The sequence below is a fragment of the Paracoccus aurantiacus genome, from assembly GCF_007993065.1.
GTDB classification, from domain to species: Bacteria; Pseudomonadota; Alphaproteobacteria; order Rhodobacterales; family Rhodobacteraceae; genus Paracoccus; species Paracoccus aurantiacus.
Genome location: NZ_VOPL01000004.1, coordinates 221,359 through 330,048, shown reverse-complemented (window position 1 = coordinate 330,048; position 108,690 = coordinate 221,359). Strand labels below are relative to the sequence as shown.

The 108,690-nt window shown below is 63.2% G+C and carries 118 protein-coding genes and 3 tRNA genes (2 of these 121 cut by a window edge); 58 read left to right on the top strand and 63 right to left on the bottom strand.

The genetic code is table 11. The features are described 5' to 3' along the window. Positions 1 to 930, top strand: partial view of a M23 family metallopeptidase gene (locus tag FQV27_RS12220; RefSeq protein ID WP_147098847.1) — the 3' portion only. Its footprint begins 42 nt before the window's first position; only the last 930 of its 972 coding nucleotides appear in the window; its start codon lies beyond the left edge, outside the window; it ends in the stop codon at positions 928 to 930. Between the two features lie 85 nt (positions 931 to 1,015). Here FQV27_RS12220 and FQV27_RS12215 read toward each other — a convergent pair whose 3' ends face one another. Genes FQV27_RS12215 through FQV27_RS12205 form a run of 3 tightly spaced genes read right to left on the bottom strand, consistent with a single transcriptional unit; the run spans position 1,016 to position 3,746 of the window. Continuing rightward, positions 1,016 to 1,675 (bottom strand): hypothetical protein, encoded by a 660-nt coding sequence (locus FQV27_RS12215; protein ID WP_147098845.1) that lies wholly within the window; start codon positions 1,673 to 1,675, stop codon positions 1,016 to 1,018. Positions 1,676 to 1,698: 23 nt separating this feature from the next. Continuing rightward, positions 1,699 to 3,075 (bottom strand): TolC family outer membrane protein, encoded by a 1,377-nt coding sequence (locus FQV27_RS12210; protein WP_147098843.1) that lies wholly within the window; start codon positions 3,073 to 3,075, stop codon positions 1,699 to 1,701. Between the two features lie 17 nt (positions 3,076 to 3,092). Further along, positions 3,093 to 3,746: a protein-L-isoaspartate O-methyltransferase family protein gene (locus FQV27_RS12205; protein WP_147099006.1), complete on the bottom strand. Its 654-nt coding sequence runs from the start codon at positions 3,744 to 3,746 to the stop codon at positions 3,093 to 3,095. 139 nt (positions 3,747 to 3,885) lie between these two features. Between FQV27_RS12205 and FQV27_RS12200 the strand changes: the two genes are divergently transcribed. The 3 genes from FQV27_RS12200 (at position 3,886) to FQV27_RS12190 (ending at position 5,623) form a co-directional block, all read left to right on the top strand. Then, positions 3,886 to 3,959, top strand: a tRNA-Cys gene (locus tag FQV27_RS12200). A 33-nt stretch (positions 3,960 to 3,992) separates the two neighbouring features. Further along, positions 3,993 to 5,225 (top strand): 3-deoxy-D-manno-octulosonic acid transferase, encoded by a 1,233-nt coding sequence (locus tag FQV27_RS12195; RefSeq protein ID WP_147098841.1) that lies wholly within the window; start codon positions 3,993 to 3,995, stop codon positions 5,223 to 5,225. Beyond that, a complete protein-coding gene (locus FQV27_RS12190; RefSeq protein ID WP_147098838.1) occupies positions 5,222 to 5,623 on the top strand; it encodes a DUF1178 family protein in 402 nt (133 codons plus the stop codon). The genes FQV27_RS12195 and FQV27_RS12190 overlap by 4 nt, the downstream gene beginning before the upstream one ends. Positions 5,624 to 5,641: 18 nt before the next feature. Here the strand turns inward: FQV27_RS12190 and FQV27_RS12185 are convergent, their stop codons facing one another. Genes FQV27_RS12185 through FQV27_RS12175 form a run of 3 tightly spaced genes read right to left on the bottom strand, consistent with a single transcriptional unit; the run spans position 5,642 to position 9,914 of the window. Further along, positions 5,642 to 6,340, bottom strand: a complete 699-nt coding sequence (locus tag FQV27_RS12185; RefSeq protein ID WP_147098836.1) for a fumarylacetoacetate hydrolase family protein — start codon at positions 6,338 to 6,340, stop codon at positions 5,642 to 5,644. Between the two features lie 40 nt (positions 6,341 to 6,380). Then, entirely contained in the window at positions 6,381 to 8,624 is a 2,244-nt protein-coding gene (gene ptsP, locus FQV27_RS12180; protein WP_147098834.1) for a phosphoenolpyruvate--protein phosphotransferase, read from the bottom strand. Between the two features lie 30 nt (positions 8,625 to 8,654). Further along, the gene (locus FQV27_RS12175; RefSeq protein ID WP_147098832.1) at positions 8,655 to 9,914 is read right to left on the bottom strand and encodes an aspartate kinase; all 1,260 of its coding nucleotides are present in this window, start codon (positions 9,912 to 9,914) and stop codon (positions 8,655 to 8,657) included. A gap of 194 nt (positions 9,915 to 10,108) precedes the next feature. Here FQV27_RS12175 and FQV27_RS12170 point away from each other — a divergent pair, with 194 nt between their 5' ends. After that, positions 10,109 to 10,567 (top strand): methyltransferase family protein, encoded by a 459-nt coding sequence (locus FQV27_RS12170; RefSeq protein WP_147098830.1) that lies wholly within the window; start codon positions 10,109 to 10,111, stop codon positions 10,565 to 10,567. 25 nt (positions 10,568 to 10,592) lie between these two features. Here the strand turns inward: FQV27_RS12170 and FQV27_RS12165 are convergent, their stop codons facing one another. The 4 genes from FQV27_RS12165 to FQV27_RS12150 form a co-directional block, all read right to left on the bottom strand. After that, on the bottom strand, positions 10,593 to 11,522 hold the full coding sequence (locus FQV27_RS12165) for a class I fructose-bisphosphate aldolase (RefSeq protein ID WP_147098828.1): 930 nt from the start codon (positions 11,520 to 11,522) through the stop codon (positions 10,593 to 10,595). 192 nt (positions 11,523 to 11,714) lie between these two features. Beyond that, positions 11,715 to 11,791, bottom strand: a tRNA-Asp gene (locus FQV27_RS12160). A 23-nt stretch (positions 11,792 to 11,814) separates the two neighbouring features. Next, positions 11,815 to 11,891, bottom strand: a tRNA-Asp gene (locus tag FQV27_RS12155). Positions 11,892 to 11,988: 97 nt separating this feature from the next. Next, positions 11,989 to 13,113 (bottom strand): anhydro-N-acetylmuramic acid kinase, encoded by a 1,125-nt coding sequence (locus tag FQV27_RS12150; RefSeq protein ID WP_246133087.1) that lies wholly within the window; start codon positions 13,111 to 13,113, stop codon positions 11,989 to 11,991. A gap of 38 nt (positions 13,114 to 13,151) precedes the next feature. Between FQV27_RS12150 and tyrS the strand changes: the two genes are divergently transcribed. Both tyrS and FQV27_RS12140 read left to right on the top strand, forming a co-directional pair. Further along, positions 13,152 to 14,390, top strand: a complete 1,239-nt coding sequence (gene tyrS, locus FQV27_RS12145) for a tyrosine--tRNA ligase (RefSeq protein WP_147098826.1) — start codon at positions 13,152 to 13,154, stop codon at positions 14,388 to 14,390. Between the two features lie 151 nt (positions 14,391 to 14,541). Then, entirely contained in the window at positions 14,542 to 15,090 is a 549-nt protein-coding gene (locus FQV27_RS12140) for a GNAT family N-acetyltransferase (protein WP_147098824.1), read from the top strand. 126 nt (positions 15,091 to 15,216) lie between these two features. On the opposite strand, the gene FQV27_RS12135 is transcribed toward FQV27_RS12140, so the two are convergent. From FQV27_RS12135 to FQV27_RS12125, 3 genes are all read right to left on the bottom strand, one after another. Further along, a complete protein-coding gene (locus FQV27_RS12135) occupies positions 15,217 to 15,678 on the bottom strand; it encodes a YaiI/YqxD family protein (protein WP_147098822.1) in 462 nt (153 codons plus the stop codon). 82 nt (positions 15,679 to 15,760) lie between these two features. Continuing rightward, positions 15,761 to 16,354, bottom strand: coding sequence for a peptidylprolyl isomerase (locus FQV27_RS12130; RefSeq protein ID WP_147098820.1), 594 nt, complete (start codon positions 16,352 to 16,354; stop codon positions 15,761 to 15,763). Then, positions 16,347 to 16,853 carry a peptidylprolyl isomerase gene (locus FQV27_RS12125; RefSeq protein WP_147098818.1) on the bottom strand — a complete coding sequence of 169 codons (507 nt, stop codon included), beginning with the start codon at positions 16,851 to 16,853 and terminating at the stop codon, positions 16,347 to 16,349. The genes FQV27_RS12130 and FQV27_RS12125 overlap by 8 nt, the downstream gene beginning before the upstream one ends. 152 nt (positions 16,854 to 17,005) lie before the next feature. Between FQV27_RS12125 and FQV27_RS12120 the strand changes: the two genes are divergently transcribed. Beyond that, a complete protein-coding gene (locus FQV27_RS12120) occupies positions 17,006 to 18,205 on the top strand; it encodes a phosphoglycerate kinase (RefSeq protein ID WP_147098816.1) in 1,200 nt (399 codons plus the stop codon). A 37-nt stretch (positions 18,206 to 18,242) separates the two neighbouring features. Beyond that, on the top strand, positions 18,243 to 19,511 hold the full coding sequence (locus FQV27_RS12115; protein ID WP_147098814.1) for a glutamate-5-semialdehyde dehydrogenase: 1,269 nt from the start codon (positions 18,243 to 18,245) through the stop codon (positions 19,509 to 19,511). Between the two features lie 23 nt (positions 19,512 to 19,534). On the opposite strand, the gene FQV27_RS12110 is transcribed toward FQV27_RS12115, so the two are convergent. Continuing rightward, positions 19,535 to 20,191 (bottom strand): histidine phosphotransferase family protein, encoded by a 657-nt coding sequence (locus tag FQV27_RS12110; RefSeq protein ID WP_147098812.1) that lies wholly within the window; start codon positions 20,189 to 20,191, stop codon positions 19,535 to 19,537. Between the two features lie 18 nt (positions 20,192 to 20,209). Between FQV27_RS12110 and FQV27_RS12105 the strand changes: the two genes are divergently transcribed. The 5 genes from FQV27_RS12105 (at position 20,210) to FQV27_RS12085 (ending at position 23,416) form a co-directional block, all read left to right on the top strand. Next, complete coding sequence (locus tag FQV27_RS12105; protein WP_147098810.1) at positions 20,210 to 20,389, top strand: DUF3553 domain-containing protein; 180 nt, start codon at positions 20,210 to 20,212, stop codon at positions 20,387 to 20,389. Between the two features lie 138 nt (positions 20,390 to 20,527). Continuing rightward, a complete protein-coding gene (gene olsB / locus FQV27_RS12100) occupies positions 20,528 to 21,313 on the top strand; it encodes an L-ornithine N(alpha)-acyltransferase (RefSeq protein WP_147098808.1) in 786 nt (261 codons plus the stop codon). Then, the gene (gene olsA / locus FQV27_RS12095; RefSeq protein WP_147098806.1) at positions 21,295 to 22,173 is read left to right on the top strand and encodes a lyso-ornithine lipid O-acyltransferase; all 879 of its coding nucleotides are present in this window, start codon (positions 21,295 to 21,297) and stop codon (positions 22,171 to 22,173) included. The genes olsB and olsA overlap by 19 nt, the downstream gene beginning before the upstream one ends. A 40-nt stretch (positions 22,174 to 22,213) precedes the next feature. Then, complete coding sequence (gene fdxA, locus FQV27_RS12090) at positions 22,214 to 22,552, top strand: ferredoxin FdxA (protein WP_147098804.1); 339 nt, start codon at positions 22,214 to 22,216, stop codon at positions 22,550 to 22,552. Between the two features lie 354 nt (positions 22,553 to 22,906). Next, a complete protein-coding gene (locus tag FQV27_RS12085) occupies positions 22,907 to 23,416 on the top strand; it encodes a CarD family transcriptional regulator (RefSeq protein ID WP_147098802.1) in 510 nt (169 codons plus the stop codon). 68 nt (positions 23,417 to 23,484) lie between these two features. Here FQV27_RS12085 and FQV27_RS12080 read toward each other — a convergent pair whose 3' ends face one another. Both FQV27_RS12080 and FQV27_RS12075 read right to left on the bottom strand, forming a co-directional pair. Then, entirely contained in the window at positions 23,485 to 25,383 is a 1,899-nt protein-coding gene (locus FQV27_RS12080; RefSeq protein ID WP_147098800.1) for a monovalent cation:proton antiporter-2 (CPA2) family protein, read from the bottom strand. A 6-nt stretch (positions 25,384 to 25,389) separates the two neighbouring features. Beyond that, positions 25,390 to 28,521, bottom strand: coding sequence for a hypothetical protein (locus FQV27_RS12075; RefSeq protein ID WP_147098798.1), 3,132 nt, complete (start codon positions 28,519 to 28,521; stop codon positions 25,390 to 25,392). 260 nt (positions 28,522 to 28,781) lie between these two features. On the opposite strand from FQV27_RS12075, the gene FQV27_RS12070 reads away from it, so the two are divergent. Further along, positions 28,782 to 29,603: an SIMPL domain-containing protein gene (locus tag FQV27_RS12070; RefSeq protein ID WP_186827295.1), complete on the top strand. Its 822-nt coding sequence runs from the start codon at positions 28,782 to 28,784 to the stop codon at positions 29,601 to 29,603. A gap of 57 nt (positions 29,604 to 29,660) precedes the next feature. On the opposite strand, the gene FQV27_RS12065 is transcribed toward FQV27_RS12070, so the two are convergent. Then, positions 29,661 to 30,947: an O-acetylhomoserine aminocarboxypropyltransferase/cysteine synthase family protein gene (locus FQV27_RS12065; protein ID WP_147098795.1), complete on the bottom strand. Its 1,287-nt coding sequence runs from the start codon at positions 30,945 to 30,947 to the stop codon at positions 29,661 to 29,663. A 117-nt stretch (positions 30,948 to 31,064) separates the two neighbouring features. Here FQV27_RS12065 and FQV27_RS12060 point away from each other — a divergent pair, with 117 nt between their 5' ends. From FQV27_RS12060 to FQV27_RS12050, 3 genes are all read left to right on the top strand, one after another. After that, complete coding sequence (locus FQV27_RS12060; protein WP_186827294.1) at positions 31,065 to 31,619, top strand: nucleotidyltransferase family protein; 555 nt, start codon at positions 31,065 to 31,067, stop codon at positions 31,617 to 31,619. Between the two features lie 104 nt (positions 31,620 to 31,723). Further along, positions 31,724 to 32,827 (top strand): histidinol-phosphate transaminase, encoded by a 1,104-nt coding sequence (gene hisC / locus FQV27_RS12055; RefSeq protein WP_147098791.1) that lies wholly within the window; start codon positions 31,724 to 31,726, stop codon positions 32,825 to 32,827. Continuing rightward, entirely contained in the window at positions 32,824 to 33,768 is a 945-nt protein-coding gene (locus tag FQV27_RS12050; RefSeq protein ID WP_147098789.1) for a prephenate/arogenate dehydrogenase family protein, read from the top strand. Before hisC ends, FQV27_RS12050 begins: the two co-directional genes overlap by 4 nt. Here FQV27_RS12050 and FQV27_RS12045 read toward each other — a convergent pair. Both FQV27_RS12045 and nth read right to left on the bottom strand, forming a co-directional pair. Next, a complete protein-coding gene (locus tag FQV27_RS12045; RefSeq protein ID WP_147098786.1) occupies positions 33,765 to 34,760 on the bottom strand; it encodes an adenosine kinase in 996 nt (331 codons plus the stop codon). The genes FQV27_RS12050 and FQV27_RS12045 overlap by 4 nt on opposite strands. Next, positions 34,757 to 35,410 carry an endonuclease III gene (gene nth, locus FQV27_RS12040; protein ID WP_147098784.1) on the bottom strand — a complete coding sequence of 218 codons (654 nt, stop codon included), beginning with the start codon at positions 35,408 to 35,410 and terminating at the stop codon, positions 34,757 to 34,759. Before nth ends, FQV27_RS12045 begins: the two co-directional genes overlap by 4 nt. Positions 35,411 to 35,624: 214 nt before the next feature. Between nth and FQV27_RS12035 the strand changes: the two genes are divergently transcribed. Continuing rightward, positions 35,625 to 36,290 (top strand): YiaD family glycine zipper/OmpA-like lipoprotein, encoded by a 666-nt coding sequence (locus tag FQV27_RS12035; protein ID WP_147098782.1) that lies wholly within the window; start codon positions 35,625 to 35,627, stop codon positions 36,288 to 36,290. 162 nt (positions 36,291 to 36,452) lie between these two features. Here FQV27_RS12035 and FQV27_RS12030 read toward each other — a convergent pair whose 3' ends face one another. The 5 genes from FQV27_RS12030 to FQV27_RS12010 form a co-directional block, all read right to left on the bottom strand. After that, positions 36,453 to 37,007 carry a F0F1 ATP synthase subunit B gene (locus tag FQV27_RS12030; RefSeq protein ID WP_147098780.1) on the bottom strand — a complete coding sequence of 185 codons (555 nt, stop codon included), beginning with the start codon at positions 37,005 to 37,007 and terminating at the stop codon, positions 36,453 to 36,455. Further along, complete coding sequence (locus tag FQV27_RS12025; RefSeq protein WP_147098778.1) at positions 37,007 to 37,684, bottom strand: F0F1 ATP synthase subunit B'; 678 nt, start codon at positions 37,682 to 37,684, stop codon at positions 37,007 to 37,009. Before FQV27_RS12025 ends, FQV27_RS12030 begins: the two co-directional genes overlap by 1 nt. 73 nt (positions 37,685 to 37,757) lie before the next feature. Then, positions 37,758 to 37,982 carry a F0F1 ATP synthase subunit C gene (locus tag FQV27_RS12020; protein ID WP_147098776.1) on the bottom strand — a complete coding sequence of 75 codons (225 nt, stop codon included), beginning with the start codon at positions 37,980 to 37,982 and terminating at the stop codon, positions 37,758 to 37,760. A gap of 62 nt (positions 37,983 to 38,044) precedes the next feature. Next, on the bottom strand, positions 38,045 to 38,866 hold the full coding sequence (locus FQV27_RS12015) for a F0F1 ATP synthase subunit A (protein ID WP_147098773.1): 822 nt from the start codon (positions 38,864 to 38,866) through the stop codon (positions 38,045 to 38,047). Beyond that, on the bottom strand, positions 38,841 to 39,206 hold the full coding sequence (locus FQV27_RS12010; RefSeq protein WP_147098771.1) for an AtpZ/AtpI family protein: 366 nt from the start codon (positions 39,204 to 39,206) through the stop codon (positions 38,841 to 38,843). The genes FQV27_RS12015 and FQV27_RS12010 overlap by 26 nt, the downstream gene beginning before the upstream one ends. Positions 39,207 to 39,401: 195 nt before the next feature. Between FQV27_RS12010 and FQV27_RS12005 the strand changes: the two genes are divergently transcribed. Both FQV27_RS12005 and FQV27_RS12000 read left to right on the top strand, forming a co-directional pair. Further along, entirely contained in the window at positions 39,402 to 39,758 is a 357-nt protein-coding gene (locus FQV27_RS12005) for an ArsR/SmtB family transcription factor (RefSeq protein WP_147098769.1), read from the top strand. A 10-nt stretch (positions 39,759 to 39,768) separates the two neighbouring features. Then, positions 39,769 to 40,899, top strand: coding sequence for a DMP19 family protein (locus tag FQV27_RS12000; protein WP_186827293.1), 1,131 nt, complete (start codon positions 39,769 to 39,771; stop codon positions 40,897 to 40,899). Between the two features lie 104 nt (positions 40,900 to 41,003). On the opposite strand, the gene FQV27_RS11995 is transcribed toward FQV27_RS12000, so the two are convergent. The 9 genes from FQV27_RS11995 to FQV27_RS11955 all read right to left on the bottom strand — a co-directional run bounded on the left by FQV27_RS11995 (position 41,004) and on the right by FQV27_RS11955 (position 47,080). Then, on the bottom strand, positions 41,004 to 41,783 hold the full coding sequence (locus FQV27_RS11995; protein WP_147098765.1) for a succinate dehydrogenase iron-sulfur subunit: 780 nt from the start codon (positions 41,781 to 41,783) through the stop codon (positions 41,004 to 41,006). 123 nt (positions 41,784 to 41,906) lie between these two features. Next, positions 41,907 to 42,224: a hypothetical protein gene (locus tag FQV27_RS11990; protein ID WP_147098763.1), complete on the bottom strand. Its 318-nt coding sequence runs from the start codon at positions 42,222 to 42,224 to the stop codon at positions 41,907 to 41,909. Next, complete coding sequence (locus tag FQV27_RS11985) at positions 42,224 to 42,592, bottom strand: hypothetical protein (RefSeq protein WP_147098760.1); 369 nt, start codon at positions 42,590 to 42,592, stop codon at positions 42,224 to 42,226. Before FQV27_RS11985 ends, FQV27_RS11990 begins: the two co-directional genes overlap by 1 nt. Further along, positions 42,592 to 44,409: a succinate dehydrogenase flavoprotein subunit gene (gene sdhA, locus FQV27_RS11980; protein WP_147099003.1), complete on the bottom strand. Its 1,818-nt coding sequence runs from the start codon at positions 44,407 to 44,409 to the stop codon at positions 42,592 to 42,594. The genes FQV27_RS11985 and sdhA overlap by 1 nt, the downstream gene beginning before the upstream one ends. A gap of 34 nt (positions 44,410 to 44,443) precedes the next feature. Continuing rightward, positions 44,444 to 44,836: a succinate dehydrogenase, hydrophobic membrane anchor protein gene (locus FQV27_RS11975; protein ID WP_147098758.1), complete on the bottom strand. Its 393-nt coding sequence runs from the start codon at positions 44,834 to 44,836 to the stop codon at positions 44,444 to 44,446. A 9-nt stretch (positions 44,837 to 44,845) separates the two neighbouring features. Continuing rightward, on the bottom strand, positions 44,846 to 45,235 hold the full coding sequence (gene sdhC, locus FQV27_RS11970) for a succinate dehydrogenase, cytochrome b556 subunit (RefSeq protein ID WP_147098756.1): 390 nt from the start codon (positions 45,233 to 45,235) through the stop codon (positions 44,846 to 44,848). Positions 45,236 to 45,455: 220 nt separating this feature from the next. Beyond that, complete coding sequence (locus FQV27_RS11965) at positions 45,456 to 45,662, bottom strand: DUF1737 domain-containing protein (RefSeq protein ID WP_147098754.1); 207 nt, start codon at positions 45,660 to 45,662, stop codon at positions 45,456 to 45,458. A gap of 18 nt (positions 45,663 to 45,680) precedes the next feature. After that, positions 45,681 to 46,235, bottom strand: a complete 555-nt coding sequence (locus tag FQV27_RS11960; protein WP_147098752.1) for an NnrU family protein — start codon at positions 46,233 to 46,235, stop codon at positions 45,681 to 45,683. A 92-nt stretch (positions 46,236 to 46,327) separates the two neighbouring features. Next, positions 46,328 to 47,080: a sulfite exporter TauE/SafE family protein gene (locus tag FQV27_RS11955; RefSeq protein WP_147098750.1), complete on the bottom strand. Its 753-nt coding sequence runs from the start codon at positions 47,078 to 47,080 to the stop codon at positions 46,328 to 46,330. A 96-nt stretch (positions 47,081 to 47,176) separates the two neighbouring features. Between FQV27_RS11955 and mdh the strand changes: the two genes are divergently transcribed. The 11 genes from mdh (at position 47,177) to FQV27_RS11900 (ending at position 58,103) form a co-directional block, all read left to right on the top strand. Next, entirely contained in the window at positions 47,177 to 48,139 is a 963-nt protein-coding gene (gene mdh, locus FQV27_RS11950) for a malate dehydrogenase (RefSeq protein ID WP_147098748.1), read from the top strand. Between the two features lie 258 nt (positions 48,140 to 48,397). After that, entirely contained in the window at positions 48,398 to 49,591 is a 1,194-nt protein-coding gene (gene sucC / locus FQV27_RS11945; protein WP_147098746.1) for an ADP-forming succinate--CoA ligase subunit beta, read from the top strand. Between the two features lie 3 nt (positions 49,592 to 49,594). Next, positions 49,595 to 50,071, top strand: a complete 477-nt coding sequence (locus FQV27_RS11940; RefSeq protein WP_147098744.1) for a hypothetical protein — start codon at positions 49,595 to 49,597, stop codon at positions 50,069 to 50,071. 9 nt (positions 50,072 to 50,080) lie between these two features. Next, entirely contained in the window at positions 50,081 to 50,965 is an 885-nt protein-coding gene (gene sucD, locus FQV27_RS11935; protein ID WP_147098742.1) for a succinate--CoA ligase subunit alpha, read from the top strand. A 65-nt stretch (positions 50,966 to 51,030) separates the two neighbouring features. After that, on the top strand, positions 51,031 to 51,417 hold the full coding sequence (locus FQV27_RS11930; protein ID WP_147098740.1) for a hypothetical protein: 387 nt from the start codon (positions 51,031 to 51,033) through the stop codon (positions 51,415 to 51,417). 8 nt (positions 51,418 to 51,425) lie between these two features. Continuing rightward, complete coding sequence (locus FQV27_RS11925; RefSeq protein ID WP_186827292.1) at positions 51,426 to 52,001, top strand: DUF805 domain-containing protein; 576 nt, start codon at positions 51,426 to 51,428, stop codon at positions 51,999 to 52,001. After that, positions 51,998 to 52,501 carry a DUF805 domain-containing protein gene (locus FQV27_RS11920; protein WP_186827291.1) on the top strand — a complete coding sequence of 168 codons (504 nt, stop codon included), beginning with the start codon at positions 51,998 to 52,000 and terminating at the stop codon, positions 52,499 to 52,501. Before FQV27_RS11925 ends, FQV27_RS11920 begins: the two co-directional genes overlap by 4 nt. 115 nt (positions 52,502 to 52,616) lie before the next feature. Next, entirely contained in the window at positions 52,617 to 55,583 is a 2,967-nt protein-coding gene (locus tag FQV27_RS11915; protein WP_147098734.1) for a 2-oxoglutarate dehydrogenase E1 component, read from the top strand. Positions 55,584 to 55,587: 4 nt separating this feature from the next. After that, positions 55,588 to 57,255: a 2-oxoglutarate dehydrogenase complex dihydrolipoyllysine-residue succinyltransferase gene (odhB, locus tag FQV27_RS11910; protein WP_147098732.1), complete on the top strand. Its 1,668-nt coding sequence runs from the start codon at positions 55,588 to 55,590 to the stop codon at positions 57,253 to 57,255. A 1-nt stretch (position 57,256) separates the two neighbouring features. Further along, on the top strand, positions 57,257 to 57,538 hold the full coding sequence (locus tag FQV27_RS11905; protein ID WP_147098730.1) for a hypothetical protein: 282 nt from the start codon (positions 57,257 to 57,259) through the stop codon (positions 57,536 to 57,538). Positions 57,539 to 57,722: 184 nt separating this feature from the next. Beyond that, entirely contained in the window at positions 57,723 to 58,103 is a 381-nt protein-coding gene (locus FQV27_RS11900; RefSeq protein WP_147098728.1) for a nuclear transport factor 2 family protein, read from the top strand. A gap of 138 nt (positions 58,104 to 58,241) precedes the next feature. Here FQV27_RS11900 and FQV27_RS11895 read toward each other — a convergent pair whose 3' ends face one another. After that, on the bottom strand, positions 58,242 to 58,529 hold the full coding sequence (locus FQV27_RS11895; protein WP_147098726.1) for a YrhK family protein: 288 nt from the start codon (positions 58,527 to 58,529) through the stop codon (positions 58,242 to 58,244). 222 nt (positions 58,530 to 58,751) lie between these two features. Here FQV27_RS11895 and FQV27_RS11890 point away from each other — a divergent pair, with 222 nt between their 5' ends. The 10 genes from FQV27_RS11890 to FQV27_RS11845 all read left to right on the top strand — a co-directional run bounded on the left by FQV27_RS11890 (position 58,752) and on the right by FQV27_RS11845 (position 65,747). Then, positions 58,752 to 59,051 (top strand): hypothetical protein, encoded by a 300-nt coding sequence (locus FQV27_RS11890; RefSeq protein WP_147098724.1) that lies wholly within the window; start codon positions 58,752 to 58,754, stop codon positions 59,049 to 59,051. A 129-nt stretch (positions 59,052 to 59,180) separates the two neighbouring features. Beyond that, positions 59,181 to 59,600: an EVE domain-containing protein gene (locus tag FQV27_RS11885; protein WP_147098723.1), complete on the top strand. Its 420-nt coding sequence runs from the start codon at positions 59,181 to 59,183 to the stop codon at positions 59,598 to 59,600. Between the two features lie 4 nt (positions 59,601 to 59,604). Further along, entirely contained in the window at positions 59,605 to 59,859 is a 255-nt protein-coding gene (locus FQV27_RS11880) for a hypothetical protein (protein ID WP_147098720.1), read from the top strand. 96 nt (positions 59,860 to 59,955) lie between these two features. Next, positions 59,956 to 60,345 (top strand): MAPEG family protein, encoded by a 390-nt coding sequence (locus tag FQV27_RS11875; protein ID WP_147098718.1) that lies wholly within the window; start codon positions 59,956 to 59,958, stop codon positions 60,343 to 60,345. A gap of 25 nt (positions 60,346 to 60,370) precedes the next feature. Continuing rightward, complete coding sequence (locus FQV27_RS11870) at positions 60,371 to 60,760, top strand: MAPEG family protein (RefSeq protein ID WP_147098716.1); 390 nt, start codon at positions 60,371 to 60,373, stop codon at positions 60,758 to 60,760. Positions 60,761 to 60,877: 117 nt separating this feature from the next. Further along, positions 60,878 to 62,272 (top strand): dihydrolipoyl dehydrogenase, encoded by a 1,395-nt coding sequence (gene lpdA / locus FQV27_RS11865; RefSeq protein ID WP_147098715.1) that lies wholly within the window; start codon positions 60,878 to 60,880, stop codon positions 62,270 to 62,272. Between the two features lie 64 nt (positions 62,273 to 62,336). After that, positions 62,337 to 62,786: a lytic transglycosylase domain-containing protein gene (locus FQV27_RS11860; protein ID WP_147099000.1), complete on the top strand. Its 450-nt coding sequence runs from the start codon at positions 62,337 to 62,339 to the stop codon at positions 62,784 to 62,786. After that, complete coding sequence (locus FQV27_RS11855; protein ID WP_147098713.1) at positions 62,786 to 63,799, top strand: TAXI family TRAP transporter solute-binding subunit; 1,014 nt, start codon at positions 62,786 to 62,788, stop codon at positions 63,797 to 63,799. The genes FQV27_RS11860 and FQV27_RS11855 overlap by 1 nt, the downstream gene beginning before the upstream one ends. A gap of 72 nt (positions 63,800 to 63,871) precedes the next feature. Next, positions 63,872 to 64,516 carry a bifunctional 4-hydroxy-2-oxoglutarate aldolase/2-dehydro-3-deoxy-phosphogluconate aldolase gene (gene eda / locus FQV27_RS11850; protein WP_147098711.1) on the top strand — a complete coding sequence of 215 codons (645 nt, stop codon included), beginning with the start codon at positions 63,872 to 63,874 and terminating at the stop codon, positions 64,514 to 64,516. 34 nt (positions 64,517 to 64,550) lie between these two features. Then, positions 64,551 to 65,747 carry an MFS transporter gene (locus FQV27_RS11845; protein ID WP_147098707.1) on the top strand — a complete coding sequence of 399 codons (1,197 nt, stop codon included), beginning with the start codon at positions 64,551 to 64,553 and terminating at the stop codon, positions 65,745 to 65,747. Positions 65,748 to 65,787: 40 nt separating this feature from the next. Here the strand turns inward: FQV27_RS11845 and pgi are convergent, their stop codons facing one another. The 5 genes from pgi to FQV27_RS11820 form a co-directional block, all read right to left on the bottom strand. Beyond that, the gene (gene pgi, locus FQV27_RS11840) at positions 65,788 to 67,410 is read right to left on the bottom strand and encodes a glucose-6-phosphate isomerase (protein WP_147098704.1); all 1,623 of its coding nucleotides are present in this window, start codon (positions 67,408 to 67,410) and stop codon (positions 65,788 to 65,790) included. Then, on the bottom strand, positions 67,400 to 68,071 hold the full coding sequence (gene pgl, locus FQV27_RS11835) for a 6-phosphogluconolactonase (protein WP_147098702.1): 672 nt from the start codon (positions 68,069 to 68,071) through the stop codon (positions 67,400 to 67,402). The genes pgi and pgl overlap by 11 nt, the downstream gene beginning before the upstream one ends. After that, a complete protein-coding gene (gene zwf / locus FQV27_RS11830) occupies positions 68,068 to 69,513 on the bottom strand; it encodes a glucose-6-phosphate dehydrogenase (protein ID WP_147098699.1) in 1,446 nt (481 codons plus the stop codon). The genes pgl and zwf overlap by 4 nt, the downstream gene beginning before the upstream one ends. Before the next feature lie 63 nt (positions 69,514 to 69,576). After that, positions 69,577 to 70,113 (bottom strand): RSP_2648 family PIN domain-containing protein, encoded by a 537-nt coding sequence (locus FQV27_RS11825; RefSeq protein ID WP_147098696.1) that lies wholly within the window; start codon positions 70,111 to 70,113, stop codon positions 69,577 to 69,579. Then, entirely contained in the window at positions 70,110 to 71,303 is a 1,194-nt protein-coding gene (locus FQV27_RS11820; RefSeq protein WP_147098693.1) for an RSP_2647 family RNA methyltransferase, read from the bottom strand. Before FQV27_RS11820 ends, FQV27_RS11825 begins: the two co-directional genes overlap by 4 nt. A gap of 124 nt (positions 71,304 to 71,427) precedes the next feature. Here FQV27_RS11820 and edd point away from each other — a divergent pair, with 124 nt between their 5' ends. Then, the gene (edd, locus tag FQV27_RS11815; RefSeq protein ID WP_147098690.1) at positions 71,428 to 73,230 is read left to right on the top strand and encodes a phosphogluconate dehydratase; all 1,803 of its coding nucleotides are present in this window, start codon (positions 71,428 to 71,430) and stop codon (positions 73,228 to 73,230) included. A 24-nt stretch (positions 73,231 to 73,254) separates the two neighbouring features. Here edd and FQV27_RS11810 read toward each other — a convergent pair whose 3' ends face one another. Genes FQV27_RS11810 through FQV27_RS11775 form a run of 9 tightly spaced genes read right to left on the bottom strand, consistent with a single transcriptional unit; the run spans position 73,255 to position 80,052 of the window. Beyond that, positions 73,255 to 74,445: an acetyl-CoA C-acyltransferase gene (locus FQV27_RS11810; protein WP_147098687.1), complete on the bottom strand. Its 1,191-nt coding sequence runs from the start codon at positions 74,443 to 74,445 to the stop codon at positions 73,255 to 73,257. 29 nt (positions 74,446 to 74,474) lie between these two features. Further along, a complete protein-coding gene (locus FQV27_RS11805) occupies positions 74,475 to 74,933 on the bottom strand; it encodes an arsenate-mycothiol transferase ArsC (protein ID WP_147098683.1) in 459 nt (152 codons plus the stop codon). 1 nt (position 74,934) lies between these two features. Beyond that, the gene (locus tag FQV27_RS11800; protein ID WP_147098680.1) at positions 74,935 to 75,414 is read right to left on the bottom strand and encodes a UPF0262 family protein; all 480 of its coding nucleotides are present in this window, start codon (positions 75,412 to 75,414) and stop codon (positions 74,935 to 74,937) included. Beyond that, positions 75,411 to 76,724, bottom strand: coding sequence for a histidinol dehydrogenase (gene hisD, locus FQV27_RS11795; protein ID WP_147098678.1), 1,314 nt, complete (start codon positions 76,722 to 76,724; stop codon positions 75,411 to 75,413). Before hisD ends, FQV27_RS11800 begins: the two co-directional genes overlap by 4 nt. Before the next feature lie 47 nt (positions 76,725 to 76,771). Beyond that, complete coding sequence (locus FQV27_RS11790; protein WP_147098676.1) at positions 76,772 to 77,341, bottom strand: GNAT family N-acetyltransferase; 570 nt, start codon at positions 77,339 to 77,341, stop codon at positions 76,772 to 76,774. Further along, on the bottom strand, positions 77,342 to 77,821 hold the full coding sequence (locus tag FQV27_RS11785) for a DUF2948 family protein (protein WP_147098674.1): 480 nt from the start codon (positions 77,819 to 77,821) through the stop codon (positions 77,342 to 77,344). Continuing rightward, positions 77,814 to 79,097, bottom strand: coding sequence for a UDP-N-acetylglucosamine 1-carboxyvinyltransferase (gene murA / locus FQV27_RS11780; protein ID WP_147098672.1), 1,284 nt, complete (start codon positions 79,095 to 79,097; stop codon positions 77,814 to 77,816). Before murA ends, FQV27_RS11785 begins: the two co-directional genes overlap by 8 nt. After that, a complete protein-coding gene (locus FQV27_RS18890) occupies positions 79,097 to 79,267 on the bottom strand; it encodes a hypothetical protein (protein ID WP_186827290.1) in 171 nt (56 codons plus the stop codon). The genes murA and FQV27_RS18890 overlap by 1 nt, the downstream gene beginning before the upstream one ends. A gap of 32 nt (positions 79,268 to 79,299) precedes the next feature. Continuing rightward, positions 79,300 to 80,052, bottom strand: a complete 753-nt coding sequence (locus FQV27_RS11775) for an RNA methyltransferase (RefSeq protein WP_147098670.1) — start codon at positions 80,050 to 80,052, stop codon at positions 79,300 to 79,302. A gap of 94 nt (positions 80,053 to 80,146) precedes the next feature. Here FQV27_RS11775 and FQV27_RS11770 point away from each other — a divergent pair, with 94 nt between their 5' ends. Then, positions 80,147 to 80,767 (top strand): thiamine phosphate synthase, encoded by a 621-nt coding sequence (locus tag FQV27_RS11770; protein WP_147098669.1) that lies wholly within the window; start codon positions 80,147 to 80,149, stop codon positions 80,765 to 80,767. 60 nt (positions 80,768 to 80,827) lie between these two features. On the opposite strand, the gene FQV27_RS11765 is transcribed toward FQV27_RS11770, so the two are convergent. Then, a complete protein-coding gene (locus tag FQV27_RS11765; RefSeq protein ID WP_147098667.1) occupies positions 80,828 to 82,234 on the bottom strand; it encodes a class II 3-deoxy-7-phosphoheptulonate synthase in 1,407 nt (468 codons plus the stop codon). A 190-nt stretch (positions 82,235 to 82,424) separates the two neighbouring features. Between FQV27_RS11765 and FQV27_RS11760 the strand changes: the two genes are divergently transcribed. The 6 genes from FQV27_RS11760 (at position 82,425) to FQV27_RS11735 (ending at position 88,200) form a co-directional block, all read left to right on the top strand. Then, positions 82,425 to 83,606 carry an ABC transporter substrate-binding protein gene (locus tag FQV27_RS11760; RefSeq protein WP_147098665.1) on the top strand — a complete coding sequence of 394 codons (1,182 nt, stop codon included), beginning with the start codon at positions 82,425 to 82,427 and terminating at the stop codon, positions 83,604 to 83,606. Between the two features lie 127 nt (positions 83,607 to 83,733). Next, positions 83,734 to 84,516, top strand: a complete 783-nt coding sequence (locus tag FQV27_RS11755; protein WP_147098663.1) for an ABC transporter ATP-binding protein — start codon at positions 83,734 to 83,736, stop codon at positions 84,514 to 84,516. After that, the gene (locus tag FQV27_RS11750) at positions 84,513 to 85,337 is read left to right on the top strand and encodes an ABC transporter ATP-binding protein (protein ID WP_186827289.1); all 825 of its coding nucleotides are present in this window, start codon (positions 84,513 to 84,515) and stop codon (positions 85,335 to 85,337) included. The genes FQV27_RS11755 and FQV27_RS11750 overlap by 4 nt, the downstream gene beginning before the upstream one ends. A gap of 4 nt (positions 85,338 to 85,341) precedes the next feature. Further along, positions 85,342 to 85,845: a hypothetical protein gene (locus tag FQV27_RS11745; protein WP_147098661.1), complete on the top strand. Its 504-nt coding sequence runs from the start codon at positions 85,342 to 85,344 to the stop codon at positions 85,843 to 85,845. After that, complete coding sequence (locus FQV27_RS11740; RefSeq protein ID WP_147098659.1) at positions 85,845 to 86,846, top strand: branched-chain amino acid ABC transporter permease; 1,002 nt, start codon at positions 85,845 to 85,847, stop codon at positions 86,844 to 86,846. The genes FQV27_RS11745 and FQV27_RS11740 overlap by 1 nt, the downstream gene beginning before the upstream one ends. A 13-nt stretch (positions 86,847 to 86,859) precedes the next feature. Next, a complete protein-coding gene (locus FQV27_RS11735) occupies positions 86,860 to 88,200 on the top strand; it encodes a branched-chain amino acid ABC transporter permease (RefSeq protein WP_147098657.1) in 1,341 nt (446 codons plus the stop codon). Between the two features lie 67 nt (positions 88,201 to 88,267). On the opposite strand, the gene FQV27_RS11730 is transcribed toward FQV27_RS11735, so the two are convergent. After that, complete coding sequence (locus FQV27_RS11730; RefSeq protein ID WP_147098655.1) at positions 88,268 to 88,837, bottom strand: CAP domain-containing protein; 570 nt, start codon at positions 88,835 to 88,837, stop codon at positions 88,268 to 88,270. A 133-nt stretch (positions 88,838 to 88,970) separates the two neighbouring features. On the opposite strand from FQV27_RS11730, the gene guaA reads away from it, so the two are divergent. After that, entirely contained in the window at positions 88,971 to 90,524 is a 1,554-nt protein-coding gene (guaA, locus tag FQV27_RS11725; RefSeq protein WP_147098653.1) for a glutamine-hydrolyzing GMP synthase, read from the top strand. Here guaA and FQV27_RS11720 read toward each other — a convergent pair. Further along, a complete protein-coding gene (locus FQV27_RS11720) occupies positions 90,479 to 91,312 on the bottom strand; it encodes a helix-turn-helix domain-containing protein (protein WP_147098651.1) in 834 nt (277 codons plus the stop codon). The genes guaA and FQV27_RS11720 overlap by 46 nt on opposite strands. Positions 91,313 to 91,425: 113 nt before the next feature. Between FQV27_RS11720 and FQV27_RS11715 the strand changes: the two genes are divergently transcribed. From FQV27_RS11715 to FQV27_RS11705, 3 genes are all read left to right on the top strand, one after another. Further along, positions 91,426 to 91,821 carry a hypothetical protein gene (locus FQV27_RS11715; protein ID WP_147098649.1) on the top strand — a complete coding sequence of 132 codons (396 nt, stop codon included), beginning with the start codon at positions 91,426 to 91,428 and terminating at the stop codon, positions 91,819 to 91,821. Between the two features lie 101 nt (positions 91,822 to 91,922). Further along, a complete protein-coding gene (locus FQV27_RS11710; RefSeq protein WP_147098647.1) occupies positions 91,923 to 92,660 on the top strand; it encodes a DUF72 domain-containing protein in 738 nt (245 codons plus the stop codon). Continuing rightward, on the top strand, positions 92,657 to 92,998 hold the full coding sequence (locus FQV27_RS11705) for a putative quinol monooxygenase (protein WP_147098645.1): 342 nt from the start codon (positions 92,657 to 92,659) through the stop codon (positions 92,996 to 92,998). Before FQV27_RS11710 ends, FQV27_RS11705 begins: the two co-directional genes overlap by 4 nt. On the opposite strand, the gene FQV27_RS11700 is transcribed toward FQV27_RS11705, so the two are convergent. The 3 genes from FQV27_RS11700 to FQV27_RS11690 are packed head-to-tail and all read right to left on the bottom strand — an operon-like array spanning position 92,995 to position 94,731. After that, positions 92,995 to 93,426: a type II 3-dehydroquinate dehydratase gene (locus tag FQV27_RS11700; protein ID WP_147098643.1), complete on the bottom strand. Its 432-nt coding sequence runs from the start codon at positions 93,424 to 93,426 to the stop codon at positions 92,995 to 92,997. The two genes, FQV27_RS11705 and FQV27_RS11700, sit on opposite strands and share 4 nt — an antisense overlap. 16 nt (positions 93,427 to 93,442) lie before the next feature. Continuing rightward, complete coding sequence (locus FQV27_RS11695) at positions 93,443 to 93,886, bottom strand: GNAT family N-acetyltransferase (RefSeq protein WP_147098641.1); 444 nt, start codon at positions 93,884 to 93,886, stop codon at positions 93,443 to 93,445. A gap of 2 nt (positions 93,887 to 93,888) precedes the next feature. Beyond that, the gene (locus tag FQV27_RS11690; RefSeq protein WP_147098638.1) at positions 93,889 to 94,731 is read right to left on the bottom strand and encodes an AAA family ATPase; all 843 of its coding nucleotides are present in this window, start codon (positions 94,729 to 94,731) and stop codon (positions 93,889 to 93,891) included. A gap of 165 nt (positions 94,732 to 94,896) precedes the next feature. Between FQV27_RS11690 and dksA the strand changes: the two genes are divergently transcribed. The 3 genes from dksA to FQV27_RS11675 all read left to right on the top strand — a co-directional run bounded on the left by dksA (position 94,897) and on the right by FQV27_RS11675 (position 97,110). Continuing rightward, on the top strand, positions 94,897 to 95,319 hold the full coding sequence (gene dksA / locus FQV27_RS11685) for an RNA polymerase-binding protein DksA (protein ID WP_147098636.1): 423 nt from the start codon (positions 94,897 to 94,899) through the stop codon (positions 95,317 to 95,319). Positions 95,320 to 95,392: 73 nt separating this feature from the next. Next, positions 95,393 to 95,983, top strand: a complete 591-nt coding sequence (locus tag FQV27_RS11680) for a DJ-1/PfpI family protein (protein ID WP_147098634.1) — start codon at positions 95,393 to 95,395, stop codon at positions 95,981 to 95,983. Next, a complete protein-coding gene (locus FQV27_RS11675) occupies positions 95,980 to 97,110 on the top strand; it encodes an FAD-dependent monooxygenase (protein WP_377768805.1) in 1,131 nt (376 codons plus the stop codon). The genes FQV27_RS11680 and FQV27_RS11675 overlap by 4 nt, the downstream gene beginning before the upstream one ends. Here the strand turns inward: FQV27_RS11675 and glmM are convergent. The 5 genes from glmM to FQV27_RS11650 form a co-directional block, all read right to left on the bottom strand. Then, the gene (glmM, locus tag FQV27_RS11670) at positions 97,107 to 98,450 is read right to left on the bottom strand and encodes a phosphoglucosamine mutase (RefSeq protein ID WP_147098631.1); all 1,344 of its coding nucleotides are present in this window, start codon (positions 98,448 to 98,450) and stop codon (positions 97,107 to 97,109) included. The genes FQV27_RS11675 and glmM overlap by 4 nt on opposite strands. After that, the gene (gene folP, locus FQV27_RS11665) at positions 98,447 to 99,430 is read right to left on the bottom strand and encodes a dihydropteroate synthase (protein ID WP_147098629.1); all 984 of its coding nucleotides are present in this window, start codon (positions 99,428 to 99,430) and stop codon (positions 98,447 to 98,449) included. Before folP ends, glmM begins: the two co-directional genes overlap by 4 nt. Further along, entirely contained in the window at positions 99,427 to 100,209 is a 783-nt protein-coding gene (locus FQV27_RS11660; protein ID WP_147098627.1) for a dihydroneopterin aldolase, read from the bottom strand. The genes folP and FQV27_RS11660 overlap by 4 nt, the downstream gene beginning before the upstream one ends. A 107-nt stretch (positions 100,210 to 100,316) precedes the next feature. Further along, the gene (locus FQV27_RS11655; protein WP_246133085.1) at positions 100,317 to 100,820 is read right to left on the bottom strand and encodes a cell wall hydrolase; all 504 of its coding nucleotides are present in this window, start codon (positions 100,818 to 100,820) and stop codon (positions 100,317 to 100,319) included. Positions 100,821 to 101,055: 235 nt separating this feature from the next. Next, on the bottom strand, positions 101,056 to 103,599 hold the full coding sequence (locus FQV27_RS11650) for a putative PEP-binding protein (protein ID WP_147098623.1): 2,544 nt from the start codon (positions 103,597 to 103,599) through the stop codon (positions 101,056 to 101,058). 96 nt (positions 103,600 to 103,695) lie between these two features. Between FQV27_RS11650 and selD the strand changes: the two genes are divergently transcribed. Then, positions 103,696 to 104,733, top strand: coding sequence for a selenide, water dikinase SelD (selD, locus tag FQV27_RS11645; RefSeq protein WP_222611697.1), 1,038 nt, complete (start codon positions 103,696 to 103,698; stop codon positions 104,731 to 104,733). Between the two features lie 77 nt (positions 104,734 to 104,810). Here the strand turns inward: selD and FQV27_RS11640 are convergent, their stop codons facing one another. The 4 genes in view from FQV27_RS11640 to dut are tightly spaced (at most 33 nt apart) and all read right to left on the bottom strand, a layout consistent with a single transcriptional unit that may run on beyond the window. Continuing rightward, positions 104,811 to 105,260: a hypothetical protein gene (locus tag FQV27_RS11640; RefSeq protein ID WP_147098621.1), complete on the bottom strand. Its 450-nt coding sequence runs from the start codon at positions 105,258 to 105,260 to the stop codon at positions 104,811 to 104,813. Positions 105,261 to 105,293: 33 nt separating this feature from the next. Beyond that, the gene (locus FQV27_RS11635; protein ID WP_147098619.1) at positions 105,294 to 107,330 is read right to left on the bottom strand and encodes a M3 family metallopeptidase; all 2,037 of its coding nucleotides are present in this window, start codon (positions 107,328 to 107,330) and stop codon (positions 105,294 to 105,296) included. 24 nt (positions 107,331 to 107,354) lie between these two features. Continuing rightward, positions 107,355 to 108,479 carry a HesA/MoeB/ThiF family protein gene (locus FQV27_RS11630; RefSeq protein ID WP_186827288.1) on the bottom strand — a complete coding sequence of 375 codons (1,125 nt, stop codon included), beginning with the start codon at positions 108,477 to 108,479 and terminating at the stop codon, positions 107,355 to 107,357. Positions 108,480 to 108,482: 3 nt separating this feature from the next. Then, positions 108,483 to 108,690 carry the 3' portion of a dUTP diphosphatase gene (dut, locus tag FQV27_RS11625; protein ID WP_147098616.1) on the bottom strand. Its footprint extends 248 nt past the window's final position, so only the last 208 of its 456 coding nucleotides appear in the window; the start codon falls outside the window, past its right edge; it ends in the stop codon at positions 108,483 to 108,485.

Below are 108,690 nucleotides of genomic sequence, written 5' to 3'. Positions count from 1 at the left end.
ACCGCAGTTCTGGCCGGCTGCCAGAATTTCCCGGTCGTCCAGCAGGACATCGCATCAATCGGCGGCGGCATCGCGACGCGGATGCCACAGGCATCGACCGCGACGAGCATGCCGCGCATGCCTGGTGCCGCAACCGGCGGCACCACGGCGGCGACGGGTGGAACCGTAACCGACCCGTTCGCGGGGCAAGGTGTCGCCGCGCCTGACGTGCCCGGCTCCGGTAACGCAGCGGCAAGCCAATCCACCGCCAGCACCACGCAGAAAACCGTATCGGCGACGACTCACAAAGTCGAAAGTGGCGAGACAGGTTGGTCCATCGCGCGCAAATACGGGGTATCAGCGCAAGAGCTCGCGGCGGCAAACGGTCTTGATGCAGCAATGCCCATCCGCATCGGACAGACACTGAAGATACCAGCGCGCGTCGTCACCGCCAGCAACGATGCTTCCGCGCCGGGTCAAGGCACGCCGACACCGATGCCACCATCGGCCGCGAAGCCGCTGCCAGACGAAAAGACCGCACCAAGCAGTACCCCTGTCGCCAAGCCCGCGACGCCCGATCTTGGATCGACGCGCACCTCGGCTTCTGGCAGCGGCAAGTTCACGATGCCGGTCGCCGGGTCGATCACGCGGACATTCCGCAAGGGCAGCAATGACGGTATCGACATCGCCGCAGCGTCCGGCAGCACTGTCGCTGCGGCGGGCAGCGGGCGTGTCGCGGCAGTTACCCGCGACACCGATGGTGTCCCCATCGTCGTGATCCGCCATGACGGGGATCTGATGACGGTTTATGCGGGCATGGCAAACCTGTCGGTCCAGAAAGGCGATCAGGTGTCGGCCGGGCAGAAAATCGGCACCGCCGGCAATTCGGGCGCAATTCATTTCGAGGTGCGCAAAGGTTTCGAAGCAGTCAACCCTGAAGGCTACTTGTAGGGCCGCATCAGCACGCGAAATCTGATTGCGACCCCGGCAGTTTCCGCATTGCGGTCATGCCGGGGTGGCTGTGTCTCAATGACGCTCAGGCGCCTTTCAGCCCGGCCGAAATGGCTGCCGTAACTTCCTGGCGGATGGCACGGCGCAGGTTGCGGCTGATCCGATCACCCATCTCGCCCTGAAGCTCCTGGCGGATCACGTCGCGGACAAGGTTGCGCAGCGCGTTCCCGCCTGCCATCTGATCCTCTTCCTCTTCAGGGCCTTCGGCGGCGAACAGATCGAACCCCTCGACCCGCGCGATTGCGGCATCGAGATGTGGCGTCGTGCGGGAAACTTCTGCGAGCATCATGTCATTCTCCTGACTGTGGGGGATTGGTGTCGTGTCGGTCTGGCGACAGGCGTGACTGTCTGGCAGCGCCGCTTCGTCGGGCAGCTGCGGATCTGCATGGTTGCTGTCGCTGCTCGCCGCAACAGAATCGTCGCCGTCATGCTGCATGTCGGCACGGCGCAGGATCAGGCGGTCATCGGCAAATGCCACGCCTTCAAGTTCCCGCTCTATCACTGTTCGAAGCTTTTCGGCCTGCGGACCCAGCATCAACGCGCTGCGGTCCTTACCCGATGCGTCTGTGCGCCGGATGGGCGTCGCGAAATCAGGTACTGCGCCGTCCTGAGAAATCAGGCGTCGGATTGATTCCAGCACGTCGCCGATTTGGGGAGGAATTGCCTGGGCGGCCAGTTCAGACATGGCCGCCCCCGATGTTCAGAAGCTTAGTTGCTTTTGCCGAGCGCCCGCATGACACGGTCAAGGCTTTCGCCCTGCCGGCTGGTATAGGGCGCATCGCGCACTGCATTATAGTAGGCTGATGGATCATATGTGGGTATTCCCAGTTTCAGGTCTTTCACCGTCAACAAACCCATAGCAGCCAATAGTTGATAATGTGCTAACTGCAGAGTTGCCTCTGCAGTAATTCTGTCGACCCGCGCCTCCAGCAGCGATTGTTCGGCGTCAAGCACGTCGAGCGTGGTGCGCGCGCCAAGCGTCGCTTCCTCGCGCACACCGTCATATGCCTGCTGGGCCGCCGAGATCTGCTGATTGATCGCGCCGATCTGCGCCTGCGCAACGTCGATATTCGCCCAGGCAATGCCAACCGCCTGATTGACCTGACGCGACACATTCAGCAGGGACGAGCGCGCCTCGTCGCGCTGCGCCATCGACTTGCGATGCGTCGCAGAAAGCCGTCCGCCGGAATAGAGCGTCTGTGACAACGACAACCCGAGGCCCGCCTGCGATCCACCGTCCTTGTCTGCCTGCGCCGACACCGAACCGGTAATCGTCGGATTTCGCTCTGCCTCGGCGGCGGCGACGCCCAGTTCCGCAGCAGCAACAAGTCGGCTCGCCTGAAGGATCGAGGGATGATTCTTCTGCGCACTCGCCTGTGCTGCCGCCAGCGACGCGGGGCGCTTCGGCAGGGGCGGTGGCGCGTTCAGACCCTTTGGCTTGGCACCGGTCGCAGCGGCGTAATCCTCATACGCGACCTGCAGATCGCCTTCGGCGGAGGATAGCGAGGCACGCGAAGCGGCAAGCTGCGCATTCGCCTGCGCAACATCAGTCACGGTGATTTCGCCCACTTCAAAGCGATCCTGCGCCGCCTGCAATTCCTGGCCCAGCACCCGAACCGAGTTCTGTTGCAGTTCCACCTGCTCGGCCGCTTCGCGCACTTCCATGAAGGCCTGCACCGCCGTCAGAAGCACGTCCTGTTCGACACCGAGCAGGGCATAGCGCGTGGCGAGAACGGTTTCTTTCGCAGCGTCAATCGACGCGCGCGAACGCCCGAAATCGTAAAGCGTCATAGACGCGGTCAGGGCCGTCGTCGTCGTCGTCGATTCGAAACCTTCGCTTTCGACAAAATTGTGGTTGAGTGTCCATTCAAGAACCGGCCTCAGCGCGGCCATCGCGCTTGCCACATCCTCGTCCGCCGCGCGCAGAACCGCCCGCTCCTGCTCAAGCAGGTGAGAGTTGCGGTAGGCGGCGACCAGCGTATCGCCAAGCGTTTCGGCAGCGGCCGGAAGGGCGGCAGTGCCAAGCGCGATGGCCAGCACCGAACGACGCATCAGCGCCCGATATGATTTGGCGAATCCAGTCATCGTGGCGCCTCTCTCTCTCAAAAAACGAACTCAGCGGACCTGGTAAAGCCGGGCAACACGGGAACTGCGGCATTGAATGCGAACCGCCAATTGATCTGCCCGTCGATCTTGTAGCCGATCCGCGCGACGCCAAGACCGCCTTCCATGAAGATCGCGCCGACGCGGCCGCCTTCCTTCAGTTGATCGGCGATCGCGTTCGGCAATTGCTCGATCCCGCCGGAAATCAGTATCACGTCATAGGGTGCCTGTCCCGGATAACCTTCGGTCAGCCCGCCCGTGACGACCGCGACATTGTCGATCCCCTGCTCGGCCAGCGTCGTTTCTGCGTGCCGCGCCATTTCGGTATGCGATTCCAGCGCCACGACCGCCTCGGCGAGACAGGCGGTCACCGCGGCGTCATAGCCCAGCCCTGCCCCGATGTTCAGAACCAGTTCGTCCGGCTGAATATTCAGACCGTCCAGCATCTTGCCGAAGCTGCGCGGCTCCAGCAGCCAGCGATCCTCGCTCAGCGGCACATTCTCGCCGACATAGGCGACGGAACGGCGCGCATCCGGGACGAACGCTTCGCGCGGGACGCTCAGCATCGCCTCGATCACCGGGTATTTCGTCACATCGTTTGGGCGGACCTGGGTGTCCACCATCATGGTTCGCGCTTGCGTGAAATCGACCATGGGAAAGCCTTTGATCTGTGTCATCCTTTCTTGGCATGAAAGCGTCAAAGGAGCAACGCACCGAATGCACATGCAATCCGACGGTTCGCGCTTGCAAGGCGCCAAGGCTTAGACTATCCCATGCGGACCTCTAACCGGCGGTGGGTTGGCGGAGAGGTTACGCACCGGATTGCAAATCCGTGAAGACCGGTTCGATTCCGGTACCCACCTCCAAGCCTGCCCCTGCCCCGAAACGGACGGACGCTGTTGATCTATCGCGGCGCATCCTGGCTGGCCGACAGCATGTTGCGGCCCTTTGCTTCGGGCGATCTGGCCGAGAGGCTGGTCGTCGATGCGCCCGCGCCGTCCTGCGCGGCGCTGATCTGGCTGCACGGCGCAAGTGTCGGCGAGCTGATGTCCGCCCGACCCGTCATCGAGGCACTTTCGGAGCGCTGTTCCCTGATCCTGACGACGAACACGACAACAGGACGCGCGCTTGCGCAAAGCTGGGGAATGCAGGCGCGGCTTGCACCGCTGGACACGCCGCAGGCACTGAAGCGATTCATCGCGCGCTTTCAGCCGAAAGTCGCGGTGACGCTGGAAAACGAACTTTGGCCGAACCGTTCGGCAGCACTTGCGGCGACCGGCATCCGGCAAATGGTGATCGGGGCGCGCATGTCTGAACGGTCCGCGCGGCGGTGGGACAAGCTGCCCTGGCTGATCGGCCCGATGCTTGGGCGCATCGACGGGCTGTCGGCGCAGGATCTCGGCAGTGAGGAACGTCTGGCGCGTCTCGGACTGCCTGCCGACGCGCTGCTGCCGCGCATGCAGCTGAAGCTTCTGACGCCCGCGCAGACGACCCCCGGTCCCCAGCCCGAGACACGCGACCGGACGATCCTTGCGGCCTCGACCCATGACGGAGAGGACAGTCTGATCCTTGATGCTTTCATGGCCGCACGGCGTCAGGTTGGCGGGCTGCGCCTGATCCTCGCGCCGCGCCATCCGGTTCGCGCAGATGATGTGGCCGGGCTCATGTCCGCACGCGGGCTGGTCCCGGCGCGCCGGTCGGCAGGCGCAGACGAAACCGCACCGATCCTGCTTGCCGATACGCTGGGAGAGATGGGGCGCTGGTACGATGCGGCGTCTATTTGTATCACCGGCGGATCTCTGGTGGCGAAGGGCGGTCATACCCCGTGGGAGCCCGCCGCCCATCGATGCGCGATCCTGCATGGCCCGCATGTCGCCAATTTTGCCGAGGATTACGCCCTTCTCCATGCCGTCGGTGGGGCCGAAACGCTCGCGGTTGATTCCGGCGCGACACTTGCCCGGCTGGCCGCCTCGCCGGCGCTTGCCCGGCAGATGGGTCAGGCGGCCGAGCGGCTTCTGAAGACGCGCGCAGGCGATGCCGCGCCGCTGGTTGACGCGATCCTGATGGCCGCCGGCATTGCGATAGCTGGCAAGCATGCCGATATTGATGCGGAGAAAGGAACCGCTTCGTGATCCACTACGACCTCAGATGCAATGACGGGCACCAGTTTGATGGCTGGTTCGCCTCATCCTCGGCTTTCGAGGCACAGCGCGATGGCGGCCATCTGCAATGCGCGGTTTGCGGCACGGGTGAAGTCGATCGTGTGCTCATGGCTCCGGGCGTTCCCGCGAAGTCCAACCGGCTGACCGGAAACGAAAAAACCGATATCGAAAAGCTGCGCGCAGAGGTCGAGGCAAATTCTGACTATGTCGGCCTGCGCTTCGCCGATGAAGCGCGCGCCATGCATGAAGGACGCAGCGAAAGCCGGTCGATCTATGGCGAAGCGCGCATCGCGGACGCGCGCGCGCTTGCCGAGGATGGGGTTCCGATTGCGCCTCTGCCGTTCATTCCGAAGCAGAAGGCGAACTAGGCCGCCTCGCTGTTTTCGTCAGTCCGGCTCGGTGATGGTCAGTGAAACCGGGCTCAGCCCCTCGACATCGCCGACAAGGTGATTGCCCGGCGAAACCGGGCCGACACCTGCCGGTGTGCCGGTCATCAGGACGTCACCGGGCGCGAGATGGTAAAGGTGCGACAGCCGCGACAGCAGCTCCGGCACCGACCAGACCATATCCGACAACGGCCCGTCCTGTCGCAGATCGCCATCCAGACGCAGGCGGATGCGCTGATCGCGCAGCGCGCCGAATTGGGCCGCGGGCGTGACCGGGCCGATCACAGCCGATTCCTCGACATCCTTGGCCATATCCCAGGGAAGCCTGTTGTCCTTGGCGTAATTCTGAAGATCGCGGCGGGTCATATCCAGACCGACCGCATAGCCGAAAACTGCTGTCGCAGCTTCGGCTTCATCGGCCTTGAACAGCGGCTTTCCGACCATCACGCAGAATTCAACCTCGTAATGATAGTTCGAGGTGCCGGGCGGATAGTTGCTTTCCATCCCGCTTGGCAGAAACGCGAGCGCCGATTTCGTGAAGAAGATCGGCTGTTCGCGATTGACCTCGTCACCCATTTCGGCGGCATGGGCGGCGTAATTCTTGCCCACGCAAAAGATGCGGTGGATCGGATAGCGCCGCGCTTCGCCCACGACCGGAAGCGCCGGCCAGGCGGGGGAAGGATACAGGTTTTCGGTCATCTCGGCTCCTCTTGGATTGGCGTGCAGCCTAGCGCCCGGATCAAAGCTGCGCCAGAAATTCCGTGACCGTCCGGCGAACCGACCCGCCTTCGGCGCGCGTCCTGCCGATCGCGGCGCGCAGGTCTTCAAGGCTGATCTGGCGCAGCAGGTGCTTCACCGGACCGATAGAGGCCGGCCGCATCGACAGGCGGCGGATGCCCAACGCCGCGAAGGTCAGCGCCTCGACCGGACGGCCTGCATCCTCGCCGCAGAAGGACAGCTTCACCCCCGCTTCATCGCAGCGAGCGATGATCTGGTCGAGCAGTGACAGGAACGGCTCGCTGAGCGAATCGTAGCGGCGGCGGACCAGTTCGTTTTCGCGGTCGGCGGCAAAGAAGAACTGCTTCAGGTCGTTGCCGCCAATGGACACGAAATCGCATGACCTGAAGAAGCTGAGCGGCGCGAAAGCCAGCGCCGGGGTTTCAAGCATCGTGCCGACGCGGATATCCTCGGGCATGCCGTGGCCAAGGCGCTGTTCGCGCGCCAGTTCCTCCATCAGAACCTTGCGCGCGGCATGGAACTCGCTCGGTTCAGCAATGAACGGGAACATGACATGTAGGGGACGCCCGACCGACGCACGGATCAGCGCCTGCAACTGCATCCGGAGCACGCCCCGCTTGTCCAGCCCAACGCGGATCGCGCGCCAGCCCATCGCAGGGTTCGGCTCGTCCTGCGGCTTCATGTAAGGCAGGACCTTGTCCGAACCGATATCGAGCGTGCGGAAGATGACCGGACGGCCATGCGCGGCGTCCATGACCCGAGAATAAAGCGCGGCGAGTTCCGACCGGCGCGGCACACGGGTGCGGGTCAGAAACTGCAGCTCTGTGCGGAACAGGCCGACACCTTCCGCGCCGGAACTTTCCATGCTGGGCAGATCGGCCATCAGACCCGCGTTCATGAACAGTTCGATCCGCGTTCCGCACGAGGTCGTGGCCGGCAGCTCGCGCAGCCCGGAATAGCGTTTCTGTGCCTCGGCCTGCATGGCGATCTTGTCGCGAAAGGCGGCGGCGACGCTGTCCTCGGGGCGCAGATGGACGATGCCCGCATCGCCATCAACCAGGATCGCGTCGCCGTTCAGCGCTTCGGTCGTGATCCGGCTGGCGTGAATCACCAAAGGAATCGCCAGCGCGCGTGCGACAATGGCGGCATGGCTGCCGACGCTGCCTTCTTCCAGCACCACACCCTTCAGCTTGCGCCCGTAATCCAGCAGTTCGGCAGGGCCGATATTGCGCGCGATCAGGATCGGGTTTTCCGGCATCTCTGCGCCGGTATCGCTGCCCTGCCCGGTCAGAATTCGCAACAGCCGGTTCGACAGGTCATCCAGATCGTGCAACCGATCGCGCAGATAGGGATCGGCTGCCATCTCCAGACGCGCGCGCGCCTGCGACTGCTCTTTCTCGACTGCGGCTTCGGCGGAAAGACCCAGGTCGATGTCTTCCTCCATCCGCCGCATCCACGAACGGGAATGCGCGAACATACGATAGGCTTCCAGCACCTGCGCGTGATCGCCGTCTTCGGACATGTCCGCTTCAGCCAGCATCGAATCGACGCGCTGGCGCAGCGCTTCTACGCCATTTCGAAGCCGGGCCTTTTCCTTTTTGGGATCATCGCCGACGGGGTTCGCCACGACGACGCGCGGTTCGTGAAGCCAGACACGGCCTTCCGCGGCCCCTTCCTGTGCCCCGGTGCCGCGGAACATGCCGGGGAAGCGGTGCGCCAGCGGCAGGCGATCATCGGCATTGCCCAGAAACGCGCCCAGTTCTGCCATCTCGGCCAGCACCATTGCGACGACTTCAAGGCCGTAGACGTCATCCTCGGTGAATTGGCGGGCTTCGCGCGACTGCACGACCAGCACGCCCAGCTTCTCGCCAACGCGCTGGATCGGAACGCCAAGGAAGCTTGAATACACCTCCTCGCCCGTCTCTGGCATGAAGCGAAAGCCCGGTTCTGCGGGGGCGTCGGCCGCGTTGACATGGCGTCCGGTGCGCGCGACACGCCCGACCAGCCCCTCACCCAGACGCAGCCGGGTCTTGTGAACTGCATCGGGGTTCAACCCTTCGGTCGCACAAAGCTCCAGCGTGTCGGCATCGCGAAAAAGATAGACCGAACACACTTCCGTCCCAAGCGAATCGGCAATGTGATGAGTGATCTGATCCAGCCGATCCTGACTTGCGCCAGGGGCGGCCAGCGTATCGCGCAGCCGTCTGAGCAATTTCCGGGAATCACTGTCCTTGCGGATCGGCATCACACCCTGCCATCGTCGCCCAGGCGACGCTTACGCTGTCTTCTCCAACTCGAACGCATCATGCAGTGCCTGTACGGCCAGTTCCATGTATTTGCGGTCGATGAGCACAGAAATCTTGATCTCCGATGTCGATATCACCTTGATGTTGATATTTTCGTCGGCAAGTGCCCGGAACATGCGCGCCGCAACCCCGGCATGCGACCGCATCCCGATGCCGACGACGCTGACCTTCGCGACATCGGTGTCGACGATCAGTTCTTCGTACTGGATGGTGCCGGCGCGCCGGGCGTCTTCCATCGCCTTCTTCGCACGCTCGACCTGATTGATCGGGCAGGAAAACGTCATGTCGGTCACCGAGCCTGGGTGATCCTCATAGTCCTTTTCGGAGATGTTCTGGACGATCATGTCCACATTCACGCCACCCTCGGCCAGCGGCGCGAAGATCGCGGCGGAAATGCCGGGGCGGTCCTCAACCGTGACCAGCGTGATCTTGGCTTCATCGCGAGAGAAGGCGACGCCAGAGACGACTTTCGATTCCATGATTTCTTCCTCATCGCAGACCAGAGTGCCGGAGGTTTCGTCGGTATCCTCGAACGAGGACAGCACCCGCAGGCGGACATTATAGCGCATCGCCAGCTCGACCGAGCGGGTTTGCAGGACTTTCGCGCCAAGGCTGGCCAGTTCCAGCATCTCCTCGAAGGCGATGCGCTCCAGCTTGCGGGCCTTCGACGTGATGCGCGGATCGGTGGTATAGACCCCGTCCACGTCGGTATAGATATCGCAGCGCTCTGCCTCGAAAGCTGCGGCGAAGGCGACGGCGGTGGTATCGGACCCGCCACGCCCCAGCGTGGTGATCCGTCCGTCCGGCGCCAGACCCTGAAAGCCAGCGACGACCGCGACCTTGAAGCCTTCGGCGAATTTCTGGTCCAGATTGGCGCGCGGGATGCTTTCGAAACGCGCTGCAGAATGCTGCGCGGTCGTGTTGATCGGCACCTGCCAGCCCTGCCACGACCGCGCAGGCACTTCCATTTCCTGAAGGGTCAGCGCCATCAGCCCGGCGGTAACGTTCTCTCCCGAACTGACAACCGCGTCATATTCCCGCGCATCGAACAGGGGCGAGGTCTGCTCGACCCAGCCGACCAGTTCGTTCGTCTTGCCCGACATCGCGCTGACGATGACGATCACGTCATAGCCGCGTTCGACCTCGCGCTTGACCTTCTGGGCCGCGTTTCGGATCCGGTCGAGATCGGCGACGGATGTGCCGCCGAATTTCATCACCAGCAAGGGCATGCTGTCCCCCTTATTCGTCCCCACGATGCGGGGCCTTGAAAACGGGCATCTTCTAGGACCACGGCGGGATGCGCGCAAGGCCACGGTTGAAAGGCCTTGAAAAAACCCTGTTGGCAGGGCCGGATCGACATCGTTTCGCCGGCCCGGAAAATGTCCTAGTCTCGCAATCGACAGATACCGCGACAGAGGCCCGAGTGAGCGTGACGCGACGCAAGTTCCCCGACCTGCCCCCGATCTGGGCCCTGGCCGTCATGCTGGCGGCAATCATCATCGGCAGGCTCGTTTGGCCGGGCCCGTTTGAGCGTCGCGCATATCACGCGCTCGGCGTTCTGCTGATGCTCGGTGGGTTTGGCCTGATCCTCTGGGCCGCGATCTGGTTTCGCCGCAAGCGGACCTCCATCCTACCGGGCGAGCAGCCGAAGACGCTGATCGTGGAAGGTCCGTTCCGCATCAACCGCAATCCGGTTTACACAGGTATCGCGTTTGCGGTCATTGGCGGCACCTTCATCTGGGGCGGTCCGGCCGGCCTGATCGTCGCGGCACTTTACCCGCTGCTCGTGACCCGCCGCTTTATCCTGCGCGAAGAAGCCGCCCTTCGCGCCGCCTTCGATGAAAAGGCCGAGAGCTATATCGCCCGCACCCGACGCTGGTAGCGGCGATGCGCCCTGCGATCCGTGATCAGTCGCGGCCTTTGTAGATATCGACCAGCTTGCCCAGCATGGTGAGCGCATCCTCGCGCGAGCGCTGGAAGCTGTTGCGACCGATGATGGACCCGTTGCCGCCGCCGTCACGGATGGCACGCGCGTCGTCATAGACCGCGTCGGCACCCTTCGCCGCGCCGCCCGAAAACACCACGATCCGGCGACCGCCAAATGCCGCATCCATGCAATGCTGCACGCGCTTCGCTTGGGTCGAGACGTCGATCTTCTGCGCCTCATAGACCTTCTTGGCGTCCTTGTTTTCCAGATGGTCGGTGGACAGCTTGATCTTGATGATATGTGCGCCCAGCAGTGCCGCGATCTGCGCGGCATAGGCGGCGATGTCGATGGCGGTTTCGCCATCTTTGCTGATCGCCTCGCCGCGCGGATAGGACCAGATCACCGTCGGAATGCCGACGGCCGCGGCTTCCGCGCGCAGTTCCGAGATTTCTTCGAACATATCCAGCGCCATGTCGCTGCCCGGATAGATGGTGAACCCAATCGCCGACGCACCGATGCGCAGCGCATCCGCGACCTGCGCGGTGACGGCCTGGTTCTTGCCTGCGGTGTCCGACATCAGGCTGTTGGCCGAGTTCATCTTCAGGATGGTCGGGATCTGCCCGGCAAAGGTATCGGCCCCCGCTTCCAGCATACCCAGCGGCGCCGCATAGGCATTCAGGCCCGCGTCAATCGCCAGCTTATAGTGGTAATGCGGATCATAGCCCGCCGCGTTCGGCGCAAAGCTGCGCGCGGGCCCGTGTTCGAACCCCTGATCGACGGGCAGGATGATCATCTTGCCGGTGCCGCCCAGCTTGCCTTCCATCAGCATGCGGCACAGATTGCCCTTCACGCCCGGATTTTCGCCTTCGTAATTGGCAAGGATCTTCTTGACGTTATTCGTGGCCTTCATGGCATCCCCCGAGAACTGAATATCTGGTCGCGTCTTAGCAGAGGAATAGCGGCCAGCAATGACAGGTTGCGCTAACAAGCAGATGTTAGCGGCGGCAACCTCGATAAACTGATCGTTGGCACGGGTGCCAAGCGATGAAACGCGCGGCGCGGCGGTCTGCGCGGTATGAGGTTTGGGAACAAGGGCAAACGATGGCGCGGTTGACGGGGCTCGAACCCGCGACCCCCGGCGTGACAGGCCGGTACTCTAACCAACTGAGCTACAACCGCGCATCATTTTCGGGCGATGGTGGTGGCGCGGTTGACGGGGCTCGAACCCGCGACCCCCGGCGTGACAGGCCGGTACTCTAACCAACTGAGCTACAACCGCATGCTCACCAACCCCGGCATGATCGCCCGCCGGGGTAGCGGGGGATTTACGCGGCCCGGTCGGAGGCGTCAAGCGAGGAATCGGAAAATTCCGACTCTTATTCGCGTGGCGTGCTGATACGTCCCCCGCAGACCGGCGCGGGCGCGGCCGTTGTCGAAGGTCCGCTGGTCGGCAGACCGCGCAACACCCTGACCGCGAGCCAGCCGAAGGCCTGCGCCTCCAGCATGTCGCCATCAAGCCCCACGGTCTCGACCGGCTCGACCGGACAAGGCAGGGCGGCGCGAAGGGCGGACATGATCGCCCGATTGTGCCGTCCGCCGCCACAGACCAGCACGCTGGCGGGGGGCTGTGGCAGGTGATCGAACCCGGTCGCCACCGATGCCGCCAGCGCCCCGACAAGGGTCGCCGCCGCATCCGGCGCGGACAGGTTTCCCACCGCTTTCGAAAGCCCGTCAAAAGCATCGCGATCCAGCGATTTCGGGACCGGCCGGGCGAAATAGGGGTGGCGCAGAAACTCGGCAATTATATCGGCATCGACACGTCCTGCGTCGGCGAGTTCGCCACCCTCGTCCCGCGCGCCCAGTCCGCGCGAGCGCATCATATCGTTGATCGGGGCATTGGCCGGGCCGGTATCGAAGGCCAGACATCCGCTTTCCGGTCCCTCTGCGGCCGGATCGACCCATGTCAGGTTGCCAACCCCGCCGAGGTTCAGGAACACCACCGGCTCTGCCGTCATCCGGCCTTCGCGGACGGCCCAATCGGCGCAGGCCCAGTGGAAGAAGGGCGCAAGCGGCGCGCCCTGCCCGCCTTGGCGCACATCCTCGGTCCGGAAATCCCAGACCACGCGGCGGCCAGTCTGCTGCGCCAGTTCCGCGCCCGACCCCGCCTGATGCGTCCCGCGACCGCCCGGATCATGGGCCAGCGTCTGGCCGTGATAGCCGATCAGCGCGGCCTCGGGGAAGTCCGCCGCCAGCGCTGCATGGGCCGCGACCGACAGCGCAGCCGCATCGCTGACGCCTTCATCCCCCGGCCAAAGCCCCAGCGCCGCGTGCAGCACCGCCGATTCGTTGTCGCAATAGGCGCGATAGCCCGACCGCCCGAACCCGCCGATCCTGACGCCGTCGGTTTCGATCAGCGCGGCATCCACGCCGTCCAGCGAGGTGCCAGACATCATCCCCAGCGCCCGGATCATCCCGCCCATCATGGCTTTCCCTTCTGTCATCGCCCCGATATATCCAGCCAATCGAAAGGATGAAAGCAATGGCACTGACCCCTAAATCCGACTTCCTGCGCGTGATCATCGAGCGTGGCTTTCTGGCCGACGCCACCGATCTGACCGCGCTTGACGATGCGCTGATCGAGGGGCCGGTGACGGCGTATATCGGCTATGACGCCACGGCGGCGTCGCTGCATGTGGGCCACCTGCTGAACATCATGCTGCTGCGCTGGTTCCAGAAGACCGGCAACCGCCCGATCACGCTGATGGGCGGCGGCACCACCAAGGTCGGCGATCCGTCCTTCCGCAGCGACGAACGCCCCCTGCTTGGCCCCGAACAGATCCAGTCGAATATCGACGGGATGCAGCAGGTCTTTGCCCGCTACCTCGATTACGGGGACGGCAAGGCGATGATGCTGAACAATGCCGAATGGCTGGACGGGCTGAACTATCTCGATTTCCTGCGCGACATTGGGCGGCATTTCAGCGTCAACCGGATGCTGTCGTTTGAATCGGTGAAATCCCGGCTGGACCGCGAGCAGTCGCTGTCCTTCCTGGAATTCAACTATATGATCCTTCAGGCCTATGACTTCCTGGAGCAGTACCGCCGCTACGACTGCCGCTTGCAGATGGGTGGCAGCGACCAGTGGGGCAATATCGTCAACGGTGTCGATCTGACGCGGCGGGTGCTGGACAAGGAGGTCTGGGGCCTGACCACGCCGCTTCTGACGACCAGCGACGGGCGCAAGATGGGCAAATCGCAAGGCGGTGCGATCTGGCTGAACGGCGACATGCTGTCGCCTTACGAGTTCTGGCAGTTCTGGCGCAATACCACCGATGCCGATGTCGGCCGCTTCCTGAAGCTGTATACCGAGCTTCCTGTCGATGAATGCGACCGTCTGGGCGCGCTGCAGGGGTCCGAGATCAACGAAGGCAAGATCCGGCTGGCCAACGAGGTCACAACCCTGCTGCACGGCGCAGAGGCGGCGGCGTCCGCCGAAGCCACCGCCCGCGAGGTCTTTGAACAGGGGGGCGCCGGCGGCGATCTGGAAATCGTGACGATCGGCGCGGACGCCCTGCCCGTCTCGGTCATTCAGCTTCTGTCCCAGACCGGCATCACCGCGTCAGGCAAAGAGGCCAAGCGCCTGATCGCCGAGGGCGGGTTGCGGCTGAACAACGATCCGGTCAGCGATCCGCAGGTGCAGGTCGATGCCGGGATGATCGGTGACGGGCTGAAGGTGTCGGTCGGGAAAAAGAAGCACCGGATGGTGCGGGTTGGGTAAATGAAGGGCCGGAGAAACCCGGCTTTTCTTATTAGATCCAATAATCACCACTCGGCCGCTTCGCGGGACGAAGCGGACCTTCGATGCCGATACGAGACGGTCAGCTTTCTTCTGCATGGCCAGACAGTGGCGAGCATGCCAATATTCCGAGATGACCCGAGAAATTCCAGAACTTTTGGGCGCCCGCGTCCGCCTGCGCCCCTTCCGTAGTTCGGATATTGCCGGACGGCTGGCTCTCGGGCGGTCACCAGAGATCGTGCACAGCTTCGGAGGCGACCCGAGGGGCCTTCCCCCGTATGAGGAATGCGATGCCCGGTCATGGGTGGAGCGGAACCTTGCGCATCCGCTTTGTTGGGCCGTCGAGGTGGATCGCCGCCTATTAGGGGAGGCTCGTCTGGACGGGCTCGATCTCCACGACAGCCGCGCGCGCTTGGCGATCGGGCTCTACGACCTCGCGCAGCTCGGGAAAGGGCTGGGTCGCGAGGTGGTCAAGCTGATCTTATCGCATGCCTTCGGAACTCTACAGCTACACCGTGTCGACTTGCGGGTGCTCTCATACAATGAGCGGGCGATCCGGTGCTATCGCGCCTGCGGCTTCATCGAAGAGGGCCGCGAACGCGAGAGCGCTCGCGTTGGCGATGTTTGGCACGACGACCTCATCATGGGGGTGCTGGCGAAAGAATACGCAGGTCAGACCTGAGAGATCCGTCTTTCCGGAATGCCGACGTTTCTGCGACTCGCAGTAATCGCCAAATTAGGCTCAGAGCGGTCATTCATGCCAAGTTTGATAGAACACAAGAAGCCGCCGGCCGACAACCATGCGAAGCTACCCCCACCCCACCCGCGCCGCCGCCACCATCACCCGATCCAGCGACTGCAGAAACCGCGCCCGGTCGGCCTTCGCGAAACCCTTGCCGCTGCCCTGCTGGAACGGGTTGGCGGAACGAATATCCTGCATCAGGTCGCGGGTCGCCAGACGGGGGCCGATATTGGCGAGGCTCAACACCTCGCCATTCGGTTCAACCACCTGCGCGCTGGCCTTCAGGCAGCGGTCGGCCAGCGGGATGTCAGCGGTTACGACCACATCGCCCGGCCCGCACTGATCGGCGATCCATTTATCGGCCTCATCCGGGCCTTCGCTGACGATCACCAACGACACGAGCGGGTTCTGCGGCGGCCGCAACCCGCCATTGCAGACCAGCACCATCGGGATACGCAGACGGGTCGCCACCCGTTCGGCCTCGGCCTTCACGGGGCAGGCATCGGCGTCGATGTAAAGCGTGGTCATTCGCGATCTTCCTGCTGTAAGCCCGTGAAAAGGCCCCGCATGTTTCCATGCAGGGCCGTTATCTCCGAAGGCGGTGAAAGGATCACTCTGCCACGGTCACTTTCAGCATATAGTCCGGCGCCTCGACCGAGCCATTGGCGGCGGCATCGCCCTTCTTTACGGCGTTCAGCACGTCCCAGCCATCGACCAACTGGCCGACGACCGTATACTGACCGTCAAGGAAGGTCGCTGGTGCGAGGTCGATGAAGAACTGGCTGTTGGCGCTGTTAGGGTCCTGCGAACGGGCCATGCCGACGGTGCCCTGCTGGAAGGACACCTCGCTGAATTCGGCAGCGAGGTCGGGCAGTTCCGACCCGCCCATGCCGGCCATGGCGGTGTCACCGCCCTGCTTGCCGTGCTGGACATCGCCGGTCTGCGCCATGAAGCCGTCGATCACGCGGTGAAACACGACACCGTCATAGGCGCCGGATTTTGCCAGTTCGACCAGCCGGGCGACATGGTTCGGGGCCTTGTCGGCATAAAGGTCCAGCGTGATCGTGCCCTTCGGCGCACCCGAGGCATCCGCGACTTCGATCAGCAGGTTCGGGCCGGGGCCGTCTGTCACACCCGGCAGGCCTTCTGCCGCCGCAGCACCTGCGGCCAGGATCAAGGCGGGGAACAGGAACGCCTTAAGCATCGGCGGCCACCTTTACCGAGATCATTCGGTCGGGGTTCACCGGCGGCTCGCCCTTTGCGATCTTGTCCACATGCTCCATCCCTTCGATGACGCGACCGTAAACGGTGTACTGGCCATTCAGGAAATGGTTGTCCTTGAAGTTGATGAAAAACTGGCTGTTGGCGCTGTTCGGGTTCTGCGAACGTGCCGCACCCAGCGTGCCACGATCATGGGGCAGCTTGGAAAATTCTGCCGGCAGGTCCGGCAGCTCGGAACCACCCGTGCCGCAACGGCGCGCGTTATAGTCCTTTTCCATATTGCCGTTTTCGACATCGCCGGTCTGGGCCATGAAGCCGTCGATCACGCGATGGAAGGCGACGTTGTCATAGGCACCTGCGCGGGCCAGTTCCTTCATGCGCTCGACATGCTTGGGGGCCACGTCGGGCAGAAGCTCGATGGTGACGGGGCCGTCCTTCAGTTCGATGATGATGGTGTTTTCAGGGTCCTTGATGTCGGCCATGGGGGCCTCCTCTCTTATTCGGTCGCAGATACAGCTAAACTGTCCATCCACGCGCTGCAACGCACGAAGCCGTCACGAGGTCGCCGTCACACGGATTGACGATCCTGTGAGGATGGCCCACAACCCCGTCAAACATAGCTGCGGAGGCTGACATGAAATTCAACCGCATCGAAGATCTGGATCTCGACGGCAAGGCCGTGCTGACCCGCGTCGACCTGAACGTGCCGACCGAAAACGGCAAGGTCACCGATACCACCCGGATCGAAAAGATCGTCCCGACGATCAAGGCCATTCAGGAGGCCGGCGGCAAGCCAGTCCTGCTGGCGCATTTCGACCGCCCAAAGGGCAAGCGCGTTGACAGCATGTCGCTGAAGCAGGTTGTGCCTGCGCTTGAAGCGGCATTGGGCCAGAAGGTCGAATTCGCCGACGAAGCCATTGGCGGCCCGGCCAAGCGGGCCGTGGCCGCAATGCAGCCCGGCGATGTCCTGCTGCTGGAAAACACCCGCTTCTATCCGGGCGAGGAAGGCAATGACCCGACCTTCGCCGCGTCGCTCGCAGCCTTGGGCGAAGCCTATATCAACGACGCCTTTTCTGCCGCGCACCGCGCCCATGCCTCGACCGAGGGGTTGGCGCGGCTGCTGCCCTCTGCAGCCGGCAAGCTGATGGAGGCGGAGCTCGACGCGCTGAATGCTGCCTTGGGAGAGCCGGAGCGCCCGGTGGTCGCAGTGGTCGGCGGGGCAAAAGTCTCGACCAAGCTCGATCTGCTGTCGAACCTGATCGAGAAGGTCGATCATCTGGTCATCGGCGGCGGCATGGCCAACACCTTCCTTGTCGCCAAGGGGATCGAGGTGGGCAAGTCGCTGGCCGAACGCGACATGGCCGACACGGCGCGCGAGATCATGGCCAAGGCCGAAGAGACTGGCTGCAAGATCCATCTGCCCGTCGATGTCGTGGTCGCGCGCGAATTCAAGGAAGGGGCCGCATCTGAAGTGGTGGCCGCCGATGCCTGCCCTGCCGATGCGATGATCCTTGATGCCGGGCCGGACACGGTCGAGGCGATCCGTGGCGTCTTCGATGCCAGCAAGACGCTGATCTGGAACGGCCCGCTCGGTGCCTTCGAGATCCCGCCATTCGACGCTGCCACCAATGCCGCAGCGCAAGAGGCAGCGAAGCTGACCCGCGAGGGGACGCTCGTTTCTGTCGCTGGTGGCGGCGATACGGTCGCGGCACTGAACAAGGCCGGTGTGGCCGATGATTTCACCTTTATCTCGACAGCCGGGGGTGCCTTCCTTGAATGGATGGAAGGCAAGGACCTGCCCGGCGTCGCGGCACTTGCCGACGGACGGCAGTGACCCCATTTCACCCGGCAAGACCGGGGAAGGAGACAGGATGGACGGCGCAATGGAAACTGCGGACGCGCTGATTGCCCGGATGGGCCGCGATGCGCGAAGCGCTGCGGCGGAACTGGCCTTTGCCAGCGCAGAACGCAAGCATGCAGCCCTGATCGCGTCAGCAGACGCGGTCAGGCAGCGCGAAGCGGAAATTCTCGCGGCGAATGCGAAAGATCTCGATTATGCCCGCGACAAGGGGTTGTCGGATGCCATGATTGACCGGCTGACGCTGACGCCGGACCGGTTGCGCGGGATCGTCGACAGCCTGCGCGCCATCGCCGAACAGCCTGATCCTGTGGGCCGCGTCCTGACCGAGTGGGATCGCCCGACCGGGTTGCATATCCAGCGCGTTTCGACCCCGCTTGGCGTGTTGGGCGTGATCTATGAAAGCCGGCCGAATGTCACGGCGGACGCAGGTGCGCTGGCGCTGAAATCGGGCAATGCGGTGATCCTGCGGGGCGGCAGCGATTCGATCCACTCATCGGCCGCGCTGCATGACTGTATGGTCGAGGGGCTGCGGGCCGCAAAACTGCCCGAGGCGGCAATCCAGATCGTCCCCACCCGCGACCGCGAAGCCGTGGCCGCAATGCTGCGCGCGCAGGGGCTGATCGACGTCATCATACCGCGCGGCGGCAAGGGGCTGGTGGGGCTGGTGCAGCGCGAGGCACGGGTGCCGGTCTTCGCGCATCTGGAAGGCATCTGCCATGTCTATGCCGATGCCGATGCCGATCTGGAAAAGGCGCGCCGCGTCGTGCTGAACGCCAAGACCCGGCGCACAGGCGTCTGTGGTTCCGCCGAATGCCTGCTGATCGACCGCGCGTTCCTTGCAAAGCATGGCGATGTGCTGATCCGCGATCTGCTGGATGCAGGTGTCGAGGTCCGGGCCGAGGGCGAACTGGCCGATATCGCCGGCACCACCCCTGCCCGCCCCGAGGATTTTGGCCACGAATTTCTGGACATGATCATCGCCGCGCGACTGGTCGATGGCGTCGACGGGGCGATTGCCCATATCCGCGAACACGGCTCTGGCCATACAGAGGCCATCCTGACCGAGAACGATGCCACCGCTGCGCGCTTCTTCCAGCGGTTGGACAGCGCGATCCTGATGCGCAACGCCTCAACCCAGTTCGCCGATGGCGGTGAATTCGGCATGGGCGCGGAAATCGGCATCGCCACCGGCAAGATGCATGCGCGCGGACCCGTCGGGGCAGAGCAGCTGACCAGCTTTAAATATATCGTCACGGGCGACGGTACCACCCGCGACTGAACTGGCTTCAGGCGGGGCCGCGATCAGAAAGCGATCTCGGCCCCGGCTTCGGTCAGTGACCAACGGATAGGGCGCGACATTTCCGCCGCGGCGAGACCGAGGAGCGGGAAATGGACCTCTGACGCCGACGGTTGCGCACTGCCCGACCGGGGCGTGCCAAGCCATGCCCATAGTGTGGGGTTGTGGCGCGTCCGTTCTGCCTCGGCGCGGATCAGCCAGTCACGCCCGCTTTGGCTTATCGTGACCGACGCGCCCCAGGGCATCGCGGTTTCCATGCACATCAATGACAGCATCACCAGCTTGACGGCGCCGCGCCCGTGATCGCCCGGCGCATCAAGCGTGATGCGCATGCGCCCGGCTTTCGCAGCGTCCGCGACAAGCGCGGCGAACTCTGCCTGCGGCAGGCGCTGACTGCCGCCCGCCGATCCGAACGCCACGCGAAACAGCGCGATCCGCGCGCGCGCTGCCTGCAATGCATCTTCGATCAACGACATTTCCGGGCTGCTTTGCAGCGCAGGCCAGTCCCCCGACATCTGCAGAAGTTCGACCCCGTTGCCGATCGCGCCCAGCGGCGAAATCAGGTCATGACACAGCCGCGAGCCGAGAAGAGCCACGATATTGGCAATATCCTCTTGCCGGGCAGCACCGTTTGCGGAATGTGGGATGGGGGCGTATTCCATTGTCGAAGGGCTTTCCTGATGAATGAATTTCTGGAACCAGGCATGATCGTTCGCCACCCCGGCGCGCCGGAATGGGGCCTTGGCCAGGTGCAGTCGAATATCGGTGATCGTATCACCGTCAATTTCGCAGATGCCGGCAAACGCGTCATCGACGCCCGGCGCGTGGTTCTGGAACTCGTTGAGACAGATGAGGGGTGAGGCCGTCATAAGGACAGCCTAATTCAACCTTGGGTCGAGTCAACTTTCGTTCCACTCAACCAATTCGTTGTTTCGCGCTGTTGCATTGACGCCGCGCCTTGCCTAGACACTGCACGTTTGATCCTCTCAGGCGGATTCATGGCCATCGACAACAACTTCTTCGACATACGTCTGGCGACAGAGATATCCGACCTGCAGGCCGCGCAACGCCTGCGCTACCGTGTTTTCGTCGAGGAACTGGGCGGCGATGGCCCGCTGGTCGATCATCATTCGCGGCTGGAGCGTGACGAATTCGACGATGTCGTTGACCACCTGGTGCTGATCGACAAGCGGCGCGATCCGGCGGCGCTGGATCAGGTCGTCGGCGTCTATCGCCTGCTGCCCGGCGAGCGTGCCGAAAAATTCGGACGATTCTATTGCGACAGCGAATACGACCTGACGCGGCTCAAAGCCTCGGGCCGGCCGCTTCTGGAACTCGGCCGGTCCTGCGTGCTGCCGGAATATCGCGGCGGGGCGGGGATGTTCCTGATGTGGAACGCGCTTTCGGAATATGTGCTGCAACGCGGGGTCGAGATCCTGTTCGGCGTCGCCTCGTTTCACGGAACGGACGCCCAGTCACTCGCCCAACCGCTGAGCTGGCTGCATAAGAACCACCTCGCGCCCGAGGAGATGCGGCCCGTGGCACGCGCTGACGGGTTTCAGCGCATGGACCTTGTCGCCGATGATGACCTCGACCGGCGCGCGGCGATGCTGGGGATGCCCGCGCTCATCAAGGCATATCTGCGCCTTGGCGGCACTGTCGGCGAAGGCGCGTATCTGGACCGGGCCTTCAACACCACGGATGTTCTGCTGATGATGGACACCGCCGCCATGTCAGCCAAGCATCGCGATTACTACACCTCCCGATGGCAGACCAAGGGCTGAATTCCCGCACCTGGCTGGGCGAGCCGCCTGCCGCGCCGCCGCCTCCCGGTGCGGGCGGGTGGTTGCGCGTGCTGTATCGCGGGCTGCCGGCGATGACGGTGCTGGGGCTCGGCGTCCCGATCCTGATGCTTCTGCGCCTGATGGAACGTCCTTTTACGGGCCTTTGCCGCCCGGTAACGGGGCCGTTCGTGCAGGGCGTATGCCGCGCGGTGCTGTGGTGCATTGGCATCACCTGGCAGCGAACGGGCGTTCCCATGACAGGGCCGGGTGCAGTCGTCGCCAATCATTCAAGCTGGCTCGACATCCTCAGCCTAAACGCGGCGATGCCAGTCTTTTTCGTCTCGAAGGCCGAGGTGGCGGGATGGCCCGGCATCAATATCCTGACCCGCGTGACGAATACCCATTTCGTGGCCCGCGACCCGCGCCTTGCGGCCGCACAGGCAGCCGAGTTTGCCGAACGCACGGCAGCCGGGCACCGTCTGCTTTTCTTCCCGGAAGGCACGTCAAGCGACGGTCAGCGCGTCCTGCCCTTCAAGCCGACGCTGTTTCAGGGCTTTCTGGCACCTGAACTGCCGCAGGGCCTTGCGATCCAGCCTGTCACGGCGATCTATCGCGCACCAGCCGGAACCGACCCGCGCTTTTACGGGTGGTGGGGCGACATGGCGCTTGGGCCGCATATCCTGTCGGTTCTGTCTGCACGACGGCAAGGCAGCGTCGAAGTCGTGCTGCATAGGCCGATCCCCGTGGCCGGTGAGACCCGGAAAAGCCTGTCGCGCGCGGCGGAAACCGCAATTCGCGATGCGCTGCCCTTCGAAGGACAGGCCCCTCCCCCCAGAACGGGCCTTGAAAGGCAGGACTGAGCGGTCTAGGTGAAGGCCGAATGCCGCAAAGGATGCCCAGATGACCTATATCGTTACCGATAATTGCATCATGTGCAAATATACCGATTGCGTCGAAGTCTGCCCGGTGGACTGCTTCTACGAGGGCGAGAACACGCTCGTCATTCACCCTGACGAGTGTATCGATTGCGGCGTGTGCGAGCCGGAATGCCCCGCTGACGCGATTCGTCCCGATACGGAACCGGATATGGAACCCTGGGTCGAGATGAACCGCAAATATGCCGAACAATGGCCGGTCATCACCCGCAAGAAAGAGCCGATGCCCGGATACGAATCTATGGACGGCGTGACCGGCAAGCTGGAGAAATATTTCAGCCCCAATCCCGGCGAGGGCGACTGAACGTTCGTCGACGGCGATTCTCTGTGTGCTCGTGGACGACTGATTCGGCTGGCGGATATTTTGCTGCTGGCGACTGCTCAGCGGCTTGAAAACCCGTGATTTCCTGCCCATCTTTGCCCCTGACAGGCGGCGAGGACAGCTATCTTTTTTCGCCGCGTTTTTTGTGATATAGTTCTGTTACAAAACATCCGGGCGAACGCCCTCTCCCGGCATGGAAAGGTAGGAAATCCATCGTCTGCCCGATGGATATATGAATCAGAAAACCCGGCCTGCGGAAGGGGTAATGCCCCACCGTCGGGCCGTTTGCGCCGCCGAATACAGCGCAGCGGCTGCGCCCGATGGAAGGAACCACGAATGTCCAAAGCCAAGAAATCCGAATTCCGCCCCGATGACTTCGTTGTCTATCCCGCACATGGCGTGGGCAAGATCGTTTCGATCGAAGAACAGGAAGTCGCCGGCATGAAGCTGGAAATGTTCGTGATTTCGTTCGAAAAGGACAAGATGACCCTGCGCGTGCCGACTGCCCGCGCGACCGAGATCGGGATGCGCAGCCTTGCCAGCCCCGACCTTGTCGATCAGGCGCTGGCAACGCTGAAGGGCAAAGCCCGCGTAAAGCGCGCCATGTGGTCGCGCCGCGCGCAGGAATACGAACAGAAGATCAATTCCGGCGATCTGCTCGCCATTGCAGAGGTCGTGCGCGACCTGCACCGCAATGACGATCAGCGCGAGCAGTCCTATTCCGAGCGTCAGCTTTACGAAGCAGCGCTTGACCGGCTGACCAGAGAGGTTGCGGCCGTGGGCGGCATGGACGCCGCCGGCGCGCAGAAGAAGGTCGATGACGTTCTGCTGGCGCGCGCTGCCTGATCTTGTCGAAAACCAGCTGAAAGGCCGTCCTTCGGGGCGGCCTTTTTCATTGATGCATCATCAAAGCGCTAGGGGTTCAGGATATCTTCCGGTTCGGGCGGACGGTCAGGAACGATCGGACCGGCTGCCGGTCCGTGGGCAAAACGCTCGGTCAGGGCCGCTTCAAGCTGCTGGTTGATCATGCGGACACGCGCGATATAGGCCTCATTTTCCTCGGTCGGAAGTTCCGGGTTCCAAAGCTCGGCAAGCTCTCGAAGGCTGGCACGGTCGATCTTGTAGAAGATCGATTCCGCCTCATGTGCCTCATATTCCGAAAATCCTGCATTCTCCAGCACATAGCGCCCGACCCTCAGGCTGGAATCGAACATCTCGCGGACGATGTGATCGGCACCTGCAGCATAAAGCTGATAGACCGTGATGCGGTCCCGCGCACGCGCGATGATCTTCAGATCGGGCCGCTTCTCGCGCGCATAGCGCACCAGCGTCACATTGCTTTCCGGGTTGTCGAGCGCTGCGACAAGGATCTGCGCGCGATCAAGCCCCGCAGCGGCCAGGATCTCTGGCCGGGTCGGATCGCCGAAATAGCCCTTGAAGCCGAAGCGGCGCATCAGCTGGATCAGTTTCAGATCGTGGTCTAGCACCGTCGTCTTCAGGCCGACATTCGTGACCAGACGATTCACCACCTGACCGAAACGCCCGATCCCCGCGATGATAATCGGCTGTTGATCCTCGATCTGATCCGCGCGATGCGGTTGTTCTGCAGCGGCCTCGGCCAAACGGCGGCTGATAAGGTCGTTCGCGATAAACAGAAGGGGCGTGACCAGCATCGACAGGGCAATCACCAGCAGGAAGCCCTGCGCGACGCGGTCCGGCAGCACGTTCAGCGCCACCGCATAAGAGATCAGCACGAAGCCGAATTCGCCCGCCTGCGCCAGCGACAGCGTGAACAGCGCCCGATCACGCGGTGCCATGCGCACCGAACGCGCAATGGCATGCAGCACCCCCGCCTTGATCGCGATCAGCGCGGCCGTTACGCCGATCACGATCAGCGGCATCTCTGCCAGCAGCGCGAAATCCATCCCGGCGCCAACCGTGATGAAGAACAGTCCAAGCAGCAGACCCTTGAACGGCTCGATCTGGCTTTCAAGCTCATGCTTGAACTCCGAACCTGCCAGCATCACGCCAGCCAGAAACGTGCCAAGCGCAGGCGAAAGGCCCACGAAGCTCATCATCGAGGCGATGCCGACCACGATGAACAGCGCCATGACGGTATCCATCTCGCGCAGGCGCGCGGAATGGACGAAGCGGAACAAGGGTCGGATCGCGTAATTGCCAATAATGACCACGAAGGCAATGGCAGCCAGCGTCACCAAAGCAGCCGCCCAACCGGGAAGCTGCGCCATGAACGCCCCGCCGACCGAACCGTGATCGCCCCCCGACGCGCCGTGCCCTCCGGCCTGTCCCAGAAGCGGCATCAGCGCCAGCATCGGGATCACCGCGATATCCTGCGTCAGCAGCACCGCGAAGGCATCGCGCCCGCCGCGCGTCTGCATCAGGTTCTTCTCGGACAGCGTCTGCAACACGATCGCGGTCGAACTGAGCGACAGTATCATGCCAAGCGCCAGCGACACCTGCCAGCTTTGATTCAGCATCATGGACGCCGCGAAGATCAGCACGACGGTGCCAAGGATCTGGCTGCCGCCGACGCCGATCAGCCGCTTGCGCATGCCCCAAAGGACGCGGGGCTCCAGTTCTAGGCCGATGATGAACAGCATCATCACGACGCCAAATTCCGCGAAATGCTGAAGGTCGGTCACTTCGCTTCCGCTCAACCCAAGGATCGGGCCGATGACGATACCGGCGATCAGATAGCCCAGAACAGAGCCGAGCCCGAGCCGCGTCGATAGCGGAACGGCCACGATCATCGTGAACAGATAGACCGTTGCGAGCAGCAGGAAGTCGGCCATTGGCGATCAGCGTCCGTTCAGGATCGGAAGCGAATATTGACGCCCGCCTTTGACATATTGCAGGCCGCCCGTGCCGATCTGCGTGATCTGCCCGCCATTGATCTTGTCGCCCAGCCGGACCGTGACAATGCGGCCATTGCGCAGCCGCACCAGCCCACGGCTGGCCTTTCCCGCGCCGACCGTGCCGATCAGCTGCGTGGCGTTCAGATCTATGCCTTTTGCGGTCGCGGCACCCGACGCCTGCGCACTTGACGGCGCCGATCGTGCCGAGGCGACCTCCGGTTCGTTATCGACCTCTGGCGGGCGATAGCGCTGGTTCTTGCGGGCAGCTGCGGCGGCTTCTGCCTCTGCCTGCGCACGGGCGCGGGCCTCTGCCGCCGCTTTCGCCTGCGCTGCGGCGCGCGCATCCGCCGAGGCGCGGTTGCGGGCGCGCTGTTCGGCCTGACGCTGCAATTCATCATCAAGCCGGCGCCGTTCTGCCAGCGCCGCCGCCTCTGCCTCTGCGTTCGAGGGCGCATTGCTGGACGGCTCCGGCGCGAGCGTGCCTTCCTGTGAAGGCGCCGCAGACGCAGTCGAGGCCGCGCCGGCGCCGCCGCCGGCTGGCGGCGTGCCCCGGCGCATCGGACGCGAGGAACTGGACAGCGCCGTCAGCGCGACCTGTCCCGGCACCGCTGCAGAGGAGTCGACCGCCGATTTGATCGCTTCTTCCACCGCAGCCTCGGTGGCACCCGAAAGCCCCGCAGTGCTGGCCGATGCGCTGCCGGAAAGCCCAGCGGGCCTGCGCTGCGGCCGCCCGGACCGGCCAAGCCCCGTATCTGCCGATGCAACCGCCTGCGGCGATGCTGCGGCCGGCGCGGTCGAGGCGCGTGCCGCCGGTCGATCCGTTGCCATCGCCTCGGCCACGGCATCGTCAACCGCATCGGTGCGCGTCGGTTTGCGCGTGGGCCGCGCCTGCGCGTATCGCACCGGAGAAACCTCGGCCACCTGCGCGATCCGGCTTGGGTCAAGTGGGTTGTTGAGGACGCGCAGCGCATCGGCACGGCCGGTCTGGGAAAAGAAACTGGCCATATGACGAGGCGCCGGCTGCAATTGCAGCGCGGCGCCCTGATTGGATGAGCTGCTGCCCGGCTTCGGCGGTGGCCGGGTTCCCGTCGGCTCTGGCTGCGCGCGCTGATCGTAGGGCTGCGGGCTGCGCGGAACGGTCGGCCTCGGGTCGGACGATGCGGCCGCAGGTGCCGAACGCGAGGGCGCGTTCTGCGGCCGCGCAGAGCTTCGCAGCGTCGAGCTTGCCGGCGCGCCGGGACTGCGCGTGGCAGAGGCAGCGGCTGGCGCGGATTGCGTCTCGGGGCGAGAGGCAGGTCGCACAGCGCGCGTTGGCTGCGACGCGGCACTGTCGTCACGCTGGACAGACGCCTGCGCAGGGGCCGCAGGGGCGCTGCTTTGGGACGCCGATTGGCTGCTGCCGCGCGTCAGGTTCGCCGGTCGCGACTTTGGCCTTGCGGCAGAAGTTGTTGCACGGGCCGGTTCGCGCGTTGTCGTCGCCGCAGACGGCGCAGGCACAGCCGCTTGGGCGGGCGGTTCCGCCGGTGCCGGGGCGGCTGGCGCTGCTGGCTCCGACGCCGCCGTTTCCTGGCGAGAGAACTCGGCCGCGCTTCCGGGACGCATCAGGCTGGCGGCAGAGGTGACGGCCGCGAGTGGCGGCATCTGCGGCGCTTCAGCGGCAGGTGCCGGCGGTGTCGCGCTTTCCTCGGCCGACCGAACAGGCTCAGGCGCCTGCACGGAAGACGCCGCTGTGTCGGTCTGCGCAGGCGCGGTGGCCACGGTCGCATCGGGCGCTGCTTCAGTTGCCGCAGGTGGGGCAGCGGCGACAGCCGGCGAAGGTTCTTGTGAAACGGTTGCCGATGCCGGTTCCTGCGCTGCGGGTGCGCTTTGCAGCGCCGGTTCTGCCGGTGCTGTCGCGGTAACCTGTGGTTCGGCGGCAGGATCGGGGTCGCGGATCATGACCGCCGCGATGCCGAGCGCCAGAACCAGAAGGCCGACCATCGGCAACGCACCCGACCAGCCCGCCCGTCCGCCAGAGCCCTGCTGCTGTCGGATCGGAGCGGTCGGCGCAGGGCGAAGCTTGCGCGCCGCCTCGGCACGTTCGTGGAAGGTGCGCGCGCGATCCGGCAGAGCCTTCGCAGCCGGCGCGTCATGGGCATCGTCCGCCCCCGGCGCGCGGGCTGGGTCGCCCGCCAGCGCGGTTTCCGCCGACGCGGCTGCGACGTCGTCAGCCAACACGATCGAGGCAGAATTGACCGAGATGCCGGCTTGCGCCGCCGGTGCCGGTTTGGCGGGTGCATCATCGGAAGCCGGAACAATATGCGGCGTGATTCGTGACATTGGCGGGTTCGCGACTACCCGCGTTGCAGCCGTGACCTCGGCGGGCGCAGCCGTCACCGGCTCGGCCACAGCAGGCGCAGCCTCTACCGCAGCAGATACAGCCGCCGCTGGATCGACCCGATCAGCCGGCTTTTCTGCCGGCGCGGCTTCCCCGGTCGTCTCGCTTTGCGGTGCGTCGTCACCCGCCTGCACCGTCGCGGCGGGCGACAGATCAGGCGTCAGCGCGGCAGCGCGGCTCCATTCAGCGGCGAGTTCCGTGGTGCCGAAGTCGGGTGCATGCGGAAATTGCGTTCCGTCTGGTGCGGCGACAAAGCGGTCGGGCGCAAAGCCATGACGTACGGCAAAATCCTCTGCCTCCTGCAGGGTCTGCCGAGAGACGGCGGCGATCTTGACCACAGCACCCGGCGCGGCATCGGCAGGCGCGTAATCAAACGCAAGCTGATCCACCTTGTAAGGGGTCAGACCGTCAAGCCCCGCACGCAACGCAGTCAGCGTGTCGGCAGCCGCCGGAAGGACCAGGTCCGTATAAAGTATCTGGTCCTCGGGGATCACCAGCGCCAGCCCCGGCGCGTTCGCCGCCCTGAGCCGTTGCAGGAAGCCGGCCAGACCGCCGCGCAGGTCGTGGTCGAAAGGCGCTTTGCCAAGTTCTGCCCAGCCGTCCTGACTGCGTCGCAAAAGCTGGACGCCATCCGGCTGAAAGCCGAGTGCAAAATTCATGTCGGGGACCATCGTCCCTCGTTTCGTCTGCTCGTTCATATGCTCTGCCTTGTCCGGCCGGCGTTGTTTTTTCCTGAATAACCCGAACCGCGTCGCATGGGAAGAACGCGCGCGGTTGTGAATGAACAAAACCTGCCCCGATGCGTTCTGCGGATGCAGACAACAGTGGAGATAACGGAATGTCGGACCGCAAATTTCAACCTATGCGTGCAACTTTGGCCGCAACGGTTTTCAGCACCCTTCTCGCAGGCACGGCGCTTGCCGCACCGGGCCCGCATGGCGGTTGCGGACATCCCGGCATGTTGACCATCACGGGCCACGGTGAATCGCGGGTCGAACCCGATCAGGTCATGATCTCGCTTGGCGTCACGACCGAGGCAAAGACCGCGGCAGAAGCGATGTCGTCTAACTCCACCCGTCAGGAAGCGGTGCTGGAGACACTGGAGGGTGCCGGGGTCGATGCGTCTGACATCCAGACCTCAGGCCTGACCCTGAACCCGATGATGAACTATCCCGAAGACGGGACTGCACCCACGATCAACGGCTATATGGCGCAGAATCTGCTGACGGTTCGCGTGACCGAGATCGACCGCACCGGCGAAGTTCTTGACAGCATCGTCAATGCTGGTGCCAATGAAATGCAGGGCATACGCTTCATCCGCGAAGATTCGCAGGCGACAGAGGATGATGCGCTGAACCAGGCTGTATCCGACGCAGCCCATCGCGCGACCGTCATGGCCCAGGCAGCGGGCCTGGAGCTCGGTCCGATCATCCGCATGGGAGAGCCTAAGAGCGATATGGTCGGGCCTGAGCCAGTCATGTTGCGGGCGATGGACGCCGCGGGCGGACAGGCGAAAAGCATTCCCGTCGAGGGCGGCGAGGTTGCGTTTACCGCCGATGTCGAAGTGACCTATGCGCTGCAAGGCGGCGAAGCCTGCGCGATGCCTGAACATGAAACGCAGGGCGGTGGCGCCCAGGGAACCGCGCCAGAATCGACCGATTCAACGATGCCTTCGGCCGACCCCTCCGCGCCAGAGGCAGATGCGGCGGGTGCGGCGGATGAGGCGATGCCCGGTGAACCCACAACAGAAATTGGCGACGACGCTGCCCCCGCCAACTAAGCCAGAGCCGAACCGTGTAAGACCCGGCCGGGACCGCTCCCGGCCGGGCTTCGTGTCTCAGCCGCTTGCGGCGGACAGCGCCTGATCCAGATCTGCGATCAGGTCACCCGCATCCTCGATCCCGATGGACAGGCGCACCACGTCCGGCCCTGCCCCCGCCGCGATCTTCTGTTCATCCGTCAACTGGCTGTGCGTCGTCGATGCCGAATGGATCACCAGCGAGCGCGCATCGCCAAGGTTCGCGACATGGCTGAACAGCTTCAGACTATCGACAAGCTTCACCGCCGCGTCATAGCCACCCTTGATCGCGAAGGTGAACAGCGCCCCTGCCCCTTTCGGATAGACCTTTTCCTGCACCGCCTTCCAGGGCGACGACGCAAGCCCGCCATAGCTGACCGAGGCCACGCGCGGATCATTTTCCAGCCATTCCGCGACCTTCTGGGCGTTTTCGACATGCTTCGGCATCCGCAGGCCAAGGGTTTCAATGCCCATCAGGGTGTAATGCGCGCCCTGCGGGTTCATCGTCATGCCCAGATCGCGCAACCCGATGGCGATGCCGTGGAAGGTGAAGGCCATGGGGCCAAGCGCCTCGTGGAATTTCAGGCCGTGATAGGCGGGTTCGGGTTCGGACAGGGACGGGAACTTGCCGCTGGCCGACCAGTCGAACTTGCCGCTATCGACGACCGCACCGCCGGTCACGGTGCCATTGCCGGTCATGTATTTGGTCAGGCTGTGGACCACCAGCGTCGCCCCCATTTCGATCGGGCGGCACAGATAGGGCGTGGCCAGCGTGTTATCCACGATCAACGGCAGTCCGGACTCGTCCGCGATTTTCGCAATCGCCGGAATGTCCGTCAGATACCCGCCGGGGTTCGAGATCGACTCGCAGAAGATCGCCCGCGTGTCGTCGTCAACAGCCGCGCGCACCGCCTCGGTATCGTCCAGATCCACGAATTTCGCCGACCAGCCAAAACGCTTGATGGTCTGGCTGAACTGCGCGACCGTGCCGCCGTAAAGCCGGGTCGAGGCGATGATGTTCTTGCCCGGTCCCATCAGCGGGAACAGCGCCATGATCTGCGCCGCATGTCCCGACGAACAGCACACCGCGCCCGCCCCGCCTTCCAGATCGGCGATGCGGTTCTGCAGTGCGCCGATGGTCGGATTGGTCAGGCGCGAATAGATATAGCCGACCTCCTGCAGCGCGAACAGCTTGGCGGCGTGGTCGGCATCGCGGAAGACATAGGCCGTCGTCTGATAGATCGGCACCTGCCGCGCGCCGGTCGCAGGGTCGGGCTCTGCCCCGGCATGAATGGCGCGCGTGTCGAAGCCCAGTTCTTCGGTCATCTTCTTTCCCCCTTGTTTCGCCAGCACCTTAGGGGGTCGCCGGGCCGTCACGCAATGATGAACTGGCAGGCCGGACCTGCGGCTGCTAGTCTTTTGCAAAGAAAGGACGAATTGCCAGTGAGCGAGTCCACACCCACAATCGCTGCCGTGCTTCTTGGTGCCGGACGTTCTGCCCGCTTCGGGACAGACAAACTGGCGGCGGGTCTGGGCGGCGGCACGGTGATAGGCCGATCCGCCCTGTCGCTGCGCGCTGCGACAAGCGGACCCCGCCTTGCCGTCCTGCGCCGCCCGGAACAGTCGCTGTTGTTGCCTGACGGTTTTCAGATCGCGTTATGCGAAGGTCAGCAAAGCGACAGCCTGCGCATGGCTGCGGACTGGGCCGCAAGGACGGGGGCGGATGGGCTGCTGATCGCGCTTGCCGATATGCCCTTCGTGCCGCCTGATCTGCACCGCGCCGTTATCTCGCGGCTTGCCGCGCTGCCCGCCTGCGCGAGCAATGGCCATACCGCCATGCCGCCTGCGATCTTTCCGGCAAGCTGGTTCCCGCGCCTGCGCGCCCTTGGCGGCGATCGCGGCGCGGGCGCATTGCTGGGGAACCTGCCCGCATCGCAGCAGATCGCCGCGGCCCCGGAACAACTGCGCGATATCGACACCCCGGCCGATCTGCCCTGACTGGATTGCCACAGCCGCTTTTTCCCGCCAGCGCTGCCGCTGCGCCTTCTTTCCAAGCCTGCACGGCCCCGTTAAGACATCCGTGCCGACAACGGAGTGCCGACATGTCCGACCTGCCCCCGATCCAGCCGCAACCCGGCATCATGGAGATCGCTCTCTATCAAGGGGGTGCCGCCAAGATCGCCGGGCATGACAGCGTGCTGAAGCTGTCTTCGAACGAAAACCCCTATGGCCCGTCCGAAAAGGCGCGCGAGGCCGTCGCCCGCGCCGCCCATCAGATGCACCGCTACCCCAACACCGACCATGCCAGCCTGCGCCAGGCGATCGCCGAGGTCCACGGCCTTGACCCCGACCGCATCATATGCGGCGTCGGGTCGGATGAGGTGCTGCAATTCGCCACCCAAAGCTTTGCCGGGCCGGGGGATGAAATCATCATGACGGAACATGGCTTTTCCATGTATCCGATCCTGACCCACGCGGCGGGTGCGACACCGGTTGTCGTGCCTGAAACCGAACGCCGGGTGAATGTAGATGCCATTCTTGACGCGGTATCGGACAAGACCCGGTTGGTCTTTCTGACCAATCCCGGCAACCCGACCAGCACCATGCTGACCGAGGACGAGGTCCGCCGCCTTGCCACGGGCCTGCCCGGCCATGTGCTACTGGTCCATGACGGTGCCTATACCGAGTTTGCAGACGACGATTTCCGGCTGGATTTCGCGCTGGCGGATGACTTCGCGAACGTGCTGTCAACGCGCACCTTTTCCAAGATCTACGGGCTTGGCGGGCTGCGGATCGGCTGGGGCTATGCGCGGCGCCCGCTGATCGACGTGATGAACCGCGTGCGCCAGCCGTTCAATCTGTCCGTCATCCAGCTTGCCGCGGCCGAAGCCGCCATGCGCGACCGCGCTCATGTCGAACGCTGTCGCACAGAAAACGTGAAATGGCGCGACTGGCTGCGCAATGCGCTGCTGGATCTGGGGCTTGGTTGCGACGAAAGCCATGCCAATTTCGTGCTTGCCCGCTTTGCTGACGAGGCCACGGCAAGCGCCTGCAACGAAGCGTTGCTTGCGGAAGGCATTATCGTGCGCAAGGTCGCAGGTTACGGTCTGCCGAACTGCCTGCGCATCACCATCGGGGACGAGCCGTCTTGCCGCCGCGTCGCCCATGTCATTGGCCGTTTCATGGCCGAAAGGGGCAAAGCATGAGCGTGATCTACAACAAAGTCGCTCTGATCGGGCTGGGTCTGATCGCCGGGTCCATCTCGCTCGCCGCGCGACAGGCAGGCGCGGCCAGCCGCATCAGCGGCACCTCTCGCAGTGCCAAGACACGCTCTGCCGCCCGCGACCTGAAACTGGTCGATGAGGTGGTGGATAACGCAGCTGCCGCCGTGCGCAATGCCGATCTGGTCGTGCTATGCGTGCCGGTCGGCGCGATGGGCAAGGTGATGGCCGAGATCAAGCCGCATCTGAAACCGGGCGCCGTCGTCACCGATGTCGGTTCGGTCAAGCAGGAGGTGATCGAGCAGGTGTCGCCGCATCTGCCCGACAATGTCCATTTCATTCCCGGACACCCGCTGGCCGGGACAGAACATTCCGGCCCCTATTCCGGCTTTGCAGAGCTGTTTGAAAATCGCTGGTGGCTGCTGACGCCCCTGCCTGACACCGACCCCGACGAGCTGTCGCGCCTGCGCCGCTTCATCCGCGCGCTTGGTGCCAATGTCGAGGATATGGAGCCCGCGCACCATGATCTGGTTCTGGCCGTCACCAGCCACACGCCGCACCTGATCGCCTACACGATGGTGGGCGTTGCCGATCACCTGAAGCGGGTGACGGAATCCGAGGTCATCAAGTATTCCGCCGCCGGTTTCCGCGACTTTACACGCATCGCCGCGTCGGACCCGACCATGTGGCGCGATGTCTTTCTGACGAACAAGGACGCGGTGCTGGATATCCTTGGCCGTTTCACTGAGGAACTGTTCATGCTGCAACGCGCGATCCGCATGGGCGATGGCGAGCAGCTGCACGACTATTTCACCCGCACCCGCGCCATTCGCCGCGGCATTATCGAGGCAGGGCAGGATACTGCCGCGCCCGATTTCGGGCGCGGTGCAAAACCGACAGGCAAGCCTGCGAACGACGGGGTTTAAATCAACCCGGCCTTCTGGAAGTCGTCCAGAAGGTCGCGTTCGGGGCGCGCGCCGACATGGCTGATGACCTCGGCCGCAGCCATGACGCCCATGCGGCCGGCCGTTTCCAGATCACAACCGGATGCGAGGCCGAAGATCAGTCCGGCGGCAAACTGGTCGCCAGCGCCCGTGGCGTCGACCGGCGTGACGCGGTGAACCGGCACCTCAACCCGCTGATGTCCGCGGATCAGCACCGCCGGATCGCCGGAACGTGTGCAGATCACCGTGCGGCAATCGTCGGCGGCAATGCGCAGCGCCTCGTCGATATTCGTCTGGTAAAGCGATTCCCATTCGTGAACATTGCCGATGACATAGTCGAGTGTCTCGGACACCAGCTTGCGGAAGTCAGCGCGGTGACGATCGACACAGAAAGGGTCCGACAGCGCGATTCCCGCCTGACCGCCCGCCTTGTGGCAGGCATCCGCAGCCGCCAGGAAGGCCGATTTTCCGGCCGGCTTGTCAAACAGATAACCTTCCAGGAACAGCCATTTGCTGCCGTCAAAGACCGCATCGTCCACATCGTCAGGCCCGAGATTGGCCGAGATGCCCAGATAGGTATTCATCGAGCGCTCGCCATCCGGCGTCACGAAGATGATGGACCGCGAGGTCGGCAGATTGCCGCCCGGCACCGGGGCGTTCACGAAGCTCGTTCCTTCGGCCTCGGTATCGCGGGCATAGGCCTGCCCCAACTCGTCATCGGCGACCCGGCCGATAAAGGCGGTGTTCAGACCCATCCGGCCGATCCCCGCCAGCGTATTCGCGACCGATCCACCCGGCACCAGCCGTGCCTTGCCCCGCCGTGCCTGCTGGGCCAGCAGGTATTCGGACCGCTCGCGGTCGACAAGCTGCATGATACCTTTCTCGACGTCCAGCGATTGCAGGTCGTCATCCTCGATGGATGCGATGACGTCGATAATGGCATTTCCAATGCCGATGACATGGAATGCGGTCATTCGGTCTTCTCCTCGTAAGGGCAGAGATCGTTGATGGGGCAGATCGCGCAGCGCGGACGGCGCGCCTGACAGACATAGCGCCCGTGCAGGATCAGCCAGTGATGCGCGTTCTGCTGGAATTCGGCGGGCACGTTATCCTCGATGGCGCGCTCGACCTCATCCACATCGCGACCGGGCGCAATGCGGGTGCGGTTGCCGACGCGGAAGATATGGGTATCGACGGCCTGCGCGGGCTGGTGAAAGACGCAGTTCAGCACCACATTCGCCGTCTTGCGCCCCACACCCGGCAGCGACATCAGCGCCGCCCGGCTGGAAGGAACCTGCCCGTCATAGTCATCGACCAGAATGCGCGACAGTTTCATCACATTCTTCGCCTTCTGGCGAAACAGGCCGATGGTCTTGATATGCTCGGTCAGCCCGTCTTCGCCGAGATCAAGCATCTGCTGAGGTGTGCTGACCTTTTCGAAAAGTTCGCGGGTCGCGCGGTTCACACCGGCATCTGTCGCCTGCGCCGACAAGGCGACGGCGACCAGAAGCTGAAAGGCGTTGCCATGCTCCAGCTCTGTCACCGGGGCAGGATCGGCATCGCGCAGCCGCGAAAAGATCGCGACCTGATCGGCATAGGGCAAGGGCTGCGGTAAACGTGCCATGCACGCCTCTTGCCCGCCACGCCCGGTCAGTTCAAGCCAAGATCGCCCGCAATCGTGCGACGGCTCGTGCCGAGTTGATTAAGATGTGACCCGATTTCAGCCAATTAACGGCCATCTTCCTAGGCATCCGCAGGAACCTGTGAAATGATGCCCGCGTTTTAAGCCCGATGTGCCGCTGCGGCACCAAGGATTCAACAGACGGAAAGGCAAACGAATGAATATGCGTGTTTCGCTTCTTCTCGGTGCGGCCGGCGTGATGGCGCTTGGCGCCTGCGCGACCAACCCCGACGGCACCACGGGCACGACGCTCAGCAAGACGCAGCAGGGCGCCCTGATCGGCGCCGTTGCCGGCGGTGCGCTGGCTGCTGGCCGTGACAAGGACAAGAACAATCAGGGCAAGGACTTCGTGAAAGGCGCGGTTCTGGGCGCAGCGGCTGGCGCCGTTGTCGGGAACGTGCTGGAAGCGCAGGAAAAGCAGCTTCGTCAGGTCATGACCTCGCCGGGCGTGCAGATCATCAACCGCGGCGATCACCTGCAGGTCATCATGCCGTCGGGTCTGCTGTTCGCGTCCGACAGTTCGGCGGTTTCGGGTCAGGCGCAGAACGACCTTTACGGTCTGGCGCAAAGCCTCAACCAGTATCCGAACAGCCGTGTCGAAATCTATGGCCACACCGATTCGACCGCGTCCGAGGCGTATAACATGGACCTGTCGCAGCGTCGCGCGCAGTCGGTCGGCGGTATCCTGACCGCAGCCGGCGTCTCGCCCGCGCGTCTTGTCATGGTCGGCCGCGGCGAAAGCCAGCCGATCGCGTCGAACAATACCGATGCTGGCAAGGCACAGAACCGCCGCGTCGAAATCCTGATCCGCCCGACCAACTGATCGTTGTCGGATCGTCTCTGAAAGGGCCGGGCGTTGCGCCCGGCCCTTTTGCGTAACCGTGTCGGTTCGCCACATCAGCGCCAAGTCGCGGCATCGTCACGCATGCGAAAGGCCCGGCTGCCAATGACAGCCGGGCCCCATCTCCCTGTCCCTCGGGATGTCTCAGTGCAGGCGTTGCGCCACTTCGTCGATGGCTGCATCAAGCGCCGCCGCGCGATCCCCGGCAACACCCTGCTGACGCAGGATTTCACCGGCCGCGGCAACGGCGGTCTGCACCGCACTGTCGCGGACCGCGCGCACTGCGTCGCTTTCCGCCGACGCGATCTGATCCTCGGCCGCCTTCAGGCGACGCTCGATCGAATGCTCAAGGTCGGCTTTCGCCTTCTCGGCCTGTGCCAATGCTTCGCGCTTGGCATTGGCGACGATCTCGTCGGCCTGACCCTGCACTTCGCGCTGACGACGCTCGTAAGAGCTGTAGATCTCCTGCGCTTCTTCACGAAGGCGCTTCGCCTCCTCCAGATCGGCGCGGATGCCCTCCGCGCGTTTGTCGAGCAGCTTGCCGACAATCTGCGGAACCTTGAAGTAGACAAGGATGCCGATGAACACCAGAAACGCGATGGTGACGACGAAATCCGTGTTGCGCAGCGTGAAGAACGGACCCGTGGCGGCAAGCGCAGGGCTGGCCGTCAGCGACAGCAGAAAAGCGAGTTTCTTCATCACGCAGCCCCCTTCAGACGCGCATCAACCGCCGCGTCGATTGCGCCCTGATCGGCATTTCCGCCAAAGGCGCGGACAAGTTCGGCGGTGACGTCGCGGGCGACGCTGCGCGCGTCAGCGGTCGCGCTGTCACGTATCGCGCCGATCCGCTTTTCGGATTCCGACGTGCGCGCGGCGATTTCCGCATCGGCCTTCGCGATGGCGTTATCCAGATCCTTCTGGATATCGGCCTTCTGTGCCGCGACGATCTTATGAGCCTCGGCCCGCGCATCCGACAGCGCCTTGTCATAGGCGGCCTCGGCGTCCTTGGCTTTCTTCTTGTATTCCTCGGCCTGCATCAGATCGCCGGTAATGGCGCCCTGACGATCCGAAATCACCGCGTCGATCCGCGGCAAAGCAACCTTCGACAGCACCCAGTACAGCACTGCGAGCGTAACCAGCAGCCAGAAGATCTGGTTGCCGAAAGTCGTAATGTCGAGCTGGGGCATACCGACCGCCTGACCGGCGGCCTCTGCGTGGCCCGCAGCCTCGACCGCGTGTCCGGTCGCTGCTGGCGCATGCGCCGCCGCGTCCGCGCCGTGACCGGCGGCAGCCGCCGCAGCCTCTGCGTTCGCCGGGGCAGCGTGGGTATCGGTTTCGGCAGCCGTGGGGGCTGCTGCTTGCAACAGGCTGAACATGTCTTACCTCTGGCCGTTCAAGTTACAATCGGATGGGGGCGCCGCCCCCATCCAACCGCAAGGATGGCAGGGATCAGACTGCGAACAGCAGCAGCAGCGCAACCAGGAACGAGAAGATGCCCAGAGCTTCGGCGAAGGCCATGCCGATGAACAGCGTGGCGGTCTGCGAAGCGGCAGCCGACGGGTTGCGCAGCGCGCCCGAAAGATAGTTGCCGGCAACATTGCCCACACCGATGGCGGCGCCCGCCATACCGATGCAAGCGAGACCCGCGCCGAGATACTGACCCATAAGTTCCATTTTTCTTGCTCCTTGAGGCTATGGGATGGTTTGGTTTGTGGTGATTGACCTGTTGCCGCCCGTCAGTGCGACGGATGCAGCGCATCTTTCAGATAGACGCAGGTCAAAATGGTGAAGACATAGGCCTGGATGATCGCAACCAGCATTTCCAGCCCGTAAACCCCGACAATGCCCAGCACCGAAAGCGGTGTCACCACGATCCCGATGATCGGGCTGATGAGAAGCATTGCGCCGAAGGCCGCGAAAACCTTGATGACGGCGTGGCCGGCCATGACGTTGCCGGCAAGTCGGATCGAGTGGCTGACCGGGCGCACGAAATACGAGATCAGTTCGATCAGCGCCAGCACCGGACGCAGCGCAAGCGGTGCCGAGCTGACCCAGAACAGGCCGAGAAAATGCGCGCCGTTCTTGACGAAGCCAAGAATGGTGACGCCCAGAAACACCATCAGCGCCAGCACGCCGGTCACGGCAATCTGCGAGGTGGTCGAGAAGCTTTTGGGCAGCAGGCCGAGATAGTTCGAAAACACGATGAAGCAGAACAGCGTCATCACGAAGGGGAAATATTTCAGCCCTTCCTTGCCGCAGATATCCTCCAGCATCTTGTAGACCATGCCATAGGTCATCTCGGCGATGGACTGGACGCGGTTCGGGATAATTGCGCGCCCGCGCGTGCCGAAGACGAACAGCGCGATGATGGCAAGCGCGGTCAGGCCCAGCCACAGCGTCGCGTTCGTCGGCTCGTACCAGCGAATGCAGCCTTCGGTGATGTTCTGCGACGGCACGCAGGTGCCCGGCTCGATATGCCGGAACAGCGGCTTGACCACGAACTGGTCCATCGGGTGGAAGGCAAGGCCGGTTTCAGCTTCCGTCGCCACGTGTATCATCCCTCGTCTTCGGCAGGTCGCCCTGCATGTTCGCCGCAGCCCTGCGCTGCATTTCCTGGGCGGTTCCCAGCATCACCTTGATGCCGGCCGCCAGCCCCACAAGCAGGAACAGGACCAGAAAGATCGGCATGGTGCCGAATAACCAGTCCAGCCCGTAACCGATCCCGAACCCGATCCCGAGTCCCGATACCAGTTCGATCACCATGCGCCACGCGGTATCCGCATGACCAAAGGCAATCGACGCCTGAGAAGGCCCTTTCGGGGCATTCGCTTTTGCCAGCCTCTCTTCCAGCTGCCGCAGCCGTTCAGGATCAGGCGCGTCACGGTCGAGATCGGGCAAGCTTCACACCCCTGTTATCTTGGGGGCGGTGATAGGGGTCAGGCGGGTCCGAGTCAAGCAGAACGGAATTCGTCTTAACCCTTTGATTTTACTTATACGAACACACCGTTCTGACGAGGGCCGACTGGTTGCACCCGGTCGCGCCCTGCCCCATAATTCAACCGACAAGTTAAGCGTTAAGGCGTAAAATCCCCGATGTCCGATCACGACATGCATCTCGATCAGATCTTTTCCGCCCTCGCCGACCCGACAAGGCGGCGGATACTGGCGATGCTTCTGGAAGACGACATGGCCGTCAGCGATGTGGCCGCACCTTTCGATGTCAGCCTTGCCGCGGTCTCAAAACATCTGGTCGTCCTCGCCTCTGCCGGGATGATCCAGCAGGAGAAGCGCGGCCGCATCACCTGGTGCCGCCTGAACCCCGAGGGCTTGCGAAAGGCGTCCATCTGGATGCAGGGTTTCGGCCAGTTCGATCCGGTGGATCTGGACGATTTTGAAAAGTATCTCGCGCAGATGCTGGACGATGATGACGCGTCCAGCCGCGCGCTTTGATGAGGATGCAATGATATTGCGAACGCTGACGACCCTTTCCCTTTGCCTGTTCGCAGCCACCGCGAATGCGCAATCGGGCCCCATACCTGCTGACTGTCAGCCGGGTCCGCATCTGCGCTTCCCCGTGCCTGCAGCATTGATGCACGAGGCGCATACGCTGGCTTCGCTGCTCTCGCCCGCAAAAGCCCCTGACCCCGACAGCAATAACCCGGCACAGGCAATACGAGAGGTGTATCGCGACCAGCAGAACCTGGCACTGATGAAGTTGCAGCTTATGCCGCCCGAACAGCGCGATATCGTGCTTCTGTCTGCGCTCTACGATTACACCATGCCGCCAAACCCCTGGCCTGTTACCATGTTGGCGACTGAGGTGGACGATCGCTTTCTGGAACAATTCCTCGACAGCCTGAACAGGCGCGACCTGTCCGATCACTCCGGGACAATATTGGTCGCGCTCGTTGCATTTTCAGCTGACGCTGAAGGCAGCTCCAACGGGCCCGCGACCGTGGCCGAGCGGAAGCGCTATCTTGCCGGCGAACTCGCGACGAAGCCATCGCCCGGCTTCCTGAAGGCGATGGACGAATTCAATTATCGTCTCAGCACCGCGGCACCCATGCTGATGGTGAAGGCCGGCGAAATCGTTGCGGCAAATCCTGACCTTGCGAAGCAACGCGAGACCGTGGCGGGAACCGTGGAATCCGGCATCTATGCAGGATGGGCGCTGACTGAAATCATCCGCTGCGCCGGTGACTGGCAGGCGCGCGCCGATCAGGCGAACCCTTTCGCGGACATGCCGCCGAACCTGCGCGATCTTGCCCTGATACAGGTTTACAAATCCGAGGCTGCGAAAGGCGGCATCGCCCAATATATCCGCAGTCGCGCGGGTGCGATGGCCCCAGAACTGTATCAGGCGATGCAGCGCTGGAATCTGGTCGAACCGGCGGCGCAGCTGACGGCCGCGATGCAACTGCTAGGCCAGCCCTACCCCACGGACCAGACCGCGCGGATAGCGGCATGGGACGGATCGAACGGCGCCGCCGATCCTGTTTTCAACGAGGACATGCACCCGCTTGATCTGGAACCGCGATGGGATCGCGATTTTGCACAGCAGATTCAGGAACGGCTGAACCCGCAGCCTTGATGACGCCGCGTTGATATCTCAAGCTGGGTGGCCCTGCCGGTGAACAAAGCCGCGCCGCAGCACGTTCGGCTGCGACGCGGCGTTCAGGATAGCGACCGTCGTTATCAGACGATGCGATCAACCAGCATATGCTTGATTTCCGCGATGGCTTTCGCCGGGTTCAGCCCCTTCGGGCAGGTATTCGTGCAGTTCATGATCGTGTGGCAGCGATACAGCTTGAACGGATCTTCCAGATCGTCCAGCCGTTCCGGCGTCGCCTCGTCGCGGCTGTCGATGATCCAGCGATAGGCCGCCAGCAGCGTCGCCGGGCCAAGATATTTGTCGCCATTCCACCAATAGCTGGGGCACGATGTCGAACAGGATGCGCACATGATGCATTCGTAAAGCCCGTCCAGCTTCTTGCGGTCTTCGATCGACTGCTTCCATTCCTTTCCCGGCTCGGGCGAGTGGGTAATCAGGTAAGGCTTGATGCTGGCATGCTGCGCATAGAAATGCGTCAGGTCCGGGATCAGATCCTTGACCACCGCCATATGCGGCAGCGGATAGATGTTCACGTCGCCGTCGATCTCGTCCATGCCATAGATACAGGCAAGGTGGTTGCCGCCGTCGATATTCATCGCGCAGGACCCGCAGATGCCTTCACGGCAGGACCGCCGGAAGGACAGGGTCGGGTCGATTTCCGATTTGATCTTGATCAGCGCGTCCAGAACCATCGGCCCGCAACGGTCCATATCGACAAAATAGGTGTCCAGCCGCGGGTTTTCACCCGTATCCGGGTCCCAGCGATAAATCTTGAACTTGCGCAGATTGGTCGCGCCCTCCGGCTTGGGCCAGGTCTTGCCAACCCGTATCTTGCTGTTCTTGGGCAGGGAGAATTCGACCATTGTCAGGCTCCTTTCTTCTGGGTCTCGCGGACCTGGAAGGCGTCATATGACCGGTCGGGGGACCGGGGGCAGTTTATCTTTGCGCCGTTTGGCATATGCCGGGACGTGCGGCCCATCTTGGCATCAGCGGGGACGATAGCTGTCCCAGCCGGGTTGGCTGTACAGGGGCTGCGACGGCGGCTGACCCGAGCGGCGCTGAACGCATTGCGCGTAAACCTGCGCCGGGTCGCGGCCCATCACGTAATCGGACGTCACCGACAGCTCGACGCTGCCATAGGCGCGCCCGCCGCTGCCAACGCCTACCCCGACCGTGCCGCGCGGCGCGACCGCGTGATAGGCGTCATCCATGCAGATGCGTTCGGCCTGTTCGACCGGGATCGGCCCGCAGGCGGCAAGCGCCACCGGGCCGATCAACAGCGATGTGATCGCCGCAACGCGCATCAGGCGGTCGCCGCGACCTTGGCGATGCATTGCGTGGTGTCGGGCCGCTGCACGATCACCGCAACCGAGGACGCCGCCGAGGTGGAATCGTTCACGCCGCGCGCCGCAATATCCGACAGCTCAGCCATCGAGGCATTGTTGACCACGCAATCGCTGTAGGGCGCGACGTTGCGGCCCGGCAGGCGCTTGGCCATCTCGCGGTTGACGACCTCGCGCGCGACGGCGCGGGTCGAACTGTCCAGCGTGCTTGCCGGGGGCGGTGCCACGGCCGGCGGATTGACGACCGGTGCCGGTGCCGGGGTGGTGACGGGGGCCACGCAGCCGGCCAAAGCCAGCGACACGGCACCAAGCGAGAGGATCAGACGCATCAGTAAACCCTTTTCTTCGGTGCTATTTTGTTCAGATCAATACCACCTTCGTTTTCTTTCGTCAGCGGTTCAAGATGGACCGGGCGATATGCCAGCGTCACATTGTTGCCATCTACCCACGCAAGGCTGTGCTTGCGCCAGTCGGCGTCGTTGCGGTCGGGGTAATCCTCATGGGCGTGGGCACCCCGCGATTCCTTGCGCGCTTCGGCCGCGACGATGGTGGCCATGGCGTTCGGCATGAGGTTCGTCAGCTCCAGCGTTTCCATCAGGTCGGTATTCCAGATCAGACCATGATCGGTGACGTGAAGATCGTTCAGCTTGGCTGCGATATCCTTCATCTTTTCAACGCCTTCCGCCAGGGTCTTGTCAGTCCGGAAGACAGCCGCATCGGCCTGCATGGTGCGCTGCATCTCGCCCCGAAGCTGGGCCGTGGGCGTGCCGCCATCGGCATAGCGGATGCTGTCGAAACGCTCCAGAATCTTGTCGACGGCGGCCACATTGGTTGCCGGAACCGGGGCTGCGCGGTCAACGACCTCGCCCGCCTTGATCGCCGCCGCGCGCCCGAACACCACGAGGTCGATAAGCGAATTCGAGCCGAGGCGGTTCGCCCCGTGAACCGAGGCGCAACCTGCCTCACCCACGGCCATAAGGCCGGGGAAGACGTGATCGGGTTCGGCTTCGGTCGGGTCAAGAACTTCGCCCCAGTAATTCGTCGGGATGCCGCCCATGTTGTAATGCACGGTCGGCAATACCGGGATCGGTTCGCGGGTCACATCGACGCCCGCAAAGATCTTCGCCGATTCACTGATGCCGGGCAGACGCTCCGCCAGCGTTTCGGGCGGCAGGTGCATCAGGTTCAGGAAGATATGGTCCTTTTCCTCGCCCACGCCGCGGCCTTCACGGATCTCCATGGTCATGCAGCGGCTGACAACGTCGCGGGACGCAAGATCTTTGTAGGTCGGGGCATAGCGTTCCATGAACCGCTCGCCTTCCGAATTGGTCAGATAACCGCCCTCGCCCCGCGCGCCTTCGGTAATCAGGCAGCCGGACCCATAGATGCCGGTCGGGTGGAACTGCACGAATTCCATGTCCTGCAGCGGAAGACCCGCGCGCGCGACCATCCCGCCACCATCGCCGGTGCAGGTATGGGCGCTGGTGGCGCTGAAATAGGCGCGGCCATAACCGCCCGTGGCCAGCACGACCATCTTGGCGTTGAAGACATGCATGGTGCCGTCATCCAGCTTCCAGCAGACGACGCCGGTGCATTTGCCATCGGTGATGATCAGGTCGAGCGCGAAATATTCGATGAAAAATTCCGCGTTGTTCTTCAGGCTTTGGCCGTAAAGCGTGTGCAGAATCGCGTGGCCTGTCCGGTCGGCGGCGGCGCAGGTGCGCTGCACCGGCGGGCCTTCGCCGAATTCGGTCGTGTGGCCGCCGAAGGGGCGCTGATAGATCTTGCCCTCTTCGGTGCGGGAAAACGGCACGCCGTAATGTTCCAGTTCGTAAACCGCCTTGGGTGCCTCGCGGGCGAGGTATTCCATCGCATCCGTATCGCCCAGCCAGTCGGACCCCTTGACCGTGTCATACATATGCCACTGCCAGTTATCCGGGCCCATATTCGACAGGCTGGCGGCGATGCCTCCCTGCGCCGCCACGGTGTGCGAGCGCGTCGGGAAAACCTTGGTCACGCAGGCCGTGCGCAGGCCCTGTTCGGCCATGCCAAGCGTCGCGCGCAGTCCCGCCCCGCCGGCGCCGACCACGACCACGTCATAGTCATGCACCTGATAGGGGTATTTCTGGGCGATCGTTTCGTCCATCTGTTTTTCGTCATTGGTGTCGGACATGGGAACCTCAGATGGCCTGTGCGAAGGCAAGCTGGATGCGTGCCAGCGCGAAAAGCGTGAAGGCGATAACCGCCCAGCCGAAGATGCTGAAGCCGATGATCGCGACCTTGCGCGCGGTGTGTTCAAGATAGTCGTCGATCATGATGCGGCTGCCCTTGATGAAGTGCATCATCCCGAGCGTCATGAAAATGGCGACGACAATCGCCGGATAGGGGCGGGTGAAATACAGCAGAATATCTGCGCGCTCGGGCAATTGCAGCGCGGTGCCCATGACCATCAGGAAGGACGGGGTCAGCAGCGCCAGCGCGGCAGAGCTGACGGTCATCCACCAGTGATGTTCGGTCCCGGTATGGGACGCGCCCAGTCCGACGGCGGCCTTGCGGGGGGTGACGTAACGCATGGCTTCCCCTTAAATCCAATAGATGATGAGGCTGAGCAGGGTCAGAATGACCGATCCCGCGATGATCGCGATGCTGGTCATTCGCGCGGTTTCGATCTCCAGCCCTTCACCGGCGTCATAGAAGAAGTGACGGATACCGGCCAGGAAGTGATACCAAAGCGCCCAGCACGACCCCAGAAGGACCAGGAAGCCGAACCAGCTTCGCGTCAGCCAGTCCGCCCAGTCCCACAGACCGCCGCCCGCCGCTGCACCCAGCAGCCAGAAGGCCAGCAGCAGCAGCCCCGCCACCATGGCCTGACCCGCAGCGCGGTTCACGATCGAGGTGATGGCGGCCAGCGGAAGCTGGTAAACCTGCAAATGCGGTGAAAGCGGCCGGTTGCCCCGGTTCACATCAGCCATGTTATCCCCCTTCGGTCTTCATGCGGGCCCACGGCGACAGCTGGCGCGCGGGCTGGCTGGATTTTGCAAGATGTCATACGGCCTTTTTCGCGCCTGTCACCCGCACTTGTCCAGACCAATGCCGAATCCGGCGGATTTCCGCGTTTTGTGATCACGCAATTCGGGCGTGTGATCATGTGTCGCCCGCGCGCCTGCCCGCCGCCCCCGGATGCAGCAACGCTCATTGCGCGCCCAGCTTCATGTCGGGGTGATAATCCTCGGCGATCTCTTTCGTCACGGCCTGTCCGCAGCGCATGACGCCCTGCGCCGAATCGAACGCCATTGTCGGGCCGCCATGCAATTGCCAGCCTTTGGACAGCGCCGCGCTGACCTTGTGGCAGAAGGCCGACGTGTCGTCCTCGGTCAGGAAACGATAGATGGTCGCCATGATTGAAAAGCCCTTTCCTCAGGCACCGAACGGGTCGTAACCCAGCCAGGCATGGACCAATCCGACCACGCCGAAGACGACGATCGCACCGATCAGGGCCATCGCCTCTTTTCGGATCGGGACAGCATGGGCGGGCGGCTGCCAGTCGGGCGCGCTGCGATTGATGACAATGATCTCGACAATGGCCCAGGCCAGCAGCCCGCCGAACAGAACCAGCGATGGCAGATCGCCATTGACCAGCAGATGCGCCACTGCCCACAGCGACACGGCCAGCAGTTGCGGATGACGCAGGCGGCGGGTGATGCCGGTTTTGATCCCCGAGGCCGCGAACAGATAGAAGGCCGCCAGCACCAGCAGATTGTTGATGCCCTTCATCATCGGGGACGGCCCCCACCAGACGGCATCGACGGGTGCGATCCGGTAGCCCCAGATCATCAGCACGACCGACAGAACCAGCGCCGCCGCCACCATTCCCTTGCCTGGCTCTCCCAGTCTGGCGCGGGCGTCAGGCGCGATCCGTTTGAACAGATGGGCCGCCCACCAAAGGGCAAGACCGAGGATCAGGATAAGCATCTGGCGCCTCCGGGGCTGGATGAACTCGGCGACCGTTCTGGCATCATTCGGGCCGAGCGGCAACTGCGGCAGCGCAATCCGGCCCCGCCGCGTCAGCCTGCCAGCGTGGCGACACTGCTCCAGATCAGGCGCAGCGAGACGGCGAGCAGGGCCAGCGTAATCAGCTTGTAGAACAGCTTCTGCGGAATGATGCGCAACAGTTTCAGCCCCAGCCAGACGCCCAGAACCGCCGGCACGATCAGCACGGCCGAGATGCGCAGGTTATCGACGCTCAACTGGCCAAGCGCCGCATAGGGAATCAGCTTCACGGCATTCACGATTGCAAAGAAGACCGTGGTGGTCCCGGCATAGGCGGTGCTGCTCAGTTGCAGGGGCTGCGCATAAACCTGATAGGGCGGCGCGCCCGAATGGCTGACGAAACTGGTATAGCCCGAGATCATGCCCCAGAAGCTGCCTGCGCCGAAGCGCGGCGCGCGCGCGGTCCCGCCGCCACGGCGGATCAGCGCATTCAGCGCGAAGGCCAGACCGATCAGCCCCACGATCAGCATCACGATGGCATCGCTGACGATATGCGCTGTCGCCCATCCAAGCCCGATCCCGGCAAGCGCGCCGGGCACCATCGTCGCCAGCACCCGGCGGTCAAAGCTGCGCCGGAACGCGATCAGCCCGCCGATATCAGACACGACATAGATGGGCAGCATGATCCCTGCCGCGACGACGGGTGACATGCTCAGCGCCATGATCGGCACGGCGGTCGCGCCGATCATGCTCAGACCGCCTTTCGACATTCCCACCGCGAGTGCCGCGAGAATCGCCAGCAGCCACGATGTTTGCGATAACTCCATGCTTCCCTCCCCCGGCAGGGCGAATCGCGCCTTGAAAGCCTGTTGTCGAGCGTCTAACCCATGCCACGACCATTAGACCATTTCCCGGAGGAAACCATGGCTCGTCCCAAGATCGCTCTTATCGGCGCCGGCCAGATCGGCGGCACGCTGGCTCATCTCGCCGCGATGAAGGAACTGGGGGATGTCGTCCTGTTCGACATCGCCGAAGGCACGCCGCAGGGCAAGGCGCTGGATATTGCCGAATCCGGCCCGGCCGAGGGCTTTGACGCCACCCTTAAGGGGACCAACGACTATGCCGATATCGCCGGTGCCGATGTCTGCATCGTCACCGCGGGCGTTCCGCGGAAGCCGGGCATGTCGCGCGACGACCTGCTGGGCATCAACCTGAAAGTCATGAAATCGGTTGGCGAAGGCATCAAGGCCCATGCGCCCAACGCCTTCGTGATCTGCATCACCAACCCGCTCGACGCGATGGTCTGGGCACTTCAGCAATTCTCGGGCCTTCCGGCCGAGAAGGTCGTCGGCATGGCGGGCGTGCTCGACTCGGCCCGTTTCCGCCACTTCCTGTCGTTGGAATTCGGCGTTTCGATGCGCGATGTCAGCGCCTTCGTGCTGGGTGGCCACGGCGACACGATGGTGCCGCTGGCCCGCTATTCGACCGTCGCGGGCATTCCGCTGCCGGATCTGGTCAAGATGGGCTGGACCACGCAGGACAAGCTTGACGCGATCGTGCAGCGCACCCGCGATGGCGGCGCCGAAATCGTGGGCCTGCTGAAAACCGGCTCTGCCTTCTATGCCCCCGCCACCTCGGCGATCGAGATGGCAGAGGCTTACCTCAAGGATCAGAAGCGCGTCCTGCCATGCGCGGCCTTTGTTGACGGCGCTTATGGCCTCAAGGGTCTTTACGTCGGCGTGCCGACGGTGATCGGCGCGGGCGGGATCGAAAAGGTCATCGACATCAAGCTGGACAAGGACGAGCAGGCGATGTTCGACAAATCGGTTGACGCCGTGAAGGGCCTGGTCGAGGCCTGCAAGCAGATCGACCCGTCGCTGAAGTGATCCGATAGACGATCCGATCCGGCGCGCCGGATCACCGAAACGGGCGGCGGGGCAACCTGCCGCCCTTTTTTCGTTCCGCTCCGGGCCATATTCGGCGCCGGGACAGCCTGCCGGGCACGTTTGTGATCACATGAAAATTTCCCGTGATCACAATATGCGCTTTTTTCGCCGCCATACCCCTTTCGCGGCGAAAAAGGTTCATACCCGCTTTCGAATGTGCCAGAAAGCCCGCCAAACCGTATCAAAAAGAGGTTTGCCATGAACATCCACGAATATCAGGCCAAGTCGCTCTTGCGCGATTATGGCGTTCCGGTCAGCGACGGTCGCGTCGTGACCCGTGCCGAAGATGCGAAAAGCGCTGCGGGCGAACTCGACGGCCCGCTCTGGGTGGTGAAGGCCCAGATCCATGCCGGCGGTCGCGGCAAGGGCAAGTTCAAGGAAGCCGAAGCCGGCGAAAAGGGCGGCGTCCGGCTGGCCAAGTCGACCTCGGAAGCCGAAGAGATGACGCGCCAGATGCTGGGCCGCACGCTGGTCACGCATCAGACGGGCGAGGCCGGCAAGCAGGTCAACCGCATCTATATCGAAGACGGCTCGGACATCGAAACCGAACTGTATCTGGCCCTGCTGGTCGATCGCGGCACTTCGCGCGTCAGCTTCGTCGCCTCGACCGAAGGCGGCATGGATATCGAAGAAGTCGCGGCCTCGACCCCGGAAAAGATCGTCTCGTTCAGCGTCGATCCGGCATCGGGCCTGTCCGATTTCCACGGCCGCCGCGTGGCCTTCGCCCTTGGGCTGAAGGGCGCGCAGGTCAAGCAATGCGTCAAGCTGGTCAAGGATCTCTATCGCCTGTTCATCGACAAGGACATGGAGATGCTGGAGATCAACCCGCTGATCGTGACCACCGATGGCAACCTGAAGGCGCTCGACGCCAAGATGGGCTTCGACAACAACGCGCTTTACCGCCACGGCGACATCTTCGCCCTGCGCGACGAGACAGAGGAAGACCCCAAGGAACTCGCCGCGTCGAAATACGACCTGAACTATATCGCGCTCGATGGTGAAATCGGCTGCATGGTCAACGGCGCGGGTCTGGCCATGGCCACCATGGACATCATCAAGCTGTATGGCGCGGAACCCGCCAACTTCCTTGACGTCGGCGGCGGTGCCACCAAGGACAAGGTGACCGAAGCGTTCAAGATCATCACCTCGGACGAAAACGTCAAAGGCATCCTCGTGAACATCTTCGGCGGCATCATGCGCTGCGACATCATCGCGGAAGGCATCGTCGCCGCCGTGAAAGAGGTCGGCCTGAAAGTTCCGCTGGTCGTGCGTCTGGAAGGCACCAACGTCGAAGAAGGCAAGCGGATCATCAACGAATCCGGTCTGGACGTGATCGCCGCCGACGACCTGAAAGACGGCGCCGAGAAGATCGTGAAGGCGGTGAAGGGCTAGGCAATGACAGAGGCCAATCATCTAAACCTCGATAGAAAGCGCCTGTTGGCGACGTCGTATGAACATGCGAGGCGCGCCGCGCGCGAACTCGATAGCTTGGTTAATGATGAGTGGCCCGCAGACGGAACGACTGAAATCGAGGCACGGGTTATCGCTCTCGATGGAAAGCTTGTGGAGACGGCCGTCTATGTCCGGAGGTATCTGGATTTAAATGACGCTGGCAAGCCAGCAACTTCATCAACAAGCACCAACCGAGACAGTCCTCACGTCGTCAGCTTTTCCGAAACCACGCCCGAGTTTGATCTGCGCTTGGTCGCGAACAAGATCATACATCACAAACTCATGCATGCCGAATCCCCCGACAGCGTGAAGATCACCACCATCACAAGCGAATGCGACAACGGATACTTTACGAAGTTCGACATCGTCGACTTTTGTAACGCTGTCGCAACCGCGCTTGGAAATGGGCAGAAATCCTAGAGGAACCACATGGCCATTCTCGTAGACAAGAACACCAAAGTCATCACCCAGGGCATCACCGGATCCCAGGGGACGTTTCACACCGAACAGGCGATTGCTTACGGCACGCAGGTCGTCGGCGGCGTGACGCCGGGCAAGGGCGGCACCGATCATCTGGGCCTGCCGGTCTTCAATTCGGTCCACGAGGCCGTGGCGAAAACCGGTGCGAACGCGACCGCGATCTATGTGCCCCCGCCCTTCGCGGCGGATTCCATTCTGGAAGCGATTGACGCCGAAGTGCCGCTGATCGTGGCGATCACCGAGGGCATCCCGGTTCTGGACATGATGAAGGTCAAGCGCGCGCTGGAAGGCTCGAACTCGATCCTGATCGGGCCGAACTGCCCCGGCATCATGACGCCCGACGAATGCAAGATCGGCATCATGCCGGGCAGCATCTTCCGTCGCGGCTCGGTCGGCGTCGTCAGCCGTTCCGGCACCCTGACCTATGAAGCGGTGAAGCAGACCTCTGACGTGGGTCTGGGCCAGTCCTCGGCCGTGGGCATCGGCGGCGACCCGATCAAGGGGATGGAACATATCGACGTGCTGCGCATGTTCCTTGATGACCCGGAAACCGAATCCATCATCATGATCGGTGAAATCGGCGGTTCCGCCGAAGAAGAAGCCGCCGAATTCCTGGCCGAACAGAAGAAGAAGGGCAAATGGAAGCCCACCGCCGGCTTCATCGCCGGGCGCACGGCGCCTCCGGGCCGGCGCATGGGCCATGCGGGCGCCATCGTGTCGGGCGGCAAGGGCGACGCGGAGAGTAAGATCGAGGCCATGAAGAAGGCCGGGATCGTCGTCGCCGACAGCCCCGCCCAGCTTGGCGAAGCCGTTCTGAAGGCCATCAAGGGCTGATGATTTGACATGCCGCATCCCCGTCCTAACTATGGGGGTGCGGAAAATTTGTGCAGCAGGTTGAGATGACCGAAGCCAGCCACGCCTGTCCCGACCCCTCCCCCGCCCGCGCGGGCAAATGGCTTGCGCCCTCGGCACTGATCGCAACCCTGTGCCTGACCGCCTGCGGGCCGCGCAACACCGATGAGATCCTGCGCGGCGGCGTGCCCGCCATGACCAACCTGCCCCGCGCGACCAGCCTGCCGCCCGCCGCCGTGCGCACGGTCTCGCGCCGGGAATTCGGCTGGCGGGTTATTTATCACCCCGCCTCGGCCCCCGCGAATGCCGATCAGCAGGCCGCCGTTGCGCTGTGCCGCCTTGAAAGCCGCCGGGTCGAGCGGATCGAACATGCCATTCAGGCCGCGCCGCTGGACGATCCCGGCGCGCGCATGATCGACATTTTCTGCGCATGAGTGAACCAGTGGCCAGTGTAATCCCCCCTCCTCCACATCGCGGCCCGATGGGCGCCGCAGTCCGGGCCTGCTTTCAGAAATACGCCCGGTTTTCGGGGCGCGCGCCGCGCAGCGAGTTCTGGTATTTCATCCTGTTCCTGATCGCCGGCCAGATCCTGCTGATTATCCTGAATTCGACCCTGTTCGGCCCGGTTGTCGAAACGACGCCCGACGGCGGGCAAAGCAGGCTTTACACCAGCGGCTGGTTTGGAACGATTTTCATGCTGGCGACGTTTCTGCCGCTTCTGGCGGTCGGCTGGCGCAGGATGCATGACCTGAACCTGCGCGGCTGGTGGTTCATTGCGCCGTTGATCCTGCAATTCGTGCTGCTTTGGGGGACGGCAATCTATTACTTCGGCCTGCAGGGCCTGATGGACGCCTTCCGCCAATACGGTGCCGTCACGTTCAGCTTTTCGGGCCCCGGTATCGGCAAGATCATCCTTCTGGTCCTCGCGGCCCATGTCGCGCTGATCATCGCACTCGCATGGCGCGGCACCAAAGGCCCGAACCGCTTCGGCCCCGACCCGCTTGGGGGGCAGGCATGACTTTCGCATCGGCCATACGTCGCGGCATCACAGGCTCGCTGGACTGGAAGGGCCGGTCCTCGCGTGCCGAATACCTGCCGTTCATCTGTGCAGCCGCCCTGCTGCTGGCCGCCATCGTCGCGGTGCTGTGGCAGGCGCGCGACACGGTGCCATTCGGATGGGCCGTCCTGCTGGTTCTGGCGCTGTTCTATCTGCCGGTCACGGCGGCAGGGGCGCGCCGGCTGAACGATGTGGGCGAGCGGCCCGGCCTGATGCTTGTGCCGCTGATGCCTGTGGCGGGCTTGGGCATCGTGCTGCTGGTCCTGTGCCTGCTCAAGACCCCTGCAACGGTCATGGCCATGCTGCTGACTTTGTGGTTCATGCCCGGCCTGTCCGTGACCGTTGCATTGCTGGTCCTTGGCACCGCCCTGATCGCGACGCTGATCGCTTTTTCGCATGTCACGGGCCTGCTTCTGCTGCCCAGTCAGCCGCCCTTGGACAACCAGAAGGGCCTGGCATGACCTGTAACCCCCATATCCGTCTTGGCCGCACCGGGACCGTCCCGTTCAGGCCGATGGAAGACCCCTCTCAACCTGGCCCCAACCCTTACGGACCCAACCCTTCCGAGGTTCAAAAATGACCGAGCAACCCAAAAACGTCGAATTCCACGATTCGTCCTTCCTGCAAGGGCATAACGCAACCTATGTCGAACAGCTTTACGGCCAGTGGGCGCGCGATCCAAAGGCCGTGGACGAGGCATGGGACCGCTATTTCGCTGCCCTGGGCGACGACGCCGCCGATGCCAAGGCCGAGGCCGCGGGTCCAAGCTGGAAACGCGCCGACTGGCCGCCCGCGCCGGAAGGCGAAAACATTGCCGCGCTGACCGGCGAATGGCCAATGGCGTCGAAGGCCGAGGCAAACGCGGCGATGGAAAAGATCGCCGCCAAGGCGACCGAGAAGGGCAAGGAAATCTCGCCCGATGCGATGCGTCAGGCGGTGCTCGATTCGATCCGCGCGCTGATGCTGATCCGCGCCTACCGTATCCGCGGCCACCTGCATGCGCAGCTTGACCCGCTGGGGCTGCGCGAGGTTCCCGATCATGGCGAGTTGCTGCCCCAGACCTATGGGTTCAACGCGGGCGATCTCGACCGGCCGATCTTCATCGACAACGTGCTTGGGCTGGAAGTCGCCACCATCCGCCAGATCACCGAACTGATGAAGCGCACCTATTGCGGCACCTTCGCGCTGCAATACATGCATATCTCGAACCCTGAAGAAGCCGCCTGGCTGAAGGAACGTATCGAGGGTTACGGCAAGGAAATCCAGTTCACCCAGAATGGCCGCCGCGCCATCCTGAACAAGCTGGTCGAGGCCGAGGGCTTCGAAAAGTTCCTGCATGTCAAATATATGGGCACCAAGCGGTTCGGCCTTGATGGCGGCGAAGCGCTGATCCCGGCAATGGAGCAGATCATCAAGCGCGGCGGTGCGCTTGGCGTGAAGGAAATCGTCATCGGCATGCCGCATCGTGGCCGCCTGTCGGTCCTGGCCAATGTCCTGAACAAGCCCTACCGCGCGATCTTCCACGAATTCCAGGGCGGCAGCTTCAAGCCCGAGGACGTGGACGGTTCAGGCGACGTGAAATATCACCTCGGCGCATCGTCGGACCGTGAGTTCGACGAGAATGTCGTCCACCTGTCGCTGACCGCGAACCCCTCTCATCTTGAGGCCGTGAACCCGGTCGTGCTGGGCAAGGCGCGCGCCAAGGGCGACCAGTTGCAGGACATGCCGGACCGCACCAAGGTTCTGCCGGTGCTGCTGCATGGCGACGCGGCCTTCGCCGGTCAGGGCATCGTCGCGGAATGTCTGCAGCTTTCGGGCATTCGCGGCCACCGCACGGGCGGGACGATCCATATTGTCGTGAACAACCAGATCGGCTTTACCACGGCGCCGCATTTCAGCCGCACCTCGCCCTATCCGACCGACATCGCGCTGATGGTCGAGGCGCCGATCTTCCACGTCAATGGCGACGACCCCGAAGCCGTGGTCCACGCCGCCAAGGTCGCGACCGAATTCCGCCAGAAGTTCCACAAGGACGTGGTTCTCGACATCTTCTGCTATCGCCGCTTCGGCCATAACGAAGGCGACGAGCCGATGTTCACGAACCCGCTCATGTATAAAGAGATCAAGGGCCATAAGACGACCCTTCAGCTTTATACCGACCGGCTGGTCGCCGACGGGCTGATCCCCGAAGGCGAGATCGAGGATATGAAGGCCGCGTTCCAGGCGCATCTGAACGAAGAATTCGAGATCGGCAAGAACTTCAAGCCGAACAAGGCCGACTGGCTGGACGGGAAGTGGACCGGGCTTCAGAAGGAAGGTGCCGAATACACGCCCGGCGATACCGGCATTCCGGTCGATGACATGGCCCAGATCGGCCGCGCGCTGACCACGCCGCCTGCCGATTTCAGCCTGCACAAGACCGTCGGCCGCCTTATCGACGCCAAGAAAGAGATGTTCGAATCCGGCAAGGGCTTTGACTGGTCCACGGGCGAGGCGCTTGCCTTCGGCTCGCTGCTGCTGGAAGGCCACCCGGTGCGCCTGACCGGCCAGGATTCCACGCGCGGCACATTCAGCCACCGCCATTCGGCCTTCATCGACCAGATGACCGAACAGCGCTATTACCCGCTGAACAATATCCGCGAGGATCAGGCCCGCTACGAGGTGCATGATTCCATGCTCTCGGAATATGCGGTTCTGGGCTTCGAATACGGCTATTCGCTGGCTGAACCGAACGCGCTGACCATGTGGGAAGCGCAGTTCGGCGACTTTGCCAATGGCGCGCAGATCATGTTCGACCAGTTCATCTCCTCGGGCGAGAAGAAATGGCTGCGCATGTCGGGTCTGGTGATGCTGCTGCCGCATGGCTACGAAGGTCAGGGCCCCGAACACTCCTCTGCCCGTCTGGAACGTTTCCTGCAGATGTCGGCCGAGGATAACTGGATCGTCGCGAATGTGACGACGCCGGCGAACTATTTCCACCTGCTGCGCCGCCAGCTTCATCGCAGCTTCCGCAAGCCGCTGGTCATCATGACGCCGAAATCGCTTCTGCGTCACCCGATGGCGGTTTCGACCGCGGAAGAATTCCAGACCGGATCGACCTTCCACCGCGTGCTGCATGACGATGCCGAACGCGGCAACTCGCCGACCGAACTGGTCGCGGACGACAAGATCCGCCGTGTCGTTCTGTGCTCGGGCAAGGTCTATTACGATCTGCTCAAGGAACGCGACGAACGCGGTATCACCGACGTCTATCTGATGCGCCTCGAACAGTTCTATCCCTTCCCGCAGCAATCGCTTCTGAAGGAACTGGGCCGCTTCCCGAATGCCGAACTGATCTGGTGTCAGGAAGAACCCAAGAATCAGGGCGCCTGGAACTTTGTCGAGCCGAACCTCGAATGGGTTCTCGACAAGCTGGAACACAAGGCCGGACGCGCGCGTTATGCGGGTCGGGCGGCAGCGGCCTCTGTGGCGACGGGGCTTGCCTCGCGCCACAAGGCGGAACAGCAGGCGCTCGTTGACGACGCGCTGACCATTCAGGGGTAAGACAATGACCACCGAAGTCCGCGTGCCCGCACTGGGCGAATCCGTGACCGAAGCCACTGTCGCCACCTGGTTCAAGAAACCGGGTGACGCGGTCGCGGTCGATGAAATGCTGTGCGAGCTGGAAACCGACAAGGTGACGGTCGAAGTTCCGGCCCCGGCTGCAGGCGTGCTGGCCGAAATCGTCGCCGCCGAGGGCGAGACGGTTGCCCCGAACGCGCTGCTCGCGCAGATCGACGAAAGCGGCAAGGGCGCGTCCCCCGCGCCCGCCGCAGACAAGAAGAAGCCGGCAGATGCGCCGGCCGAACAGGACCAGCCGGCGGCTTCGGCACCGGCCCCGAAAGCTCAGGAAGGACAGCAGAAGATGAGCGGTAAAGCAGTTGATGTGATGGTGCCCACCCTGGGCGAGTCGGTGACAGAAGCCACCGTCGCGACCTGGTTCAAGAAGGTCGGCGACAGCGTCGCGGCCGACGAAATGCTGTGCGAATTGGAAACCGACAAGGTCTCGGTCGAGGTGCCCTCGCCCGCCGCCGGCGTCCTGGCCGAGATCCTGGCCGAGGAAGGTGCAACCGTCGATGCGAAGGCCCGCCTTGCCGTGATTACCGAAGGCGCCGCCGGTGCCCCGGCCGGTGACAAGCAAAGCGCAACCGAGGCAGAGCGCGCGGACAGCGCCGCCGCCGCCCGCGACCGGGCGGACGCCAAGGGCCTGTCCCCCGACGCCGATAATGATGGCGTGACCGCGGAAGACGTGGATTCTCCCGGTGCCGGCCCCGAAGATGTGAAGCCGCGCGGCGATGTCGAAGATGCGCCCTCGGCCAAGAAGGCAATGGCTGAAAAGGGCATCAGCCGCGACGCGGTTCAGGCATCGGGCAAGGATGGCCGTGTGATGAAGGAAGATGTGGCCAAGGCCGCGTCTGCCCCGAAAGCGGCCAGCGCGCCGTCAAAGCCTGCCGCGCCGCGCAGCGCCGCACAGGCCGACCGCGAAGAGCGCGTCAAGATGACCCGCCTGCGCCAGACCATCGCCCGCCGTCTGAAGGACGCGCAGAACACCGCCGCCATGCTGACCACCTATAACGAGGCGGACATGAAGGGCATCATGGATCTGCGCAACGAATACAAGGACGCCTTCGAGAAGAAGCACGGCGTCAAGCTGGGCTTCATGTCCTTCTTCGTCAAAGCCTGCTGCCACGCCCTTCAGGAAGTGCCCGAGGTCAATGCAGAGATCGACGGCACCGATGTCGTCTATAAGAACTACGTCAATATGGGCGTGGCCGTCGGCACCCCGAACGGTCTGGTCGTCCCGGTCGTGCGCGACGCCGACGACAAGAGCTTCGCCGAGATCGAGAAAGAGATCGGCGAGCTTGGCAAGAAAGGCCGCGACGGCAAGCTGACCATGGACGAGATGCAGGGCGGCACCTTCACCATATCGAACGGCGGCGTCTATGGCTCGCTCATGTCCTCGCCAATCCTGAACCCGCCGCAATCGGGCATTCTGGGCATGCACAAGATCCAGGACCGCCCGGTCGTCGTCGGCGGCGAAATCGTCATCCGCCCGATGATGTATCTGGCGCTAAGCTATGACCACCGCATCGTCGACGGCAAAGGCGCGGTGACGTTCCTCGTGCGCGTGAAAGAGGCGCTGGAAGATCCGCGCCGGCTGCTGATGGATATTTGAGGTGACCGACGAATGTCCGCCGCAAGTTGGCGACGCTTCTAAGTGGGGAAGCACCGAAGACATAATTCGGAAGTTCACTGCCCATACTCGGTATATAAAGTCGCTGGAACGGCGGCTTTATATAGTTGAAGAATATCTTAAAAGCAGGCCTACAGTCGAATGGCGCAATTTCGAAAAATGGGCGGAAAAGGCCGACGAGAAGCTGGATGCAATTGAGAGGCGGCAAAACGAAAAATTTGAGAAGCTGATGTCGGAGTCGGATGATGTTGGTCAGACTGATTAGGCGAGCCTCACTCGGCGTTGAACTAAGTGTTTGAAAGTAAATAAACCACTCCGCCGAAACTTCATTGCATATAGCGGCCCACCGCCACCACGGTGGGAGTTGCCCGCTGATCCATTGGCGCCCGCCTTGCCTGCCCAACCTTACGCGCTTAGCCTTTCCCCGAACCCATTCGTGGAAAGGACACATGATCGATCCCACCTTGTTCTCTGCCCTGAAACGACTAGAGGAAAGCCTGTGGGCCACAGAGACCCGCTTTAACAACGCGTTGATGGAGCGACTCTTTTCGCTCGATTTCATTGAATTCGGACGGTCGGGTCGCCGTTACGCCCGCGCCGAGATGCTCTGTGACGAAAGGCAGAGGCAGGCATTCGATGCGACCCTGCACGATTTTTCGGTGCGGTCTATGTCGAAGGATATCGCGCTGTCTCTCTACATATCCGAAGTCCGCTATCCTTCCGGCACCGAATGGGCGAATCGCAGTTCTATCTGGGACCAGTCTAAAGGGCAGTGGCAATTGCGTTTTCATCAAGGCACCCCCACTGCGCCGCCGCCGGACCGGGGCTGACACCTTCTGCAGGCTTTTCAGCCCGGCGGCACCGCCGGGCAGCCCCCGCCCGCCCCTACGGCGGGGCTATCGCCCCCACCTCGGTCGGGCGCTGCCCTCTGCTTTGCGAACCTGTTAGCCCTTGGAACCCCGCGGCTCTCACAGATCCTCTGCCAGCCGTTTCGCATCCCCCATCTGATACAGCTTCACCTCGCGCCAGGCGTTCAGCGTCGGTTTGATCGCGAACACGACAGAGCCGAGGATGAACATCCACGTCGTCAGCGTCCCGGTGGACGGCCAGAATGCCATGATGGACCCAAGCAGAAAGAAAATCGCCGCAACGAAATTCGCAATCGTATAAGCCACCTCGACTTTCGCTTTAAGGACCCTGGCTTCCTCGGAACGGGCGTTCAGGTCGGGTCGAAAGGCTTGATCCCAGAATTTCATGCGTGCTCTCCTTCGGTTCAAACGTGAGTTGATCGAGGGCGAACGCGGCATCGACCGCCTGCGTTCCGACGTGCGATCTTCCGGTGATGCCCCGTCATGCCCGCTTATAACCGCGCCAAATGGATGGTTTTGACTGCTTCAGTTCTGCGCCGCACATCACCGCCTTGCACCCCCTGCCCGCCGCGTCTAGCCTCCTCCCGAACCCATTCGCGGGAAGCGCAGATGACCGATCCGGCAGATGACGAAAGCCTCGAAGATATCAAGGCCGAGGGGCGCGCCAGTCTCGACCTGTTGCGCGACAGGCCGGGCCAGATCATCGGCCCCTGGGTCATCCGCGTCATCATCGTCGCTGCCGTGATCTGGCTTGCCACATGGTTCTTCGCCCTGCCGCCGCGCCTCTGGTGGTTGCTTCCGCTTTACGCGGTCGTCTCGCTTGCGATGTCCTTCGGATTGGCCGCGCTTAAGAACCGGCAGGTGGACCGCATCGCGCGAATTTACGACGAAGACGACGCCCGTGGCTGATCGGTTTGACCCGATCCGGTATCTGCCCGGCACCGCAGCCGGCCCGCGCAATCGTATCAACGGGATATATACAGGTAATATACGGATTATGGATGCGGTATTTCACCTCGTTTTTAAAGGTGTCACAGAATGATTGCACCCCGTCACTGGATCGGCGTCGTCAGCCGCGAACATGTCATGATCGGCGTCGAGGGCGGCTTCGCCATGCTCAATCACGGTAAGCTCGCCCCCGTGAAACGACTTGGCGCGGGTGACACGCTGATTTTCTATTCACCCAAGACCTCATATCCCGACGGCCAGCCCCTGAAGGCGTTCACCGCCATCGGCACAGTCACCGACAAGCCCCCCTACGAGGCCGAGATGCGCTTCGGCGGCACCGGATTCCGCCGCGATATCGACTGGTTGCAGGCAACCGAAACGCCCGTTGCCTCGTTGTCAGAAGGGCTTGAATTTACCAAGGGAAACTGGGGTATGCTCGCCCGCAGAGGATGTTTCGAAATTTCGGAAGCGGATGCCCAACTGATCCGCGCCGCCATGACAAAGGACTGACCAGATGCAGATGCTCGTTCATTACACGATCGCCGATTACCCGAAATTCAAGGCGGCCTTCGACGGCGATGCCGAGGATCGCAGCAACAATTCGATGGCGCTTCTGCAGCTTTGGCGGGAAAGCAATACCAGCGCATGGGCGCTGTTCCAGATCGCCGATGCCAAGAAGGCGCGCGAATATCTGGACGGCGCGGCCGGCGTCTTCAACTCTCAGGCCGGCGTGTCATCGTCCGAAGCGCATATGCTGGAGACAGCCTGACTGGCACCCGCTGGCGGCCACTGACATGGGCGGGCGGACAGACCGCCTGCCCGCACGACCCAGACTATTGCGCCGCAACGAATGACAGGGAAAATCATGACACCTGAACTTACGGCGCTGACGCTGGCGGGCCTGCTGCAAGGGGTGCAGTTCGCGCTCTATGCGGTGCAGGGGAATATCGAACACGGCCCGAAGGTCACAATGGGGACGCGCGATACTCTGCCGCCGGTCGGCGTGCGGACCGGTCGTCTTCAACGCGCCCTGAACAATCATTTCGAGGGGCTGATCCTGTTCACGCTGGCGGTCATGGTCGTCACGGTCGGCGGCGAAAGCACCGCCTTCACCGCAGCCTGCGCGTGGGTCTATCTGCTGATGCGCCTGCTTTATGTCCCTGCCTATGTCTTCGGCTGGGTGCCATGGCGGTCCTGTATCTGGATCATCGGCTTCGCGGCGACCATGTCGATGATGTTGGCCACCCTTTTCTGATCTGCGTGCCGGAGGCTGAAAGACCATGACACCAGAACTGACCGTGCTTGCGCTCGCGGCACTTTTGCAGGCATTTCAGATCGGTCTCGCTGCTATTGTGATGAACGGCGATGTCGGCGCGCGCTGGAATGCGGGTCCACGCGACACGCAGCCAGAGTTCTCGCCACTGACCGGGCGGCTGCGGCGAGCCGTCAACAACCACTTTGAATCGCTGGCCTTTCTGACCATTGCCGTCGTCGTTGTCAGCCTGTCCGATCAGAACAGCGCCTTCACTGCGGCGGCGGCTTGGGTGCATTTGCTGGCGCGTGTCCTGTACATTCCTGCCTACGCCTTCGGTTGGACGCCGTGGCGATCCGTCATCTGGGGCGTGGGCTTTATGGCTGCCATGGCCATGATCCTCGCGGCCTTGATTTAAGTGGCGATTATGCGCCTGCGCCCTGCGTTTTCCGGGTGAATCCGCCGCGCGGCTTGTGTATGCACATGCGTGATCCCGCCGCCCTGCGACGGCACTGGAACTGTGAAGGAGACTCTGATGTCCAGCTATGACCTCATCGTGATCGGCGCCGGCCCCGGCGGCTATGTCTGCGCCATCCGCGCCGCCCAGCTGGGCATGAAGGTCGCCGTGGTCGAAGGCCGCGCAACGCTTGGCGGCACCTGCCTGAACGTGGGCTGCATCCCGTCGAAGGCGCTGCTGCATGCCTCGCATATGTATCACGAGGCTGGGCATAATTTTGAAAAGATGGGTCTGATGGGCGAGGTGCCCGAAATCGACTGGACCGTCACCCAAGGCTACAAGGCCGAAACGGTCGAGACGAATACCAAGGGTATCGAGTTCCTGTTCAAGAAGAACAAGATCGACTGGATCAAGGGCTGGGGCGTGATCGAGGCACCCGGCAAGGTCAAGGTCGGCGACGAGACCTATGAGACGAAAAATATCGTGATCGCGACCGGGTCCGAACCCAGCCCGCTGAAGGGCGTCGAGGTCGATAACGACAGCGGCGTGATCGTCGATTCAACCGGCGTGCTGGTTCTGGCGAAGATCCCGGAAACCATGGTCGTGATCGGCGCGGGCGTTATCGGGCTTGAGCTGGGTTCGGTCTATGCGCGTCTTGGGACCAAGGTGACGGTGATCGAATATCTGGACGCGATCACCCCCGGCATGGATGCCGAAATTCAGAAGCAGTTCCAGAAGACCCTGCAGAAGCAGGGCATCGACTTTGTGCTGGGCGCGGCCGTTCAGTCCGCCAGCGCAAAGAACGGCAAGGCGACCGTCACCTATAAGCTGCGCAAGGACGACAGCGAAAAGTCCATCGAGGCGGATGTCGTATTGCTGGCAACCGGGCGTCGGCCGTTCGTTGAAGGACTGGGGCTGGATAAGGTCGGCGTCGAAATGACCGATCGCGGTCAGGTCAAGATCGACGATCACTGGGCCACCAACGTAAAGGGCATCTATGCCATCGGCGACGCGGTCCCCGGCCCGATGCTGGCCCACAAGGCCGAGGATGAGGGCATGGCCGCGGCCGAGGTGATTGCCGGTAAGGCCGGTCATGTGAATTACGACGTGATCCCCGGCGTCATCTATACAACGCCCGAAGTCGCCTCGGTCGGTCTGACCGAAGCTGCGGCGAAGGAAACCGGACGCAAGGTCAAGGTCGGCAAATTCCCCTTCATGGGCAATGCGCGTGCCAAGGCGATGTTCCAGGGCGACGGCTTCGTGAAGATTGTGGCCGATGCCGATACGGATCGCGTTCTCGGCTGCCACATCATCGGGCCGAACGCGGGCGAGATGATCCATGAGGTCTGCGTCGCGATGGAGTTCGGTGCCTCGGCAGAAGATATCGCGCTGACCTGCCATGCCCACCCGACCACGTCCGAAGCGGTGCGCGAAGCAGCATTGGCACTGGGCGGCGGGGCCATTCATGTCTGACCGGACCGTCCGGGGGGCGCTGCCCCCCAGCGGTCACACCGCCGGACAGGTTTCACGCCGCGCGATGATGCTGAGCGTTCTTGCCGTTGCGGCCTGCGGCGGTCGGACAAGCAGCACGTCTCGCGGCGCGGCAGGAACTGCTGGCCTTTATCCTGGCGAAACCCCGGATATGCGGCGAAAAGTGAACTACTGGGCCGCGCAGCACCAGATCCCGCCGGCGCTTCTGCACCGCGTTATCCAGCGCGAATCGGGCTATCGTGCCGATGCGCGAAACGGCCCTTACTATGGCCTCATGCAGATCCTGCCCCAGACAGCGCGGACGATGGGCTATCGCGGCTCGCCAGAGGGGCTGCTGGATGCAGATACCAACCTGAAATATGCGGGCCGCTATTTGCGCGGTGCCTATATTGTCGCGGACGGCAATCATGACGCGGCAGTCAAATGGTACTCGCAGGGCTACTATTATGAAGCCAAGCGCAAGGGCCTGCTGAAAGAAACGGGGCTGAGAAGCTGATGCGTCTGCTGCGCCGCGCCCTCGCCCTTCTTGCAGGGATCGTGATGTCCCTTGGCGCGGCGCATGCGCAGGACGAATCGCCGCTGGTCTTTTTCCGGATCGGCAATGGCTCGACTGCGGGGACGTATTATCCGATTGGCGGGATCATCGCGACGGCGATTTCGAATCCGCCCGGCGGTTCGCCCTGTGACGAGGGCGGGGCCTGCGGCGTGCCTGGCCTGCTTGCCTCGGCGCTGGCATCTGCCGGATCGGTCGCGAATGTCGAATCGGTCGGCAAGGGCGTGATCGAATCCGGGTTCGCGCAGGCTGACGTCGCTTATTGGGCGCAGACAGGAACCGGAAATTTCGCAGGACTGCCGCCGATCGAGAACCTGCGCGCGATTGCAAACCTTTATCCTGAGGCCCTGCACATCGTCGCGCGCGCCGATGCCGGGATCGCGGGGATCGGCGATCTGCGCGGCAAGCGCGTTTCGCTGGATGAGCCGGGATCGGGGACGCTTGTGGATGCGCGCCTCGTGCTGGATGCAGCCGGGCTTAAGGATCGTGACCTGACAGTGATGCATCTGCCCGCAGCGCGCGCCGCCGTGGCGATGCGTGACGGCGATCTCGATGCATTCTTCTTCGTCGGCGGATACCCTGCGCCGGCGATCAGTCAGCTTGCGGGACAGATCGACGTGACGCTGGTTCCCATCGCCGACGAGGTCGCTGATAAGCTGACCACCGATGGCAGCTTCTTTATTCGCGACACGCTGCCCAGGAATACCTATCGCGGCATGCAGACCGACCTGACAACGCTTTCGGTCGGGGCGTTGTGGGTCACCAGCGCCGAACAGCCCGACGATCTTATCTATGCCATTACCCGCGTGCTCTGGAACGACAATACGATGCGCCAGCTGGAATATGGCCACCCGATCGGCAAGCGCATCCGGCGCGAAAACGCGCTGAAGGGGGTGGCCGTTCCGTTGCATCCCGGTGCGGCCCGCTACTATCGCGAGGCAGGGCTGCTGCGCTGAAGGGTTGCAGCAGGGCTTGCATGTGAGCGCTATCCGGGCCAGTTTCTGCAAGTAACATCAGGAGATCCTGCCATGATCCCGCAGACGCAGTCCGAACGCACACGCGCCCTTTGCGCGCTCGCCCCGGTAATTCCGGTGCTGGTCATCGACGACGCCGCTCATGCCGAACGTCTGGCCGAATCGCTTGTCGCGGGTGGCCTGCCCGTGCTGGAGGTCACGTTGCGGACCGAGGCCGCACTTGCCGCCATCAAGGCGATGGCGGGTATCGCGGGCGGCCATGTCGGTGCCGGAACCGTGCTGACGCGAGAGCAGGTCTATCGCGCGAAGGATGCCGGGGCGTCTTTCGCGGTCTCACCGGGTGCGACGGAAACCATCATCCGCGCCTGCGAGGATGCCTCGCTGCCGCTTTTGCCGGGTGCCGTCACCGCCTCGGAGGTCATGCAGGCCAATGAATACGGCTATGACATGCTGAAGTTCTTTCCCGCCTCGACTTCTGGCGGGGCGCCGGCGCTGAAAGCGCTTTCCGCGCCGCTGCCGCATGTCACCTTTTGCCCCACCGGCGGCGTGACACCGCAAAATGCGCTGGATTACCTCTCGCAGCCAAACGTCATCTGCGTCGGTTCAAGCTGGGTCGCGCCAGGCAAGGCTGTCAACGAAGGTGATTGGGCGGGCATCGAAGCGCGCGCCCGCGAGGCATCGCAGCTTAGCGCCGGGTGAGTTGAGCGCGGGACACAATAACGCAAGCCCGGCCATGCGGCGGGCTTGGCACAATGTGATCATCCTCGTTCTCGCGCAGGCGATCATGGGCGCGCAGATGCCCATGATCTTTACGATTGGGGGACTGGCGGGCCAGATGCTGTCGCCGAATCCCTGTTTCGCAACGCTGGCCATTTCCATGATTGTGCTTGGATCAGCGATCAGCGCGCGCCCGCTCTCGGCCTTCATGCAGCGCCATGGCAGACGGGCCGGCTTTCAGATGGCCGCCCTGTCCGGAATGGCCGGCGCAGCGACCGCGGCGCTTGGGCTTTATGCCGGCAGTTTCTCGCTTTATCTGGCCGGCTCTCTCTTGACCGGCGTGTACATGTCATCGCAAGGATTTTTCCGTTTCGCCGCGACAGATACCGCGCCCGAAGCCTTCGCCCCGCGCGCCATAAGCTTCGTGATGGCGGGCGGCCTCGCGTCGGCCTTCGTGGCACTCGGGCTGCTGCGACTGACCGACGGGCTGTCGGCGATTCCGTATCTCTATACATATGCTGCAATCGTCGGCCTGAACCTCATCGGCATGGCATTGTTCGTCGCGCTGGATATCCCGCGACCCGCCGCACGTGACACAGGACTTGCACCAGAGGGGCGCACGACGAGCCAGATCCTGCGCGACCCGGCCATTCTTGTTGCGATGACCTGCGCAATGGTTTCATACGCGCTGATGAACCTCATCATGACCTCGACCCCTCTGGCGATGGTGGGTTGCGGGTTGCGGCAGAGCCAGGCAGGCGATGTCGTCTTTTCGCATGTGCTTGCGATGTTCATTCCCAGCTTTTTTACCGGCCACCTCATCAACCGCTTCGGCGCGGCGCGAATAGTGGGCCTGGGGCTGGTTATTCTGACCTGCGCAGGGGCCGTCGCGCTAAGCGGCGTGGATCTGGGCAACTTCTATGTCGCGCTGATCCTTCTTGGCGTCGGCTGGAACTTTGGCTTTATCGGGGCCACGACAATGCTCTCGCGCGCCCACATGCCCGAGGAGCGGGGGCGCGTGCAGGGCATCAACGATCTGGTCGTCTTCGGGGGTGTTTTCCTTGCATCGCTGTCATCGGGCGGATTGATGAACTGTTCTGGCGCGCTTGATGCATCGGCGGGATGGAGCGCGGTGAACCTCGCGATGGCACCGTTTCTGGTGCTTGCGGGCGGCGCGCTTATCTGGCTGCGCCTGCGCCCGAGATCGGCCTGAGGGGACGGCGGCCTGCGCCGCCAGCCCCTGCACCGGCTTTTCAGTCGGCAGAGGCACGCATTTTCAGAATGTCTTCTGCGAGCGCCCGCGTCGATGGGTCATGATCTGGCGAGGGCTCGCCGTCCAGCAGCGGCGCGACCTTCAGCGCAAGCTCCTTGCCAAGTTCGACACCCCATTGATCGAAGCTGTTGATCCCGAAGATCACGCCTTCGACGAACACCCGATGCTCGTAAAGTGCCACAATCTGGCCAAGCGTGAACGGCGTCAGTTGCGGGATAAGCAGCGTGGTCGACGGGCGGTTGCCCGGAAAAACGCGATGGCGGGCCTGACGTTCAAGTTCGTCGCCTGTCAGACCCTTCTGCTTCATCAGCTCGCGCGCGGCGTCAAGGCTGCGCCCGCGCATCAACGCCTCGGACTGCGCGAGGCAATTCGCCAGCAAAAGCTTGTGGTGATTGTCCAGATCAGGCTCATGGCCGCGGGCGGCGGCGATGAATTCACAAGGCACGATCTGCGTGCCCTGATGGATCAGCTGATAGAAGGCATGCTGGCCATTGGTGCCCGGCTCCCCCCAGACGACCGGACCCGACGGGCGGGTCAGATCCGATCCGTCCATCGCGACACGCTTGCCATTCGATTCCATTTCAAGCTGCTGCAGGTAAGCCGGCAGCCGCGACAGGCGGTTGTCATAGGGCAGCACGGCGCGGGTTGCGAAACCGTTCACCTGATTGTGCCAGATCCCCACAAGTGCCAGCATCACCGGCATGTTCTGCGCCAGCGGCGCGTTACGGAAATGCGCGTCCATCGCGGCACCGCCGCGCAGCACCTCGCGGAAATTGTCAGGCCCGATCGCGAGCATCAGTGAAAGCCCGATAGGGCCCCACATCGAGTAACGTCCGCCGACCCAGTCTTCGAACCCGAAGACACGCGCGCCGTCGATGCCCCATTCGGCCGTCTTGTCGGTGGCCGATGACAGGGCGGCGAATTGCGCCGCCGGATCTTTGACCGAGGCTTTCATCCAGTCCATCGCGGTCTGCGCGTTGGTCATCGTCTCGATCGTGGTGAAGGTCTTCGAGGCAACGATCACAAGCGTTGTCTCCGGGTTCAGCCCGGCCAGCACGTCCGCAATATCGGCCCCATCGACATTCGAGACGAAATGCGTCTTTGGCCCGTCGTGATAGGGCGACAGCGCAATCGTGGCCATCTTCGGTCCAAGGTCCGACCCGCCAATCCCGATATTGACCACATCGGTGATCTTGCCGCCCTGCCCCTTGAAGCTGCCATCGCGCACCGATCTGGCGAAAGCGTCCATTCTTTCCAGGGTCGCAGCGACCTCTGCACTGATATCCTCTCCCTCCACGGTCAGCGGGGTGTCAGGATTACGCAGCGCGGTGTGAAGGACCGAACGGTCCTCCGTCTCGTTGATGCGAGCGCCGGTGAACATCGCCTCGCGCCGCTCGGCGAGATCAGGCGTCAGTTCCAGCAGCGCATCACGCGCGGCGTCGTCGATATTGGTCTTGGAATAGTCGAAGACCAGACCGTCGGCTTCCACACTGAACGCTTTGGCACGATCAGGGTTCTTTTCAAAAAGCTGGGTTATGCGTCGCTCGCCAGATGGGCGAAGCGTCCGCAGGCGGGACCAGACAGGTTCAAGATCAGTCGGCATAATGCACCGTCGCGTCACGAAGAAATGCGGAAATCGGCGCGTCTATCGGGTTCGCGCCGGTGGCGGCTTCAAGGGCGGCGCGCTTCTGCGCCCCCACGATCATGATGTGAATGTTCAGCGCCGATTGCAATGCCGGTGCTGTCAGGGTGATGCGTGGCTCGGCACCGCCAGCCGCTGCCATGACGGGCGGGGCGTCATGCGCCAGAAGCTTGTCCAGACCATCGGCACCGGGAAACAGGCTTGCGGTGTGCATATCGTCGCCCATGCCCAGAACCAGAACCGTTATCGGCAGCAAGGGCCGCAGCCGTTCGGAAAGCGCGGGCGCTGCGCCCTCTGGCGTGGGATCGCCGGTGTAGAGATCAAGATAATTCGCCGAAGCCGCTGGCCCGTTCATCAGCGTTTCGCGCAGCATGGCTGAATTCGAACGCGGGTTGTTTGCAGGCACCCAGCGTTCGTCATTCAGAAAGACGGTGATATTCGCCCAGTCAAGCGGCAGGCCCGACAGCGCCTTGAACATCGGCGCGGGCGTCGATCCGCCGGGCACACACAGGCTGGCCGGGCCGACGGCCTCCAGCTGCTGGCGAAGCTGGCCGGCAATGCGGTCGGCCAGAGACAGCGAAAGCAGTTCCCGGTCGGGATAGGTGACGATCTCTGCACTCATGCCCGGATCTCCCGCCAGCGGCGGTTGTCGCGATGCATGAGGCGCAATGCCTCATCCGGGCCGGAAGAGCCGGGATCGTAAGGCTCGGGCCGCGCCTTGCCCTCCTCCCAGGCCTTGATGATCGGGTCCGCCCAGGCCCAGGCGGCCTCGACCTCGTCGCCGCGCATGAACAGCGTCTGATTTCCGCGGATGACGTCCATGATAAGGCGCTCGTAAGCGTCGGGCATGTCCGCGGCCTCGGTGCCAAGTGCGTCTGCGAAAGACATGTCCAGCGGCACCTGCATCAGACGCATGCCGCCGGGGCCGGGCTCCTTGATCATCACCGTCAGGTCCATGCCCTCATCCGGCTGCAAGCGGATGACAAGCTGGTTCGCCTTCTGGCCGCTTTCGTCAAAGATCGAATGCGGCGGCTCCTTGAAGGTGATAACGATTTCGCTGGTCCGCGCGCGCAGCTTCTTGCCGGTGCGCAGGTAGAACGGCGTGCCCTGCCAGCGCCAGTTCGAAATCCGGACCTTCAGCGCGACATAGCTTTCTGTCCGGCTGGCCGGGTTTTCCGCGTCGTCGATATAGCCGGGATCGCCCCCATCGGCCTGATACTGCCCGCGCACGATTTCTGTTTCAGAAACAGGCTCCAATGCGCGGATAACCTTCAGTTTTTCGTCGCGAACGGCATCCGGGTCGAAATGGTAAGGCGGCTCCATCGCGGTCAGGCACAGAAGCTGCATCAGATGGTTCTGGACCATGTCGCGCATGGCACCGGAATTGTCGTAGTAGCTGCCGCGACCGCCGACACCCACTGTCTCTGACACCGTGATCTGGACGTGATCGACAAACTGCGCATTCCACAGCGGTTCGAACAGGATGTTCGCAAAGCGCACCGCCATCAGGTTCTGAACGGTTTCTTTACCAAGATAGTGGTCGATCCGGTAGATTTGCTTTTCGGCGAAATGCTGGGCAAGGGTGGCATTCAGCGCGCGGGCGGATTCGAGATCGCGGCCAAACGGCTTTTCAACGACGATGCGACTGCTGTCGTCGGCGATGCCGTATTCCGAAAGGCGTTGCGCAAGATCGCCAAACAGCGACGGCGCGACCGAAAAATAGAAGGCGCGCACGACACCGTCGCGCATCCGTTCCTTCAACTGTTCCCAGCCGCCCGTGCCCTTGGCGTCGATGGCGACATAGGAAAGCTGCCCAAGAAACGCGTCGAGCTGGCTTTTGTCCACCTTCGGCGCAAATTCCTCGATCGCCTTGCGTGTCTCGTCACGAAAACCGTCGTCCGTCAGTTCCGAGCGCGCGGCACCGATGATGCGCGCATCCGGCGGCATCTGACCGGCGAGATAGCGGCGATACAGTCCGGGCAGGATTTTACGATGGGCGAGATCGCCAGTGGCGCCGAAGATTACCAGGTCGAAGTCTTCGACGGGGATGGTTCTAACGACCATGGGCACCTCCTTGGTTGGGGATTCACTATCCGATGTTAGCGTTATCAGCAAGCCGGGATGACTCTAGCGGGTGATTGCGCGCCCCAGCCGTGGCAGGCGCGCACGTTTCATCAGGGCGCGGAACTCGATCCCGGCGCCCAGACGATTGGCTTTTTCATGCGCGGCGCGTGCAGCAGCGGTCACGCGGTCAGGGTGTTGCGCCCAAAGACGGGTCAGGAAAGCATCGGGGTGGATTGCCTGCAGGCCGGCCGGCAGCGCGCGTGGCGGGAAGTCGCGCAGGTTCATCGTCACGACCAGATCTGCGCCGGTTTCCAGCGCAGCGGCCAATACATGCAGATCCGCAGGGTCCGGCAGATCGAAACCGCGCGCGCGTTCCTCGTCGCCGGGCGTCAAGGCCTGCGGGAACTGCTCACGCAGAAGCGCTGCTTCCGCGCGGGCTATCTCGGCGTCCTGCGCGCCAAGCTTGCCCGCCGCATGTGTCCATTCGCGCAGGATACGTTCAGACCACACCGGCGTGAACAGGCCAGACACGGCGGTGCCGCACAGGATCTCACGCAGGACCGTGGGGAACAGCACATTGGCGTCCAGAACAGCAATCATCCGTCAAGCCGGAAGAACAGGGCTTTCAGATAGCCAGTCTCGGCCAGTTGCGGCAAGGTTGGATGGTCTGGCCCCGCCTGCCCGGTATGGATCAGTTGCCCACGCCTGCCCCCGCGCCCGATGCCCCGTGCCGATGCACTGCGGAAGCTGGTCAGATCGGCAGCGTGCGAGCAGGAGCAGAGGCCCAGATAGCCGCCCGGCGCGACTAATGGCGCAGCCAGCTTCGCGACACGCTCATAGGCGCGCAGGCCAGCTTCCAGCGCCGGTTTCGACGGCGCGAAAGCGGGTGGATCGCAGATCACCACATCGAACTGACGACCCTCTGCGCCCAATGCCTCCAGCGCGGCAAATGCGTCTTGCTGAATGGTCTCCAGCCGCCCGTCGACACCCATTTCACTTGCGCCGTCGCGCGCAAGCGCAAGCGCCGCGTCCGATCCGTCGATCAGTGTTGCATGGTCCGCCCCTGCGGCAAGCATTGCCAGCCCGAAGCCGCCGACATGGCTGAACACGTCCAGCACCCGGCCAGAGGCAAGGCGCTGCGCGAATGCGTGATTGGGTCGCTGGTCATAGAACAGGCCCGTCTTCTGCCCGCCCATCAGATCGGCCATATAGACCGCGCCGTTCATCGGAACCTTGACAGGCGCATCTGGTGCCGTGCCGGCAATGACCTCCATCCGTTCGTCCAGCCCTTCAAGCCCGCGTGTGCGGCCCTGCCCGTTCAGGATAACCGTGGAAACGCCGGTGACATCGCGCAGCGCTTCGGCAATGTCACCCGCCATGCCGTCGGCCCATGCGGCATTGGGTTGCATCACCGCCGCATCGCCGAAGCGGTCGACGATAAGGCCGGGCAGACCGTCTGCCTCGGCATGGACGAGCCGATAGAAGGGCGCGTCATACAGTCGTTCACGCATCGCCAACGCGCGCGACAACCGTGCGCGCAGCCAATTCCCGTCGATCTGCGCGTCCGGATTGGCATCCATGACACGCCCGATGATCTTGGATTCCGGGTTCACTGTCACAAGCGCCATCGGCTTGCGCTCGGGGTCTTCCAGAACCGCGAAACTGCCCGGCTTTATGGCGCGGGTGCGCCGATCGGTCACCACCTCGTCGGCAAAGACCCAGGGAAAACCGTGGCGGATCGCCTGCGGTTTGGTCTTGGGGCGCAGGCGAATGACGGGTAGCGTGGTCATGGGCGGTCCTTTCAGTCGCCCCGATGTGGCACGCCCCCGCCCCATCGGCAAGAGCGGCCAAGCCCGGTTGTAATGTTAACGCTAACGAACTATACCGGATGAAGAACGCCAGAGGAGGCCAGCCATGACCCTGCACGCCACCATCGACCGTGTGACCGATCGTATCCGCGAACGCTCTCAGCAAACCCGCAGCGCCTATCTGACACGCATGGCCGCCGCGGCCGAGGAAGGCCCGCGCCGTGCGCATCTGTCCTGCGGCAACCAGGCCCACGCCTATGCCGCGATGACAAACAAGGACGAACTGGCCCTGACGCGAAAGCCCAATATCGGCATCGTCACCGCCTATAACGACATGCTGTCCGCGCACCAGCCTTATGAACGCTTCCCGAACCTGATTCGCGCAGCAGCGGAACGTGCGGGCGCGACCGCGCAGGTTGCAGGCGGGGTTCCCGCCATGTGCGACGGGGTCACGCAAGGCCGTCCGGGGATGGAGCTTTCGCTGTTCTCGCGCGATGTCATTGCCTTGGCGGCAGGTGTTGCGATGTCGCACGACACCTTCGATGCGGCGCTTTATCTGGGGGTGTGCGACAAGATCGTGCCGGGTCTGATCATCGCGGCTGGCACCTTTGGGCATGTGCCGTCGGTATTCGTTCCGGCGGGACCAATGCCGTCGGGCCTGCCGAATGACGAGAAATCCAAGGTGCGCCAGCAATTCGCGGCGGGCGAGGTCGGGCGCGACAAGCTGATGGCTGCCGAAATGGCGTCCTATCACTCTCCCGGCACGTGCACCTTTTACGGCACAGCAAACTCCAACCAGATGCTGATGGAGTTCATGGGCCTGCACCTGCCCGGCGCCAGCTTCGTGAACCCCAATACCGACATGCGCGACGCCCTGACCGGTGCCGCGGCAGAACGCGCGGCGGCGATTACCCGGCTGGGCAATGACTATCTCCCGGTGGGCGAAATCCTGGATGAGCGCGCGTTCGTCAACGGTATTGTCGGGCTTATGGCGACGGGCGGCTCCACCAACCTCGTGCTGCATATCCCGGCCATGGCGCGCGCCGCGGGCGTGCTTGTCGATATCGAGGACTTTCACGATATCTCTGACGCCGTGCCGCTTATGGCGCGGGTCTATCCGAACGGGCTGGCCGATGTGAACCATTTCCACGCGGCGGGCGGCCTCGGCTACATGATCCGTCACCTGCTGGAGGCCGGACTGCTGCACGAAGATGTCCGCACCGTCACCGGCGGCGGTCTGGACCGCTACACGACAGAGCCCAAGCTGAAGGAAGGTCGCGTTATCTGGGAGGACGGGCCGAAGGACAGCCTGAATGAAAAGATCCTGCGCCCGGCAACCGATCCCTTCGCCCCCATTGGCGGCCTGAAGCAGCTTCAGGGCAATCTGGGCCGTGGCGTCATCAAGATATCGGCCGTCGCACCAGAGCGTCACATCATCGAAGCGCCCGCCCGCGTCTTTTCCGATCAGGAGCAGGTGAAAGAGGCGTTCAAGGCCGGCGAGTTCACCGAAGACACGATTGTCGTCGTGCGCTTTCAAGGCCCTGCCGCCAACGGAATGCCAGAACTGCATTCGCTGACCCCGATCCTCGCCGTCTTGCAGGATCGCGGGCTTCGTGTGGCGCTTGTGACCGACGGGCGGATGTCGGGGGCTTCCGGCAAGGTGCCTGCGGCGATCCATCTGGCACCCGAGGCCGCAAAGGGCGGGCCGCTCGCCCGCGTCCGGGACGGCGACATGATCCGGCTGGATGCGGTCAACGGCGTGATCGAATGCGAAGCAAAGGATTTCGACAGCCGAGAGCCTGTGACCGCGGATCTGAGCGCGAATCAGTTCGGGATGGGACGCGAGATGTTCGGCCTGTTTCGCGCTGCCGCTGGCGATGCGACCGAAGGTGCTTGCGGGATCGTCTGATCCCCGCCGCCTCCGGTCACCTTGTCAGGCATAGCGTTCAACGGCGACCGCCGTCGCCTCGCCCCCGCCGATGCATAACGAGGCGACGCCGCGATCCATGCCATATGTTTCCAGCGCCGCAAGCAGCGTCACAAGCACACGCGCGCCGGACGCCCCGATAGGATGCCCAAGCGCGCATGCGCCGCCATGGATATTCACCTTGTCATGAGGCAGGTGCAGGTCGTGCATGGCGGCCATTGTGACGACGGCGAATGCCTCGTTGATCTCGAACAGATCGACCTCGGGAAAGGTCCAGTCCACACGCTCGATCAGCTTTTTCATCGCGCCGATGGGCGCGGTCGGAAATTTTCCCGGTTCGGCCGCATGGCTGGCATGACCGCGAATGATGCCGCGCGGAACGAGGCCACGCTTCTTGGCTTCGCTTAGCCGCATCAACAAAAGGGCCGCCGCGCCATCCGAAATTGACGAGCTGTTTGCCGCCGTCACCGTGCCTCCATTGCGGAAGGCCGGCTTCAGGTCACGGATTTTTTCAGGGTTCGCCTTGCCGGGTTGCTCGTCCGTATCGACCGTCACCTCGCCTTTACGGGTCTGCACCGTGACCGGCGCGATTTCCGCACGGAACCTGCCCCCGGTGATCGCTTCATTCGCGCGCGCCAGCGAGGCGATGGCGAAATCATCCTGCTTTTCACGGCTGAAACCGTAAGCTTCGGCGCAATCCTCGGCAAATGTTCCCATCAGACGGCCCTTGTCATAAGCGTCCTCCAGACCGTCGAGGAACATGTGGTCCATCACCTGCCCGTGCCCCATGCGCATCCCCGCACGTGCCTTTGGAAGCAGATACGGCGCGTTCGACATGCTTTCCATGCCGCCTGCCACTACGATATCGGAACTGCCCGCCATGATCGCGTCATGGCCCTGCATGACCGCCTTCATCCCCGATCCGCACATCTTGTTGATCGTCGTTGCACAGGCACTTACAGGCAGCCCGGCGTGAAGCGCGGCCTGTCTTGCGGGCGCCTGTCCCTGCCCGGCAGGCAGCACGCATCCCATGATGACCTCTTGCACATCGCCGGGGCTGACCCCGCCGCGCTCCAATGCGGCGCGAATGGCTGTCGCGCCAAGATCTGCTGCGGTGACACCCGCGAAATCGCCCTGAAATCCCCCCATTGGGGTGCGGGCGAAATCGACGATAACAACTGGATCTTCGTTCGACATGTGGTTCCTCCCTTCCACGTTCCGGACGATCAGCTTTCCTGCGGCTCGCCGAAACGGCTGAGCATCCGGCCTTTGATCTGATCGCGCGCCTCGCGATACTTCTGCAGCACTGCCTCGCGCCCCTCGGCCAGCCCGGTCGGGTCCATGACCGGCCAGTATTCTATCTCCAGATGCGCGTGCCGCGTCAGTTCCATCGCCTGCCGCTGCGACGCGGGCGAAAGCGCCACGATCAGGTCGAAACTGCCGAGATCATCGCCCCAGCTCTGCATTTCCTCGAAACTGCGCGAGCGGTGGCGCGACAGCTCAATCCCAAGCTCGGCGCAGACCGCCACCGCAAAACCGTCGATCTCCAGATCGTTCCTGACACCAGCGGATTGAACATAAGCCGCGCGGCCATAGAATTTTTTCATCATCCCCTCGGCCATGGGCGAGCGGACAGCGTTGTGATCGCAGCAGAACAGGACAGAATGTGGGATCGTCCCGGCCATGTCAGCCTTGCGGGATAAGCGCGCAGATCAGTGTGAAAAGGCGGCGGGCAGTGTCGATATCGACATCGGCCTTGCCTTCCAGCCTTTCCTGAAGCGTGCGCGCGCCCTCGTTATGGATGCCACGCCGGGCCATGTCGATCGCCTCGATCTGGGCAGGAGGCATCGTTTTGACCGCATCATAATAGCTGGCGCAGATCTGGAAATAATCCTTCATGACCTGCCGGAACGGACCCAGCGAAAGATGGAATTCGGCCACCTTCTCGCCCGCTTCCTGCGAAATGTCGAAAACCAGACGCCCGTCGCGCAACCCGAGGCGCAGGGCATAGGGGCCGGGTGGTGCGGGCTGGCCATCACGGCCCGGCAGGTCGAAATTGTTATCCTCCAGCAGATCATAGGCCGCGACCTTGCGCTCCTGCAGGATGATTTCTGACGCAGGCGGTGCCGCGCTGTCGTCGATGCTGATCTTGGAGATATGGTTCATGCACCGCTCCTTTCATTCAACTGTGTCAGGCGCGCAGCGACCGAAAGGCCATGCGCCTGCAGACCTTCGGATTGCGCCAATGTCACGGCGGCGGGACCGATCGCGGCAAGCGCTCCGGGGGTAAGACGCGCCAGAGTCGTGCGCTTGATGAAATCCATCACCGAAAGCCCCGAGGAAAACCGGGCAGAGCGCGCCGTTGGCAGAACATGGTTCGGACCACTGACATAATCGCCGACCGCTTCCGGCGTGTAAGCGCCAAGAAAGATCGCCCCGGCGTGCCGCGTCTTTCGGGCAAGCGCTTCGGGATCGGCCACGCACAGCTCCAGATGTTCGGGCGCGATGCGGTCGGACAGGGCGGCCGCTTCGTCCAGATCGCGCGTGACGATGATCGTGCCGTAATCACGCCAGCTCGCCCCGGCGATTTCAGCACGTTCCAGCGTCGGGACAAGACGCGCGACAGAAGCGGCGACGGAATCCGCCATCGTGGGATCAGGCGTAATCAGGATCGACTGGGCATCCGCGTCATGTTCGGCCTGCGCCATCAGATCCATTGCCAGCCAGTCCGCATTCTGGTCGCCATCGGCGATTATCAGAACCTCGGAGGGGCCAGCAATCATGTCGATGCCGACCTTGCCGAACACCTGCCGCTTGGCGGCGGCGACATAGGCATTCCCCGGCCCGGTAATCTTGTCCACCGGCGCGATCGTGGACGTGCCATATGCCAGGGCGGCAATTGCCTGCGCGCCACCGACGCGATAGATCTCGTCGACATTCGCAAGCTTGCAGGCCAGCAGGACCAGCGGATTGACCACACCGCCCGGCGTCGGCACGCAGACCACCAGTCGCTCTACGCCTGCAACCCGCGCCGGGATCGCATTCATCAGAACCGAGGACGGATAGCTCGCCTGCCCGCCGGGAACATAAAGGCCCGCCGCCGAAACCGCCGTCCATCGCCAGCCGAGTGTCGCACCGTCCGCATCCGTGAAGCTTTCATCCTGCGGGACCTGGCGCGAATGATACGCCCGGATGCGTTCGGCAGCGAGTTCAAGAGCCGTGCGTTCCTGCGCCGAAATCTTCGCGATCTCTGCCTCGATCTCAGCGTCCGAAAAACGCAGCGTGTCAGGGGTCAGTTCAAGGCGGTCGAAGCGCGCGGTATAGTCGATCAGCGCCGCATCGCCCCGCGCCCGCAGGTCAGCGATGATCGCGGAAACCGTCTCGCCCACATCTGCTGAATCCTCTCGCTTGGCCGAAAGCATCGCGACGAAGCGCTGCTCAAAATCGGGGGCGTCGGTATACAGGGTCACGGGCATTGGCGGCTCCTTCTGCGGGAAATCTGTAACGGGCTGCCCGGCCATGCTCAAGCGCGCAACTGTCCGATGCGGTCGCGAATGCGCGCATGCAGGGGCGGTTTCAGCATCATGCGCATCTCGATTTCCCAGAAACCCCGCTCGTTCAGCATCGGTGGCCCGCCGGTCGGGATGAAACCCGCGCGCCTGTAAAGCGCCTGTGCGGGATCGTTGTTCTGGCCGACATGCAGGCCCAAACGCGTCATACCGGCGCGTGCAGCATCCCGCGCAAGCTGTGCGAAAATTGCGTCGCTCAGTCCCCTGCCGCGCATGTCCGGTGCGACATAAACCGACATCACCCATCCAAGATCCGGCTCTGCCGGCGAAATATCGCGCTCCCAGCTGGCGACGGCGCGCGGTTCCCCGGGACGCGAACCCGCCGCCCACATCGCGCAGCCCGAAAGCCGGTCCGCGAAGTCCGAGAGCGGCCGATCCTGCCAGTCATCAAGGCTGGAGCCGAATGCTTCAGGCGCGTTTCGCAGCGCCTCAAGCCGGATCGCGCGCCACTCCTCGGCGCGGTCCGGTGTCAGCTGCCACAGGCGGAAATCCGAAGACAGCGGGACGGGCGCCCTCTGGCGCATTCAGGTCTCGTCGTGTCGGGGCTGGTGGCCCGAGACCGCCGCATAAGGCCGCGTCACATCGCGAAGGTCAATCGAGATGCATTCCGCGTCGATCTGGATCGTGCCGTCGCCGGCGAATTCCAGTTGCAGAAGGCCGGTCCCGTCCTCTCCCGGCTGCCAGTTCAACGCCAGAAGCGACAGAACCTCGTCGCGATCCCCGCGGTCAATGCCGTCGCTGCGGATGCCGGTAATGTCGGAAATGACCAGCAACGCGCGGACCCGTTCGAAATCGCGCCCCTCGCGGGCGGCATATTCGGCATCCTCCCAGCGGAAACGGTTGATCAGCATGGCAAGCTGGCGACGCTTCCGGTCGAAGGTCATGTCGCCGCCGGTCAGCACGGCATCCTGCACCAGCATCGAAAGGACCGACACATCTTCGGGCCCTTCGGCGCGCAGCATCAGCGGGCCGGGATCGACATCGGTAAAGCTCGCGTCACTCATCAGGATGGGCCTCCTTTATGCGCTTGATGTTGGCGCCGACGTCACGAAGCTTGCGCACGACGCGCTCGTACCCGCGGTCAAGGTGATAGACGCGGCTGACCACCGTCTCGCCCTCGGCGGCGAGCCCCGCGAGGATCAGGCTGATCGAGGCGCGAAGGTCGGTCGCCATGACCGGTGCGCCGCGAAGCTTCTCGACCCCGTGAACGGTTGCGTGGCCACCATGCACTTCGATGCGCGCGCCCATCCGGGTCAGTTCTGGCGCGTGCATGAAACGGTTCTCGAAGATCTTTTCCTCAAGGACCGAGGTGCCTTCTGCCGTGCACATCAGCGCCATCATCTGCGCCTGGAGGTCGGTCGGAAAGCCCGGAAAGGGTTCCGTGACCACATCGACCGCGCGGACGCGGCCATTCTTGCGGGCGACTTTCACGCCGCGTTCGGTCTGGCTGACGCTGATGCCGGCTTCGTCAAGCTTCTCGGCAAAGGCGCCAATCAGGTCCAGCCGGCCGCCCAGACACTCGACCTCGCCCCCGCAGATCGCGGGCAGCAGCATATAGGTTCCAAGCTCTATCCGGTCGGTGACGACGGGGTGGGTCGCGCCGTGAAGCGACCTGACGCCCTGCACCGTGATCGTTCCGGTCGCCTCGCCCTCGATCTGGGCCCCCATCCGGCGCAGGCATTCGGCAAGATCGACGATCTCTGGCTCGCGCGCGGCGTTCCTGATGACCGTTGTACCGTTTGCCAGAGTCGCCGCCATGAGCGCGTTTTCCGTAGCCCCGACCGAGACGAGCGGAAAGTCGATCACCGCGCCCTTCAATCCGCCAGAGGGCGCTTTGGCATGGACATAGCCTTCGCGCAGATCAAGCTGGGCGCCCATCGCTTCCAGCGCCCGCAGGTGAAGATCGACCGGGCGCGCACCGATCGCGCAACCACCCGGCAATGACACGATCGCCTCGCCGTAACGTGCCAGAAGCGGCCCTAGAACGAGTATGGAGGCGCGCATCTTGCGCACGATCTCGTAATCGGCGGTCTGGCTGGTCAGGTCGTGGCTGGACATCGCCAGAACCTGGCCGTCCTGCATCGAGACGACCTCGGCCCCCAGCGATTGCAGCAGATCCGTCATCGTCTTGATGTCCGACAGACGCGGTGCGTTCGTCAGCGTCAGCGGCTGGTCGGTCAGAAGCGTTGCCGGCATCAGCGTCAGGCAGGCATTCTTGGCGCCGGTTATCGGGATGTCGCCATAAAGCTCGCCACCGCCTTGAACGATGATCTGGTCCATTATTCCTCGCTTTCCGGGGTGCTGTCCGGTTCCGGCGCGCCCTCTTGCTGCTCGCCCTGCGCGGCGCGCGCCCGTGCCTGCGCCTTGCGCCGGGCGAGATTCGCCCTCAGCGCGGCACTCAGCCGATCTTCGCGGGTGGCGGGTTCGCCGGGTTTGCGCGTGCTTGTCATTGCGATCTGTTAACGCTTTGCCAGGCAGAGGTCTAGCGTCGGGTCAACTGACGCAGCATACCGTGCAAGACCTGAACATCGGCCCGCGTCAGCGCCATGCGCGACCACAGGTTGCGCAGGTTAAGCTTCATGGGCGGCGCTTTCTCTGGCGGGAAGAAATACCCCGCCTCATCCAGCTTTGCCTCATAGTGATCGGCGAGTTTCTCGATTTCGATCCGGTCGGCGGCCACCTCTCCTGCCGGACGACGCGCGGTCGGCATCGGCTGCGGCGGCAGGCGGTTCTGCGTCCACTCATATCCCAGAAGCAGCACCGCCTGCCCCAGATTGAGCGAGGGAAAATCCGGGTTCACGGGAACGGTAAGGATCGCATTCGCGCGCGCGATATCATCGTTTTCAAGCCCGGCGCGCTCTGGCCCGAAAATGAATGCCACGCGCCCGCCCTGTTCGATCTCTGCGCGTCCATGTGCGGATGCGGTCGCCGGCGTGAATACGGGCTTAGTCATCTCGCGCCCGCGCGCTGTGGTCGCGAAGGCGTAAGTAACGCCCTCCATCGCCTCGGCGAGCGTGGGGTAAACACGCGCCCGGTCAAGCACCTGTCCCGCCGCCCCAGACGCCATCGCGACCGCGCGCGGGTTCGGCCATCCGTCGCGCGGATCGACGATGCGCATCTCGGTCAGGCCGAAATTCAGCATGGCGCGGGCAGCCGCGCCGATATTGTCGCCCATCTGCGGGCGGGTCAGGATGATGACGGGTTGCGTCGCGGTCGGCGATTCTGGCTGGCTCATGATGGCGCGCTGTTAGCGCCACGCGCGCTGTCCCGCAAGACTCTGGCGCGAGGCGCGGGGCGCTGATATGCGGGTTCGACAAGAAGGAAGCAAGATGACCGACCAGCCCGACGCCCCGACTGCGCCCCAGCTTTACCTGATAACGCCCGTGGGCGCCGAACCCGGCACCTTCGGTCCGATGCTGGCCGAACTGCTGGAACGGTTCGCGCCCGCCTGTATCCGCATTCCGGGCGCAGGCGACGAGGCGCAGCTTGGCCGGATGGCCGACATGGTGCGCGATCTTGCCCATGTCCATGACATTGCCGTGGTCATCGACGACCATGTCCAGATTGCGCAACGCCATGGGCTGGACGGGGTTCACATCACCGGCGGTATCAACAAGGTCCGTCAGGCGCGTCGCGATCTGGGCGCGGATGCGATTGTCGGCGCATTCTGCGCTGCCTCGCGCCACGATGGGATGAGCGCTGCCGAAGCGGGTGCCGATTACGTAAGCTTCGGCCCGGTGGGCGCGACCGGTCTGGGGTCGGGCGAACTTGCCCCGGCTGAGCTTTTCGAATGGTGGTCCGAGATGATCGAGGTGCCGGTCGTGGCCGAGGGAGGACTGGACGCCGCACTGATCGGCAAGCTTGCCCCGATCACCGACTTCTTCGCAATCGGAGCCGAAATCTGGGCCGAGGAAGAGCCGGTGACGGCCTTGTCAGCCCTGTGGCGGTGACCAGAAATCCAACAACAAAAAAGGGGCCTTGCGGCCCCTTTCTCATACGAAATCACGCGATCAGCTGACGCGGGCCTGCGGCTTGGGCTCGGCAACGCGGCGGTTGCGCAGTTCTTCGGCGACCAGAAATGCAAGCTCCAGCGACTGGCTCGCATTCAGCCTCGGGTCACAGGCGGTGTGGTAGCGATCCGAGAGATCTTCGTCGGTCACAGCCCGTACACCGCCCGTACACTCGGTGACGTCCTTGCCGGTCATTTCGAAATGGACCCCGCCCGGTATGGTGCCTTCGGCCTTGTGGACCGCGAAAAACTCGCGCACTTCGCGCAGGATCGAATCGAACTGCCGTGTCTTGTAGCCGGTGGATGACTTGATGACATTTCCATGCATCGGGTCGCAGGACCAGACGACATTCGCGCCTTCTTCCTGAACCGCCTTGATAAGCCGCGGCAGATGATCGCCGACCTTGCCGGCCCCGAAGCGCGCGATCAGGGTCAGGCGACCGGCCTCGTTTTCCGGGTTCAGCTTTTCCATCAGCACTTTCAGATCGTCCGCCGTGGTCGTCGGTCCGGTCTTGAGCCCAATCGGGTTCTGAACACCACGGCAGAATTCGACATGCGCCCCGTCAGGCTGACGTGTGCGGTCGCCGATCCAGATCATGTGACCCGAACCCGCGACAGGAATGCCCGTCGTGGTGTCGATGCGCGACAGCGCCTCTTCATATTCCAGAAGCAGTGCCTCGTGGCTGGTGTAGAATTCGACCTGCCCCAGTTCATGCGCGGTTTCGGCGGTCACACCGGCGGCCTGCATGAATGCCATTGCATCGCTGATCCGGTCCGCAATCGCGCGATAACGCTCTGCCTCGGGGCCAGAGGTGAAATCGGCGATCCAGCTTTGCACGCGATGAATATCGGCATAGCCGCCCGTCGAGAAGGCGCGCAACAGGTTCAGCGATGCCGCAGCCTGCGTATAGGCCGACAGCATCCGCTGCGGATCGGGAATGCGCGCCGCCGCGGTGAAATCGAAGCCGTTGATGATATCGCCGCGATAGCTCGGCAGTTCGACGCCGTCGACCGTTTCCGTGGGCGCACTGCGCGGCTTGGCGAACTGTCCGGCCATGCGGCCGACCTTGACGACCGGAAGCTGAGCGCCCCAAGTCAGCACGACGGCCATTTGAAGCATGACCTTGAAGGTATCGCGAATATTGTCGGCGCTGAATTCACCGAAGCTTTCAGCGCAATCGCCGCCTTGCAGAAGAAATGCACGACCCGCCGCGACATCGGCCAGATGCGCGCGAAGGCGCCGCGCCTCGCCGGCAAAGACGAGCGGCGGGTATTTCGCCAGTTGCGCTTCGACGGCGTTCAGCGCTTCGGCATCGGGATAGTCGGGCATCTGGACGCGCGGATATGCACGCCAGCCAGCCTTGTCCCAGCTTTGGGCGGCGGTCGTCGGGCGCTGTTCCTGCGTCATGGCAGATACTCCTTGGTGTTTCGCGCCCCGTATATAGATGTCGGCGGCAGGAAGGGAAAGACCGCGCGATCGCATGAATTATCATGAAGCAGCAACGATTGCTGGCCGATTTCGCGCGACAATCAACTTTACAAGGGGACTTATGCCCCGATAAGTTCCACTTATGATCAAGACCAACAGGGGATCTAAAATGAAAAAACTGCTTCTCGCGACCGCCGCAACTGCGCTTCTTGCCGGCGCGGCTGGTGCCGAAGAGGTCAAGCTGGGCATGCATCTGGGCTTTACCGGCCCGCTGGAATCCATGGCCCCCGACATCGCCGCTGGCGGCGAGGCGGCTGCCAAGGAAGTCAGCGATTCCGGCAAGTTCATGGACGGCTCGACCGTCGTGACCTCGCGTTCGGACACGACCTGCACTGACGCCGCAGCCAGCGTTGCCGCGGCAGAACGTCAGGTCGCCGATGGCGTCAAGGCGATGGTCGGCGGCCAATGCTCGGGCGAGACAATCGCCGTGCTGGAAAAGGTCGGCATCCCGAACGGCGTGATGATGATCTCGCCCTCGGCGACCTCACCGGCTCTTTCGACCATCGAAGATAACGGCCTGTTCTTCCGCACCGCACCGTCCGACGCCCGTCAGGGCGAGGTCATGGCGCAGCTCGCCAAGGATCAGGGCATCGAATCGGTCGCAATCACCTATACCAACAACGATTACGGCAAAGGGCTGGCCGACAGCTTCCAGGCCGCTTTCGAAAAGCTTGGCGGACAGGTGACGACCTCGGCCGCGCATGACGACGGCAAGGCGGACTATTCTGCCGAAGTCGCGGCACTCGCCTCGGCGGGCGGCGACGCGCTGGCGGTTGTGGGCTATGTCGATCAGGGCGGCTCGGGCATCACGCGCGGCGCGCTCGACACCGGCGCCTTCGACAAATTCATCTTCCCGGACGGCATGATCGGCGACGCGCTTGTTGAGCGTTTCGGCACCGAAATTGACGGCTCGATCGGGATCAACCCGGCAGCCGAAGGCGATGGCCGCGCGAAGTTCGAAGAACTGGCCGCTGCTGCCGGCTTCGATCCTTCGGCCCCCTACTCTGCCGAGGCGTATGACGCGGCTGCACTGATCCTTCTTTCCATGCAGGCCGCCAAGTCGGCAGACCCGGCCGCTGCAAAGGAAAAGGTGATGGAAGTCGCGAACGCACCGGGCGAGCCTGTCCTGCCGGGTGAACTGGCCAAGGGGCTGGAGCTTCTCGCCGCCGGGACCGATATCGACTATGTCGGTGCGTCGTCGGTCGAACTGGTGGAGCCGGGCGAAAGCGCCGGTTCGTTCCGCGAGACGACGATCACGGACGGCAAGCTGGAAGTCGTGGGCTTCCACTGAACTGCCCGCAGCGAATATTGCCCGGCGCTTTGTGCGCCGGGCTTTTTCGTAATGGATAAAAGCGCGAAATCAGATTATATTATAAGCGCTTGTGACTGACACATCATCTTATGCGACAGGGGGCAAGATGATCCGGGTCGAGAACCTGCACAAGAAATTCGGCGGTTTTTCCGCCGTGGACGGCGCCAGCCTTGAAATCCGCACCGGCTCCATCACCGGGCTGATCGGGCCGAACGGGGCCGGAAAATCCACACTGTTCAACGTCATCGCCGGCGTCTACGCACCCACATCGGGTCGCGTCATCATGGATGGAGAAGACATTTCCGGCCTGGCCCCGCACGAGCTGTTTCACAAGGGCCTGCTGCGCACCTTCCAGCTCGCCCATGAATTTTCGTCCATGACGGTGCGCGAGAACCTGATGATGGTCCCCGCCGATCAGAGCGGCGAGCGGATCATCAACACCTGGTTCGGACGCGGCAAGATCCGCGAGCAGGAAGAACAGCTGCGCGCCAAGGCCGACGAGGTTCTGGACTTTCTGACGATCAGCCATGTCGCCGACGAAAAGGCCGGCAACCTGTCAGGCGGTCAGAAAAAGCTGCTGGAGCTGGGGCGCACGATGATGGTCGATGCAAAGGTCGTCTTTCTGGACGAGGTCGGCGCGGGCGTGAACCGGACGCTTCTGGGCACGATCGCCGATGCCATCATCCGGCTGAACAAGGAGCGCGGCTATACGTTCTGCGTGATCGAGCATGACATGGATTTCATCGGAAAGCTGTGCGACCCGGTCATCGTTATGGCCGAAGGCAAGGTTCTTGCCGAGGGTAACGCCGACAGCATCATGCAGAATGAAGCCGTGATCGAGGCCTATCTGGGCCGTGGCCTGAAGAACAAGGAGATGATCGGCGCATGAGCGACAGTGATCCCTTCGGCAAAAGCCGAGATGCGTCCATCGTGAACCAGCACGGGCGCGGCGAAATCGACGGAACGCGTCGGTCAGGCCCGGTCGGTGCCGGAAAGGAAGGCGATCCCTTCCTGATCGGCGAGAACATGACGGGCGGCTATGGCAAAGGCCCCGATATTCTGCACAATTGCACCATCGCCGTCGAAAAAGGCGAGATTGCGGTCATCGTCGGGCCCAATGGTGCCGGCAAGTCGACTGCGATGAAGGCGCTGTTCGGGATGCTGAACCTGCGCGAAGGCTCGATCCGGCTGAACGGGCGTGACATCACTCAGTTGAACCCGCAGGACCGTGTGAAGGCGGGCATGGGCTTCGTGCCGCAGGTCAACAATATCTTCCCTTCGATGACCGTCGAAGAGAATCTGGAAATGGGCGCCTTCATCCGCGATGACGACATTCGCGAGACGATGGAGCAGGTCTATGACCTGTTCCCCGCCGTCGCCGACAAGCGCAAGCAGGCGGCCGGCGAACTGTCGGGCGGTCAGCGCCAGCAGGTTGCCGTCAGCCGCGCGCTGATGACGCGGCCCAGCCTTCTCATGCTCGACGAACCAACCGCGGGCGTCAGCCCCATTGTCATGGACGAGCTTTTCGACCGCATCATCGCCATCGCGCGGGGCGGCCTGCCGGTGCTGATGGTCGAACAGAACGCCAAGCAGGCGATGAACATCGCCGACAAGGCCTATGTGCTGGTCCAGGGCGCGAATGCCCATACCGGGACCGGCAAGGAACTTATGGAAAACGACGAGGTGCGACGCACCTTCCTGGGAGGTTAAACCCATGAAATTCCCGCTGATCGCCGCCGTTGCGCTGATCGCCGCCCTGCCCGTCTTCGCGCAGGATGCGGCCCCTGATGAAGCGCTGCCGCCGGCCGAAACCGATATTCTGCCGCCGGGTGGCGACGCCCCGGTCGATGAAATTCCGCCGATTGCCGATGTGGCACCCGATGGTGGCAGCCCGGATGCCACGGCAATCGACATGGCCTGCACCTTCGAAACCGAGTGCAATGACGCTGAATGCGCATCGTCCGGGTATCAGGGCCGGCTGACAATCATCAGTGATGGTGCGGGTCTGGCCGAGGGCGAATGGGCTGATCCGTCCGAAACGATCTCGCTGTCGGCGATCGTGACGAATGGAACGGTTCTCGCATCTTCCTCGGGGAGCGAGACCGGCAAGCAGCGCCTGCTGACGGTTCTTCCGGACGGCAAGGCGCGATTCACCACCCATCTGACCGACCCGATCATGGCGATCACCTATATCGGTTCCTGCGAGGTCGCCAAGTAATGGATCTTCTCAACGCCCTCGTGGCCTTTCTGAATTTCGTTTTCATCCCCGCCGCCGCTTACGGCGCACAGTTGGCGCTCGGCGCGCTTGGGGTGACGCTGATCTACGGCATCCTTCGCTTCTCGAACTTTGCGCATGGCGACACGATGGCCTTCGGGACCGCCATTACAATCATGGCGACCTGGGCGCTTCAGGCGATTGGCATCAGCCTCGGGCCGATCCCGACGGCGCTGCTGGCGCTGCCCATCGGAATCGCGGGTTGCGCGCTGATGGTGCTTGGCACCGATCGCATCGTCTATCGCTTTTACCGCAAGAAGAAATCCGATCCGATCATTCTGGTCATGGCATCTGTCGGCGTGATGTTCATCATGAACGGCCTGACCCGGATTCTGATCGGGGTGGACGAGATCCGTTTCGATGATGGCGCGCGCTTTGTCATCGACGTGCGCAGCTTCCGGGAATGGAGCGGCCTGTCAGAAGGTCTGGCCCTGCGCACAACGCAGCTGATTACCGTCATCGTGGCGGTGCTGGTCGTCTGGGCGCTGTTCTGGTTCCTGAACCGCACCAAATCGGGGAAAGCCATGCGCGCCTATTCCGATAACGAGGATCTGGCGCTGCTGTCTGGCATCGACCCAGAACAGGTCGTGCGCCTGACATGGATCATCGCTGCGGCGCTGATGACCATTGCCGGGACGCTTTACGGTCTCGACAAGGCGTTCAAGCCCTTCAACTACTTCCAGATTCTGCTGCCGATCTTTGCCGCCGCCATTGTTGGCGGTCTGGGCAGCCCGATCGGCGCGATTGCGGGCGGCTTCATCGTCGCATTCTCGGAAGTCGCGATCACCTACCCGTGGAAGAAAGTCGCGGGTCATCTGGGCTTCCAGTCAGACGGCCTGCTGCAACTGATGTCGACCGAATACAAGTTCGCCGTCAGCTTCGTCATCCTCATCATCGTCCTGCTGTTCCGGCCAACTGGCCTGTTCCGCGGCAAATCCGTGTAAGGAGGACTGCGATATGGCAACCTCTCGTCAGGCAGAAGCCTCCAGCAAGTGGCGCGCGCCCGTTCTGTTCATCGTGCTCGCCATTCTGTTCATCCTTGAAGGCACGACGCGAAATGCGCTGTTCACCGGCTCGTGGAACACTTCGCTCGCCATTCTGAACATGGGCCTGATCTCTGCGGTCACCGCGCTCGGTCTGAATATGCAATGGGGCTATGCGGGGCTTTTCAACTCTGGTGTGGTCGGTTTCGTGGCGCTTGGCGGCCTGGCGCCGGTGCTGATCTCGGTTGCGCCGGTCGAAGGCGGCTGGGGGGCGGGCGGTCTGCGCATCATCCTTGCGCTGATTGTCGGCCTTGGCACGCTTGTTCTTGCCGCTGTCGTGTGGCGGCGCGTGCAACGCAAGCTGCGCGTGCTTGCGCTGCTGGCGGTGCTGATCGTGGGTTTCGCCGCCTATCGCTGGCTGTTCGATCCTGCCGTTGACGCGATCGAGGCGAACCAGGCAGCGCAGTTCGGGAATCTCGGCGGGCTTGGCCTTCCTGTGCTTCTGTCCTGGCCTGTCGGCGCGCTGTTTGCCGCAGCGGCCGCATGGGGCGTCGGCAAGGTCGCGCTCGGTCTGCGCTCGGACTATCTGGCAATTGCGACGCTTGGCATCGGCGAGATCATCGTCGCCGTTCTGAAGAACGAGGAATGGCTGGCGCGCGGCGTGAAGAACGTGACCTCGATCCCGCGCCCGGTCCCCTATGAAATCGCGCTTCAGCGTGATCCCGCCTTTATCGAAAGGGCGCAGAACTGGGGCATGTCCGTGGCCGAGCTTTCGGGCATCTGGGTCAAGCTGTGCTACGCGGGTCTGTTTGGCGCGGTGCTGCTTTTGCTGATCCTGCTGGCAGAGCTTGCGCTGAAATCACCCTGGGGCCGGATGATGCGCGCCATCCGTGACAATGAAACCGCGGCAGAAGCGATGGGCAAGGACGTCACGGGCCGGCATCTGCAGATCTTCGTGATCGGATGTGCGGTCATGGGCCTCGCCGGCGCGATGATGATCACCCATGACGGGCTGATGGCCCCGACCCAGTATAACCCGCTGCGCTATACCTTCGTGATCTGGGTCATGGTGATTGTCGGCGGGTCCGGGAACAACTGGGGCGCAGCGCTTGGCGGTATCCTGATCTGGTTCCTGTGGATCAAGGCTGAAAGCTGGGGGCCGCAGCTGATCTCGCTTCTGACCAGCCCGCTGCCAGCCGGAGCGGTGAAGCAGCATCTGCTGGAAAGCTCGCCGCATATGCGTTTCATCGCGATGGGCCTTATCCTGCTGCTGGTCCTGCGGTTCTCGCCCCGTGGTCTGGTGCCCGAGAAATAGGCGCTGCCACGATTGCCGATGCAAAAAGGGGCCTCGCGGCCCCTTTTTTATGAACTGCGCAAGCTGTTCAGCCGCAATGGTCTGCAAGGACCAGCGACCACCAATAGGTGCCGCCAGACTGAACCACGCCAACGCCCGCGTCATCGAACTTGTTGTGGACGAGGATCTCCTGATCGGGCTTGTAACCCATCCAGCGCGACATCTGGCTGTAATCATCGCCAGCGCGCCCGATAAGCTGGGCGGATGAACAGGCCGTATATTCCACGGCACGAACGCGATTCACCACGGAAGAGCCGTTCGAACCCGCGACTGTCAGCCTGTTCATGCTGGCCATGTCGCACGCATGGGCTTGCGCTGCGAAAGCCAGATTTTCCTTGAACTTCAATGGAGAGCGCCCAAGCCGCACACGCTCGGCATTCACCTGTTCCTCAAGGCGGGCGATCATCGCCGGGTCGGGCGCGGCGCAGACCGGGGCCAGTTCCTCGACCGCCGGTTCGGGCAGAGATTGGTCGGCAACGGCCACAATCGGGATGGGCCGGTCGGTATCGCCGGCCGCTGAAAAGCGGTCACAGGCGGTCAGGGCAAGCACTGCGGTCAGGGCTGCCGCCGACGTTACCAGAAGCGGGGGGCGAAACATGCCAATCTCCTGCGTTTGAAGTCATTGTTAAGGCGCGTTAAATTGCAACGCCGCATAGGAAGATCGGGTTCCCGTCGTCTCACGCAGCGCCCACGCTCTTGCCTTGATGGACAGCGCGCCGTAAATGCCGGACATGACCCAGCATCAGCGCCTTCTCATCATCGACTTCGGCTCTCAGGTGACGCAGCTGATCGCGCGCCGCCTGCGCGAGCTGAACATCTATTGCGAAATCCACCCCTATCAGAATGTCTCGCCGGCATTCCTGACGGACTTCGCCCCACAGGCCGTCATTTTGTCCGGCGGCCCCGACAGCGTCACGCGAGAGGGCAGCACCCGCGCGCCGGAAAACCTGTGGACCATGGGCGTGCCGGTCTTCGGCATCTGCTATGGTCAGCAGGTGATGATGCAGCAGCTTGGCGGCAACGTCGAGGCGGGCCACCACGCCGAATACGGCCGTGCCTATGTGACGCCTGCGCCCGGCCATAAAAAGGATGGCATCTTCGCCGGGCTGAGCGACCGCGAACAGGTCTGGATGAGCCACGGCGACCGGGTGACCCAGCTTGCGCCGGGTTTCGAAGTTGTCGGCACCTCGCCCAACGCGCCCTATGCCATTACCGCGGACGAAGGACGCGGTTTCTATGCCGTGCAGTTCCATCCCGAAGTGCATCACACGCCGAATGGCAAGCAGATGCTGGAAAACTTCACGCGCATGGCCGGCTTTACCGGCGACTGGACCATGGCGGCTTACAAGGACGAGGCGATCCGCAAGATCCGTGAACAGGTCGGCGACAAAAAGGTGATCTGCGGGCTGTCGGGCGGCGTCGATTCCTCGGTCGCGGCTGTGCTGATCCATGAAGCGATCGGCGACCAGCTGACCTGCGTTTTTGTCGATCACGGACTTCTGCGCCAGAACGAGGCCGAGGAAGTCGTGTCGATGTTCCGCGACAATTACAACATCCCGCTGATCCACGCAGACGAGGCAGACCTGTTCATCGGCGCGCTGGAAGGCGTTTCCGACCCCGAGGTCAAGCGCAAGACCATCGGCAAGCTGTTCATCGACGTATTCCAGAAATACGCCAACGAGATCGAAGGGGCCGAATTCCTCGCGCAGGGCACGCTCTATCCCGACGTGATCGAAAGCGTGTCGTTCAGCGGCGGCCCCTCGGTCACGATCAAAAGCCACCACAATGTCGGCGGATTGCCGGAAAAGATGGGCCTGAAGCTGGTCGAACCCCTGCGCGAGCTGTTCAAGGACGAGGTCCGCGCCTTAGGCCGTGAGCTTGGCCTGCCCGACAAGTTCATCGGCCGCCACCCTTTCCCCGGCCCCGGCCTCGCGATCCGCTGCCCAGGCGAGATCACCCGCGACAAGCTGGACATCCTGCGCAAGGCCGATGCGGTCTTCATCGACCAGATCCGACAGCACGGCCTTTACGACGAGATCTGGCAGGCCTTCGTGGCCATTCTGCCTGTCCGCACCGTCGGCGTCATGGGCGACGGCCGCACCTATGACTATGCCTGCGCCCTGCGGGCCGTGACCTCGGTCGACGGGATGACGGCGGACTATTATCCCTTCAGCCATGATTTCCTTGGCGAAACCGCAACCCGGATCATCAACGAGGTCAAGGGCATTAACCGCGTGACCTATGACATCACGTCGAAGCCACCGGGTACGATTGAGTGGGAATAGCCCTGCATCAGTAGGTCATGCGTCTGGTCGTCGGCGGGAAAGAACGTTTCGACGACTAGTTCCGACAAGGTGATGTCGGTCGCCGTTCCGAACACGGTCGTGGTGCTGATGAACGACATCTCGGCCCCGTCCAGCGTGATCTGCAAGGGCACGGCGATGCCGCCAAGATCGACGCCGCACGTGCCAGCGCTGACGCCGGGCGGAATGGGATATGCGCGCAACTCGGCCTCCAACCGCTCCAGCACGGGATCTCCGCTTGCCTCAATCTGGGCGGATAGGCGATGCAGCAAATGCGCACGCCACTCGCCGAAATTCCGGATGATCGGCGCAATTCCATTGGGATGCAGGGCCGCGCGCAACACGTTGACCGGCGATGCCAGCAGCGACGGATCGGCGGCCTGCATGATCTGCCCTGCCCCTGCATTGGCGAAGATCATGTTCCAGTGACGGTCCACCGCCAGTGCGGGAAACGGCTCGTGCCGGCGCAGGATCGTTTCGACCATCTGACGTGCTGCGCGAAAAGCGGGGTCGTCCGGGTGGCGTTCAGGATAAGCGGGCGCAAAACCTCCTGCGATCAGCAACGTGTTCTGTGCCCGTAGCGGCATCGAAAGGCTTGCGGCAAAGCGGATCAGCATGTCACGGCTGGGACGCGACCGGCCGGATTCGACGAAACTCAGATGCCGCTGCGAAACCCCGGCATCCAGCGACAGCGCCAACTGGCTGAGCCCGCGGCGCCCGCGCCATTCGCGCAATATATCACCGACGAGATTTTCAGGTGTTTCGCTCATTGCCAAAGCCTAGTGGCATCCAAGCGTCGCGCCAATTACCCGAGACGTAATTGGCGTCAATACCTGCCGCTGCGAGGCTATGGGCTCGATTCGTCATTTTGAAAGGTCATGCAATGAAACTGCCCTTCACCCTTCGCCAGCTTATCTGGCTCGACGCTGCCACCTGTCTGGGCTTCGGCACCCTGATCGCGACGCTACCCAGTTTCATCGCCGGGCTGACCAGAATTCCGTCAGGGTTGTTGTTCTGGGCTGGTCTGTTCCTTATTCTGGTAAGCGGTATCTTCGCCCTGCTCGCCTCCCGCCCGCGCATCCCGGCTGCGGGAACACTCGCCGTCGTCGCCGTGAATATCATCTGGGTTCTGGCAAGCCTGATGTTGTTGGCCATGCTTGGCCTGAACGCGATCGGCGTCGCGTTCATCCTTGCGCAGGCCGCGGTCGTCGGTGTGATCGCCTGTGCAGAGCTTGTGGCGCTACGCAGTGCAACCGATCGGCCCGCCGTGGCATCCTGACAAAGTTCCAGCCGCCGACAACTTTGCGGGCTGGGCATTGCTAAATAATCGCCCTAGGCTCTCGCCATGACCGTTCAGGCGTAACCGTCACAGGGGATGCAATGGCACAAATCCGCATCGGTATCGGCGGCTGGAACTTTCCGGAATGGCGCAAGGGGGTGTTTTACCCCAGCGACCTGCCGCAACGGCGCGAACTGGAATATGCCAGCCGCGCGCTGAGCAGCATCGAGATCAACGCCACCTATTACGGCAGCCAGAAGCCCGAAAGCTTCCAGAAATGGCATGACGAAACGCCGGATGATTTCGTCTTTGCCGTCAAGGCCAGTCGATTCGCGACCAATCGCAAGGTGCTTGGAGATGCTGGTGAAAGCGTCCAGCGTTTCCTGACCTCGGGCATCACTCGGCTGGGTCCGAAACTCGGGCCGATCAACTGGCAACTGGCAGAGACGAAGAAATTCGATCCACAGGATTTCGCGGCGTTTCTCGCGCTTTTGCCGGACGAGCAGGACGGCATCGCCCTTCGCCACGCCATCGAGGCCCGCCACGAGAGCTTTGCCGATCCCGAGGCCGCAGACCTGTGCCGGGCGCGCAACATCGCGATCGTTCGCGCCGGCGACAGCAAATTTCCCGAGATCGACGCCGATACCGCCGATTTCGCCTATCTGCGCATCATGGGCACCTCGGATGTCGAGAAGGGTTATCGCGACAAGGATCTTTCGCGTTGGGTCGAGGAAGCGAAGCGCATCGCGTCCGGGCGCGATCTTTTCCTTTACGTGATCTCGGGCGAAAAGAAGCGCAACCCGGACTGCGCCATAGCCCTTGCAGAGGCATTGATATGAGCTGTTCCTGTGGACATGACCACGACGCCAGCGCGCATTTGGGCCGCCCCGACCCTGCGCCCGGCCAGATCGCGCTTTCGGTGAAACTTTTCTGCGCCGATGCCGCCGAGATGCGGATCGCGCTGGAACATCTGCCCGATCACGTGGCGCTCAGCCGCGCCGAGCCGGGCTGCATGTTCTTCGCCGCCGAGCAGAGCGACGACCCGGCAATCTGGCTGATCGAAGAGCTCTATGCCGACGAAGCAGCACTAAACGCACATAAGGCGCGGCTGGCCAGCAGCGAATGGAGCAGGATCAGCGCCGCTTTGAAACGCGAAATCACGCGGATCGACGGTTAACCGACCAGCTTGCAGATCCGCCGCACCGCTGCGCCGTAGCCGTCGATCCCCAGACCTGCGATCACTGCATCGGCACGATGGCTGATGAAGGAATGGTGACGAAACGCCTCTCGCTTGTGGATCTGGCTGATATGGACCTCCATCACCGGCCCTTCGAACGCGTTGAGCGCGTCCAGAAGCGCGATGGAGGTGTGGGACAGCCCGCCAGGGTTGATGACGATCCCGACGGCGTTTTCGCGCGCCTCGTGAACCCAGTCGATCAACTGTCCTTCCCAGTTGGACTGCTGGGCGGCGATTTCAAACCCGTCGGCACAGTTATCGCGCGCGAGAGCTTCAACGTCCGACAATGTCTCGTAGCCGTAATGTTCCGGCTGGCGCTTTCCCAGCAGGTTCAGATTCGGGCCGTTCAGCAGAAGGATGGTTTTCACGGGACTGGCCTTGTTGTCAGAAATCACGTTGATATTTGATGAAGGGCGTCCGCGTGGCAAGCCGGTCGTAAAGCATGCGGCCAGCATAGTTGTCTTCCGCGGTCAGCCAGTAAAGCGATTGTGCGCCGCGCGCCTTCGCCGCAGTTGACACCGCCTCGATCAGGGCGCGCCCGATACCTTTCCCGCGCGCTTCGGGCAGCGTGAACAGATCCTGCAGATAGCAGACACCGCCAGGCCGCCAGAGGTTCGGGTGAAAGACGTAATGTGTCAGTCCGATCAGTCTGCCGCCGTCATCCGCGACAAAACCCTGAAAGTCATTGGCTTCACCCGAGGTCAGGCGCGCGAAGGCCGTATCGAAAAAATCCTGCGGGCGGTCGGGATGGCCATAAAAACGCTGATAGCCGTCCCAAAGCCCCTGCCACTGATCCCTGTCATCGGCCGTGACTGCCCTGACGTCCATGCCTATCTCCCCTGCCGGCGCGCCATGAAGGCCAGCTTTTCGAACAGCGCCACATCCTGTTCATTCTTCAGCAGCGCGCCGTGCAACTTCGGCAGCATCTCACCGGGCGCCTTCTTCAGATCGTCGGGCGCCAGATCCTCGGCCAGTATCAGCTTCAGCCAGTCCAGCAGTTCAGAGGTGGATGGCTTCTTCTTCAGGCCGGGAACGTCGCGAATCTCGAAAAACTGGCTCAACGCTTCTTCCAGAAGGCGGGGCTTCAGGCCGGGATAGTGAACGGCGACGATCTTCGACAGGACCTCGGCGTCGGGGAAGCGGATATAGTGGAAAAAGCAGCGGCGCAGGAACGCGTCGGGAAGCTCTTTCTCGTTGTTAGAGGTAATGATGACCACGGGCCTGTGCGCGGCACGGACAGTCTCGCCGGTCTCATAGACATGGAACTCCATCCGGTCGAGTTCCTGCAGAAGATCATTCGGAAACTCGATATCGGCCTTGTCGATCTCGTCAATCAGCAGCACGACCTTGCCCGGCGCCTCGAATGCCTGCCACAGCTTGCCCTTACGGATGTAGTTGCCGACTTCATGCACACGCGCATCGCCCAGTTGACTGTCGCGCAACCGGCTTACTGCGTCGTATTCGTACAGCCCCTGCTGCGCCCTGGTCGTTGATTTCACGTTCCATTCGATGATCGGCAGGTTTAGCGAGGCGGCGACTTGCCGGGCAAGCTCGGTCTTGCCGGTGCCCGGCTCGCCCTTGACCAGAAGCGGGCGTTCCAGCGTGATCGCCGCGTTGACCGCCATGGCCAGTTCCGCGGGCGCCACATAAGTTTCGGTCGAGGCGAATTGCATCATGCGCTCCTTATCCTGCGCGCCCGGACCCTAGCTTTCCGGATGACCGGCATCAAGCGGCCTTGCGCGCAATGCGGGACAATGGGCTAGTGACATCTGGTTCCGCATCCTTTATGGGGGGCCGCAAGGGCCGGGATACAGGCATCCCGACCTCTCGGAGGACGTATGAAACAGCAGATTTTCCTGCCCGATGATTACCGCCCAGCCGAAGACGAACCGTTCATGAACGATCGCCAGCTGGAATATTTCCGCCGCAAGCTGGAGGCCTGGAAGGCCGAGTTACTGGAACAGTCCGCTGAAACGCTGGAAGGCTTGCAAGACAGCGCCCGCAACGTGCCCGACCTGGCCGACCGCGCATCCGAAGAAACCGACCGCGCGCTGGAGCTTCGCACCCGCGACCGCCAGCGCAAGCTGGTCGGCAAGATCGACTCGGCTCTCAGGCGGATCGGCAATGGAGAGTACGGTTACTGCGAGGTCACCGGCGAGCCGATCAGCCTTAAGCGGCTGGATGCGCGCCCGATCGCGACCATGACAGTCGCCGCACAGGAAAAGCACGAGCGCCGCGAGCGCGTGCATCGCGACGATTGACGGAAGCTGACGGCTTCTGTCAGCAGGCTTGGCCTAACGTGACTGCAAGGATGCGGTCCTGAGAGGATGAGCGATGACCGAACCGGATAACCGCGAGAGCTTGCGTCCGATCCTGATCGTGTTGCCGAATGGTTATGCCGATTGGGAAACCCCGATGATTTCGGCTGCAGGCGCGGATTTTTATGGCGTGCAGGTCCGTCACGCTACGCCGGGCGGCGGGGACGTTGTTTCGATGGCGGGGCTGAGGGTGACTGGTTTGCCCGATATTGCCCCCCGATCGGATGAAATCATCGTGCTGTGTGGCGGCGATATCTGGGCCTCTGACAATCCGCCTGAGGTCGAGGGGATGCTGCGAAAGGCGCGGGATGCCGGTCATGTCATCGCCGGGATCTGCGCGGGCGTCACTGCGCTTGCCCGCGCGGGCCTGCTGGAAGGGACAGACCACACCAGCAACGGGACCGATTTCATGGACAGCGTCGTGCCGGGATATGCGGGTCGTGAACGGCATCGCGATACGCCGCGCGCACTCTCGGATAACGGGATCATCACAGCGCCCGGCACCGCCCCCCGAAGCTTTGCCGAGGAAGTTCTGCGCGCCGCCGGTGTGCCGGAGGATCAGCTGAACCAGATGCGCGCGCTTCTTCAGGCGGAGAATACGGCCTGAGCAATCACCTGAAGAATCGCTCGGTCGCGGTGATCGGCGGCGGCGTGGCGGGACTGTGCGCTGCGGTTGCGCTTTCGCAGCGCGGCGCGCACGTCAGCGTCCATGAACGAGCGCCGGCGCTGACCGACGTTGGTGCGGGATTGCAGCTTTCCCCGAATGCCGGGCGCGTTCTTTCTGAACTGGGCCTTGATGCCGCGCTGGATGCGGTCAGCGTCCGGTCAGCGGGGGTTGTGCTGCATGACCGTGCCGGGCAGCAGGTTGCCTCGCTGCCCCTGGCGGCGCATCGCCCCGGCGCGGCGTTCCGCATGATCCATCGTGCGAGGCTGATCGAGGTGCTGGCTGCTGCCGCCCGCGATGCCGGCGCGACAATTCATCTCGGTCATCAGATCACGGACCCGCCAAAGGCCGATCTTCTGATCGGGGCGGACGGCCTGAACAGCACGTTCCGCCGCAAGCTGAACGGGGCCGAGAAGCTTTTCTTTACCGGCCAGACGGCATGGCGGGCGCTGATCGAGGACAGCATCGACGATCCCTTCGCCCGCGTATTCATGGGTCCGAAACAGCATCTGGTCAGCTATCGGCTGGGATCGGGGTTTCGCAATATTGTGGCCGTGCAGGAGCGTCCCGGCTGGACGGCAGAAGGCTGGTCGCACGAGGATGATCCGCGGAACCTGCGCGCAGCGTTCGCGGGTTTCGGCGGCCCGGTGCCCGACTGGCTTTCAAGGGTGGGGTCGGTTGGTATCTGGGGCCTGTTTCGACATCAGGTCGCGCGGCACTGGCATGATGGGCGACACGTCATCATCGGCGATGCAGCGCACCCGACATTGCCATTCATGGCGCAGGGCGCGGTGATGGCAATCGAAGACGCGTGGATCCTGGCGCAGAGCCTTGACGCGATAGCGGATCAGCCTGCGGCGCTGGCGCGCTTTCAGGCGATCCGAGAGCCGCGCGTCCGGCGTGTGGTCGAAGCCGCGAACGGCAATGCCCGGAACTACCACCTTTCCGGGCCGGCGCGGGTGATCGGTCATCTGGGCCTGCGCACGCTGTCGCGGCTGGCGCCGGGCGCTTTACTTCGTCGGTTCGACTGGCTTTACGACTATGACCCTGTGGCAGAGCGGGTCGCCTAGACCGCGTCCTCGACCGCCTCGACAATGCTGTCCACGACCTCGCGCAGAACAACTTCGTCCTCGGCCTCGGCCATGACACGGATCAGCGGCTCGGTCCCTGATTTGCGGATCAAAACCCGACCGGTGCCGTTAAGGCGCGTCTCTCCTGCCGTGATCGCCTGCTGGACGGCACCGACGGCAAGCGGATCGGCCCCGGCGGCATAACGCACATTCTTCAGCAGTTGCGGCACCGGTTCGAACTGATGAACAAGCTCTGACGCGCTTTGACCGGTTTCCGACATTGCGGCAAGGAATTGCAGCCCGGCGATCAGGCCGTCCCCCGTGGTGGCATAGTCAGTCATCACAAGATGCCCCGACTGCTCGCCGCCCAGATTGAAGCCGCCCTCGCGCATGCGTTCTACAACGTAGCGATCGCCGACCTTTGTGCGTTCCAGCCGCAGGCCGCGATCCGTCATGAAACGCTCCAGCCCCAGATTGGACATCACGGTCGCGACAAGCGCGCCACCTGCCAGACGCCCCTGTTCCGCCCACCGTCCGGCCAGCAGCGCCATCAGCTGATCGCCATCGGCAACGCGCCCCTTCTCGTCGATCAGGATCACGCGATCGGCGTCACCGTCAAGGCAGATGCCAAGGTCAGCGCGATTGTCCAGCACCGCCTGCGCCGCAGCACCCGGATGGGTCGAGCCGACGCCGTCATTGATATTGCGGCCGTCAGGATCAACACCGATGCGCACGACATCGGCGCCAAGTTCGTACAGCACGTCTGGCGCGGCGCGATATGCCGCCCCATTGGCACAGTCGATAACCACCTTCATTCCGTCCAGCCGTTGCCCGGCGGGAAAGGTCGTTTTCGCATATTCGACATAGCGCCCGCGCCCGTCGTCGATCCGGCGCGCCCGCCCGATATTTGCAGGCTCTGCCGGGCGGATCTGACCTGCGACGATCCGCTCAATCTCGGCCTCGGCGTCATCGGACAGCTTGAATCCGTCGGGACCGAAGAACTTGATCCCGTTATCATCGGCGGGGTTGTGACTGGCCGAGATCATGATCCCCAGATCGGCACGCATCGAGCGCGTCAGATAGCCGACCGCCGGTGTGGGCACAGGCCCGAGCAGAAGCACGTTCATCCCAGTGCTGGTCAGGCCAGCGGTAAGCGCATTTTCCAGCATATAGCCCGACAGCCGCGTATCCTTGCCGATCACCACGCGATGCCCGTTGCGACCGTCCCGGCGGAAATAGCGACCGGCCGCCGCGCCAAGGCGCAGCGCCATTTCAGCGGTCATCGGGTCCGTGTTGGCCCGGCCCCGAACCCCGTCCGTCCCGAACAGCTTGCGCGTCATGTATTTGTCCCTTCGGTCACTCGCCCCCACAACGCCAATCCCTGCGCGGCGGTTGCCACATCATGTACCCGGTGCATCTGCACCCCCTGCCCGACTGCCGCCAGCGTCAGCGCCAACGTGCCGGGTCCGCGTTCCAACGGATCTTTCACACCCGCAATCTCGCCGATGAACCGCTTTCGCGACAGCCCCAGCAGGATCGGACAACCGAGCGTATGGAACAAGCTGATCCTGCGCAAAATCGCGAGATTATGCGCGGTCGTCTTGCCAAAGCCGATGCCCGGATCAATCAGGATCGCGTCGCGCCTTATCCCTGCCGCTTCTGCCCGTGCGATGCGAAATTCCAGCGCGTCGTAAACATCCAGCAGCACATCGTCATATTCGGGATTGTCCTGCATCGTCTCAGGAACGCCCTGCGCGTGCATCAGGCATACAGGAAGCCCGCTTTCTGCTACAACGCCGGCGAGTTCCGCGTCGAAATCGAACCCCGAAACATCGTTGACCAGCCCCGCGCCAGCCTTGATCGCGGCACGCGCGACGGCCGACTTGCGTGTATCGACGGACATGATGGCTTTGCCCGCAAGCGCTTCGATCACCGGCACCACGCGCGCGACTTCCTCGGATTCCGAAACCTCCGCAGCGCCGGGCCGGGTGGATTCGCCGCCGATATCGAGGATATGCGCGCCGTCCAAGTGCAGCCGTTCGGCCTGCGCGACGCCCTCGTAAAGCCCTCCGTCCGAGAAGCTGTCGGGCGTGACATTCACGATGCCCATAAGCGACGGTCGCGCCATGTCGATGCCTGCTATCGCCGCGCGCGGACCGGTCAGGGCTGCGATGATAGGGTCGGGCGCATCTTCCGCAGGAACAATCTTGGGTGCCCGACCACGTTCCAGCCGTTCCAGCCGCGAGAATTGCAGCCAGCCCCCTGCCAGCGGCATTTCGCCGCCCTCCTCGGGGATCGCGCGCCAATAGGGGCCGCTCATCCGGTGATCCGATGAAGAGGGATACCGCTGTCGGTCGCGGGCATTTCGGCACCGCGCGGAAGCGCGAGGTCGAGCCGCTGCGCGCCAATCCGTTCGGCCAGCCAGACGGCAAGCGCGATCGGCGTGGCTTCAAGCCCCGCGACATCCGCGCACATCCTCGCAGGGGCCCAGACGATGGGGCGCGCCTCTTTCACCGCCCAGTCGAGTTCCGTGCGGCTGTCCGCGATATCAAGGCCAAGACGCCCGCCAAGCGCCCACGCCGCCTGATCCAGTGCCAAAAGCGCCATGCGCCGTTCGTTCCCACCAGCAGGCACTGGCAGTCCGGGCGCATCAGGGACCAGAATGACCGCGCCTTCCGGGCGTGCAATCTCTGCCCCGTGAAACAGAACCACCGGCGACAGGACTGCGCCCCCGGCGTCAACGCGACCGCGCCGGCGCACAAGCGTCACACCCAGTGCGCCCGGCACGCGGTCAAGTTTTTCGACCGTGACGCTGATGCGGGCCGCGCGCGGATGCGAAAGCACCTCGGCAGCGATCCTTTCCGCAAGCGTTTCCAGCAGGTTGAAGCGCTGATCGGCAAGTCCGGCAGCCACGGCCTCTGTCAGCACGTCGTAGGATAGAATGCGGTCCACGTCGTCGCCCGCCCCGACGACCGGCGCTGCCAGATCGACATTCAGATTGAACCGCAGGCGCTGTCGCTGACCGCGCTCGGACTGGAACGCGCCAATCTCGGCATCGACGAGATAATCGCGCAGATGAATTCGGTCTGGTTCGTCCATGCCACCAAATCCCAAGAAAAAGGCCCCGCCGCAAGGGGCGAGGCCAGTCCAGCAGGAAGAGATTGCAGATCACGCCGTCTGAAACGAAGGCGCGACCCGCGAACGCGTCAATTCGCGGCGACGCGACGACCCTGACGATAGAAGATGTGGCTGCCGATCTTCGTCGTCCGGGTGAAGCGCTTCGACCAAGACGGACGAACTTGCGTCGTATGGAAGTAAGTCGCACCATTGGTCAGTTCGCGAGGTGCCCCTGCAAGCGCGTCCGCGGCGATCTGACGGGCGCGCGAGGCGGCGGCGGCATTCGACATGCGCCGACCCTTGTTATAGGTGAACTGACCGCGCTGGTGGACGACGCCGCAGACCGAATTCGGGAACGCGCGGCTGTCGACGCGGTTCAGGATGACTTCTGCCACGGCGCGCTGACCGCTGCGCCCTTCGCCGCGTGCCTCGAAGTAAAGCGCCTCGGTCAGGCAAGCGAGCGAGTCCGCGCCGCCATAGCGAACCTTGGTGACGGTCTCGGGGCCTTTAACCGGGTCGGCGCTCGCCGTAAGTGGCAGTGCGAGCGATGCGGCCACAACGAGGGCGGCCAGTTTACGGGTCAGCGTAAGCATAAAGCAGTATTCCTGTCTCATGGATCGCCGGACCGAGCAGAGGCCGACGTGGGTCGAGAGGGAAACTACACAAAGCCTTTCAGCCGTCGCCACGCGCGAGACTGTGAGGTTCCGCTTTTCATCGAATTAACCATTTTTCCGGCGAGTTCCCGCCGAAGCTGTTCGCGCGATTTGGCGGGAACTCGCCAATTCGCGCTTGCAGCATCTGGCTTTGCAGCGCAGCAAGCCCCCCGAATCAGGGGTTTTTCTCGCGCCGGCTTCGAATCGATTCCTGCGCTGCAGCAAGCCGAGCAACCGGAACCCGAAACGGAGAGCAGGAGATATAGTCCAGACCTGCGCGCTGGCAAAAGGCGATGGATTGCGGGTTCCCGCCATGTTCGCCGCAGACCGCGATGGTGATTTCAGGCTGCGCCTCGCGGGCGCGCTGCGTGCCGATCAGCAACAGCTCTCCGACGCCGTCCTCGTCAAGGATATGAAACGGGTCTTCGGCATAAACGCCTTGCTGGACATAGCTGTTCATGAACCGGCCCGCATCGTCGCGCGACAGGCCATAGGTCATCTGTGTCAGGTCGTTGGTGCCGAAGGACAGGAAGGCGGAATGACGCGCGATGTCACCAGCGCGAAGCGCAGCGCGCGGTGTCTCGACCATGACGCCGAGACGATAGGTGAAGTCGCGCCCGGTTTCGTTGCGCAGCGCGGCGGCAACCGCGTCGACGCGGGTCTTGACGATTTCGACCTCACGCCGGGCACTGACCAGCGGGATCATGATCTCTGGCACGACCCCCTCTCCCGCATTTGCGGTCGCAATCGCGGCCTCGAAAATAGCGCGTGCCTGCATGTCGTAAATTTCAGGCACGGTAATGCCAAGCCGAACGCCCCGCATGCCGAGCATCGGATTGAATTCTGACAGGGCCTCGATCCGGCGGGTCACATCGGACAAAGGCAGGTCCAGCGATTCGGCAAGTTCGCGCATTCCTTCGCGGTCCTGCGGCAGGAATTCGTGCAAAGGCGGATCGAACAGCCGGATCGTGACCGGCATACCGGCCATGATGTCAAAAAGCTCGGTAAAGTCCTGCCGCTGAATCGGCAGCAAACGCTCCAGCGCGACGCGGCGATCTTCGGGACTGTTGGCGAAGATCATCTCTCGCATGATCGGCAGGCGCATCTCGTCAAAGAACATGTGCTCGGTCCGGCACAGTCCGATCCCCTGCGCCTTGAACATGCGGGCAGTGCGCGCATCCTCGGGCGTGTCGGCATTCGCGCGCACACCCATATCGCGAGATTCGTCGGCCCAGTCGAGCAACTGGTTAAAGCTGTCATCCAGTGCCGGCTCCAGCAATTGTGCAGATCCCGCCAGCACTTCGCCCGATGTGCCGTCTATCGTGATCTCCTCGCCCTCGCGAAAGCTGCGGCCGCCGCTGCGCAACTCTCGGGCGCGTGGATCAATGCTGATGCCGTGCGCGCCGACAATACAGGGCAAGCCGAGGCCGCGCGCGATCACGGCGGCATGGCTGGTCATGCCGCCGCGTTCCGTCAGAACACCGACTGCCGCATGCATGCCGCGAATATCCTCTGGCACGGTTTCGCGACGCACCAGAATACACGGCTCGCCCCGTGCGGCCGAGGCTTGCGCCGCGGTGGCCGTAAAGACGATTTTGCCCGTTGCCGCGCCCGGGCTTGCATCAATGCCGCGCGCGATGATGTCGCGGGGCGCGCGCGGGTCGATCTGGTAATGCATCAGTTCAGACAGGGCGCGCGGCTCGACCCGCATCACGGCGTCCTCGGGTGGGATGATGCCGTCGCGGGCTAGCGAAACTGCGATATTCACGGCGGCACGTGACGAGCGCTGAGTCCTGACCGCATCCAGGATCGAAAGCTCGCCATCCGACATCACGAATTCGATCTGCATCTCGTCACGCAGCCTGACCCGCGCGGCCTCGCAAAAACGAACCAGATCCGCGAAGGCGTCGGGCGCGAGGTCTTCCAGCGATGGCCCACGCTCGTCGCGTGTCAGATACAGCGTTTCCGCCCCCTGCCCGCGCGAACGACCCTGCATCTGTCCCTTGAAGCGCCCCATCAGGATCGGCGCGCCGGTGACACTGTCGATCATCTGCACCGTGCCCGAACCCGTGATCCCCGGACCGATCGCCAGCGCCATCTGCTGGACGACAAGCCCCAGCGGCGCATCTTCGGGCGCACCCTTCGCCTGACGCAGCAGCCGCGCGGTCGGCGCGTCCCAGGAGCGGGCCATGGACCGCAGAACCTCGGTCAGCTGCCGCACCGGGTCCTGCGGGAAATCCTCGTCCATCTCGTTGCGATAGGTTTCGAGCGCACGCGCAAGCGTCCCCTCGCTGCCATCGGCGAACATGTCGGGGTCGAGCCGTGCGACATTCACCGCATATGACTGAACGAAGCCAAGATAGATCGCGTCTGCCGCATCCTGCCCGCGTGTCTTTGCAAGCTGTCGGTGCCGCTCGTCGTTGATACCAACGTTGAGGACCGTGCCCGGCCCGCCCCATTCGGGCATCACCGCCGAGGGACGAATACTGACAAGCCCATTACCGTTCGAAAACAGCGCATCAAGCGTTCCCTGCGGCAACATCGCGCCCTGCGCCATCGACCGGACTGCCGCGGCCGAGATCGCGTGCGAACGCGGCACCGGCAGATCCATCCTGATAAGACGTTGCAGACATTTCGCCCGCCAGCCATGAATGGCGGTCGAGATCCCGGCAGAGGGCGTAATATCAACGATGTCTTTCGGATCTATCATGCGCGTCATAATGTGGCGGATTAAGGCATGGCGCCGGATTTGCTGCAAGTGCGAGATGTCGATTATCGGCCCGCAGCAAGCGAAAACGTTGCGCCATATCGAATGATGGAGACTGCAATGAGATTGACCGAACTGGCACATGGCGGCGGCTGCGGATGCAAACTCGGCCCGGCTGTCCTTAGCGAACTGCTCGCCGACCAGCCGATGGGGCAGATGTTTCCGCAACTTCTGGTCGGCAATGCCGAATCAGACGATGCCGCCGTCTGGCAGATCGACGAGAATACCTGTCTGATCGCCACGACCGATTTTTTCATGCCGATGGTGGATGACCCGCGCGATTTCGGGCGCATTGCCGCCACGAATGCGATCTCCGACATTTACGCGATGGGTGGCCGGCCGGTCATGGCGCTTGCGATCCTTGGAATGCCGATCAACAAGATGCCACCCGATGTTATTCGCGACATTCTGTCAGGCGGTGCCGATATCTGCGCCGAGGCAGGCATCCCCATTGCCGGCGGACACTCGATCGATTCGCCAGAGCCGATCTATGGGCTGGCGGTGATCGGGCTGTGTGCGCCAGGGGACGTTCGCCGCAATGGCGGCGCGCAGGCGACAGACAAGCTGATCCTGACCAAGCCTGTCGGTGTCGGTATCTATTCGAACGCGATCAAGAAAGGCACGGCGACGGCGGATGACATCGCCGAGATGGTTACGAGCTGCACCACGCTGAACCGGATCGGACAGGATTTGTCGGCGCTGCCCGAAGTGCATGCCCTGACCGATGTAACAGGCTTCGGCATCCTCGGGCACGGGATGGAAATGGCGAGAGGCGCGGGTTGCGCGCTGCATATCAACCGCAACGCTATCCCTCTGCTCGCCCGCGCGGCAGAGCTTGCGGCATCGGGTCACGGCACAGGCGCCAGCCAGCGCAACTGGGACGCGGTCGGCGGCCGTGTCACGCTGCCTGACGACATCACCGACGCAGAGCGGATGATCCTGACCGATCCGCAGACCTCCGGCGGTCTGCTGGTTGCGGTCGCAGCCGAAGCGGCGGATCAGGTTCTGGCACAGATACGTGAGCGCCATCCCAAAGCGGCGATTATCGGCGAAGTCACCGAAGGCGAAGGGATCGAGATACGCTGACAGCGCGACGTGGTTGGGAAACGAAAAAGGCGGCACGCAGGGTGCCGCCTTCCGCGTGGTGATGACTTCGCTGGCTCTTATGCGCCGGGGGTCGGGCAGCGGTAGTAGCGCAGGTTCACGCCGTTTTCTTCCATCTGCATCGTGCCCGGCGACAGGCGCAGAAGCACAAGGCGGGTGAAGGCCTGACCTTCGCCACCGCAGGAAAGCTGCGTCTCGGCAGCGTCACCCTTGATGGTCGTGCTGACAGCATTGCACTGCGCCTCGTAGAAGCTGAACCTGGTGCCTTCGACAGTCAGGGCGCCCTCGCTGGCCGCCTGACCGCACTCGCTCGAACGCAGGTTATAGCTGCCATTCAGGCTATTGGCCGGGGCAACGGCGCCAGACGCGGCTTCCGGTGCCGCGGGTGCCATTGTCTCATCCGCGAGGACATCGGCTTCGGCTTTCGTGATCGGGTCTTCCTCGACGGTGCAGCCGGCAAGGGCAAAGGCGACGGCACCAATGGCCGTAAACATTGTAATCCGGTTCATCTGTGACCTCTCTATTGGTTGGTTCCGTAGGCGTCAGATCAACCCACGGCCTGATAACAAAGGTTTGATCCCCGGTTTTTGTTCCCGAAATTCTATCCACAAGTCATCCGCTGGTGCCGAATCGCCACGCGACAGGATCGACGCCTCCAGACGGCGCGCCGTTTCGGGGTCAAATATATCGCCCGCCTCGCGGAATGCCTCGAACGCATCGGCATCCATCACCTCGGACCAGAGGTAGGAATAGTAGCCCGCCGAATAGCCGTCACCGGAAAACACATGACCGAAATGCGGCGTGGCATGGCGCATCGGGATTGCAGTCGGCGCATCAAGTTCGGCAAGGATTTCTGCCTGACGCGCCATCGGATCGGCAGGCGGTTCGCCGCGATGAAAGCCCAGATCGACAAGCGCGCTTTGCAGATATTCCAGCGTCGAGAAGCCCTGATCTGCATTCCCGGCAGCGATGATCCGGTCGCGCAGATCGGCGGGAAGCGCGGCACCAGTTTCAGCGTGGCGCGCATGCTGGTCCAGAACCTCGGGCTGTTCCAGCCAGTGCTCATAAAGCTGGCTTGGGAGTTCCACGAAATCGCGCGCGACAGATGTGCCAGAAATCGACGGCCAGTGGACGTCCGACAGGATATGATGAAGCGCATGGCCGAATTCATGGAAAAGCGTCCCTGCATCGTCCCATGACAGAAAGGCAGGCGCGCCGGGCTTCGCAGGCGGGGTGAAATTGCAGACATTGACCACGATCGCGCGCTGCCCGTCGCCGATCTTGTGCTGATAGCGCAGCGCGCCGCACCACGCCCCCGACCGCTTAGAAGGTCGCGCGAAGTCATCCGCGATGAAGATCGCCATCTCTTGCCCGTCGCGCATTACCCGCCATGCACGGGCATCCGGCGACCAGAGCGGCGCGTCGAAAGGCTCGAATTCCAGCCGGAACAGGCGGTTCGCAACATCGAACACGGCTTCGCGCATGGCATCGAGCGTCAGGTAGGGCTTGACCTCGGCCTCATCCAGATCGTGTTCGGCACGGCGCTTGCGCTCGGCATAGTAGCGCCAGTCCCAGGGGGCCAGTTCGGCATTCACGCCATCCTGCTGAAGCATCCGGGCCAGTTCCGCCCCGTCGCTGTCGGCCCTTTTCTTTGCCGCGTTCCAGACCTCGGTCAGCAGTTCCTCGACCCGCTCGGCAGTCCCGGCCATCTCGGGTTCCAGCTTGTATGCGGCGAAATCCTCGTATCCCAGAAGCTGCGCGCGTTCGTGGCGCAGGGCGAGTATCTCGGCGACGATCGCATTATTATCCGTCGCAGCGCCGCCCGCGCCTTCGCCCGAACCGCGCGCGACCCATGCCCTCCACGCGGCCTCGCGCAGATCGCGATCATCGGAATATTGCAGAAACGGAACGATGAGAGAGCGGCTGAGCGTGACGATCTGCCCGTCCCGGCCGCGCTCTGCCGCTGCGGCGCGCATCGCCGTCAGCAGCCAGTCAGGCAGGCCCGAAAGACGATCATCGGGCACCTGCATGACCAAATCACGCTCATCGGCAAGCACATTCTGCCCGAACTGGGTCTGAAGCACCGCAAGACGCTGGCGAATCGCGGCCATGCGCGCGCGTGCATCGCCGTCCAGTCCCGCACCCGCACGGCGAAAGCTGCGCAGCGCAAGCTCTGTCACGCGGCGATCCTGCGGCGGCAGCGCGTCTGCGCCTTCAAACACGGCGGCGACGCGGTCGTAAAGCCTCCTGTCCATGCTGACCTTGCTGCCATGCGCGGCAAGTATCGGGGCGAATTCGCGGCTCAGCGCCTCGCGCCGCTCATTCGAGTCGACGCCCGTGAGGGTATAGAACACCGCGCAAAGATTGTTCAGCGGTTGCTCCGCGGTTTCCAGCGCGGCAACTGTATTTTGGAAGCTAGGAGGTTCGGGGTTTGCCGCGATTGCCTCGATCGCGGCATCGGCATCGGCAAGGGCCCTGTCCATGGCCGGCGCGAAATCTTCATCCCTTATCAGGTCGAAACGCGGCAATCCGTGGATGCCGCTCCAATCGGTCAGTTCGCGGTAAGCGTCGTTGGTCATGGCATGTCTCCTTTTGCGGGAAACCTATGCCTCGGCGTCGTTCTGTTCCACCCCTGAACAGACCGGGCAATCCTTTCGGCGGTGCAGGGTAATCGTGCGGTTTTCTCCGTAAAGACCGTCAAAGATCAGCATTCGCCCAAGCAGCGACGCGCCCGCGCCGGTGATCTGCTTGATCGCCTCCAGTGCCATCATCGAGCCTATGACCCCCGGCAGCGGACCGGCGACGCCGGCCTCGGCGCAGGAAAGCGCCAGACCTTCCGACGGGGCTTCTGGAAAGATACAGGCAAAACAGGGCCCGCCCGCCGACGGGTCGTAAAGCGTCAGTTGACCTTCCCATTGCGAGATCGCGCCTGAAATCAGCGGCACCCCGGCTTTCGCGCAAATCGTGCCGATCTCCGCGCGCGTCGCGAATCTGTCGGTGCCGTCCAGCACGAGATCGAATTCGCCGATCAGCGCCTCATCATTCTTGTCCAGGGCGCGGCGCATCGCCTGAATATGAACCAAAGGGTTCAGGGCGCGCAATGCCTCGGCAGCGGCCAGCCCCTTGGGCCGACCCGCATCAGAGCTGCGATAGATGATTTGCCGTTGCAGGTTGGAAACACTGACCTCATCCGGATCGGCGATGGTGATGCGCCCCACGCCCGCCGCCGCGAGGTAGAGAGCTGCCGGCGCACCAAGCCCGCCTGCCCCGACGATCAGCACGGACGAGTCGCGCAGCCTGGCCTGACCCGGCCCCCCGATCTCGCGCAGGACGATGTGGCGGGCATAGCGGTCCAACGCCTCGGACTGGGCCTCGCCCCACCCCGTTCTGCGGGCATCGCTTGTGGCCGTGTCTACGCGCGCCGCCTTGTCGGACAGCGCCGCCAGACCGGGACTGTCCGCCTGCCCCCATCGGCGCACGGCCGCTGCGCGCGCACGACGGATCAGCGCGGCATAGCCAAGCAGCAGCCCCAGCACCGCACCGCCTGCGAACCACGCCTGCGGGTCGATCCCGATGGCCGCGCGAAACTCTGCTGCGGGGGCGGCCAGCATCAGGACCAGCACGACGATCCACACCAGCACGATCGCGACCAGCACCCGCAGGATGCCCCAGCCCATCCACCATGCGAGGGCGAGAAAGCTCAGCACCGCAAGGGGGATCAGCGCCATCGCTCAGCCCCGCCCGGTGGACCCGAAGCCGCCTTCGCCGCGCGCCGTCTGGTCGATCGAGGCCGTTTGCGTGAATTTCGCCTGAACCACGGGCGCGACGATGATCTGCGCGATGCGGTCGCCGTGCCGAATGACCAGAGGCCGATCCGACAGGTTGACCGCAATCACGCCGACCGGGCCGCGATAATCGCAATCAATGGTGCCGACACCA

Excerpts from the sequence above, each read along its gene's own strand:
- FQV27_RS12215 (WP_147098845.1), bottom strand. The coding sequence starts at position 1,675 with ATGTCTGAACTGGCCGCCCAGGCAATTCCTCCCCAAATCGGCGACGTG.
- FQV27_RS12210 (WP_147098843.1), bottom strand. The coding sequence starts at position 3,075 with ATGACTGGATTCGCCAAATCATATCGGGCGCTGATGCGTCGTTCGGTG.
- FQV27_RS12205 (WP_147099006.1), bottom strand. The coding sequence starts at position 3,746 with ATGGTCGATTTCACGCAAGCGCGAACCATGATGGTGGACACCCAGGTC.
- FQV27_RS12185 (WP_147098836.1), bottom strand. The coding sequence starts at position 6,340 with ATGACCGAAAACCTGTATCCTTCCCCCGCCTGGCCGGCGCTTCCGGTC.
- ptsP (WP_147098834.1), bottom strand. The coding sequence starts at position 8,624 with ATGCCGATCCGCAAGGACAGTGATTCCCGGAAATTGCTCAGACGGCTG.
- FQV27_RS12175 (WP_147098832.1), bottom strand. The coding sequence starts at position 9,914 with ATGCCCTTGCTGGTGATGAAATTCGGCGGCACATCCGTCGCCGATCTC.
- FQV27_RS12165 (WP_147098828.1), bottom strand. The coding sequence starts at position 11,522 with ATGAAGGCCACGAATAACGTCAAGAAGATCCTTGCCAATTACGAAGGC.
- FQV27_RS12150 (WP_246133087.1), bottom strand. The coding sequence starts at position 13,113 with ATGACAGAAGGGAAAGCCATGATGGGCGGGATGATCCGGGCGCTGGGG.
- tyrS (WP_147098826.1), top strand. The coding sequence starts at position 13,152 with ATGGCACTGACCCCTAAATCCGACTTCCTGCGCGTGATCATCGAGCGT.
- FQV27_RS12140 (WP_147098824.1), top strand. The coding sequence starts at position 14,542 with ATGACCCGAGAAATTCCAGAACTTTTGGGCGCCCGCGTCCGCCTGCGC.
- FQV27_RS12135 (WP_147098822.1), bottom strand. The coding sequence starts at position 15,678 with ATGACCACGCTTTACATCGACGCCGATGCCTGCCCCGTGAAGGCCGAG.
- FQV27_RS12130 (WP_147098820.1), bottom strand. The coding sequence starts at position 16,354 with ATGCTTAAGGCGTTCCTGTTCCCCGCCTTGATCCTGGCCGCAGGTGCT.
- FQV27_RS12125 (WP_147098818.1), bottom strand. The coding sequence starts at position 16,853 with ATGGCCGACATCAAGGACCCTGAAAACACCATCATCATCGAACTGAAG.
- FQV27_RS12120 (WP_147098816.1), top strand. The coding sequence starts at position 17,006 with ATGAAATTCAACCGCATCGAAGATCTGGATCTCGACGGCAAGGCCGTG.
- FQV27_RS12115 (WP_147098814.1), top strand. The coding sequence starts at position 18,243 with ATGGACGGCGCAATGGAAACTGCGGACGCGCTGATTGCCCGGATGGGC.
- FQV27_RS12110 (WP_147098812.1), bottom strand. The coding sequence starts at position 20,191 with ATGGAATACGCCCCCATCCCACATTCCGCAAACGGTGCTGCCCGGCAA.
- FQV27_RS12105 (WP_147098810.1), top strand. The coding sequence starts at position 20,210 with ATGAATGAATTTCTGGAACCAGGCATGATCGTTCGCCACCCCGGCGCG.
- olsB (WP_147098808.1), top strand. The coding sequence starts at position 20,528 with ATGGCCATCGACAACAACTTCTTCGACATACGTCTGGCGACAGAGATA.
- olsA (WP_147098806.1), top strand. The coding sequence starts at position 21,295 with ATGGCAGACCAAGGGCTGAATTCCCGCACCTGGCTGGGCGAGCCGCCT.
- fdxA (WP_147098804.1), top strand. The coding sequence starts at position 22,214 with ATGACCTATATCGTTACCGATAATTGCATCATGTGCAAATATACCGAT.
- FQV27_RS12085 (WP_147098802.1), top strand. The coding sequence starts at position 22,907 with ATGTCCAAAGCCAAGAAATCCGAATTCCGCCCCGATGACTTCGTTGTC.
- FQV27_RS12080 (WP_147098800.1), bottom strand. The coding sequence starts at position 25,383 with ATGGCCGACTTCCTGCTGCTCGCAACGGTCTATCTGTTCACGATGATC.
- FQV27_RS12075 (WP_147098798.1), bottom strand. The coding sequence starts at position 28,521 with ATGAACGAGCAGACGAAACGAGGGACGATGGTCCCCGACATGAATTTT.
- FQV27_RS12070 (WP_186827295.1), top strand. The coding sequence starts at position 28,782 with ATGTTGACCATCACGGGCCACGGTGAATCGCGGGTCGAACCCGATCAG.
- FQV27_RS12065 (WP_147098795.1), bottom strand. The coding sequence starts at position 30,947 with ATGACCGAAGAACTGGGCTTCGACACGCGCGCCATTCATGCCGGGGCA.
- hisC (WP_147098791.1), top strand. The coding sequence starts at position 31,724 with ATGTCCGACCTGCCCCCGATCCAGCCGCAACCCGGCATCATGGAGATC.
- FQV27_RS12050 (WP_147098789.1), top strand. The coding sequence starts at position 32,824 with ATGAGCGTGATCTACAACAAAGTCGCTCTGATCGGGCTGGGTCTGATC.
- FQV27_RS12045 (WP_147098786.1), bottom strand. The coding sequence starts at position 34,760 with ATGACCGCATTCCATGTCATCGGCATTGGAAATGCCATTATCGACGTC.
- nth (WP_147098784.1), bottom strand. The coding sequence starts at position 35,410 with ATGGCACGTTTACCGCAGCCCTTGCCCTATGCCGATCAGGTCGCGATC.
- FQV27_RS12035 (WP_147098782.1), top strand. The coding sequence starts at position 35,625 with ATGAATATGCGTGTTTCGCTTCTTCTCGGTGCGGCCGGCGTGATGGCG.
- FQV27_RS12030 (WP_147098780.1), bottom strand. The coding sequence starts at position 37,007 with ATGAAGAAACTCGCTTTTCTGCTGTCGCTGACGGCCAGCCCTGCGCTT.
- FQV27_RS12025 (WP_147098778.1), bottom strand. The coding sequence starts at position 37,684 with ATGTTCAGCCTGTTGCAAGCAGCAGCCCCCACGGCTGCCGAAACCGAT.
- FQV27_RS12020 (WP_147098776.1), bottom strand. The coding sequence starts at position 37,982 with ATGGAACTTATGGGTCAGTATCTCGGCGCGGGTCTCGCTTGCATCGGT.
- FQV27_RS12015 (WP_147098773.1), bottom strand. The coding sequence starts at position 38,866 with ATGATACACGTGGCGACGGAAGCTGAAACCGGCCTTGCCTTCCACCCG.
- FQV27_RS12005 (WP_147098769.1), top strand. The coding sequence starts at position 39,402 with ATGTCCGATCACGACATGCATCTCGATCAGATCTTTTCCGCCCTCGCC.
- FQV27_RS12000 (WP_186827293.1), top strand. The coding sequence starts at position 39,769 with ATGATATTGCGAACGCTGACGACCCTTTCCCTTTGCCTGTTCGCAGCC.
- FQV27_RS11995 (WP_147098765.1), bottom strand. The coding sequence starts at position 41,783 with ATGGTCGAATTCTCCCTGCCCAAGAACAGCAAGATACGGGTTGGCAAG.
- FQV27_RS11990 (WP_147098763.1), bottom strand. The coding sequence starts at position 42,224 with ATGCGCGTTGCGGCGATCACATCGCTGTTGATCGGCCCGGTGGCGCTT.
- FQV27_RS11985 (WP_147098760.1), bottom strand. The coding sequence starts at position 42,592 with ATGCGTCTGATCCTCTCGCTTGGTGCCGTGTCGCTGGCTTTGGCCGGC.
- sdhA (WP_147099003.1), bottom strand. The coding sequence starts at position 44,409 with ATGGACGAAACGATCGCCCAGAAATACCCCTATCAGGTGCATGACTAT.
- FQV27_RS11975 (WP_147098758.1), bottom strand. The coding sequence starts at position 44,836 with ATGCGTTACGTCACCCCCCGCAAGGCCGCCGTCGGACTGGGCGCGTCC.
- sdhC (WP_147098756.1), bottom strand. The coding sequence starts at position 45,235 with ATGGCTGATGTGAACCGGGGCAACCGGCCGCTTTCACCGCATTTGCAG.
- FQV27_RS11965 (WP_147098754.1), bottom strand. The coding sequence starts at position 45,662 with ATGGCGACCATCTATCGTTTCCTGACCGAGGACGACACGTCGGCCTTC.
- FQV27_RS11960 (WP_147098752.1), bottom strand. The coding sequence starts at position 46,235 with ATGCTTATCCTGATCCTCGGTCTTGCCCTTTGGTGGGCGGCCCATCTG.
- FQV27_RS11955 (WP_147098750.1), bottom strand. The coding sequence starts at position 47,080 with ATGGAGTTATCGCAAACATCGTGGCTGCTGGCGATTCTCGCGGCACTC.
- mdh (WP_147098748.1), top strand. The coding sequence starts at position 47,177 with ATGGCTCGTCCCAAGATCGCTCTTATCGGCGCCGGCCAGATCGGCGGC.
- sucC (WP_147098746.1), top strand. The coding sequence starts at position 48,398 with ATGAACATCCACGAATATCAGGCCAAGTCGCTCTTGCGCGATTATGGC.
- FQV27_RS11940 (WP_147098744.1), top strand. The coding sequence starts at position 49,595 with ATGACAGAGGCCAATCATCTAAACCTCGATAGAAAGCGCCTGTTGGCG.
- sucD (WP_147098742.1), top strand. The coding sequence starts at position 50,081 with ATGGCCATTCTCGTAGACAAGAACACCAAAGTCATCACCCAGGGCATC.
- FQV27_RS11930 (WP_147098740.1), top strand. The coding sequence starts at position 51,031 with ATGACCGAAGCCAGCCACGCCTGTCCCGACCCCTCCCCCGCCCGCGCG.
- FQV27_RS11920 (WP_186827291.1), top strand. The coding sequence starts at position 51,998 with ATGACTTTCGCATCGGCCATACGTCGCGGCATCACAGGCTCGCTGGAC.
- FQV27_RS11915 (WP_147098734.1), top strand. The coding sequence starts at position 52,617 with ATGACCGAGCAACCCAAAAACGTCGAATTCCACGATTCGTCCTTCCTG.
- odhB (WP_147098732.1), top strand. The coding sequence starts at position 55,588 with ATGACCACCGAAGTCCGCGTGCCCGCACTGGGCGAATCCGTGACCGAA.
- FQV27_RS11900 (WP_147098728.1), top strand. The coding sequence starts at position 57,723 with ATGATCGATCCCACCTTGTTCTCTGCCCTGAAACGACTAGAGGAAAGC.
- FQV27_RS11895 (WP_147098726.1), bottom strand. The coding sequence starts at position 58,529 with ATGAAATTCTGGGATCAAGCCTTTCGACCCGACCTGAACGCCCGTTCC.
- FQV27_RS11890 (WP_147098724.1), top strand. The coding sequence starts at position 58,752 with ATGACCGATCCGGCAGATGACGAAAGCCTCGAAGATATCAAGGCCGAG.
- FQV27_RS11885 (WP_147098723.1), top strand. The coding sequence starts at position 59,181 with ATGATTGCACCCCGTCACTGGATCGGCGTCGTCAGCCGCGAACATGTC.
- FQV27_RS11880 (WP_147098720.1), top strand. The coding sequence starts at position 59,605 with ATGCAGATGCTCGTTCATTACACGATCGCCGATTACCCGAAATTCAAG.
- FQV27_RS11875 (WP_147098718.1), top strand. The coding sequence starts at position 59,956 with ATGACACCTGAACTTACGGCGCTGACGCTGGCGGGCCTGCTGCAAGGG.
- FQV27_RS11870 (WP_147098716.1), top strand. The coding sequence starts at position 60,371 with ATGACACCAGAACTGACCGTGCTTGCGCTCGCGGCACTTTTGCAGGCA.
- lpdA (WP_147098715.1), top strand. The coding sequence starts at position 60,878 with ATGTCCAGCTATGACCTCATCGTGATCGGCGCCGGCCCCGGCGGCTAT.
- FQV27_RS11860 (WP_147099000.1), top strand. The coding sequence starts at position 62,337 with ATGATGCTGAGCGTTCTTGCCGTTGCGGCCTGCGGCGGTCGGACAAGC.
- FQV27_RS11855 (WP_147098713.1), top strand. The coding sequence starts at position 62,786 with ATGCGTCTGCTGCGCCGCGCCCTCGCCCTTCTTGCAGGGATCGTGATG.
- eda (WP_147098711.1), top strand. The coding sequence starts at position 63,872 with ATGATCCCGCAGACGCAGTCCGAACGCACACGCGCCCTTTGCGCGCTC.
- FQV27_RS11845 (WP_147098707.1), top strand. The coding sequence starts at position 64,551 with ATGCGGCGGGCTTGGCACAATGTGATCATCCTCGTTCTCGCGCAGGCG.
- pgi (WP_147098704.1), bottom strand. The coding sequence starts at position 67,410 with ATGCCGACTGATCTTGAACCTGTCTGGTCCCGCCTGCGGACGCTTCGC.
- pgl (WP_147098702.1), bottom strand. The coding sequence starts at position 68,071 with ATGAGTGCAGAGATCGTCACCTATCCCGACCGGGAACTGCTTTCGCTG.
- zwf (WP_147098699.1), bottom strand. The coding sequence starts at position 69,513 with ATGGTCGTTAGAACCATCCCCGTCGAAGACTTCGACCTGGTAATCTTC.
- FQV27_RS11825 (WP_147098696.1), bottom strand. The coding sequence starts at position 70,113 with ATGATTGCTGTTCTGGACGCCAATGTGCTGTTCCCCACGGTCCTGCGT.
- FQV27_RS11820 (WP_147098693.1), bottom strand. The coding sequence starts at position 71,303 with ATGACCACGCTACCCGTCATTCGCCTGCGCCCCAAGACCAAACCGCAG.
- edd (WP_147098690.1), top strand. The coding sequence starts at position 71,428 with ATGACCCTGCACGCCACCATCGACCGTGTGACCGATCGTATCCGCGAA.
- FQV27_RS11810 (WP_147098687.1), bottom strand. The coding sequence starts at position 74,445 with ATGTCGAACGAAGATCCAGTTGTTATCGTCGATTTCGCCCGCACCCCA.
- FQV27_RS11805 (WP_147098683.1), bottom strand. The coding sequence starts at position 74,933 with ATGGCCGGGACGATCCCACATTCTGTCCTGTTCTGCTGCGATCACAAC.
- FQV27_RS11800 (WP_147098680.1), bottom strand. The coding sequence starts at position 75,414 with ATGAACCATATCTCCAAGATCAGCATCGACGACAGCGCGGCACCGCCT.
- hisD (WP_147098678.1), bottom strand. The coding sequence starts at position 76,724 with ATGCCCGTGACCCTGTATACCGACGCCCCCGATTTTGAGCAGCGCTTC.
- FQV27_RS11790 (WP_147098676.1), bottom strand. The coding sequence starts at position 77,341 with ATGCGCCAGAGGGCGCCCGTCCCGCTGTCTTCGGATTTCCGCCTGTGG.
- FQV27_RS11785 (WP_147098674.1), bottom strand. The coding sequence starts at position 77,821 with ATGAGTGACGCGAGCTTTACCGATGTCGATCCCGGCCCGCTGATGCTG.
- murA (WP_147098672.1), bottom strand. The coding sequence starts at position 79,097 with ATGGACCAGATCATCGTTCAAGGCGGTGGCGAGCTTTATGGCGACATC.
- FQV27_RS18890 (WP_186827290.1), bottom strand. The coding sequence starts at position 79,267 with ATGACAAGCACGCGCAAACCCGGCGAACCCGCCACCCGCGAAGATCGG.
- FQV27_RS11775 (WP_147098670.1), bottom strand. The coding sequence starts at position 80,052 with ATGAGCCAGCCAGAATCGCCGACCGCGACGCAACCCGTCATCATCCTG.
- FQV27_RS11770 (WP_147098669.1), top strand. The coding sequence starts at position 80,147 with ATGACCGACCAGCCCGACGCCCCGACTGCGCCCCAGCTTTACCTGATA.
- FQV27_RS11765 (WP_147098667.1), bottom strand. The coding sequence starts at position 82,234 with ATGACGCAGGAACAGCGCCCGACGACCGCCGCCCAAAGCTGGGACAAG.
- FQV27_RS11760 (WP_147098665.1), top strand. The coding sequence starts at position 82,425 with ATGAAAAAACTGCTTCTCGCGACCGCCGCAACTGCGCTTCTTGCCGGC.
- FQV27_RS11755 (WP_147098663.1), top strand. The coding sequence starts at position 83,734 with ATGATCCGGGTCGAGAACCTGCACAAGAAATTCGGCGGTTTTTCCGCC.
- FQV27_RS11750 (WP_186827289.1), top strand. The coding sequence starts at position 84,513 with ATGAGCGACAGTGATCCCTTCGGCAAAAGCCGAGATGCGTCCATCGTG.
- FQV27_RS11745 (WP_147098661.1), top strand. The coding sequence starts at position 85,342 with ATGAAATTCCCGCTGATCGCCGCCGTTGCGCTGATCGCCGCCCTGCCC.
- FQV27_RS11740 (WP_147098659.1), top strand. The coding sequence starts at position 85,845 with ATGGATCTTCTCAACGCCCTCGTGGCCTTTCTGAATTTCGTTTTCATC.
- FQV27_RS11735 (WP_147098657.1), top strand. The coding sequence starts at position 86,860 with ATGGCAACCTCTCGTCAGGCAGAAGCCTCCAGCAAGTGGCGCGCGCCC.
- FQV27_RS11730 (WP_147098655.1), bottom strand. The coding sequence starts at position 88,837 with ATGTTTCGCCCCCCGCTTCTGGTAACGTCGGCGGCAGCCCTGACCGCA.
- guaA (WP_147098653.1), top strand. The coding sequence starts at position 88,971 with ATGACCCAGCATCAGCGCCTTCTCATCATCGACTTCGGCTCTCAGGTG.
- FQV27_RS11720 (WP_147098651.1), bottom strand. The coding sequence starts at position 91,312 with ATGAGCGAAACACCTGAAAATCTCGTCGGTGATATATTGCGCGAATGG.
- FQV27_RS11715 (WP_147098649.1), top strand. The coding sequence starts at position 91,426 with ATGAAACTGCCCTTCACCCTTCGCCAGCTTATCTGGCTCGACGCTGCC.
- FQV27_RS11710 (WP_147098647.1), top strand. The coding sequence starts at position 91,923 with ATGGCACAAATCCGCATCGGTATCGGCGGCTGGAACTTTCCGGAATGG.
- FQV27_RS11705 (WP_147098645.1), top strand. The coding sequence starts at position 92,657 with ATGAGCTGTTCCTGTGGACATGACCACGACGCCAGCGCGCATTTGGGC.
- FQV27_RS11695 (WP_147098641.1), bottom strand. The coding sequence starts at position 93,886 with ATGGACGTCAGGGCAGTCACGGCCGATGACAGGGATCAGTGGCAGGGG.
- FQV27_RS11690 (WP_147098638.1), bottom strand. The coding sequence starts at position 94,731 with ATGCAATTCGCCTCGACCGAAACTTATGTGGCGCCCGCGGAACTGGCC.
- dksA (WP_147098636.1), top strand. The coding sequence starts at position 94,897 with ATGAAACAGCAGATTTTCCTGCCCGATGATTACCGCCCAGCCGAAGAC.
- FQV27_RS11680 (WP_147098634.1), top strand. The coding sequence starts at position 95,393 with ATGACCGAACCGGATAACCGCGAGAGCTTGCGTCCGATCCTGATCGTG.
- glmM (WP_147098631.1), bottom strand. The coding sequence starts at position 98,450 with ATGACGCGCAAGCTGTTCGGGACGGACGGGGTTCGGGGCCGGGCCAAC.
- folP (WP_147098629.1), bottom strand. The coding sequence starts at position 99,430 with ATGAGCGGCCCCTATTGGCGCGCGATCCCCGAGGAGGGCGGCGAAATG.
- FQV27_RS11660 (WP_147098627.1), bottom strand. The coding sequence starts at position 100,209 with ATGGACGAACCAGACCGAATTCATCTGCGCGATTATCTCGTCGATGCC.
- FQV27_RS11655 (WP_246133085.1), bottom strand. The coding sequence starts at position 100,820 with ATGCTTACGCTGACCCGTAAACTGGCCGCCCTCGTTGTGGCCGCATCG.
- FQV27_RS11650 (WP_147098623.1), bottom strand. The coding sequence starts at position 103,599 with ATGACGCGCATGATAGATCCGAAAGACATCGTTGATATTACGCCCTCT.
- selD (WP_222611697.1), top strand. The coding sequence starts at position 103,696 with ATGGAGACTGCAATGAGATTGACCGAACTGGCACATGGCGGCGGCTGC.
- FQV27_RS11640 (WP_147098621.1), bottom strand. The coding sequence starts at position 105,260 with ATGAACCGGATTACAATGTTTACGGCCATTGGTGCCGTCGCCTTTGCC.
- FQV27_RS11635 (WP_147098619.1), bottom strand. The coding sequence starts at position 107,330 with ATGACCAACGACGCTTACCGCGAACTGACCGATTGGAGCGGCATCCAC.
- FQV27_RS11630 (WP_186827288.1), bottom strand. The coding sequence starts at position 108,479 with ATGGCGCTGATCCCCCTTGCGGTGCTGAGCTTTCTCGCCCTCGCATGG.